Here is a 111,094-nt window from a genome sequence, read left to right on the forward strand (position 1 = left end):
AGGGAATGACACACTCCTGGAAAGGGCCGGGCCCTTCCAGGAGGTAAGGTTAGTCAGAAATCAGGATTTCTTATCGTCAGCCGCTTTATCGGTCGGGTTGGCGATCAAAGCCTTGAGCTCGTCGCTCATCGGGAAGTTCAGGTTCAGATTTTTAGGCGGGATAGGCTGGGTGAACCATTTGTCGTAGATCTTGTTGATCTCGCCAGACTTGTAGCTGGCGACAATGGCGTCATCGACAACCTTTTTGAACGGCTCGTCGCCCTTACGCATCATGCAGCCATAGATTTCGTAGGATTGGGGAGTACCGGTTACTTCCCAGTCGGTCGCCCTCTTGGCCTTGGCGGCTTCGCCGGCCAGCAGGGCGTCATCCATCATGAACGCGACGGCACGGCCCGATTCCAGCATCTGGAAGGATTCGCCGTGGTCCTTGGCGGAGATGACGTTCATGCCCATTTGCTTGTCGGCATTCATCGCCTTGAGGATGCGCTCGGACGTGGTGCCGGCGGTGGTCACGACGTTCTTGCCCTTGAGATCGTCGAAATCCTTGTATTTGGAATCTTTCTTGGAGAGCAGCCGGGTGCCGATCTCGAAGATGCCAACCGAGAAGGCGACTTGTTGCTGACGCTCGACGTTGTTGGTGGTGGAGCCGCACTCCAGGTCCACGGTGCCGTTCTGCACCAGTGGGATACGGGTCTGCGAGGTGACCAGGTTGTACTTGACCTGCAGGTTCGGCACGTCCAGCTCTTTTTTCAGGGCTTCGACGACTTGCAGCTGGATGTCATGGGAGTAGCCGACGGGCTTGCCGGAAGCGTCCGCGATATAGGAAAACGGAATGGAGGCGTCGCGGTGGCCGAGCGTGATGACGCCGGACTCTTTGATCTTTTTCAGCGTGCCGGTCAGTTCGGCTGCGAAAACCGGAGTGCTGATCAGAGCAGCAGCAACGGCTGCGCCCAGGAGATGGGGAACGATGCGCATCGATGTTTCCTCGACATTGTTTTTTTTGTATTCGGCCGGTTCACCGGCCCTGAGTGCTTCGAATGCCTGAAAGCTCCTGTTGTGTTGGCGTAACAGGCGTTCGTCTCCACGAGTGTAGAGCATGACTCGTGCCAGGCCAGTGGCCTATCACTATCATGTTGTTTTTAAAGGAAATTAATGTTTTGTTTCAGCTTTTTGGTCTTTTGTTTATCCGGTTTGCCGAACTGACCGCTGGGTCGTGTTCGGAAAACCGAATGGCTTGAGCCCCACCAATCCGTGGGAGAGGCGGTGTGTTCCAAAATGCAAAAAGCCCCTGGATCGTAGATTCAGGGGCTTTTGGTCTTGCGGGTACTGTCACGCCGCTTCAATTTTGCGCCGATTGTGCTCGACCTTTTGCAGATACTGCTGGAGCTTGTCCTGCTCTGCGGCGGTGGTAAACAAGCCCAGCTTGCTGCGGCGCCAGAGGATGTCCTGGGCATCGATGGCCCACTCGTCGCTGCACAGGTAATCGACTTCGCGGGTGTAGAGGCCTGCGCCGATGTGCTCGCCCAGGTCGACGAGGTTGTGTACGCCTTCGAGCATGCGCCAGGTGCGGCTGCCGTACGTGGTGGCCCAGCGGCGGGCGATGTCGGTCGGCAGCCAGTCGAACTTGTCGCGAATCGCCGAGCACAGCGCCTGCGGGGTCGTCATGTTTTCGCCCCCCGGCAAGGTTGCCAGGGCGGTCCAGCTTGGACGCATCTGCGTAAAGTATGGCGCCAGTTGCGCCATCGCCGATTCGGCCAGCTTGCGGTAAGTGGTCAGCTTGCCACCGAATACCGAAAGCAGTGGCGCCTCTTGACCTGCGGCAGAAAGCGCCAGGGTGTAATCCCGGGTTACGGCGGAAGGGTTGTCGGACTCGTCGTTGCACAACGGCCGGACGCCGGAATAACTGTGCAGGATGTCGTCGCGGCTGACCTGTTTCTTGAAGTGGGCGTTGACCACTTTCAGTAGGTAATCGGTTTCGCCTTCGGTAATTGCGACCTTCGCCGGATCGCCGGTGTATTCGCGATCTGTCGTGCCGATCAGGGTGAACTGGTTCAGGTAGGGGATAGTGAAGACAATGCGCTGGTCCTCGTTCTGGAGAATATGCGCATGCTCGCCTTCGTAGAGTTTCGGAACGATCAAGTGGCTGCCCTGAATCAGGCGGATACCGTAAGGCGATTCCATCTTCAGGTCGTCACGAATGAACTTGGCCACCCACGGGCCGGCGGCGTTGACCAGGGCCTTGGCCTGGATCGAAAACAGGCTGCCGTCGGCACGCTCCAGATGCAACTGCCAAAGGCCCTTGCTGCGACGGGCGCTGACGCAGCGGGTGCGGGTATGTACGTGGGCGCCTTTTTCCCGCGCCGCCATGGCGTTGAGTACCACCAGCCGGGCGTCGTCAACCCAGCAGTCCGAGTATTCGAAGCCCTTGGTGATTTCGCTTTTCAGTACGCTGTCAGCGCCAAATTTCAAACTCCTGGAGCCGGCGAGCTGCTCGCGCTTGCCCAGATGATCGTAAAGGAACAGGCCGGCGCGGATCATCCAGGCGGGGCGAAGATGCGGCCGATGGGGCAGCACGAAGCGCATCTGCTTGACGATGTGTGGGGCTTTGGCCAGGAGGACTTCGCGCTCGGCCAGCGCTTCGCGCACCAGGCGGAATTCATAATGTTCGAGATAGCGCAGGCCGCCATGTATCAGCTTGCTGCTGGCTGAAGAAGTATGGCTGGCGAGGTCGTCCTTTTCGCAAAGGAACACCGAAAGGCCGCGACCGGCCGCGTCCGCAGCGATCCCCACGCCATTGATGCCGCCGCCTATAACGGCGATGTCATAGATCTCTGCGAGAGGGGGCGTAGGCAAGGTGGTAGTGGGCATCGGCTGGCCTCGGGCTCTTTTCGAAATATTTGAATTCGAACATTAATGTTCATTTGCGAAAAATACTAGCCCATAAAAACGGCAACGGCCAGTTGGATTCGATTGAAAATACTGATCGAATGCCGCCGAAAGGAAAATTTTCGAACAAAAAGAGAATTGCGGAATGCTTCTGTGGCGAGGGGATAGACCCCCTCGCCACCAGGGTTCTGGGCATGGGGCGCGGAGCTAGACCACTTCCAATCGAATCTTGTGCTGGGTCAGCAGATGCGCCAGGGCTGGCACGGGCTGCTGGTCGGTTACCAGGCAATCGATCAGGCTGATCGGGCCCAGGCGGACCATGGCGTTGCGCCCGAATTTGCTGGAATCTGCTGCCAACAGCACTTGCCGAGCGTTGGCGATGATGGCTTGGGACACCCGCACTTCCTGGTAATCGAAGTCCAGCAGGCTTCCGTCCTCATCGATGCCGCTGATGCCCACCAGGGCGAAGTCGACCTTGAACTGGCTGATGAAGTCGACACTGGCCTGGCCAACCACGCCGCCGTCGCGTCGCACATTGCCCCCGGCGATCAGGACTTCGAAATCATCCTTGGCGCTGAGGATCGACGCCACGTGCAGGTTGTTGGTGATGACTTTGAGGTGGTTGTGATTGAGCAGCGCCCGGGCGATGGATTCGGTGGTGGTGCCGATGTTGATGAACAGCGACGCGTGATCGGGAATCTGGGCGGCGATGGCTTCGGCGATGCGTTGCTTCTCATCGCGCATCTGGTCCGCGCGCATGGCGTAGGCGGTGTTTTCCACGCTTGAATCGTAAGCCGCGCCGCCGTGATAGCGGCGCAACAGATTCGCTTCCGCCAATTGATTGATGTCGCGGCGGATGGTCTGTGGGGTGACGACGAATAATTGCGCCATTTCCTCGATGCTGACATAGCCGCGTTCGCGGACCAGTTCGAGGATTTGTTGCTGGCGGGGAGGCAGATTCATGGGGCTTCCTTTGGGCTGCCATTCAAAATTTGCCCATGATGCCGCAGGAATCCCCTCCCGACCAGTTTCAGAACTTTAACGGGCCTTATTCGGCGTCTTCGTGGGGCTCCCAATCGCGGGTGCGGCTGACGGCTTTTTTCCAGCCAGCGTAGAGTTTTTCCTTGGCTTGCTCGTCCAGTTGCGGTTCGAACTCACGCTCGATTACCGCTTTGCCGCGCAGTTCTTCCAGGCTGCTCCAGAAACCGCACGCCAGGCCGGCCAGGTACGCTGCACCGAGGGCGGTGGTTTCGCGCATTTTTGGGCGTTCGACCTGGGTGCCAAGGATATCCGCCTGGAATTGCATGAGGAAGTTGTTGGCCACCGCGCCGCCGTCCACGCGCAAGGACTTGAGGCGCTCGCCGGAGTCCTGCTGCATGGCGTCGAGCAGATCGCGGGTCTGGTAGGCGATGGATTCGAGCGTGGCCCGGATAATATGGTCGACCCGCACGCCACGGGTCAGGCCGAACAGCGCGCCACGGGCATAAGGGTCCCAGTACGGCGCGCCCAGGCCAGTGAACGCCGGGACCAGATACACCCCATTGCTGTCCTTGACCTTGTTGGCGAAGTACTCGGTGTCGAGCGCATCGTTGATGATCTTCAGTTCATCGCGCAACCATTGGACGGTAGACCCGCCATTGAACACTGCGCCCTCCAGGGCATAGGCCACTTCACCGCGAGGGCCGCAGGCGATGGTGGTGAGCATGCCGTGATTGGATTTGACCGCTTTGTCACCGGTATTCATCAGCAGGAAACAGCCGGTGCCGTAGGTGTTTTTCGCCTGGCCCGGTTCCACGCACATCTGGCCGAACAGGGCGGCCTGCTGGTCACCGGCGATACCGCCGATGGCGATGCCGCTCTTGGTGCGGCCGTAGATTTGTGAGGACGATTTGACCTCCGGCAGCATTTCCCGAGGGATGTTGAGGATGTCGAGCATCTTCGCGTCCCACTCCAGCGTATGGATGTTGAAAAGCATGGTGCGCGAGGCGTTGGTGTAGTCGGTGACATGGACCTTGCCGCCGGTAAATTTCCAGATCAGCCAGCTGTCCACGGTGCCGAACAGCAACTCGCCGTTGCGTGCGCGCTCGCGGCTGCCTTCGACGTTATCCAGGATCCACTTGAGCTTGGTGCCGGAAAAATACGGATCGGTGACCAAGCCGGTGGCTTCGCTGATGTATTGCTCATGGCCGTCACGCTTGAGCTGCTGGCAGATTTCAGTGCTGCGCCGACATTGCCAGACAATGGCGTTGTAGATCGGCCTGCCGGTCGACTTGTCCCAGACCACCGTGGTTTCGCGCTGGTTGGTGATGCCGATGGCGGCGACCTGGTCGTGATGCAGCCCGGCCTGGGCAAGCGCTTCGACCATGACCGCGCTCTGGGTGGCGAAGATCTCCATCGGATCGTGTTCGACCCAGCCTGGCTGTGGGTAATGCTGGACGAATTCTCGTTGGGCCGTGCAGACCACGTTGGCGTCACGGTCGAAAATAATGGCACGTGAGCTGGTCGTGCCCTGGTCGAGGGCAATGATGTAGTTCTTATTCTCAATGTCGGTCATGTCGATTGCCTTGGGACTTAGGTAACGTAATTAAGGAAGAGGCCAGGGCGGGGGCTCGAATGGCAGGCGCCCGCGCCGACTGTTTCAGGACGTTCTGGGCTTGCCATCAATGGCCGGCTCTGGCTCCTTTGCAGCAACCACGGCGCTGGGCAGGTGGCGAGCGATGAGCCCGCGATAAGCAGCAGCACCCAGGCATGCGCCAAGGATCGGCGCAAAAATCGGTACGAGGAAGTATGGAATGTCACGCGCCCCGGTGAGTGAAATTTCACCCCAGCCAGCGAAGAAAGTCATCAATTTCGGACCGAAATCCCGCGCCGGGTTCATCGCGAAACCTGTCAGTGGTCCCATCGAACTGCCGATCACGGCGATCAGCAAGCCGATCAGCAGCGGCGCCAGCGGGCCGCGCGGCAGGCCGTTGTTATCATCGGTCAGGGACATGATCACGCCCATCAGGATGGCGGTGATGATCATCTCGACCAGGAAAGCTTGGCCGGTGGACAGTGCCGGGTGGGGGTAGGTGGAGAATACCGACGCCAGTTCGAGGCTGGCCACGGTGCCCCGGATCATGTGGCGGGACTGTTCGAAATCGAAGAACAAATTGCTGTACAGCGTGTAGACCAGCAGTGCGCCGCAGAACGCGCCGGTCACTTGGCAAACGATATAGAAAGGCAGTTTGCGTTTTTCGAAGTCAGTGAAAATGCACAGGGCGATGCTGACGGCGGGGTTCAGGTGTGCGCCGGAAATGCCCGCGCTGAGATAAATCGCCATGCTGACACCGACGCCCCAGATGATGCTGATTTCCCACAAGCCGAAACTGGCGCCCGCGACCTTGAGCGCTGCAACGCAACCGGTGCCGAAAAAAATCAACAGGGCCGTACCCAGGAACTCCGCCAGGCATTGGCTGGAGAGCGAAGGTTGTTGTAAAGCAGTCGTCATTCAAACCTCGGTTCTTTTTGTTGTCCTGCGCGGCGGAAAACAACCCGTCGTCGCCTTTTCGCCGAGTGCCGGATCCCCATCCTGCGCTCGGGGTGTTGCTTGAGACACGCGTTTCTGCTTTCAGTTTCGAAAAAATATAGACAAGAAACGCCGCTGTCAAAGGTCGAAAGTGAACCGTCGGTCATATTAGGATTATTCGTTCCATGAATGAATTTTTCCGGCGTGGCGCGGCGTCGCCATCGGCCGTCTGCGCAGCCTTTTGCCTGGGGATCGCTTAGAATTCTCGCCACTCTTTTTGTTGTTTCCCTGTCAGGAGCGGTCATGACCCCCGCATTGGATCTGCTGAAAAAAGTGCGTGCCGAACATCGTATTCACAGTTACGAACATGACCCCAAGGCCGCGTCCTATGGTCTGGAAGCCGCAGAGAAACTGGCTCTGGAACCGGCGCGAGTGTTCAAGACGCTGTTGGCCGCGAGCGAGAAAGGTGAATTGCTGGTGGCGGTGGTGCCGGTCGCCGGGAGTCTGGACCTCAAAGCGTTGGCCCATGCGGCCGGGGTAAAGAAAGTCGAGATGGCCGATCCAGCCGCCGCGCAGCGTTCGACAGGTTATTTGCTGGGGGGCATCAGTCCGCTGGGACAGAAGAAGCGCCTGCGCACGTTTATCGACTCATCCGCACAGCCGTTTCCCACTGTGTTCGTCAGCGCGGGAAGACGAGGCCTGGAGGTGGAGTTGGCGCCCGCGTTGCTGGCGGAGCATACCGGAGCGGCGTTTGCGGATATTGGCCGCGGGTGAGGAGCAAGCGCCTCTGCCAGGATGAATCTTTCCAACCGTCCAGGCGTCCAACCTTTCAATGTGTAAGGCGAAAATTGTGTCGATCTGTCACTGGATAAACGGTGCCTGCGCAGCTCATGCTCACGCATCATAAAAAAGGAGATGTGCCATGCAGCTTGCGTTTCATCAGGTCGATGCGTTCAGTGACCGGCCCTTTGGCGGTAACCCGGCGATGGTCTATCGGCTCGATGCCTGGCTTGCCGATGACCTGATGCAAAAGATTGCCGCCGAACATAACTTGGCTGAAACCGCGTTTATGGTGCGCGAAAACCAGCACTGGCATATCCGCTGGTTCACCCCGACCACCGAGGTGCCCTTGTGTGGCCATGCCACGTTGGCCAGCGCTTATGTGTTGTTCGAGGTCTATCACGAAACCGTGGAGCGGCTGGACTTCATCTGCAAATCCGGAGCGCTGAGCGTCACGCGCGAGGGCGAACGGCTGTGGTTGGATTTCCCTGCCATCGTGCCGGCCGAATTGGGGGCGTCCCTGGCGGTCCAGAGTGCCTTGGGTGTCGAGGCGGTGGATGTGCTGAGTTCCAACGAATTGTTCTTGGTATTGGAGTCGGAGCAGGCGGTGCTCGAGTGCAAGCCGGACATGGCGGCCCTCGCGAAACTGCCATGGCCTGGCGCGATCGTGACCGCGCCGGGGAGCAAGCACGATTTCGTCTCGCGCTATTTTGCTCCGGCGATTGGTATCAATGAGGATCCGGTCACCGGGTCGACTCATTGCAGCCTGATTCCCTACTGGTCCAAGCGGCTGAACAAGCTCGGGCTGACGGCGTATCAATGCTCGGCCAGGGGAGGGGCATTGTTCTGCCGGCTGGAGGGTGACCGGGTGAAGATCGGCGGGCATGCCACGTTGGTGGCCAGCGGGACCCTATCAGTCGGTTGAGGTCAATGAGGTTCTGTGGGGGCGCGCTTGCTCGCTCCCACAGGGTGTAGCGTCAATTGGCGACGCTATGCCGTCGCACGCCGCTGTCGATCGACGGCAAATGCGCTGCCGTACTGCCCGAGGCCTGGAACAGCACCAGGTGTTCGGCGGCCACGCGAATACCGACAGTCGCCCCGACCTGATGGTCGGCGTGGCTTGGGAAAATCGATTCCAGTTGCGCACCCGTCGGCAATTGCAGGCGATACAAGGTCGAAGCGCCCAGAAAAGTCTTACCGACGATGGTAGCCGTGAGCGGGCTGTCAGGCGCGTAGACGATATCGTCCGGGCGCAGCAGCACATCCACGGCGCTGCCGATGGGCCAGGTATAGGCCCGGTTTCCCCGTAGCGTCCCCAATTCGGTCTGCACTGATTCCGGGCTGTCGAGCTGGCCTCGGATGAAATAGCCCTGGCCGATAAAGCTGGCGACATAAGGCGTCAGGGGTTCGTGGTAAAGGTTGTAGGGCGTATCCCACTGTTCCAGCCGACCCTCCCGGAATACGCCGACATGATCACTCACGGCGAAGGCTTCTTCCTGGTCATGGGTCACCAGAATCGCGCTGGTGCCGCGAGCCTTGAGGATGTCCCGCACCTCATGGCTGAGCTTGCGTCGCAGCTCGCCATCGAGGTTGGAGAAGGGCTCGTCGAGCAGCAGCAATTGCGGCTCGGGCGCCAATGCCCTGGCGAGCGCCACGCGTTGTTGCTGGCCTCCGGAGAGCTCATGGGGAAAACGTTTACCGAGGTTCTTCAGGTTGACCAGTTCCAGCAGCTCTTCGACCACACGGTTCTTGCCAGGGTGTTTACGAATGCCGAATGCCATGTTCTCGGCGACGCTGAGGTGCGGGAACAGTGCATAGTCTTGGAATACCATGCCGATGCGACGTTTTTCCGGGGCCAAGGTGAAACCCGCGCGGGAAATGATTTCCCCGGCCAACTGGATCTCGCCTTCGTGTACCGGTTCGAAACCGGCGATGGCCCGCAGGGTCGTGGTCTTGCCGCACCCGGACGAGCCCAGCAAGCAGCCGATGTCGCCCGCATTGAGGTGCAGGTTGAGGTTCTGGACGACTCGCTGGTCCTGGTACCCGCAGGCCAGGTTATGCAGATTCAGTAACAAGGAGTGACTCATGCGTGGTGATACGCCGGCTCGACGAGGAATTCGAGCAGGGCCTTCTGTGCGTGGAGACGGTTTTCTGCCTGGTCCCAAGCGACGGATCGCGGGTCTTCCAGCAGGTCGAGGCTGATTTCCTCGCCGCGATGGGCGGGTAGGCAATGCATGAACAGCACCTCGGCGTCCGCCAGGTCGAGCAGGGCCCGTGTGACTTGCAACGGCGCGAACAGCTTGACGCGCTTGGCGGCTTCCTCTTCCTGGCCCATGGAGGTCCAGACGTCGGTGCTCACCAGGTGCGCGCCGGCCACGGCCAGCTTCGGATCACGGACCAGCGACACCCGGTCCCCGGCCTTGGCGAGCAGTTCTGCATCCGGGTCATAGCCTTCAGGGCAAGCGATCCGTAGCTGGAAGTCGAATTGCATCGACGCTTCTATATAGCTGTTGCACATGTTGTTGCCATCGCCGACCCAGGCAACGGTTTTGCCCTGGATCGAGCCGCGGTGCTCGAGGAAGGTCTGCATGTCGGCCAACAGCTGGCAAGGGTGCAGATCGTCGGATAGGCCGTTGATCACCGGCACGCGGGAATAGGCGGCGAATTCGGTCAGGGTGCTGTGGGCAAAGGTACGGATCATCACGGCGTCGAGCATGCTCGACATGACAATGGCGCAATCGCTGATCGGCTCGCCACGTCCCAGTTGAGTGTCGCGGGGCGACAGGAAAATCGCCTGGCCGCCAAGCTGGATCATGCCGGCTTCGAAAGAGATGCGCGTGCGCGTGGATGACTTCTCGAAAATCATCCCCAGCACACGGTTTTTCAAGGGCTCGAACAGTACGCCGCGTTTACGCAGGTCCTTGAGCTCAACGCCTCGACGGATCACGGCGAGCAACTCATCGGGCGTGAAATCCATCAGGGAGAGAAAGTGCCTTGCGCTCATGATTGACTACCTTTTTGTAACGGACCGCAGATGCTCAGAGCCTTGTTTCATGGAAAAACGGGCGAGACCTGCGGCAAAAGCCGCACGGGGCGACGAAATAGGGGAAAGGCGCGATATTGACATTAAATGTCGCGTCTTACCAATAGGGCTACGGTTATGAGGGATTTCAGCGAGGCCAATGCAGAGTTGCATTGGCGTGGTTGAGGCCGGTTTCCTGACAGCAGCGGGTTCATTTGTACACTGGCGTTGCGTCGCTTGGCAATCGAGCAGGGCGGGCATCGGGTGGTTGGCGGTCGGTTTTTGACCCGCTGGCCCGGGTCGTCGGTCTGTTGCCAAATGTGAAATATTTCCTAATGCAGGACCCTGAGTTATAAATGAACCCCTAGCCGCAGGAGCCCCGAAATGGATTCGAAAGAGCAACGACTGATGGAACTGTTGGGGCTGACGGCACGCACCCTGACCCACCTGACCGCTTCGGTGACGTCCATGTCATTCGAATTGCTGCGCAGCGATGACGAAGTGACCAAGGCGGCGGGGCGCCGCATGATCGATCGGATGGCCACGATCAGCGGTGGTCTCGATGAGCACTGGCGCTTGATTGGCGAGTTGACCGGGGTGCCCATGGCCCAGGAGGAAGTGCAGACCATCGAGGAAATCCAACTGCTGGCGCCTCCTCCCGAGCAGCCTTGACAGCGACGCATCGGCGGGCATGATGCCTGGCGATTCACAGGACGAACGTCGCTGGCGCTACCGGGCATCCCGCGCCATAGTTTTGTTCCCGCGGCCCAAAGTGCCCGCTACGAATAAAACAGAGGCTGGCCATGACCAAGACCCTCCATCACCGTGCGTGCCATCTGTGCGAGGCCATCTGTGGCCTGACTCTCGAAACCACCGAAACCGAAGGCCAAGGCCTGGCGATCACCTCGATCAAGGGTGATCCGCTGGACAGTTTCAGTCGTGGGCACATCTGCCCCAAGGCCGTGGCGTTGCAGGATATCCAGAACGATCCGGACCGTCTGCGCCAGCCCATGCAACGAGTCGGCGGCGAGTGGCAGCCCATCGCCTGGGACGACGCCTTTGCCTTGGTGGCCGAACGCCTTGCGGCGATCCAGGAGCGCCACGGCCAGAACGCGGTGGGGGTCTATCAGGGCAACCCCAGCGTGCACAACTATGGATTGATGACCCACAGCAACTATTTCCTCGGCTTGTTGAAAACCCGCAGCCGCTTTTCGGCGACTTCGGTTGATCAATTGCCCCATCACCTGACCAGTCACTTGATGTACGGTCACGGCTTGCTGCTGCCGATACCGGACATCGATCACACCGATTTCATGCTGATCCTGGGGGGTAATCCGCTGGCTTCCAATGGCAGCATCATGACCGTGCCGGATGTGGAGAAACGGCTGAAGGCAATCCAGTCCCGGGGCGGCCGGGTGGTGGTGGTCGATCCGCGGCGCAGCGAGACGGCGGCCATCGCCGACCAGCATGTATTCGTACGCCCCGGCGGCGATGCCGCGCTGCTGTTTGGCTTGCTTGGCACCTTGTTCAGCGAAGGACTGACGCGTGACAGTCATTTGCCGGTGGACGGCCTCGAAGAGGTGCGCCAGGCCGTTGCACCTTTCACCGCAGAGGCCATGAGCCCGCTTTGTGGGGTGCCTGCCCCGCAGATCCGCCAATTGGCCCGTGATTTCGCTGCCGCGCCGTCGGCCGTGTGCTATGGCAGGATGGGTGTTTCGACCCAGGCTTTCGGCACGCTGTGCCACTGGCTGATCCAGGTGATCAACCTGGTGACCGGCAATCTCGATCGAGTGGGCGGGGCACTGTGCACCGAGCCAGCGGTGGATTTGGTGGCGACCACTTCGGGCGGGCATTTCAATCGCTGGCAAAGCCGTGTATCCGGGCGTCCCGAATATGCGGGCGAGTTGCCTGTATCGACCCTCGCTGAAGAAATGCTCACCGAGGGCGAAGGGCAGATCCGTGCGCTGGTCACCGTGGCCGGCAACCCCGTGCTGTCCACGCCTAACGGACGGCAGCTCGAGCAAGCGCTGGATGGGCTTGAGTTCATGGTCAGCATCGACTTGTACATCAACGAAACCACGCGCTACGCCGACTTGATCCTGCCGTCGACCTCGGCCCTGGAAAATGATCATTACGACACCACGTTCAACCTGTTCGCCGTGCGTAACGTCAGCCGCTTCAACCGGGCCATCCTGCCCAAGCCCGAGGGAGCGCTGCACGATTGGGAGATTTTTGTCGGCCTGGCCAAGGCTTTTGCCGCCCGGACCGGCAAGGAGCTCAAGCCGACGATGCCGCCGGCGCAGATGATCGATTTCGGCCTGCGAGCCGGGATGTATGGCGATGCTTCGCCCTACAGGTTGTCCTTGGCAACGCTGTTCGATCATCCCCACGGTATCGATCTCGGTGCGCTCAAGCCCAATCTGACGGCCCGGTTGAAAACCGAAAATGGCCGCGTGCAGGCTGCGCCCGCCGTCATCCTCGCCGACCTGGCGCGCTTTGCCGCGTTGCGAGCGCCGGCAGCGGACGAGTTGCTGATGATTGGCCGGCGCCATGTGCGCAGCAATAACTCATGGATGCATAATTTCCACCGGCTGGTGAAAGGCAAGCCGCGTCATCAATTGCTGATGCATCCGCAAGACCTTGCCAGCCGGGGGCTTGTCGATGGGCAGCGCGTGAAGGTCAGCTCCCGGGTCGGCGTGATTGAAGTGGAGGTCCAGAGCAGCCCGGACATGATGAAAGGCGTGGTCAGCCTTCCTCACGGTTGGGGGCATGCTCGTCCTGGCGTGCAGATGACCATCGCCAGCGGACAGCCTGGGTCCAGCGCCAACGACCTGACCGATGAGCGCCAGCTCGATGAGTTATCCGGCAACGCGGCGCTGAACGGTGTTCCGGTGAAGGTGGCGGCTGCGTAAAATTGTCCCCGGGGCGGACCGAGCAAGGTGCTCGGCTTTCCGTTACAATGCGCCACCGTGTCGACATCTGTAGTCGCAAAAGTTCAAGCCGAGGTGCTCCGTGGATATCATCGAAACGATCAAAGAACAGATTGCCAACAACACCATCCTGCTCTACATGAAAGGCTCGCCGAACGCCCCACAGTGCGGCTTCTCGGCCAAGGCTGCTCAGGCGGTGATGGCGTGTGGCGAGAAGTTCGCCTACGTGGACATCCTGCAGAACCCGGAAATCCGCGCCAACCTGCCCAAGTATGCCAACTGGCCAACCTTCCCACAGTTGTGGGTTGGCGGTGAGCTGATCGGCGGCAGTGACATCATGACCGAGATGGCCGCCGACGGTTCGTTGCAGTCCACGATCAAGGCAGCTGTGGAAGCAGCGGCGGCTAACAAGTCCGAAGCCTGATCGACCGCAGTACTGTAGGAGCCTGGCCATCCAGGCAATAAAAAGCCCCGCACCTCGAAAGAGGGCGGGGCTTTTTAGTGGCTTGCTTTCGAGGGCGCTTATTCTTCGCCCATCTGCGATTGCAGGTAATTTTCCAGACCGATCTTGTCGATCAGGCCCAGCTGGGTTTCGAGCCAGTCGATGTGCTCTTCCTCGGATTCGAGAATGTCTTCCAGCAGTTCGCGGCTACCGAAGTCGCCAACGCTTTCGCAATGGGCAATGGCGGCTTTCAGGTCGGCGTGGCCGGTGCGCTCGATGCGCAGGTCGCACTCGAGCATTTCACGAGTATGTTCGCCGATGTGCAGCTTGCCCAGGTCCTGGACGTTCGGCAGGCCTTCGAGAAACAGGATTCGCTTGATCAGCTTGTCCGCATGTTTCATTTCATCGATGGATTCGTGGTACTCGTGCTTGCCCAGCTTGTTCAGGCCCCAATCCTCGTACATGCGTGCATGCAAGAAGTACTGATTGATCGCGACCAGCTCATTGGCAAGGATCTTGTTGAGATGCTGGATGACTGTAATGTCGCCTTTCATGATGAGGGCCTGCCCTGATAACTGTGTATTAAGGCGGAGTTTGAGCCGAGCTATTACGAGTGTCAAACCTAAGTTATTGAATAATAAATGAAAATTAATCGGAATAAGAATGTTTGTGTTCCGCGTCTGGAAGCTAAGCATTTGATTTTCGGGCATAAAAAAACCGGACATTGAGTCCGGTTCTTTGAATATCTGGATTTATGCGGCCGTAAATTCTGCCGGATAAGGGATCGAGGCTTGCGCGGTCTGAACTTTGGCGAGGGTTTCACGCACCACTTCCTTGGCGAGGCAGGCGCATTTGCCGCATTGGCTGGCTACGCCGGTGGCCTGGCGGACTTCCCGGTAGCTGCAGCAACCCTCATAGATCGCTTCGCGGATTTGTCCGTCGGTGACGCCAGTGCAGAGGCATACATACATAAGTGAGAACCGTCGCTGGTTGTGACTCAATTGAGACGGATCTTAATGTTAACGAGAATGATTGTCAAAGTGGTTTCCCGCGCTGGTTGACGAACGGTGTCGAGCGCCTGCCATCAAGCGGGCATCGGATTTCTTGGGCCGCCAAAAAACCGTTGAGGACAGGCCAAACGTGCGGTGTATGATGGTCGGTCCTTGCAAAGCGGGTTCGTGTCACAGGGCTGTCGCCTGAGGGGTGGCAGGCTGGCGCGGACCTTGTTTTCACGTTACTACACCAGGAGATATCCAATGAGCGTACTCGTAGGCAAACAAGCCCCTGACTTCACCGTTCCCGCCGTCCTCGGCAATGGCGAAATCGTCGACAGCTTCACCCTGTCCTCGGCCATCAAAGGCAAATACGGCCTGGTGTTCTTCTACCCGCTGGACTTCACTTTCGTTTGCCCGTCCGAGCTGATCGCACTGGATCACCGCATGGACGACTTCAAGGCGCGCAACGTTGAAGTGGTCGCCGTTTCGATCGACTCGCACTTCACCCACAACGCCTGGCGCAACACCGCCATCAATGCCGGTGGCATTGGCCCGGTGAAATACACCATGGCTGCCGACATGAAGCACGAAATCGCCAAGGCCTACGACGTTGAGTCCGAAGGCGGCGTGGCCTTCCGTGGCGCGTTCCTGATCGACGACAAAGGCGTGGTCCGTTCGCAGATCATCAACGACCTGCCGCTGGGACGTAACATGGAAGAGCTGATCCGTCTGGTTGACGCCCTGCAGTTCCATGAAGAGCATGGCGAAGTCTGCCCGGCCAACTGGAAAAAAGGCGACAAGGGCATGACCGCATCGCCTGAAGGTGTAGCTGCCTACCTGGGCGAGCACAGCGACAAGCTGTAAGCGCACCCATGCATAAAAAAACCGGCCCTCGATGGGCCGGTTTTTTTATGGACGTTTCTTGGCGCAGCACAGATCCCTCGCCACAAAGAGCCAGGCTGATGTCAGTCGTCGAAATCCTGCCAGCCACCCATTTCCTTCCACCGGTTGACGATGCCGCAAAAAAGCTCGGCGGTTTTCTCGGTGTCGTAGCGGGCCGAATGGGCTTCACGGCCATCGAAATCGATGTCGGCTGCCTGGCACGCCTTGGCCAACACGGTCTGGCCATACGCCAGGCCTGCAAGGGTGGCCGTGTCGAAGCTGGAGAATGGATGGAAAGGGTTGCGCTTCATGTCCAGGCGCGCCACGGCGGCATTGAGGAAGCCCAGGTCGAAGCTGCTGTTGTGGCCAACCAGGATCGCTCGCTTGCAACCGTTGGCCTTCAGCGCCTTGCGCACACCACGGAAGATGTCGGTCAGCGCGGTCTCTTCGCTGACGGCCATGCGCAGCGGATGATCGAGCTTGATCCCGGTGAACTCCAGGGCAGCCGCTTCGATGTTGGCGCCTTCGAACGGTTCGACCCGGAAGAAATAGGTGTGGTCGGGGAAGACGAAGCCTTTTTCGTCCATGCCGATGGTCGTCGCGGCGATTTCCAGCAGCGCATCGGTGGCCGAGTTGAAACCGCCGGTTTCTACATCGACCACGACCGGCAGATAACCCCGGAAGCGAGCCGCCATTGGATGGCGCGGGCCGCCTGAGCCGCCGTTGCCGTCCAGTTCGTCATCGAAATGATCTTCACTCACGCGTTTTCCTCCAGCAGGCGCCAGCGCAGTTTTTCACCGGCGCGCAGCGGGATGACAGTCTGCTCGCCAAACGGCAGGCTGGCAGGGGCGGTCCACTCATCGCGAACCAGGGTAATACGATCGGTGTTCACCGGCAGGCCATAGAAGCGTGGGCCATGCAGGCTGGCGAAACCTTCGAGCTTGTCCAGGGCGTTGCGCTGCTCGAATGCCTCGGCATACATCTCGATGGCGGCGTAGGCGGTGTAACAGCCGGCGCAACCGCAGGCGGCTTCCTTGGCGTGACGGGCGTGGGGCGCCGAGTCGGTGCCCAGGAAGAACTTGGCGCTGCCGCTGGTGGCGGCGTCCAGCAAGGCTTCCTGATGGGTGTTGCGCTTGAGGATCGGCAGGCAGTAGAAATGCGGCCGGATCCCGCCCACCAGCATGTGGTTGCGGTTGTACAGCAGGTGGTGTGCGGTAATGGTCGCGCCGACGTTGGCCGAGGCCTCGTTGACGAATTGCACGGCATCGCCGGTGGTGATGTGCTCGAACACCACCTTTAGCGTCGGGAAGCGTTCGACGACGCGACGCATGTGTTCGTCGATGAAGATCTTCTCGCGGTCGAACACATCGACGTCGCCCCGGGTGACCTCGCCATGGATCAACAATGGCATGCCGACTTCGGCCATGACCTCCAGCGCAGGGAAGATCTTGTCGATGCTGGTGACACCGGAATCCGAGTTGGTGGTGGCGCCAGCGGGGTACAACTTGGCCGCGTGGACGAAACCACTGGCCTTGGCCTCGCGTATTTCTTCGGGCTGGGTGCGGTCGGTGAGGTAAAGCACCATCAGCGGTTCGAAGCGGCTGCCAGCCGGGCGTGCAGCCAGAATGCGCTGGCGATAGCCATCGGCCTCGGGAGCGTTACGCACGGGCGGAACCAGGTTAGGCATGATGATGGCGCGGCCAAAAGTGCGCGCGACATCGGCGACGGTATGGGTCAACACAGCACCATCGCGAAGATGAATATGCCAGTCGTCGGGACGCAGCAGGGTCAGGCGGTCGGACATGGGGGGCTTCCAGGCGGGTAAATCTCTGGCGAATGCTACCGGAAAAGACCGATCCGGGCACCCGCTATCAAGTTTTGCCGCAAGTTACCGATAGCCCCTTCAGGTGTGCCACGATTGCGTGCAGTGTCTAGGCCAAGCGGCATGCCCAGCGTTTTTCGATTTCCGTATAAAAGCCAGTGGAGCCTCCCGTGCGCCAGCGTTATCTAGCCTTGCTCAGTGTGTTTGCCAGCCTTCCTGCGATGGCGCTCACTTTCCAGACCCGTCTGGAGAGCATTGAGTGGACGGTCGAAGGCGATAAGTTCGAGTGTCGGCTGAGTCAGCCGATCACCGATTTTGGCAGCGGCGAATTCGTGCGCAAGGCGGGCGAGCAGGCCACGTTCCGGCTCAAGGCCTATAACCCGATGCTCGGTGGCGGCTCCGCGACGTTGCTGGCGGCGGCGGCGCCCTGGCAGCCAGGACGAGGCGATATCAACCTCGGCTCGGTCAGGATCGGTAGCGGCGATGTGCTGTTCAACAGCTCCCAGGTGCAGGCGGGCCGCTTGATCAGCGGGCTGATGGAAGGTCGCAGCCCCGTGGTGCGGCGTAACACCGACGATGGGCGGGTGTCGGAAGTCCGGTTGTTGCCCGTGCGCTTCAACAAGGCGTTCAACGATTACCAGGGCTGTGTCGCGAAGCTGTTGCCGAAGAACTTCGAACAGATCAAGCAAACCCAGATCGGTTTTCCCGGCGAAGGCATCGAGCTCGACGCCCAGGCCAAGGCTCAGTTGCAGGTCATGCTCGACTTCATCAAGGCTGACCCGAGCGTCAATCATGTCGAACTCGACGGCCACTCCGACAACAGTGGCAACCGCCTGACCAACCGCGAGCTGTCGCGCCGCCGGGCCCTGGCCGTCCAGGACTTCTTCAAGGCCAACGGCTTCCAGGAGTCTCAGTTTACCGTTCGCTTCCATGGCGAGCGTTATCCGCTGGTGCCCAATACCAACGCCGCCAATCGGGCCAAGAACCGTCGTGTGCTGGTAAAACTGGAGCGGGGCGCCGCACCGGCCTCGGCCCCACAGCCGCCAACCCCTGCGACAACGCCTGCGGTGCCTGCCGTGGCGCCCGCTGCCGCGCCGGGCAAGCCGGCGACGCCAGTGGCCCCGGCCAAGGCGGCTACGCCTGCTGCGGCTACTGCGCGCACTTCCTGATCGCGCGTTGATCGTCGCGCAGCTGACATAATCTGTCGCTTCGTCGTCATAAGCTGTCGCGCCTCTGTAAATTATCCGCGGTGGACGTTAGACTTGCCGGCTTTCCGTACAACCCGTGGAGTGATGGCATGGCGGACGTAAACAAGGTCGTTCTGGCGTATTCCGGCGGCCTGGACACTTCGGTGATCCTCAAGTGGCTGCAGGACACATATAACTGCGAAGTGGTGACCTTCACCGCTGACCTGGGACAGGGCGAGGAAGTCGAGCCTGCACGCGCCAAGGCCCAGGCCATGGGCGTCAAAGAGATCTATATCGATGACCTGCGCGAAGAATTCGTCCGCGACTTCGTCTTCCCGATGTTCCGCGCCAACACTGTTTACGAAGGCGAATACCTGCTGGGCACGTCCATCGCCCGTCCGCTGATTGCCAAGCGCTTGATCGAAATCGCCAACGAAACCGGTGCCGATGCCATTTCCCATGGGGCGACCGGCAAGGGCAACGACCAGGTACGTTTCGAGCTGGGTGCCTATGCCCTCAAGCCGGGCGTGAAGGTCATTGCTCCATGGCGCGAGTGGGACTTGCTGTCCCGTGAAAAGCTGATGGACTACGCCGAGAAGCACGCGATCCCGATCGAGCGTCATGGCAAGAAAAAATCTCCGTACTCGATGGATGCCAACCTGTTGCACATCTCCTATGAAGGCGGCGTGCTGGAAGACACCTGGACCGAGCACGAAGAAGACATGTGGCGTTGGACCGTCTCCCCCGAGAAGGCTCCCGATACCCCGCAATACCTGGAACTGACCTATCGCAATGGCGACATCGTTGCGCTCGATGGCGTGGAAATGAGCCCGGCCACTGTGCTGGCGACCCTGAACCGCATCGGTGGCGAACACGGCATCGGTCGCCTCGACATCGTCGAGAACCGCTATGTCGGTATGAAGTCCCGTGGTTGCTACGAAACCCCAGGCGGCACCATCATGCTGCGCGCCCACCGGGCGATCGAATCGATCACCCTGGATCGCGAAGTGGCTCACTTGAAGGATGAGTTGATGCCCAAGTACGCCAGCCTCATCTACACCGGCTACTGGTGGAGCCCTGAGCGTCTGATGCTGCAACAGATGATCGATGCCTCCCAGGTCAACGTGAACGGTGTCGTGCGCCTGAAGCTGTACAAGGGCAACGTGATCGTGACCGGGCGCAAGTCCGACGACTCGCTGTTCGATGCCAACATCGCCACTTTTGAAGAAGACGGTGGTGCCTACAACCAGGCCGACGCGGCCGGCTTCATCAAGCTCAACGCCCTGCGCATGCGCATCGCGGCGAACAAGGGTCGCAAGCTGTTCTGATGCAATCCGAAAACGGCCTGCCGCATGGCAGGCCGTTTTCTGTTATTTCCCCGTCCCGTGTGTCGCTGCAGCCGTTTCCCTTATGGCTCACCCCGCCTGTTTATCCGGCAGTGTCCCTGCGCCGTTCCCGTTGTAAACAACGAAGACGATGATGGTCTTGCCCTCAAGACGCCGTCCCGAGTCCTTAGCCCAATACATGTCGACCGACGGGTGGGATGAAGTGTGCTTGAACGCATCGTCCAGAGCCGTGCACTTATTCCATCGATAAGACTGCGACAGGAAATCAGCCTTGCTTCCTTGGCGTGATCTACGTCTACGCCGACAGGATGACTCAGCCGCACCCCTTATGAAGTGCTTGGTCTTGTGGAAATCCGAGGGCGAGTACAAGGAACGGTAGTTGAAGTTGAGTGTGATAAAGAAAAGAAATAACAGGTAAAACGGGAAGCTGATGAGGAACCATACATAGTACTCTCGCTCTTCATCATCCAGAAACGGCAGGGAAATAGCTGCGGAAGTTTCGGAGATCGTTGCGAATACAGCGATCAGTGTCAGGGGGTTGGCGATGGTTCTTAATGATCTTTTCATGGTGAGTGCTCATAAGTAATAGTGTGCTCGAATGTTTGAGTTGATCGAATAATGAAATTGCCGGGCCGCTAGAATAACCCTGCGATCGGGCAGCGTTCTCTTTCGTGTGCTGGTAAGTGGAGTCTTTTTTATACAGAAAGCTGAATCTTCCGAGCTAAACTTTTGCGGTTTGTCTATAAATAAATCGGTAACTTTTTATGAGGGAAATGCTTTTCCCTGGGTGGCAGGTAATCAGGTTTTTGACGAGAAGGCGCATTATTCATAGGGTGTTCGACGCGTGAGAATTGCCGTTCGCACCCCTCGGGAAAATTCATGGCACATTATTTCGAAGGTTATTTGTAGGATTTTTCTGCGTTGCTTGTAGGTTGCGTCTTTCGCTGCGAGCGGTAAGGGGGGACGACATGCCAAGGAAGAAATGACTAGGCTATTGTGCGTGCTCTAAAAATTCGAACAGCGAAGTTGGATTTGCCCATGAATAAAGTGCTGATCGTGGATGATCATCCCGTCATTCGTCTTGCTGTACGTTTGCTGATGGAGCGTCATGGATATGAAGTTATTGCCGAAACGGATAACGGCGTCGATGCATTGCAGATTGCCCGGGAACAAATGCCCGACATCGTTATTCTCGATATTGGAATTCCGAAGTTGGATGGATTGGAGGTTATCGCTCGCCTGACCATCAATCCTTCGCCATTGAAAGTGCTGGTGCTGACTTCCCAGGCCCCTGGACATTTTTCGATGCGCTGCATGCAAACGGGGGCCGCCGGCTATGTATGCAAACAGCAGGACCTGACCGAACTGTTGAGTGCGATAAAAGCGGTGCTGTCGGGCTATAGCTATTTTCCCAACCAGGCATTGCACACGGTGCGTTCAAGCCTTGGCAATGCCAGCGAGTCGGATATGGTGGAACGTTTGTCCGGGCGAGAGATGATGGTGCTGCAGCAACTGGCTCGCGGTAAGACCAACAAAGAGATCGCGGATGGGATGTTCCTGAGCAACAAGACCGTCAGCACCTACAAAACCCGCTTGTTGTTGAAGCTCAATGCCCGTTCGCTGGTGGACCTGATTGAACTGGCACAACGAAATGGACTGGTCTGAATCGGGCATGCGTACAGTAAAAAGCCTCCATCTGGGAGGCTTTTACGTGTCAGAGATCAAAATCGTAATCGGCGAGTTGCTTTTGGAGACGACGCTCTTCCAACAGGTTGTCGATGGTGCGGCGTTTACTCAGGTTGGTTTTTGCCACTTCCACGACAACAGGTTCCGCATCGTCACCTTCAACGGCGACGAAATCGTCTTCCACTACATCCAGTTGTTCTTTGCCAGTACTCATGGGGTCGACTCCAGGCTAAGACTGCCATTGGCGCTCCTTATATCGATAAACAACCGGCGGGTAAAAAAGATTTTTTCAATCGGCGGATGCGTAAAAGCAATAGCGCATCAATCGTCCGATGTCTTGTGCTTATATTCACATAGGTCTTCGATCCGGCAGCTCCCGCAACGGGGCTTGCGGGCCAGGCAGACGTAACGCCCATGCAGGATCAGCCAGTGGTGTGAATCCAGAAGGTAATCCTTGGGGACGAATTTCATGAGCTTCTTTTCCACTTCCACCACGTTCTTGCCCGGCGCCAGCCCAGTCCGGTTACTGACGCGGAAAATGTGGGTGTCGACGGCCATCGTCAATTGACGGAATGCGGTATTGAGAACCACATTGGCGGTCTTGCGACCGACACCTGGAAGAGCTTCCAGCGCTTCGCGGGACTGGGGAATCTCACCGCCGTGACGCTCGATTAGCAGGCGACAGGTCTCGATCACGTTTTTCGCCTTGCTGTTGAAAAGCCCGATGGTCTTGATGTACTCGGACAGCCCTTCGACGCCCAAGGCAAGGATCGCCTGCGGTGTATTGGCTACGGGAAAAAGCTTGGCCGTGGCTTTGTTGACACCGACGTCGGTGGATTGGGCCGATAGAATCACCGCGATCAGCAACTCGAAAGGGGAAGAGTAGGCCAGTTCGGTCTTTGGCTCGGGGTTGTCTTCATGAAAACGACGAAAGATTTCCAGACGTTTTGCGGCGTTCATGGGCGCGGCGTTTCCTCTTGGGTCGAACGGGGTTTGATGCCTGTCCAGGCTTGATAGGCGGCGAGCAGCAGGCCGAGCAGAATGAATCCGCCGGGGGCGAGCAGGGCCATTGGCACGCCTCTGCCGATCAGCTCGCGCAAAGCGCCCAGGCTGACGATCAAGAGGCCGAACTGCGCCGCCAACCTGAGGTGAGCAAGCCAGCGGCGCTCGACGACAGCGGTTTGTTCCAGGGTCACGCAGCTCAGTGCGATCCATGCGGTGTACATGCTCAGCGCGCCATGGCGCTCCAACATCCAGGCCTGGACGAGGAGGTCGGCGCAGGCGGTCATGGCGGCGGCCACGACGCAGGATGCGATGAGTCGCTGGCGGTCCGTGAGGCGCGGCCCCAGCAATGCCAGTGTCGAGCCGTGGGCGAGGCTGATCAAGACCCAGGCGAGCCACAGGACCAGCGCATTCACCAGCGAGTCGCTGGCTCCCACCAGAGGAACGAGCACGAGGCCGCGGGACCAGGGTATGGAGTTATTCATGACTGATCGCTCCCGTCAGCTGCGTCTTATGCCCGTCGAAGTAACGCAACGCATCGTGGACAGCCTGGAGCACCGCCCTGGATGTGACCGTCGCGCCAGCCAACTGGTCGAACTGGCCGTGATCCTTTTTCAACGCCCAACTCTCATCGGCAGGCACCTGGCTCGACTTGCCCTCGAAGGTTTGCAGCCAGGCATTCGGCCAGCCGGCTATCGCCGCGCCGAGGCCGGGAGTTTCCGACTGGCGCAGGGTTTTTACGCCCAATACGCGTCCTGTCGGATCCACGGCGATCAGTAGCTCGATGCTGCCCTCGTAGCCCTGTACCTGGCTGCTTAGCAACACGGCGCTGGGCACTGCGTCGCGAGTTGCCAGGTAAGCGCCCAGCAATGTGCTGCGGGGCAGCGCCACCGGAGCCGCGATGAGCGGTTGCGCCATCGGCTGATTGTCGTAACGGTCGGGCGGCAGTATGTCGAGCAAGGTCCGGTTGGCGATGGCTTGGCGCTGCGCCTCGATGCGCCCGGCGGTGCCGGTTTGCACCAGGTACGTGGCGCCGATGGCAAGGCCGCCAAGCAACACCAGGATCGTAACGCCGGCGATTTTTTTCATGTCAGCGGGCGCCTTTGTCGTGCCTCGACGAAGCGCTCCAGGGCCGGCACGCCGAGATTCATTAACAACACCGCAAACGCTATGCCGTCCGGCAACCCACCCCAGGCGCGGATCACGTAGACCAGCAGCCCCGCGCCTACGCCGAACAACAGTCGGGCAAACGGGGCTTTGGCGCCCGACACGGGTTCGGTCACGATGAAAAACGCGCCGAGCATGGTTGCGCCGGTCAGCAGATGAAACAGTGGCGAACCGTGGGAATCCGAGCCCGAACCGTTCCAGAACAACAGGCTGACGGTGAACAGGCTGGCCAGCATGCCCACGGGGGCGTGCCACGTGAAAATCCGTTGTTGCAACAGGAACAGGCCGCCGGCAAGGAACCCCAGGTTGATCCACTCCACACCGTGTCCGCCCCAGCGGCCGAACGCCGGGTCGCTGGCAAACAGCTCGTCGATGGTCAGGCTGGTGTTTACCCGCAGGCTGTCCAACGCGGTGGCGCCGGCCCAGCCATCGGGGGGCTGGCCCATGTCGGCGACCAGGCGCAAACCGTCCATCAGGCCCAGGCCATGGGTCGTTGGCCATTGGCTCATGTATTGGGGGAACGCCATCAATACCAGGGCATACCCGAGCATCGCTGGATTGAACGGATTGCTGCCGACCCCACCCCAAAGGTGCTTGCCAAACAACAAGGCGCAGGCGACCGCCGTGACGGTCAGCCACCAAGGGCAATACGCTGGCAAGGCCAGGGCCAGCAAGGTGGCACTGACCAATGCGCTGCCGTCGCCCAGGTCTGGCTTGATGGGTCGTCGCCGCAAACGCAATATCAGCGCCTCGATCGCCAGCGCGGTCAGCCCGGACAACAACAGGTTCAGCAACACACCCCAACCAAAGAACCACATCGAGGCCAGTACGCCGGGCAACGTCGCCAGCAGTACACGCCGCATCGCCTGGCGCAGCCGTTCGTCCAGCGGATCAGCGAGCGGCATGGACATCCACCTGCCGCTCGGCGTCCTTGACGGCTTGCTCCAATGCTTGAAGCTGCTCCGCAGAGGCAGCGGCCGCCCGGGCCTTGCTGAGTTCGGCGCGACGCATCGCCAGCTGAATCTTGGCCCGCTTCAGTTCGGCGTCATTTGCCGGCACCGGTGCCGGTGCCGGCGTGGCGGGCGACGCAGCGCTTTCCAGTTGGGCCAATGCCTGTTCTGCCGCTTCGAACTGACGTTGCAGCACGATCAGCCGTGACTGTTGCTCGTAGGTCGGCGGATGGCCGAACGCTCTCAAGGACTTGTGCAACTGTGCCCGACTCATGGCCAAATCGACCTTGGCTTTCTTCAGGGCGGCATCCGCAGTGGCGGCTTTCTGCGCGCGCACTCGCTCCAATGCTGCCTGCACGGGATCGAGTGGCTGCGCCCGGGCCGGTTGGGCGTTCCGCTGGATTCTGGCCAGGCGCTCGGCTTGGCGCGCCTCATCTTCACGACGCAAGCGCGCGTTGCGTTGCTCGAAACGCTGACGAGCGTGATTGCGCTTGGCGGCTCGCGCTTGCCGCTCCTCGTCGCTGGAGGCGAGTCCTCCCACGATCGGCGTTACCGTCGCCACCGGCAATGGCCGCATCTCGATGCAATCCACCGGGCAAGGCGCCACGCAAAGATCACAGCCGGTGCATTCGTCGATGAGAACGGTGTGCATCAGCTTTGCCGCGCCGACAATCGCATCCACCGGGCAGGCCTGGATGCACTTGGTGCAGCCGATGCATTCGGCTTCCCGGATAAACGCGATTTGCGCCGGTGCCGCGCCGCGACTGGCGTCCAGCTCCAAGGCCGGCACCCGCATCAGTTCGGCCAAGGCTGCGATGGTTTCCCGTCCGCCAGGCGGACATTTGTTGATCGGCTCACCCTGGGCGATCCCTTCGGCATAGGGCTTGCACCCGGGGTGACCGCACTTGCCGCATTGAGTTTGCGGAAGCAGGGCATCGATGTGTTGAATCAGGTTCATGTCTTGACCAGCCCGCGCAATCCGAGAAACGCCACTGCCATCAGGCCGGCGCTGATCAGTTGGATCGGCAGCCCCCGCAAGGGCATGGGAATATCGTTGTCGTGGATTCGCTGTCGCAAGTCTTCGAACAGGCTCAACACCAGCCAGAAACCCAGTCCACCACCCAGGCTCAAGGACATGGCGTGGCCCAGGCCGGTGGCCTCCCGGCTATTGAGCAGCGTGACGCCCAATATGCCGACATTGCCGAGTAGCAGCGGCCACAAGCCAGCAAGCGGCAGCATGGGCAGCCAGTGCTTCAGCAGCCCCAGCACCGGCCTGATCAGCAAGACACTCAGGGGCAGCCATAGCAAGAGCCGCATTGACGCCAGGCCGGCCGGGACCAGCAACCATTGGTCGATCAGATAGCCCACGCTCCCGACACAGAGCATCAGGCACGCCGTCGCCAGGCCCAGGGCATGCACCTGGCTTCGACCCTTGGCTGCCAGCAACGGATCGACGCCCAGCGGCCAATGCAACACCAGGTTGTTGATCAGGGCCGCGCTCAACAGGGATAAGAGGATTTCGGTCATGGCTATGGGGCGATAGGGCCTGTGACAGGATGGGCATTATCCGGCACACCGTGACGGCGAGCCAGATATGAAAATCCCACAGTCACTCGTTAGCGACTGTGGGATCGGTGCCGCGTGCAGTTGCGTTACTTGATCCGCTGGCCCGGCTTGGCGCCGCTATCGGGGCTTAGCAGGTAGATCTCTTCGCCGCCGGGGCCCGCCGCCATCACCATGCCCTCGGAAATACCGAAACGCATTTTGCGTGGCTTGAGGTTGGCGATCATCATCGTCAGCCGGCCTTCAAGCTTGGCTGGGTCAGGGTAGGCGCTCTTGATGCCGGAGAACACGTTGCGCTGCTCGTCACCGATGTCCAAGGTCAGGCGCAACAGCTTGTCGGCCCCTTCGACCGCTTCAGCCTTGACGATCAGCGCCACGCGCAGGTCGATCGCCGCGAAGGCGTCGAAGTCGATTTCAGGCGACAGCGGGTCCTTGGCCAGTTCGCCGTTGCCGCTCGGGCCGCCGGTGTCGGTCTGGCTGGCGGCCAGGTCTTCCTTGGAGGCGTCGATCATCGCTTGCACCTTGGTCGCGTCGATGCGGGTCATCAGCGGCTTGAACTCGTTCAACTGATGATCGCTCAGCAGGGTCTGGTGATCGTTCCAGGACAGGGGCGCGACGTTGAGGAACGCTTCGGCATCGGCGGCCAGCAGCGGCAGCACCGGCTTGAGGAAAATCACCAGTTGGCGGAACAGGTTAATGCCCAGGGCGCAGATCGCCTGGACTTCATCCTGCTTGCCGTCCTGCTTGGCCAACGACCAGGGTGCCTTGTCGGCGATCCACGCGTTGGCGCGGTCGGCCAGGGCCATGATCTCGCGCATGGCGCGTGCAAAGTCGCGGCTCTCATAGGCATCGGCGATGCTTGGCGCGGCGGCGAGGAAGGCGTCGGTCAGTTCCGGCGCGGCGTTACCGGCAACCAGCACGCCAGCGTTGCCTTTGTGGATGAAACCGGCGCAACGGCTGGCAATGTTGACGACCTTGCCCACCAGGTCGGAGTTGACCTTCTGCACGAAGTCTTCGAGATTCAGGTCCAGGTCGTCGACGCCACGGCCGAGCTTGGCGGCGTAGTAGTAACGCAGGTATTCCGGCGACAGGTGGTCCAGGTAGGTCCGCGCCTTGATGAACGTGCCGCGGGACTTGGACATCTTCTGGCCGTTGACGGTCAGGTAGCCGTGGACGTTGATGCCGGTCGGTTTGCGGAAACCGGCGCCTTCGAGCATGGCGGGCCAGAACAGCGCGTGGAAGTTGACGATGTCCTTGCCGATGAAGTGATACACCTCGGCGGTGGAATCCTTGGCCCAGAAGGCGTCGAAGTCCAGCCCCGGGGTGCGGTCGCAGAGGTTCTTGAAACTGGCCATGTAGCCAATGGGCGCGTCCAGCCACACATAGAAATACTTGCCTGGCTCGCCAGGGATCTCGAAGCCGAAGTACGGCGCATCGCGGGAAATGTCCCACTCCTGCAGGCCCGAGTCGAGCCACTCGGCGAGCTTGTTGGCAACCGCGTCCTGCAGCGTGCCGCTGCGGGTCCAGGTCTGCAGCATCTGCTGGAAATCCGGCAGCTTGAAGAAGAAATGCTGGGAGTCCCTGAGCACCGGGGTTGCACCGGAAATCGCCGATTTCGGGTCTTTCAGGTCGGTCGGGGCGTAGGTGGCGCCGCATTTTTCGCAGTTGTCGCCGTACTGGTCCTCGGTGCCGCATTTCGGGCAGGTGCCCTTGATGAAGCGGTCGGCCAGGAACATTTTCTTTTCCGGGTCGAAATATTGGGTCACTGACCGGGTGGAAATATGCCCGGCGTCACGCAGCTTCAGGTAGATCTGGCTCGACAGCTCACGGTTTTCTTCGGCGTGGGTGGAGTGGAAGTTGTCGAAGTCCACCAGGAACTCGGCAAAGTCGGCGCTGTGTTCAGCCTGGACGTTGGCGATCAGTTGTTCCGGGGTGATGCCTTCTTTTTCCGCGCGCAACATGATGGCCGAGCCGTGGGCGTCGTCGGCGCAGACATAAATGCATTGGTTGCCGCGATGTTTCTGGAAGCGCGTCCACATATCGGTCTGGATGTATTCCAGCATGTGGCCAAGGTGGATCGAACCATTGGCGTAGGGCAGGGCGCTGGTGACGAGGATCTTGCGTGGCTCGGACATGGGGCTCGGCTACTTGATGAAACGGAGGTCGGCCACTATAAAGCGCCGGGAAATATATTTCACCCCACGGGCCTGTTTCCAGATGCATTGCTGGAGAGCACAGGCCCAACCTTTGGCGAGGGGATAAATCCCCTCGCCAAAGAAGGTCAGCGTTCGAATGGTAATCGGGTCGCCACAAAAGCATGTGCGGCGTAGGATAGCGGCCTGTTTTCAAGTCTTGCTATCGGAGTTGCCCATGAGCGCCGTCAATCGCGCAGCGGTGGAAGCCGTCCTTCGCCAGTACACCGACCCTTACCTGAACCAGGACCCGGTCAGCGCCGGATGCGTGCGGGCCCTCGATATCCAGGGCGATCGCGTCACTGTCCATCTGGAAATCGGCTACGCCGCCGATCTGTTCAAGAAGGGTTGGGCGCAAATGCTGCAAATGGCCATCGAGGGGCTGGACGGTGTCACGGCCGCCAAGGTCGAAGTGACCAGCGTCATTGCCGCTCACAAGGCCCAGGCCCAAGTGCCTGGACTTGCGAACGTCAAGAATGTCATCGCGGTCGCCTCGGGCAAGGGCGGCGTGGGCAAGTCCACCACTGCCGCCAACCTGGCGCTGGCGCTTGCCCGTGAAGGTGCGAAGGTCGGGATTCTCGATGCGGATATCTATGGTCCGAGCCAGGGCATCATGTTTGGCATCGCCGAGGGTACTCGCCCACAGATAAAGGATCAGAAATGGTTCGTGCCGATCCAGTCACACGGCGTGGAAGTCATGTCCATGGCGTTCCTGACCGATGACAACACCCCCATGGTCTGGCGCGGGCCGATGGTGTCCGGCGCCTTGTTGCAGTTGGTCACGCAAACCGCCTGGGGCGACCTGGATTACCTGGTCATCGACATGCCGCCAGGCACCGGCGATATTCAGCTGACCCTGGCACAGAAAGTCCCGGTGGCCGGCGCGGTGATCGTCACCACGCCCCAGGACCTGGCCTTGCTGGATGCGCGCAAAGGCGTGGAGATGTTCCGCAAGGTGAACATCCCGGTGCTGGGCGTGGTGGAGAACATGGCCGTGCACATTTGCTCGAACTGCGGGCACGCCGAGCATCTGTTCGGTGAAGGCGGTGGGGAAAAACTGGCAACCCAGTACGGCGTCGAACTGCTGGCCTCGCTGCCGTTGTCGATGGTGATCCGAGAACAGGCAGACGGTGGCAAGCCAACCGTCATCGCCGAACCGGACAGCCAGATCGCCATGGTCTACCAGGAGCTGGCTCGCCACGTCGGCGCGCGGATCGTATTGCAGGAAGCCGCGTCGCCTGTGATGCCGAACATCACCGTCAGCGACGATTGATAGAGTGAAACCCTATCCACTGTGGGAGCGAGCCTGCTCGCGATAGCGGTCTGACATTTCAACATTGATGCAAGCTGACCCGGCGCCATCGCGAGCAAGCTCGCTCCCACATTTTGCTAGGCGGTGGGTTTAGATCCGCATTCCACCATCCATCTCCAGGATCCGACCGGTGTAGTAGTCGTTTTCGAAGATGTAGGCCGCCGAATGCGCGATCTCCTCAGGCTTGCCCATGCGCTTGAGCGGGATCACCGAAGTCATTCGTTCCAAGGCCTCTGGTTTCATGCCCAGGGTCATTTCGGTTTCGATGAACCCCGGCGCGATGCCCGCCACACGGATGCCGTAGCGCGCCAGTTCCTTGGCCCAGGTCACGGTGGCAGCGGCCACGCCGGCCTTGGCGGCCGAGTAGTTGGTCTGGCCGATGTTGCCGGCGCGGGAGATCGACGAGATATTGATGATCGCGCCGCTGTTCTTCAGCTCGACCATCTTGGCCGCCACTTCACGGGTGCACAGGAACACACCTGTAAGGTTCACGTCGATCACGGCCTGCCACTGGGCCAGGCTCATCTTGGTCATTTCGCCGTCCTTGACCTTGAGCAACAGGCCATCGCGCAGGATGCCAGCGTTATTGATCAGCCCATGGATCGCGCCGAAGTCCTGCGCAACGCGGGCCACCATGTCGATCACCTGGTCTTCATTGGCGACGTTGCACAAGTAGGCGCGAGCCTCGACGCCCTTGGCGGCGCAGGCGGCGACCGCTTGGTCGAGTTTCTCCTGATTGAGGTCGACCAGCGCCAGCTTCGCGCCCTTGCCGGCGAAAGACTCGGCCATGGAACGCCCCAGGCCCTGGCAACCGCCAGTGATAATGATTACTTTGTCAGTGAGTTGCATTCTCATGTCCAGATGGCGCAGCGGTGGAGGGACTGTTTAGGTAGCGCTCGATTTGCGGGTTTGGCCCGGCTGCAAGCGAGACAGTCCAGAGGTGTCGGAACATTACTCCACTCGCCTGATCGTTTTCTAGACGGATTTCATTAAAGGAGTCATAAATTGAGCGTCGAAGCAGCCAAGCATGCCCGGGAACTGTTGCTCAAGGAGTACCGTGGAGTGCTCTCCACCCATTCCAAATCCATGCCCGGCTTTCCGTTCGGCTCCGTGGTCCCCTATTGCCTGGACGACCAGGGCCGGCCGCTGGTCTTGATCAGCCGTATCGCCCAGCACACTCACAACCTGCAAAAAGACCCCAAGTGTTCCATGCTGGTGGGCGAGCGGGGCGCTGAGGATGTACAGGCCGTGGGGCGCCTGACCTACCTGGCGCAGGCCCGTAAACTCGAAGACAGTGTTGCCATCGATGCCGCCGCCGAGCGTTATTACCGCTACTTTCCCGAGTCGCAGAACTATCACAAGGCCCACGACTTCGACTTCTGGGTGCTCGACCCGGTGCGCCATCGCTACATCGGGGGTTTCGGCGCCATTCACTGGATCGATCAGGTAATCCTCTCCAACCCGTTCGCCGGCAAGGCTGAAACCAGCATGATCGACCATATGAACGCTGATCACGCCAAGGCCATCGCCCATTACGTGGAGTTGAGCGGCCTGCCGAAAAACGAACCGGCGCGTTTGGTCGGCATCGACAGCGAAGGTATGCACTTGCGCATCGGACAAGGGCTGTATTGGCTGGCGTTTCCGAACCCTTGCAACACGCCGACACAAGTGCGCGAAGCCTTGGTTTATCTGGCTCACGCCGAGCAATGGCCAAAAAATGCCGAGGTCGATGCTTGAATTCACGAAAGGGCGACGTCATTTAGGTTTTCATAGCAAGGTCTTCTTGCGTTGAGGAACCCTTTGATGCGCCCATTTTTATTGCTCTTTCTGCTGTTCCCGGTGTTGGAGCTGTTCGTATTCGTCAAGGTCAGCGGTGCGATCGGGTTTTTCCCGGCGCTGTTGCTGGTCATTCTCGGCTCGATGCTCGGCGTCTTCGTGTTGCGCATCGCCGGCCTCGCCACGGCGTTGCGTGCCCGTGAAAGCCTGAACCGTGGCGAGCTGCCTGCGCAGACCATGCTCGAAGGACTGATGCTGGCCTTGGGTGGCGGCCTGTTGATCCTGCCTGGTTTTATCAGCGACGTGCTGGGCCTGGTCATGTTGTTGCCGTTCACCCGCCGCTTGCTCGCCAACAAGATGCGCCAGCGTGCCGAAGAGCAGGCGATGCGCCAGCGAGCGTTCGCCGATGATCTTCAGTCCCGGGGCGGCCCGGCCCCCAGGGAGCCCGTGGGCCGCGAGCCGAACGTGATCGAAGGCGAATTCGAACATCGCGATCCCAAGTGACCCTTCAATCAACTTTCCCAAGCAACTATCGAGCAGCACGGCACCTTCGGGTGCCGTGTCCGTTTGAGCCTTCGTAAAGCAAAAATTTTCATCGCCGCCCCTTGTAATCGACTTGCACGCCCTTATGTATGGGTCACCGCAAGGTTTCCGGTGGCGACACTGGACAGACTTCCGCGGTTCGCTTGACGAACCGCACCCCGGCTCCGCCGGCTTTTGTTAAACCCGCCGGGACTACACCGGCCGATGAAAACCAAAATTAGGAGAGATCGACAATGAAGCTTCGTCCTCTGCATGACCGCGTCGTCATCCGTCGCAGCGAAGAAGAGAAGAAAACCGCTGGCGGTATCGTCCTGCCAGGTTCGGCTGCTGAAAAAGCCAACCACGGTGAAGTTCTCGCTGTAGGTCCAGGCAAGGCACTGGAAAACGGTGAAGTACGTGCGCCGGCCGTGAAAGTGGGTGACAAGGTTGTGTTTGGCCCTTACTCCGGCAGCAACACTGTGAAAGTCGACGGCGAAGACCTGTTGGTCATGAGCGAGAACGAAATCCTCGCTGTTCTCGAAGGCTGATTTCCCCGCTCATTTTCCCGCTACTACAAAGTATTTAAGGAATATCGATCATGGCTGCTAAAGAAGTTAAATTCGGCGATTCCGCCCGCAAGAAAATGCTCGCCGGTGTCAACGTCCTGGCTGACGCAGTAAAAGCGACCCTGGGCCCGAAAGGCCGTAACGTGATCATCGAGAAGAGCTTCGGCGCTCCGACCATCACCAAGGACGGCGTTTCCGTAGCCAAGGAAATCGAGCTCAAGGACCGCTTCGAAAACATGGGCGCGCAACTGGTCAAAGACGTTGCCTCCCGTGCCAACGATGACGCTGGTGACGGTACCACCACCGCGACCGTACTGGCCCAGTCGATCGTCAACGAAGGCCTGAAAGCCGTCGCTGCCGGCATGAACCCGATGGACCTCAAGCGCGGCATCGACAAGGCGACCATCGCCATCGTCAAGGAACTGAAGGGTCTGGCCAAGCCTTGCGCTGACTCCAAGGCGATCGCCCAGGTTGGTACCATTTCCGCCAACTCCGACAACTCCATCGGCGACATCATTGCCGAAGCCATGGAAAAAGTCGGCAAGGAAGGCGTGATCACCGTTGAAGAAGGCTCGGGCCTGGAAAACGAACTGTCGGTTGTTGAAGGCATGCAGTTCGACCGTGGCTACCTGTCCCCGTACTTCGTCAACAAGCCAGATACCATGGTTGCCGAGCTGGACAGCCCGCTGATCCTGCTGGTCGACAAGAAGATCTCCAACATCCGCGAAATGCTGCCAGTGCTGGAAGCCGTTGCCAAAGCCGGCCGCCCACTGCTGATCGTGGCTGAAGACGTCGAAGGCGAAGCCCTGGCGACTCTGGTTGTGAACAACATGCGTGGCATCGTTAAGGTTGCAGCCGTCAAGGCTCCAGGCTTCGGCGACCGTCGCAAGGCCATGCTGCAGGACATCGCCGTTCTGACCGGCGGTACCGTTATCTCCGAAGAGATCGGCCTGAGCCTGGAAAGCACCACCCTGGAGCATCTGGGTAACGCCAAGCGCGTGATCCTGTCCAAGGAAAACACCACCGTGATCGACGGTGCTGGCAACGATGCCGATATCCAGGCTCGTGTGACCCAGATCCGTGCACAAGTGGCCGAGACCTCGTCCGACTACGACCGTGAAAAACTGCAAGAGCGTCTGGCCAAACTGTCCGGCGGCGTTGCGGTGATCAAGGTTGGCGCCGGTTCCGAAGTTGAAATGAAAGAGAAGAAAGCCCGCGTTGAAGACGCCCTGCACGCAACCCGCGCAGCCGTTGAAGAAGGCGTGGTACCTGGCGGCGGCGTGGCACTGGTTCGTGCTCTGCAAGCCATCAGCGAGCTGAAAGGCGACAACGACGACCAGAACGTCGGTATCCAACTGCTGCGTCGCGCTGTCGAAGCACCTCTGCGTCAGATTGTTGCCAACTCCGGCGACGAGCCAAGCGTAGTGGTCGACAAGGTCAAGCAGGGTTCGGGTAACTACGGTTACAACGCTGCTACCGGCGAATACGGCGACATGATCGAAATGGGTATCCTGGACCCAGCCAAAGTGACTCGTTCGGCTCTGCAAGCGGCTTCGTCGATTGCCAGCCTGATGATCACCACCGAGGCGATGATCGCTGAAATCAAGGAAGACGCTCCAGCTGGCGGCGGCATGCCAGACATGGGCGGCATGGGTGGCATGGGCGGCATGATGTAAGCCAGCCTTACCCCTGTAGCGAAAAACCCCGCCTGCGAAAGCAAGCGGGGTTTTTTATTGCCTTGGATTTTGACGCGGGGGCGCATTTTTCCTGGGGGACCTGTGGGAGCGAGCTTGCTCGCGATGACGGTACATCAGTGCCAGATATGGAAACTGACACACCGCAATCGCGAGCGAGCTCGCTCCCACAGGGTTATTCCATGCTCAGGCGTTAGCGGGTTGGTTCAGCGCTGCGCGATCAGCCATGGCAGCCGGTCGATACAGCACGAAGTAGTAACACCCCAGGCAGATCAGCCAACAGAACACCGCTGTCCACACGTTATGGGAGAAAAAATGCGCCCCTTGCATCATCCGACCCACGGAGAAAACGGTGCCCAGTGCGAAGGCAAATACCAGTGATTGACGGGCCAGGCGGGGACGGCGGTCGCGTAATACGAAGAACAGCGCAAACAGCGTGAACCCCGTTGCGGCATGTCCGCCGGGCCAGCAACGGCCGGGCTTGTCAGTGGCCGGGCGCGGGCTCAGCAATTCACTGTAGGTTTCCTTGCCGCCAAACTCCTTCAGGCTCCAAGGGCATTGCACCGCCGTCACGGCCTTCAGCGGCGTGACAAACGCCGTTGCCAGCGCTAGCGATAAGACCAGGCAACCGAGTTCACGCTTGAACGGTGTGAGGCGATCGACAAAAAACGAAGCGATGAACCCCGCGACCGCCAGGATGCAGAAGACGATGACCATCTGCTTGGCCCGGTCGTGCAGGATGTCTTCGAGAAAAAAACTATGCCGTCCGATGAATCCGCCCTCGGCCGCACTGTAAAAAAGCCTGGCAAGGTCCATGTCAAGCGTAGTCAGTTCCAGCACCACCAGGATCAGCGCAACAACTACAGGCACCCCCAGCGCGATTCCGAAATTCAATGGCCTTGAAACAGGGCGAAGGCTAGCGCAAACCATGGACAGTACCTTTTGTGGATGTTCTTGAGCAGCAGGTTGCGCCCAGTCTCGTCCGCGTCGCGTTGGGCAGGCGTGAATGCGGGGTGAAAAACTCGTCAATGCCCCAACCCCAGCCGAGACAACTCTAGCCGCGGAACACGCTTGGCCTTAAGCTGCGCGGGCCACGACGATTGCCTACGTGTGCAGGAGAGATGCCCATGCGAATTCTATTGGTCGAAGACAACCGCGACATCCTGGCCAACCTGGCCGATTACCTGGGACTCAAGGGTTATACCGTCGATTGTGCCCAGGATGGTTTGTCGGGTTTGCACCTGGCCGCGACCGAGCACTACGACCTGATCGTGCTCGACATCATGCTGCCAGGCATCGATGGCTACACCTTGTGCAAGCGCCTGCGTGAAGACGCCCGGCGTGATACGCCGGTGATCATGCTCACCGCGCGGGACCAGCTGGACGACCGCCTGCAGGGATTCAAGTCCGGGGCTGACGATTACCTGGTCAAGCCTTTTGCGTTGTCGGAATTGGCCGCGCGGATCGAAGCGGTGATGCGTCGGGCCCAGGGTGGCGGGCGTCGCGCGTTGCAGGTCGGCGACCTGAGCTACGACCTCGACACGTTGGAAGTGACCCGTGAGGGCCGGTTGCTCAAGCTCAACCCCGTTGGCCTCAAGTTGCTCGCGGTACTGATGCAGAAAAGCCCCCACGTGCTGCGCCGGGAAATCCTCGAAGAAGCCCTGTGGGGCGATGATTGCCCGGACAGCGACAGCCTGCGCAGCCACGTCCACCAACTGCGCCAGGTGATCGACAAACCGTTCGAGAAACCACTGCTGCACACGGTGCATGGCGTCGGTTACCGCTTGGCCGAGGGCCGGGATGGAGTTTAAGCAGAGCCTTGCCCAACGGATCATCATCGCGTTCGCCTTGATGAGCGCGTTGGTGGCGGGCGCATTTGCCCTGGGCATCGTGGCAACCGTTCACCTGGTGGAGGAAAAACTGATTTCCGCCGGCCTTGGCGGTGACCTGCAACGTCTGCTGCTGATGGACAGCGTCTCCGACTGGAGTCATCGGCCTGAACCCGATCAGTTGTTCTATTTCAGCGGCGGTCCGGGTGACTTCGAGTTGCCCAAGGACCTGCGTCACCTGGATCGGGGCTTTCATGAAGTGTTTCGTGAGCAACTGTCCTACCACGCGATGGTGGAAATCGTTGACGGTCGCCATTACGTATTGCTGCAAGACCAGAGCGATTTCGAGGAGCGCGAACGGGTACTGTTCGCCGTGGTGTTGGTGGGCTTCGTGCTCAGCCTGGCGCTGGCGGTATTCCTCGGATGGGTGCTGGCACGTCGAGTGATGGCACCTGTGGTGCGTCTGGCTCGCCAAGTGCGGCATCGCGACCAGCTCCTTGGACTTGCCCCGCCGCTCGCGCCGGACTATGCCGCCGACGAAGTGGGCGAGCTGGCCGTGGCGTTCGACGCTACGTTGGGCCGATTGCGCCAAGCCTTGACCCGTGAACGTTTGTTCACCAGCGACGTCAGCCATGAATTGCGCACGCCGTTGATGGTCCTGGCCACGTCTTGCGAATTGCTGTTGGAAAACCCGGCGCTTGACCAGCGGGGGCGTACCCAGGTTGAACGCATCAACCGGGCCAGTGAGGAGATGCGTGAGTTGGTGCAGACCTTCCTCATGCTTGCCCGGGCCCAGCGCGAAGACAATGGAATCTCCCCTCGCTCGACCCTTGGACAGGTAGCGGACAACCTGCTCGGTGTCTGGCGCGCGCCGATCGAGTCCAAAGGTTTGACGTTGATCTTCGAGCCCGGGCAAACGGCCGATACGCTGTACAACGCCACATTCCTGACCGCCGTCATGGGCAACTTGCTGCGTAATGCCTTGCATTACACCGACCAGGGGTTTATCCGCGTCTCCCTGACGGTCACTGGGTTCATGGTCGAGGACAGCGGCGTGGGCATCCCCGAAGAGAAGCGCGAGGCGATGTTCGAGCCATTCGTGCGAGGTAATGAAAAGCGTGGCGAGGGCTTGGGGCTGGGCCTTTCGCTGGTACAGCGAATCTGCGAGGACCAGGGCTGGACAGTGAGCCTCAGTACGATGGAGCCCAACGGTTGCCGTTTCGAGGTGGAGCTGAATCCAAAGGGTTGAAGTGCGTCCCGGAAAAGCCTTGAAATGATTGGTTCAGATCCATGACGGTTTTTTCACGAGGCGATGACACATCTGTTCATAGGCTGGGCCCATCAACAACGGAGGGCCCCCCATGTCCAAAGCCATCAAGCTGGATTTTTCCGAAAAGTACGACGAGCAACACGCCAGGCAATATTTCCACAAACACCGCAGCGGGTTCAGCCGCCGCCTCTCCAATCGGCGCGACCAGCAACTGGCGCGCCGCGCCTTGGCCCTGGCCGGTGACCCTGGCCTGGTACTGGACCTTCCCTGTGGCGCCGGACGTTTCTGGCCCTTGTTGGCCGAGAAATCGAACCGGGTCATCATCGGCGCGGACAATTCCGCAGCCATGCTGCAAACAGCAATGAGCGTCCAACCCGCCGATGTCGTAAAACGGGTACAACCTTTGCACACTTCTGCGTTCGACATCGCCTTGCCTGATAACGCCGTTGACAGCATTTTCTGCATGCGTTTGTTGCACCACATCGGTGAACCCGCGCATCGCCTGGCAATCCTGCGTGAATTCGGGCGTGTCAGCCGCGACAGCGTCATCGTTTCATTGTGGGTCGATGGCAATTTCAAGGCTTGGAAACGCAAGCGTCTTGAGCGAACCCGTGGGCAGAAAGACTACCAGAACCGATTTGTGTTACCGGTTGCTACAGTGGAGGCCGAATTTCGACAAGCTGGCTTCCGCATCCAGGAACAACTGGATTTCCTACCGCTCTATGCCATGTGGCGAGTTTATGTATTACGCAAGGGGTAATGGGCATGGTTGTACAAGCAGTAGAAGCCCCGGCGGCTTCTCGCAGTTGCTTTGATCATTTTTGGAATCAAAGGGGTGACTGGGTAGAGGAACCCAACACGCGGCGGGGCGGTGAAAGCGGTGTGCAACGGATCAACGACGGCGACGGATTGCTCTATTCCAAGCGCCAGACCGGCCATATCTACCGCAGCTTGTTGCACCCCTTCGGCCGTCCGACTGTCTTGCGCGAAGAGCGAGCCTTGGTGGCCCTGACAGAACTCAATGTCACGGTGCCCCAGGTGGTTTTCTGCGGTGCGCAGAGGGACCCGGTACATAAATGGCGCGCGCTGTTGGTTACCCAAGCGTTGGACGGTTTCGAGGAAATCGAACAATGGTACGCCGCGGGTGGGCGCGAACGTCATGGCGAGGCGGTGCATGACCGTATCCTCCAGGCGTTGGCCGAAAACCTGGCTCGCATGCACAAAGGGCGCTGGCAGCATGGCTGTCTTTATATCAAGCACGTATTCGTGCGTGTAACAGGGGAGGGCGAGTCGGCCAAGGCTGAAATCGCACTGCTGGACCTGGAAAAATGCCGTCAACGCCTGACTGCCCGCAGCGCGGCCGCCCACGACATGAGGCAGCTGCGGCGCCATTCGTCGTTCCACGATGGCGACTGGAAAAAACTCGTCTACTTTTATACAACGGCGTTTGGCAGCGCTATCAAAGGTTTATAGCGATGAAAGTAGAAATTGCTAGAGGTTTGTTCTTGATCGGAGCCCTGGCAGTTACGTCAATGGCGGTGGCGGTATGGGAACAGCCGCGCTCGCAGATTCTCAGTGCCTCCACGGTGGGCGCCCATTGCCCTGTGCCTCGGATTGCCAAGGCCAGCGAGGCGATCCAACCGGACAACGATCTGCTGTTGTTCATGTTTGGCCTGTCTCAAGGCATGAAGCCGCAAAGTTGAGTTTCATGACTTAAAACAAAGGCCTCGCATTTGCGAGGCCTTTGTTTTTTTAGGTCAGCATTGTTCCGGCAGCCTGTGTTACCGCTTCTGCGGTTTTGCCAGCAAGGTGTAGACGCAAGGCAATACGAACAGTGTGAACAAGGTACCCACCGACATTCCCGTGGCGATCACTGTGCCGATGTCGAAGCGGCTCACCGCCCCGGCACCGGTGGCCAGGATCAACGGCACCATGCCGAATACCATCGCCGCAGTGGTCATCAACACTGGCCGCAGACGAATCGATGCGGCTTGTTCCACGGCCTCGCGCGGGCTCAGCCCTTGTTCCTTGCGTAGCTGGTTAGCGAACTCGACGATCAGGATGCCGTGCTTGCTGATAAGCCCGATCAACGTAACCAGGCCTACCTGGGTATAGATGTTCATGCTCGACCAGCCGAGGAACAGCGGGATCAATGCGCCGCAGATTGACAAGGGCACCGTCACCAGGATTACCAGCGGATCCCGGAAGCTCTCGAACTGCGCCGCCAGCACCAGGAAAATGATCGCCAGGGCCAGGGCGAAGGTTCCCCACAACGCGCTGCCTTCTTGTACGAATTGGCGTGAAGCCCCTGCGTAGTCGAAGGCGAACCCCACCGGTGCTTCCTCGCGAGCGATCTGGCGGACCGTCTCGATGGCCTCGCCCATGCTCACCGTGGGGAAACCCGAGATCGTCACGGCGTTGAGCTGCTGGAACTGGTTCAGTTGCCGCGGTCGTGCCTGGTCGCTGACCTTGATCAGCGTCGAGAGCGGGAGCGATTCACCCTGGGCATTCTTGACGTAGTAGTTGTTCAGCCAGTCCGGATTGTCCCGGAACGGTCGTTCGACCTGGGCTATTACCTTGTAGCTGCGTCCTTCCAGGGTAAAGCGGTTGATCTCCGACTCGCCCAGCAACGTCGCCAGGGTTCCGCCCAGGTCCTGCATGGAAACACCCATCTGGGCAGCCTTGGCCCGATCGATATCCACCACGACCTCGGGCTTGTCGAAAGCCAGGTCAATGTCCATGAAGGCGAACTTGCCGGACTCTAGCGCCCGTTTCTTGACTCGCTCGGCAATTTGCAGAAGCGTCGTGTAGTCCTTCGGCGAATTGATGACGAACTCGAAGGGCAACCCTTCGCCCGTGCCCGGCAGCGAGGGCAGGTTGAAGCCAAAGATCTGCAGGCCCGGGATGCTTTCCAGCTTGGCCTGGACCTCCGGCAGGATCTCCATCTGGGTGCGGTTGCGTTCGTTCCAGGGCTTGAGCAGGAACCCGCCGATGCCCGACTGCACGCCGTTATAGCCGTTGATCTGAAAGGAAGAATAGTACTCAGGGAATTCCTTGAAGATCGTGATGAAGTGATCGGTATAGGCGTTCAGGTAATCGAGGTTGGTCGTCTTTGGTGCATTGGCCATCATGAATATGATGCCCTGGTCTTCGTCTGGCGCCAGCTCGGACTTGGTGAACATGATCAATACCGGTATCAACAGCAGCACGATCACCGCAAACACCAGCACCACGGGCCTGGTTTCGAGCGTGGCATGAAGCATGCGCTGGTAACGGTTCTTCAGGCGTTCGAAGATTACGTCCAGCCGATGGGCCAGCCCCGAGGAATTCTGGTCATGGCGCAGCAGCATCGCGCACATCATCGGCGACAGGGTCAGGGCGACGATGCCGGATATCACCACCGCCCCGGCCAAGGTCAGGGCGAACTCCTTGAACAGCGCGCCCGTCAGGCCTTCGAGCAGGCCGATAGGCGCGTAAACCGCCGCCAGCGTGATGGTCATCGAAACCACCGGCATGGCGATTTCCCGGGCGCCTTCTATGGCAGCGTCGAACGGGGTCTTGCCTTCCTCCATATGTCGATGGATGTTCTCCACCACCACGATGGCATCATCCACCACCAGGCCGATCGCCAACACCATGGCCAGCAGTGTCAGCAGGTTCATGGAATAGCCCATCAACTGCATGAAGAACATGACCCCGATCATCGACAGGGGAATGGTCACCACCGGGATGAGCACCGAACGCAAGGCGCCGAGGAACAGGAACACCACGACAATGACGATCAGGACCGCCTCAAACAGGGTTTTTACCACCTCGTCGATGGAGGCCTGGATGAAGAGCGTGGCGTCGTAGGCGATCTCGGCCTTGAGGTTGGTCGGAAGCTGGGCTTCCATCTCCGGCATGATCTTGCGAACTTCCTTGATCACATCCAGCGGGTTGGCGCCGGGCGTGGCCTTGATGCCGATGTACACCGAGGGCGTGCCGCCAAAGGAACTGATGGTGTCGTAGTTTTCGGCGCCCATCTCCACCCGCGCCACGTCCTGTAGCAAGACGCGGCTGTCGCCGTCGGTCTTGAGGGGTATGCCTGCGAAGGCTTCGGCGGACTTGAGTTCGGTGTTGGCGTTGATGCTGGTGACGACGTATTCGCCTTTCACCTCGCCGGCGGCGGAGACGAAGTTGTGCTGGCGCACGGCGTTGGTCACGTCGGCGGCGGTCAGGCCAAAGCCCGCGAGCTTGACCGGGTCCAGCCACAAGCGCATGGCAAAGACCTGGTTGCCGAGGATCTCCGCTTCGGCCATGCCGGGCAGTGTCGCCAGCTTCGGCTGGATCACCCGCGACAGGTAGTCGGTAATCTGCGGGTTGTTCAGTTCCTTGCTGAAGAAACTGATGTACATCAGCGCCGAGGCATCGGCAGCCTCACGGCTGAGCACCGGGTCCTCGGCATCCTGGGGCAACTGGTTCTTGACTTCGTTGGCCTTGGCCAGCAGTTCGGTGAAGAGCCGGTCGCTGTTGGAGCCAATGCGGGCATAGACCGAGATCACCGAGAAATTCTGCCGACTGACCGAGGTCATGTAGTCGATGCCCTCGGCACTGGCCAGGCTCTGTTGCATCGGCTGGGTGATGTAGCCCTGGATGGTCTCGGCGTTGGCCCCGGGATAGGCGGTGGTCACCGTGATCAGCGCGTTTTCCATTTGTGGATACTGACGCAGGGGCAGTTTGCTCCAGGCCTGGAAGCCCAGCAGCACGATCAACAGGCTGACCACGGTGGCGAGCACCGGGCGGCGGATGAACGGATCGGTAAAAGCCATGGGGGTTCCTTGATCAGTCCGCGCGCGGCGAGCTGTTCTGTTCGGTCAGGGTCTTGTCGTCACTGATGGCGACGGGCGTACCGTTGTCCAGCTTGATCTGGCCGCCGATGACCACTTCCTCGCCACTTTGCAGGCCCTTGGTCACCAGGACTTGCCCGTCCCGGCGCTCTCCCGTTTCGACGAAGCGGCGCTCGGCAATCAGGACCGGCTGGCCCTTGTCATCTTTCTCGACATTGCCGTCGGCGGCTTTCTTCTGGGTCACTACGTACATGGAGTTGCCGTAGAGGGTGTAGGTCACGGCGCTTTCCGGTACGACGATCCCGGCAGCCACGTCCGGCAGGATCACCTGCAGGTCGGCGAACATGCCGGGCAGCAGCTTGCCGTCGGGGTTGGCGAGGGTCGCGCGCACCAGCACGTTGCGGGTGCTGTCCTCGACCTTGGGATTGATGGCGCTGATGGTGCCGACGAACGTCTGGCCTGGGTAGGCCGAGACATTGACATTGACGGGTTGGGCCACGGCGAGTCGAGGCACCGACTGTTCCGGGACATAGAAATCCACATACAGGCTGCTGAGGTCCTGCAGGGTGGCGATCACCGTGCCGCTGGCCAGGTAATCGCCGATGTCCACCTGGCGAATGCCGATGGTGCCGCTGAACGGCGCGACGATGTGTTTCTTTGCCAGCGAGGCCTTGAGCTGGTTGACCGTGGCCTGGTTTTTCTTCAACTGGGCTGAGAGCCGGTCGAACTCACCCTTGGAAATCGCCTGGCTGCCTACCAGTTGCCGGCCCCGGCCGAAATCCAGCTGCGACAGGCCAAGGTCCGCCTGGGCGGTTTCCAGCAGGGCGCTTTCGACTTCGGTGTCCAGTTGCAGGAGCGGTTGGCCGGCCTTGACCTTCTGCCCCGATTCGAACTGAAGCTTTTGTACCGTCCCGGCAATTTCCAGGCTCAGGTCAACGCCTTGCGAGGCCTTGAGGCTGCCGACGGTGGGCAGGCGAGACTGCCAGGGCTGCTCGGTGGCCTTGGCCACGGCAACGCTGACTGGTGGTTTCGGGGCAGAAAACATCTGGATCTGCTGGTAGATGGAGAAGGCCTTGTAGCCTGCCAGCAACAGCACCACCAGCAGGACAACACCCAACATGATCAGCATGCGGCGTCGCAGCATGTTCCACTTCCTTGGAAAAGAGCTGAGAGAAAATACAGATAGGCGGGCACATTACCCTGAGTGCGCGGGGTATTCCAGATGCTCTAGGGTCGGTGGGGTGTAGGATTGTTCCGAAAAATCAGGGCGCCTTGCACCGACGCCCTTCGCTCCCTCGCTCAGGCCAGGTGCAAATGGTTGTCCCAGAGCCCTGCCGGCAGGTCCAGCGGTTTTGCAACCAATTGTGATTGACGGCAATCGTAGTAGCGGCAGCGCCCTTGGCCCGACGTCACGACGAAGCCGTCGGCCACCGCGCCGACTCCGGCGCAATCCGGCAAAGGCGCGTCCAGGCGAACCTCGCCGCTATCCAGGTCCCAAATGAAAAAGCGGTTGCCCCGTGGAGCCGTCAGGGCCACCAGGCGCAGTTCGCTGTGCACGGCGACGCTGGCGGTGTAGTGCCCCATGGCTTGCAATTGGTATTCGGGCACCGGGAACGCCTTGAAGGGTTGGCCCGGGCGCTTGATCGCCAGCAGTTCCGACGGCTCGTGGGCCGCCCCCATGAATTGCTGGCCGGAGACGATGGTCCCGTCGCTGGCAATGCCCAAATGGCGCACGCTGTTCATTTGCTGAGGGAGGGTTTCCTTGCTCAACAACGTGCCGTCGCGCTGCATCAGCACCAGGCTGGGTTCCATGGCATCGAGATTCATCTCGACCCGGCTCTCGGCCTCGGTGCGGATGCCGCCGTTGGCCACCACCAGCGTCTCGCCGTCGGGCATCCACGACACCTGATGAGGACCGATGCCATGGGTTGGAATTTCGCCGCTGTGCACCAGCCGCTCGCCTTCGAAGCGGTACATGCCCAGCAGGCCGCGGCCCGGATCGCGAGTGTCGTTCTCCGTGGTGTACAACCATTCGCCACCCTTGTGGATCACCGCATGGCCGTAGAAATGCCGGTTCGGCCGCGAGGCGATGGTTTGTAGCAGCCTGCCGTCGCGCAGGTCGATCAGATAGCTTTCGGTGCCTGGACGGCGGGCAACGAAAAACGCGATCGGCAGCGTCGGGTGATTGATGATGTCATGGCAGCGCTGGCCGACCTGGGTGGCGAACACCCGGGTGCCGTCCAATCGATAGCCGACGGCGAAGTGATTGCCTTCACCATCGTCCCGTGCCGAAAGCAGCAGCGGACTCTTGTCCTTTTGCTTGAACAGCGTCCAGCCGCCCAGGGTAACCGCGCCCAGCAGCAAGCTGCCGAGCGCCAGAGCCTGACGTCGAAACATGATCAGTCACCGTCGTTGGCGTTGAAGCCCAGTTGAATGCCCAGCGCCTTGGCCAATTCGCCTTCATGCAGGCGGTGGACGACGTTGAGGCTGTCGTACAACTCGTTGAGTTGCTGGCGCCCGGCGTCGTCGCCGAGCATTTCGGTAAGCGAGCGTTGGCTGCTGGCAAAAAGCTTCAGCGACGCGTCGTAGGCAGCGTCGATTTTGTCGGCCAGCGGTTTCTGGTCGCTTGGCAGCAGGCCGCGCAGGCCTTTGTTGTCGACGCCGGCCCACACGGTCCTGGCGGCTTTCAGGCTGGCTTCCAGCCCTTGCAGCGAAGACTGGCTGCGCCACGCGTCGGCCTGGAATGGTTGCGGCACGCCCTTGCTCTGGCGGCCCATCGGCGTACCGAGTTTTTTCTTCAGGGTGTCCAGCGCAGTGACCTGGACCCGTAGCAGATCGGCGATCGCTTCGTGGGAATCGGCGTAGCGTTGGTTGGGAAACTTGCTCATCTGGGCGAGCATGCCGTCGTTGCTGTTCCAGCCCGACAGGATTTCTTCGGCCAGTTGCTTCTGACGTTCGCCGATGGCGGTAAGCAGCGGGCAGTACTTGGCTTTCTGAGCGCTGTCGGCCATGTCGATTTTCGCGTCGAACAACAGGTATTCATAGGCCGAAAGCCCTTGCACGACCACGCTGGACTTGGCCAGGCCGGCGGCGTCGATCTGCGGCTGGCTGTTGACCAATTGCTCGACCTGGCGACCGACCAGGTTCTTCTTGTCGGGCCAGAATTGCACCTGCCAGGCGCGGTTGCCCTCGGCCAGCGGACCGATCAGCAGCGGTTGCAGCTCTGCCCAGGCTTTTTGCGCCTTGAGGAAATCGGCGCGCGCGGTTTCCAGGTTTTCCTTGCCTTGGCAGAACGCCAGGGCGCTGGTCGCCAACTGCCGGTCAGCTTCGACCCAGCGGCTGTAGGTCGGCAGGATCACCTGCTTGGCAATGGCGGCCGACGTGACCGCCTGCGGGTCCTGGGGCGAGCAAGCGCCGAGGGCGATGGCGGCGAGACTGGTGAATAACAGCTTGGGACGGAACATGTCGGGCTCCCGTTTCGGAAATCAAGTTTAAAGAGAATTCAGGAAAGCCAACAACGCAGCGCGCTGCTCGGCATTGAATGCTAGGACCTGTCGCTGCGCCGCCTGGGCTTCGCCGCCATGCCACAGCACGGCTTCGAGCAGGTTGCGGGCGCGACCGTCGTGCAGGAATTGGGTATGGCCGTTGACGGTCTCGGTCAGGCCGATGCCCCAGAGCGGCGGGGTCCGCCAGTCACGACCGCTGGCCTTGAACTCGCTGCGGTTGTCAGCCAGGCCTTCGCCCATGTCGTGCAGCAGCAGGTCGGTGTAGGGGCGGATGACCTGGTTCGCCAGCTCTGGTTCGGCAGCATTGGCGGACGTAGTGTATTTGGGGGTGTGGCAGGATTGGCAGCCCGCCTGGAAAAACAGATTCTTGCCCGCCAGCACCTGGGGCGAATCCACATCGCGGCGGGCCGGCACCGCGAGGTTGCGACTGTAGAACAACACCAGGCGCAGGATGTTATCGCTGACTTCCGGCTCGCCCTGTGGGCCGTTGCCGTTGGGCGCGCGTTTGCAATCAGCCTGGGCCTCGGTGCAATCGTCGAACGGCCGCAGACTGGTTGTCAGGCCCATGTCCCCGGAAAACGCATGAACGTTCTGTTGATTGAGGTTCGGCTGGCCGGCCTTCCAGCCGAACCTCCCCGGCACGGCCTTTTGCTGGACATCGTCCCAGACCATGTTCGGACGGCCGGCGATACCGTTTTTCGCCCGCGCCTGAGCCTGGGCATTCGCCAGGATGGCGTCTTCAGGGATGGCCTCGAGCAAACCCAGGCCGATCATGGGCGGGGCGACGCGGGCCGAAAAACGCGTGTCGGGGTGCATCGGGCCATAACCCAATCGAGTGATCTGCAAGGCCGGCTTGCGCAGCTCCACGACGGTGCCGTCGGCAAAACGCACCGGCACCGGGGTGTAGTCGACTCGTACCTTGCCCTCCGGCGCGACGCCAGGAACCGACATGTCTTGCAATTGCGCGCCATAGACCGGCTCCGGCACGACGCCGAGCTGCTCGATGACCTTGGCGTAGGGGGGCGCGTCAGGAATCGACAGGCGCACCAGCATCGATACCGCGCTGCTCGCATCGGGTGCCGGTGGATGGCCGCGTCCATCCTTGATATGGCAATTCTGGCAGGCGTTGGTATTGAATAGCGGTCCGAGGCCGTCGCGGGCGGTCGTGGTCGAGGGCGCAATCACCCACGGGCTGCGGAAGAAACTGTTACCGACGCTGAAATCCACGCGTCGCGAGGGGGGCAGGTTGGCCGAAGGCAGGGAGAACGCGTTCTGATCAGCCTTGCGCACCGTCGCGCCGCCGCCGGACTTGGCTTCGCCGGGTTCGGCCTGGGTGAAACGCGGGGCGTCATCGCAGGCACTCAGGCCCAGGGCCAGGAACAGAGCGCATAAGCGAAGAGGCAACGACAACATCGGAAATCCTGCGGGACGAGTGAAACGCGGGCGCAAAGTCTAACAGGGCGGGGCAGTTTGAATAAGAGGAATTATCGTTTGGTTTGATCGGGGTGCACTTGATTCCTGTGGCGAGGGAGCTTGCTCCCGCTGGGGTGCGAAGCAGCCCCAAAACCAGGCGCCGCGGTGCAACAGGTAAATCCAGCCAACCGGTTTGCGACTGCTGCGCAGCCGAGCGGGAGCAAGCTCCCTCGCCACGGGTTCACTGTTGTTCTGTAGGGGAGACCACCGCCCCTGGCACCAACGGCAATTCCAGCGTCGCAATGAATCCGCCCTCGGGATGGTTGGCCAGTCCCAGCGTGCCGCCATGGCGCTCGGCGGCGCGGCGGGCGATCGCCAGGCCCAGGCCGTGGCCAGCGGCGGTCTGGCCGGGGGCGCGGTAGAACGGTTCGCCCAACTGGCCCAGATGCTCCGCCTCCACGCCAGGCCCGTGATCGCGCACGCTGATAAGAATTCGTTCCCCCTGGCGCACCGCGCGCATTTCAACGGGCTGCCCGTTGGGACTGAAGCGCTGTGCATTGCGCAACAGGTTGTCCACGGCCCGCTCGATCATGGTCGGCCAGCCCTTGAGGGTCAGGCCCGGTTCCGTTTCCAACTGCACGATCTGCTCCGGTGAAGCCATCTGGGCGTCTTTTTGCAGGTTGATCAGCAGACCGTTGAGATCAACTTCTTCGGCGCTGGCGTTGTCGGCATCGACCCGCGCCAGAACCAGGATTTCACTGATCAGCGCTTCCAGGCGATCACATTCGCGGGTCAGGCGCGGCCAGAGTTTTTCGCGCTCTTCGGGGCTGGCCCGCTCCGCCAGCGCCAGGGCGATGCGCAGTCGGGCCAAGGGCGAGCGCAGTTCATGGGACACGTCGCGCAGCAATTGGCGCTGGCTGGCGATCAGGCTCTGCAGGCGCGCACCCATGCGGTTGAAATCGGTGGCCAACACGCCAAACTCGTCCCGTCGGTTGGCCAGCTTGGCGAGGCTGTTCTGCTGGTAGGTCGCTTGTCCCAGATCGTGCACCGCGCCGCGCAGCCGGCTCAACGGCCGGGTGATGGAAAGCGTCACCAGCAGGCTGAACAGGGTCAGCACCACCAGCGCAATCGCCAAGGCGCTGAGGGGCCAGAGCAGGCTGTCGCGATGCCAGGCGTCCAATTCGGGGTGGGGAATGCGATAGATGAACAGATAGGTGTCGCCGGTCTTGGCGCTGGTGAATTCGTCGGTCAGGCGCCGCCAGGGCAGGCGGCGTTCGTCGTTGTTCTGTCGCGCCTCGAAGGCAGCGGCCCGATGTGGGAACGTGCCGCGCACCACCGGGTCGCCGCTTTCGTTGAGCACCTGGACATCGACGTGATACTCGCGCTTGCGTTGTTTGAGGATGTCCTGGGCGGCATCTTCGCCCTGGCTTTCGTAAGTCTGCGTCCACTCTTCGGCCAGGGTGTTGAGGCCCGGATGGCGGCTGAGGATCCAGGCGTCCTGGTTCAACATATGGCCCAAGAGAATCGAAAGTCCCGCCACCAGAGCGATGGCCAACCAGAAGCTGGCCAGGACGCGCCAGAACAATGAACGCACGGAGTTATCCTCGAAAACAAAGAAAGCCCAACGGCGATGTGCCGTTGGGCTGATGGTGCTTCAGTGCATTATTGCGCTTTTTGCGGCTGTTGCGCTTTCCAGGCCTTGAATTCGGCCCACTCGGCCCGACGTTCGGCGCGTTTTTTCTGGAGCGCATCAAACGCCTTTTGCTGCTCGGGTTTCAACAGACCGCGGATCTGCGCATCGACTTTCTGATGCCGAGCGTCCATTTCATCTTTCATGGCTTTCTGGTCGGCTGGCGAGAGCTTGGCCAGGTATTTGTCCACCAGTTCCCGTTGCTCGTGGCGTTGCTCGCCCATGATCTGGCGGATCTGCTGGCGTTGTTCACGGCTCAGGTCCAGTTGGCTGTACGGGCCTTTATCGTGCATCTGGCCGCCGTGGCGCGGGCCATCCATCGGGCCCATCGGGCCTGGACCTTCGGGCATGGCCATGGCGACGGTCGGCAGGGCAGCGGCGAACAGCAGGGCGGTAAGGGTCTTGCGCATGGTGTCTCTCCTTGTCTCATTCCCGGTCAGTTCCGGATGTGTGCAGATTACGGAGATCAAGGTCAGCGGCGGTCAGGGGTGGGTAAAGCTTGGGTAAAGACGTTTTTGTGCAGACCTGACAAATCTCGGAGTCTGAACATAATCCCCGTGGCTAGGGAGCTTGCTCCCGCTGGGCCGGTCCGACGCTTCGGGCGAAGCGGCTCCAAAGATCTTGCGGTTGCTGCGCAACCGAGCGGGAGCAAGCTTCCTCGCCACAGGGTTAGCCATGTCTCTTGGTTCAAGCCGTGTTCAAAGGCTGTAGTAATACCCCCGGCTACGCAGGGCCACGATGCGCGGCCTGCCGTCGGGGTGGGGGCCGATTTTCTTGCGCAGGTTGCTTACGTGCATGTCGAGGCTGCGGTCGTACAGGGTCAGCTTGCGGCCCAGGGCGATCTGCGCCAGCTCCTGCTTGTCCAGGGGCTCGCCCGGCTGCTTGAGCAACGCTTCGAGCAGGCGGCTTTCAGATACGGTGAGGGTTTGTTCCTGTTCATCGATGTTGACCACCCCCCGCACAGGGCTGAAGGTCAGGTCACCCAGTTCGATCTGGCTGGAAACCGCCGCCGGATGGCTGCGACGCAACACGGCCCGCAGGCGGGCGGTCAGTTCCCGTGGGTCGCAGGGCTTGGCCAGGTAATCGTCAGCGCCCAGCTCCAGGCCAAGGATGCGGTCCAGCGGCTCGCCACGGGCCGAGAGCATCAGCACCGGCAGCTCCGGGTGATCGTTGCGCAGTTGCTTGAGCAGTTCCAGGCCGCTGCCGTCGGGCAGCATCACATCCAGCACCACCGCCGAGGGGGCGGTTTCGGCCAGGGCCTTGCGGGCGCTCAGGCCATCGTGGCAAGCACGGACCTGGAAACCTTCCTGGCCCAGCCAACTGCCAAGGAGCTCACACAGCTCCTGGTCATCATCTATCAGTAACAGCTCGCTCATGACTCACTCAATTTAGCCATTGCCGACGTTGTCTACGTCCACCGCTGGCAAAGATACCGCAGAGCAGGGCCAATAGCGCTACCCCGGCGCCAATGACGAACCATTGCTGTTGGTCAGTCAGCAGGCGTGGCAGGGGGTTGGCCTGGGCTTCCTTGAGTTGCAGCCTCAGGCGCTGGTTTTCCTGACGCAGCCGTCCCACCAGCGCGGTTTCGCGCTCGCCGTTGGCGTTCTGCAGTTGTTGAGTCAGTTCTTCACGCATGCGCTCGCTGTCTTTCAAGCGTTGCTGCAGTTCGGTGATATGGCCACCCGCGCTCAAGGACAAGGGCGCCGAATGAGCGGCCTCCATGCTTTCCTCGCCGTGGGCGGGCGCCCCGATCGCTAACGTGACCAACAACAGGCACAACGGACCTTTGCGCATTGCAACTCCTGAATTCCAATCGAGATTAGGCTGATTAGACAGGTTGTCGGCAGGCCGACGAGAACAATGAGCAAATGAGCAAATGAGCAAATGAGCAAATGAGCGCAATGAGCCAGGACGGCTCATCGCGCCCGGAGGGTTACGGCAGGACTTGCTTGAACGGCTTGACCATGACATTGGCATAGACGCCGGCCGTCACGAACGGGTCGGCCTCGGCCCAGGCTTGCGCGGCGGCCAGCGAGTCGAACTCCGCCACGATCAGGCTGCCAGTGAAACCGGCGGCGCCTGGGTCGTTGCTGTCCACCGCAGGGTGCGGCCCGGCCAGCACGACGCGACCTTCGGCCTTGAGCTTTTGCAGGCGCTCCAGGTGCTCGGGGCGGGCGGCCAGGCGTTTTTCCAGGGAATCGGCAACATCGGTAGCAATGATTGCGTAGAGCATGTCAGTCCTCGGTTTTTGGCGTGGTGGGGTCGGCATCGTGCAGATGGCGGGACAGGTAGATCCCCTGGCCGATCAGGAACAGCAACGTCATGCCCAGGCTGCCGAAGACCTTGAAGTCGACCCAGTACGCCTGGAACGTGAACGCAACGAACAGATTGGCGGCGCCGCAGAACAGGAAGAATGCGATCCAGGCGATGTTCAAGCGGGTCCAGATCACTTCTGGCAGGTTGATGGCGTGCCCCATGATGCGCTTGATCAACAGGCGATCACCGATGAAGTGACTGCCGATGAAGGCCAGGGCAAACAGCCAGTTGACCACCGGGGCTTTCCATTTAAGGAAGGTCTCACTGTGAAAGGCCAAGGTCAGGCTGCCGAATACAAGGCAGGCAATCAGGGTCAGCCACTGGCTTTTCTCCAGCTTGCGCTGGGAGATGAACAGCGCGCCGTAGACCACCAGGGAGCTGATGATCAACACCGCGGTGGCGCTGTAGATACCACCTACAGTCAAGGAGTGACCGGCAATGTCGACGGTTCGAGGATCAAGCTTGTAGACGATGAAAAACAGCAGGAGCGGGATGAAATCGATGAATTGTTTCACAGTGGCAGCCAGGAGCAGGATGTGGCGGCATAATAACAAACATCCTTGGCCGCGATAGGGCCAGCTGATTTGAGGTAACAAAGTCTCGTGAATGTTGATTTGCACTGCCATAGCACGGCCTCCGATGGCGCCCTGGCGCCTGCGGTTCTGGTGGCGCGGGCGTACGAGCACGGCGTGCGAGTCCTGGCCCTGACCGACCACGATACCCTGGAAGGCCTCGATGAGGCGCGTAGCGCCGCGACCGCCTTGGGCATGCAGTTGGTCAACGGGGTCGAATTGTCCTGTACCTGGGGCGGAGCGACCATCCACGTGCTGGGCTACGGTTTTGATGTCAACGCACCGTCCCTGGTCCAGGCCATTGTCGAGCTGCGCGACGGTCGTTGGCTGCGTTCCGAAGAAATCAGCCGCAAGCTCGCCCTCAAGGGCATGCCCGGTGCGCTGGAAGGCGCCCGGCAGATCCAGCAAGAGCTGGGCGATAGCGGCAACGCGCCGGCCCGGCCACATTTTGCCGACTGGATGGTGCGCGAAGGTTTCGTCAAGGACCGCGCCGAAGCCTTTCGCAAATGGCTGGGGGCCGGCAAGCTGGGGGACGTCAAGCAGCATTGGCCGACGCTCGAGGAAACGGTCGGGACGCTGCGGGCCGCCGGAGCCTGGATCAGCCTGGCGCATCCCTGGCACTACGATTTCACCCGCAGCAAACGCCGGCGCCTGATAGCCGACTATATTCAAGCAGGGGGCCATGCCATCGAAGTGGTCAATGGCCATCAGCCGGCCGAACAGGTCGGCAGCCTGGCGATCCTCGCCCGGGAGTTTGGACTGCTGGTGAGCGCCGGCAGCGATTTCCATGGCCCGGGGGGCTGGTCCGAGATTGGCGAATACCGCCCCTTGCCGGAAGATCTGCCACCACTATGGTGTAGATTCAAACATGATCCCGTTATCGCTGACGTCTGAACAGGTAGAACACGTGAGTCAATTTTTCCAGATTCATCCGGAAAACCCGCAAGCGCGCCTGATCAAACAGGCGGTGGAAATCATCCGTAGCGGTGGCGTAGTGGTTTATCCCACCGACTCGTCCTACGCCATTGGTTGCCAGATCGGCGATAAAAACGCCGTCGAGCGGGTAAGACGCCTGCGTCAGTTGGATGACAAGCACAACTTCGCGCTCATCTGCAGCGATCTTTCACAGTTGGGGTTGTTCGCCAAGATCGATACCGGCACCTTCCGCTTGCTCAAGGCCCATTTACCGGGACCGTACACCTTCATTCTCAATGCCACGCGGGAAGTCCCGCGGCTGCTGCTGCACCCGAAAAAGCGCACCATCGGCCTTCGGGTGCCAAGCCATCCCATTGCCCTGGCGCTGTTGGCGGAGCTGGGTGAGCCCTTGATGAGCGTGACACTGATCATGCCCGGCGAGACCGATCCGTTGACCGACCCCTACGAGATTCGCCAGTTGCTCGAACACCAGGTCGACCTGATCATCGACGGCGGTTCCGGTGGCATGAAAGCGTCCACCGTGATCAATCTGGCTGACGGCGAGCCGCAAGTGGTGCGCGTCGGTTGCGGTGATCCGACGCCGTTCATGGTCGAGGCCTGAATGTCGGTGGTGGAAACGGTTGTCGACAGCGTAGACAGCCAGGCCGGCGCGCAGCAGGAGTTGCCGTTCGCCATGGTCTACGGCCAGGCGGTCATGGAAATGCCGTTGGACCTGTACATTCCGCCGGATGCGCTGGAGGTTTTCCTTGAAGCCTTCGAAGGCCCGCTCGACCTGCTGCTGTACCTGATCCGCAAACAGAACATCAATATCCTCGACATTCCCGTGGCGGAAATCACCCGCCAGTACATGGGTTACGTCGAGTTGATGCAATCGGTGCGTCTGGAGCTGGCGGCGGAATACCTGGTGATGGCGGCGATGCTGGCCGAGATCAAGTCACGCATGCTGCTGCCGCGCTCGGCCGAGGTCGAAGAGGAAGAAGACGATCCCCGGGCCGAGCTGATCCGCCGCTTGCAGGAATACGAACGCTTCAAGGCGGCCGCCGAAGGCATCGACGGCTTGAGCCGGGTGGGGCGCGATGTGGTGGTGCCCAAGCTCGATGCCCCCGAGGCGCGGGCGCGCAAGTTGTTGCCCGACGTCAGCCTCGAAGAGTTGTTGATGTCCATGGCCGAGGTTCTGCGCCGGGGCGATATGTTTGAAAGTCACCAGGTCAGCCGCGAGGCGCTGTCCACCCGCGAGCGCATGAGCGATGTGCTGGAGCGGCTCAAGGGCGGCGGTTTTGTGCCCTTCGTCGAGCTGTTCACCGCCGAAGAGGGGCGGCTGGGCGTGGTGGTAACGTTTATGGCAGTCCTGGAATTGGTCAAGGAATCCTTGGTCGAGCTGGTGCAGAATGAGCCGTTCGCAGCGATCCATGTGCGAGCCCGAGCCGAATAACGAGCAAATCAATGAACCTGACTGAACCCCGCGAGCTGGCGCCGTTGCTTGAAGCTTTCCTGTTGGCCTCTGGAAAGCCGCAATCGATGGAGCGGCTGTTCGAACTCTTCGAAGAAGGCGAGCGGCCCGAGCCCGCCGTGTTCAAAAAAGCCCTGACGCTGTTGGGCAAATCCTGCGAGGGTCGGGCTTTCGAGCTTAAGGAGGTGGCGTCCGGGTACCGCCTGCAAATCCGTGAGAAATTTGCCCCGTGGGTAGGGCGCCTGTGGGAAGAGCGGCCTCAGCGTTATTCCCGGGCGCTGCTAGAAACCATGGCGCTGATCGCCTATCGCCAACCGATCACGCGCGGCGAGATCGAGGACGTGCGCGGCGTGGCGGTCAACAGCAACATCGTCAAGACGTTGCTGGAGCGCGAGTGGATCCGCGTCGTCGGCTATCGCGACGTGCCGGGCAAGCCGGCAATGTTCGCCACCACCAAGGCTTTTCTCGATCATTTCAACTTGAAGAACCTCGACGACTTGCCGCCGCTGGCCGAATTGCGTGAGCTGGAACCCGAGCCGATGCTGGAATTCGACGATGCTCCAGTGCCCCAGGGCCTGCAGGAATTGGCCGATGCCAGTGCCGAGCCGGAGGAACCGAAGGAAGAGACCAGTTTCCATTCGTTGCTCCTGGAACTGGACAGCATGGAGGAGGGCCTTAAGACCGACTTCGACGACCTGCTGCGTGAAGGTCCGGCCCCTGAGGAGGAGACGGATGAACCGACGCCGCTGTTGAGTGAAACCGAGCACGCGCCGCAGCCAGAGCCCCAAGGGGACATTCTCGGCGTTGCCGAGGCCCGGGAAAAACTGCTGGCCGCCGTCGCCGCCCTTGCGCCGCCGGAACCCGAACTGAGCGAGGAGGAGGCCGAAGCCCGCGCCCTGGCTGAAGCGATCGAAAACGAACGGCGTCAGTTTGAGGATTGAATCTATCGACTGACACACCGCTGTCCCCTTGTGGGAGCGATGAAACTCCACCAACCTGCGCACCACCGATCAGCGGAAAAAACGCTACGTGCATTCAGATCAGCTAGTCTCTGATGCGCAATCACCTCAACGAGCGTATGATTCGCGACCCTTTGGCGATCCCTTCGCCGAACGACCTGTTTTCAAGTGCCAGGCCAAGCCTGGCTCGACCACACCGGGAGGTGCCCAGAAATGAACGACCAAGACCAGAACGACAGCCAGGAAATCGGCCCAGCAGGCGAAAAGCTGCAGAAGGTCCTTGCCCGCATCGGCGTCGGTTCGCGCCGTGACGTGGAAGCGTGGATCACCCAGGGCCGCATCAAGGTCAATGGCAAAGACGCCACCTTGGGCCTGCGCGTCGACATGCACGACGCCATCACCATCGATGGCAAGGTGATCAAGCGTGAAGAGGCCGCCGAAACGGTGCGCCGCGTGATCATGTACAACAAACCCGACGGCGAAATCTGCACCCGTGACGACCCGGAAGGCCGTCCGACCGTGTTCGACAAGATGCCGCGCCCCAAAGAAGGCCGCTGGATCAACATCGGCCGCCTGGACATCAACACCACCGGTTTGCTGATGTTCACTACTGACGGTGAGCTGGCGAACCGTCTGATGCACCCTTCCTACGAAATGGACCGCGAATACGCCGTGCGTGTGCGTGGCGAAGTCGACGACGAGATGATCGAGCGCCTCAAGGCCGGCGTCGTGCTGGAAGACGGTCCCGCGCGTTTCACCGACATCAAGCAGGCGCCGGGCGGTGAAGGTTTCAACCATTGGTACCACTGCGTGGTGATGGAAGGTCGCAACCGTGAGGTGCGGCGGCTGTGGGAATCCCAGGGACTGGTGGTCAGCCGCCTGAAGCGCGTGCGTTTCGGCCCGGTGTTCCTCAACTCCGACCTGCCGATGGGTCGCTGGCGTGAAATGACCCAACAGGAAGTCGACATCCTGGCGGCCGAAGTGGGGCTCAAGCCTGTGGCGATGCCGCAGATGACCGCCAAGAGCAAGGATAAGCTGGAGCGGATGCAGCGCAAATCCTCGCGTCCGATGGGCAAGACCGAGCGCGTGCGTACGCTGCGCCCGGCGGCCGACGGCGTAGCGACCGGCCCGCGTCCTTCCCGCGAGCCGCAGATCGAAGGCGAGCGCCCGGCGCGCAAGCCAGCACCTCGCCAGGACGGCGAGCGTGGTCCTCGCGCACCGCGTCCGGCCAACGGTCGTACCGAGCGTGGCGAAGGCCGCGCCCCGGCTGGCCGTGGTACGCCCGTCGCGGATCGCCCGGCCGACACCAAGCGTCCGGCCAAGCCTGCGCCGAAAAAGCGTCCGGGCATCATCCTGGCCGATCGCGATGCACCGTCGGGCAAGCGTCGTGGTGCGCCGGCGGGTTCGGGACAGCGTCCGGGGTTTGGGCGTCGTAAGCCGGAGTAAAACAGCTGCGGGCTTCTGGCTTTTAGCTGCAAGGAAAAACGCCAACCGTTGGGTTGGCGTTTTTTTGCCTGGCTTTTAGTGATGTGATGCCTTTGAGTCAGCCTTCGCGAGCAGGCTCGCTCCCACAAGGACCGCGTCGAGCACAGCCCCATGGTTCACTGATGATCAACTGTGGGAGCAAGCTTGCTCGCGATGGCGCCAGCAGCCCCCACGATCAATTTCAGCCTAAAGCACAAACCGCCCGTCGAACATCGGCTCGTTATCCAGCGCCAGCACACCGCCTTCGAAAATCAGATCCAGATGATGGCTGCCCTTGGCCCCGCCACCGAGGCCCAGGTGCAAGCCGCAATGGCGCTCCTCGAAACCGGCATTGCGGGCATACAGGCTCTTGACCCCTTCGTTGGTGCCGATCCCCAGTTCCTCGATGCGCCGGTTGGAAGGATTGGCGTCCAGGTACCGGTTGAAATCGTGTTCCAGGCCTGGGACATCGGTGGCGATTTTCTGGATCGTGGAATCTTCGATCCACAGCTCCAATGGCGATTGCAGCACGCCGTATTTGCGGGCGAATGGGATCGTGCTGAGGAAGGTCCCGACGAACTTCACACGGCCATTGATGGTGTCGCTGTGGGTGGCGATTTCACCAGGCGCAAGGTCGTAGTTGCCGACGCCGTTGATGTCCGTCCACTTCTTGACACTGTTCAGTGGGGTGTCGAAATACGATCCGTGGTGGTCCTCGAAGCTCAACGTGGTGGCCTGGGACATGCGGCGGATCAGGTGGCTGTTGAGCCCGGCGATGCGCTGGGGAATAACGCTGAAGGTGTCATGGAAGTACTCGCCGTAGTCCTTGAACAGCAGCGATTTCTTCCAGTTGTCCGCCATCACTCCCTGCAATGCGCGGACGAAGTCCGGGCCATCGGGGCGCGGGTTGGGAAGGGTGGATGAGTCGTAGAAGAAAATGTACAGATCGCTGTCGGCAATGGCTTGGGACAGCCGCTCGGTGGTTTCAAGATCCAGGCGCATGGTGCTGAACCGGAACGGCGAGGCGCCGGCCTGTTCGGAGATGCTGGCGACCAGCGCTTCGTAGTCTGCGGTGTGGCCGAGCAAGACCTTGGCGGACTGGATACCGGCCAGGGCGGGATGATGTTCGAGGTAGTAAAGGAAATGTGAGATGGCTCGTTGTGTGTCCATGCTTATTCTTCCCTGACGATTGATTTGGCGTCCTGACAGCAAGTGGCGGAGCCGACCGGCCGGATCAGCTCCGCCGGGTATCGCTTACAGAGGCCACATCGCCGTGCCGAACGGAACGACGGCATCGGCTTGCATCATTTCAACGGCGGCTTCATGGGTCGGTGCCTCGAACCATTCGTCCAGTTGCAGTTCGGTTTCCAAGTCTTTGTCCAGTGCTTGCATAGTGAATCTCCTAGATGACTTTTGCGGAAAACGCGGGCCGATCCGGCGAGCCATGCCCGGCGGAATCGGCACCGCAAAAACTCGCCGGCAAGATGCCTTGGCAAGTGGCTGAAAACCTAGTCGACGGTTTTTTGGAATGCAAAAAATTATTTTATTTTTTTCGTTTGAACTTTTTGTTCCATTTTCTGCGACCCGGTTTACCCCTTTCAAAACAGCCGACTGGCATTCCTTTTTGGTTAGGCAGCTATCTACCGTCAATTTGCAGTCAGCTTCCGAAAACCTCCCGAACGGAAAGTTTGCGTTACGGCTTGTAAAGAAATGCTTACGGAGATTGCCCGTCTCGCTGGCAATGCCCGGCGCTTCTCCCAGCTGTAAGAAAAAACTTCCGCGCCGGCTTGGCGTTCTTATTTCGAAAGGCGCCGGGCCGCTTGTTTCACGGGCGCTTCAAGGGTGAGATGCGTCCCATGCCTGTCGTGCAGGCGAATAACAACAAGGAGGCGCAATGAACGCCGTAGCTCCGTTTCCATTCTTCTGTGGTGACGCTTTTTGCATCGCTCACATCAACGGCTCGCAAGAGCCCGGACATCTTTTCGCAGCCGCCCGACACGTTCGAGGCGGCCCCGTGCGATCCCGGCAAACGACACGCTGATCCGGTGATGTCTGGCAGCAGGGGGTCAGCGGTGTACAATGCGCCGCGTTTTACTGTGACCCTTCGCGTACCCACGCATTTTCAAGGTTATCCGCCTTGTTCATTCCGCCACGCCACAAGCGTGTCGGGTTCGATTTCGTCACAGATAAAAACAAACAGGTGACGCATGACCGTTGTAAAAACGCTGAATTCCTGGTGCCTGCGCTGGGGTTTGATCGGCGCTGCTTGAGATCCGATTCGAGCGGCAACGTCTAACGAACATCATCAAACCTTGCGTGAGACCCTTTTCATGAGTGGACAAAACTCGCATTCGGGCGAGCTGAAACGCGGCCTGAAAAATCGCCACATTCAACTGATCGCCCTTGGTGGCGCGATCGGCACCGGCTTGTTCCTCGGCTCGGCGGGGGTGCTGAAATCAGCCGGCCCGTCGATGATCCTCGGTTATGCCATTTGCGGCTTCATCGCCTTCATGATCATGCGCCAGTTGGGCGAAATGATCGTCGAAGAGCCGGTGGCCGGCTCCTTCAGCCATTTCGCCCACAAGTACTGGGGCGGTTTCGCCGGGTTCCTGTCGGGTTGGAATTGCTGGATTCTGTATATCCTGGTGGGCATGTCCGAGCTGACCGCGGTCGGCAAGTACATCCATTATTGGGCCCCCGATATCCCGACCTGGGCGTCGGCGGCGGCGTTTTTCATCCTGATCAATGCGATCAACCTGGCCAACGTCAAGGTCTTCGGCGAGGCCGAGTTCTGGTTCGCGATCATCAAGGTCGTGGCGATTGTCGGCATGATTGCCCTGGGTAGCTATCTGCTGGTGAGCGGTGACGGCGGCCCGCAAGCGTCGGTGACCAACCTCTGGTCCCACGGAGGGTTCTTCCCCAATGGCGTGAGCGGGCTGGTCATGGCGATGGCGATCATCATGTTCTCCTTCGGCGGCCTGGAGATGCTCGGGTTCACCGCGGCTGAAGCCGACAAGCCGAGAACCGTGATCCCCAAGGCCATCAACCAGGTGATCTACAGGATCCTGATCTTCTACATCGGTGCCTTGGTGGTGCTGTTGTCCCTGACGCCATGGGACAGCCTGCTGACCACGCTCAACGCCTCGGGCGACGCCTACAGCGGCAGCCCGTTCGTGCAGGTGTTCTCGATGCTGGGCAGCGACACCGCGGCGCACATCCTCAACTTCGTGGTGCTGACCGCTGCACTGTCGGTGTACAACAGCGGCACCTACTGCAACAGCCGCATGTTGCTGGGCATGGCCGAGCAGGGCGATGCGCCCAAGGCGCTGGCGAAAATCGACAAGCGGGGCGTGCCGGTGCGTTCGATCCTGGCTTCGGCGGCGATCACGCTGGTGGCGGTTCTGCTGAACTACCTGATCCCGCAGCATGCGCTGGAGTTGTTGATGTCGTTGGTGGTCGCCACGCTGGTGATCAACTGGGCAATGATCAGCTACTCGCACTTCAAGTTCCGTCAGCACATGAACCAGACTGGCCAGGCGCCTTTGTTCAAGGCGTTGTGGTATCCGTATGGCAACTACGTCTGCCTGGCTTTCGTGGTGTTCATCCTCGGCGTGATGTTGCTTATCCCCGGCATTCAGATCTCGGTCTACGCGATTCCGGTGTGGGTGGTGTTCATGTGGGTGTGCTATGTGATCAAGAACAAGCGCGAGGCTCGGCATGAGCTCGCTGTGGCGGCTGCCGCCAAGTAAGCACTGCTGAAAGAAGACAAACCCGGCCGAGTGCCGGGTTTGTTGTATCTGGCAGGGATCAGGTGTTGCCTTGGGAATTCGCGGTATCCTGTGGGCCCTGACACCGGACACTTTCCATGCTTGTCATCTCCAATACCGTGCACATCCCGGACGCCGAGATCGAGCTGACGGCCATTCGCGCCCAGGGCGCCGGTGGGCAGAACGTCAACAAGGTTTCCAGCGCCGTGCACCTGCGGTTCGATATTCCGGCCTCGTCGTTGCCCGAGTTCTACAAGGAACGGCTGCTGGCCCTGCGCGACAGTCGCATTACCAGCGACGGGGTGTTGATCATCAAGGCCCAGCAGTACCGCACGCAGGAACAGAACCGGGCGGACGCACTGGAGCGCCTTGTCGAACTGATCCTCAGCGCTACCAAGATCGAAAAGAAACGCCGTCCGACCAAACCGACCCTGGGCTCGAAAAAGCGTCGCCTCGAATCCAAGACCAAACGCGGCTCGATCAAGGCCGGACGCGGCAAGGTGGATTTCTAGTTCTTCTCCCGCTCTTCGCGGTAGCGAGGGGCCTGCCGGTACAGGTAGACGCTCAGGCCCAGCCCACCCAGGGCCGCCAGCGCAGCGAACAGGAAAATCGAGGCAAAGCCGAAACCGGCGGCGATTGCCCCGGCCAGTGGTCCGGTGATGCCCAGCGACAAATCGATGAACAGCGAATAAGCCCCCACCGCGGCTCCACGGCTGGAGGCCGGCACCAAGTTGACCGCTTCCACGCCCAACGCCGGGAACACCAGGGAAAAGCCGAAACCGCTCAACGCCGCGCCTGCCAGGGCCCACTGCGCATCCGGCGCCAGCCACAACAGCAACAAGCCCAGGGTTTCCACCGACAGGCAGGCGATCGCGACCCTGAACCCGCCGAGGCGGTTGATCAAATTGCCGAACAGCAGGCGCGCACCAATGAAGCAGGCACCGAACAGGCTCAGGCACAGCACCGCGTTGTCCCAATGCTGCGTGGCGTAATACAGGGTAATGAAGGTGGCGATGGTGCCGAAACCGATGGAGCCCAGGGCCAGGCCGCAGCCGTGGGGTAATACTCGCCCCAGCACATGCATGAACGGAAGGCGTTCGCCGACGACGATGGGGGCCGCGGTTTTTGGCCAGGCCAACGCCAGCCCGAGCACGGCCAGCAGGAGGATGCTGACGCCCATGCTCCAAAGCCCCAGGGATTTCACCAGCCAAACCCCCAACGGCGCGCCGATCGCCAGCGCGCCGTAGCTGGCGATGCCGTTCCACGAGATGACCTTGGCGGTATTCGCCGCGCCGACCCGGCCGATGCCCCAGCCAATCGAGCCCGAGCCCACCAGGCTTTCCGCGCTGCCCAGCACCAGGCGACCGATCAACAGGCTGGTCAGGCTCAGGACCGGCATGCCGGCGGTCCAGGCAGAAACCAGCATGAACACGCCGCTCAAACCACACCCGGCCAGGCCGAACATGACCGCGCGCTTGCTGCCGAGGTTGTCGATGATGCGTCCCGCATAAGGACGGCTGAGCAGAGTAGCCAAATACTGGACGCTGATCACCAGTCCGGCGATCACCGCGCCGAATCCCAGCTCACCGTGGACGAATCCGGGCAACACGGCCAAGGGAATGCCGATGTTCAGATAGCCGATGAAGGTAAACAGGACAATGGAAACGACTTGCAGCGTGACCGCCATGGGGCGCTGGGAATCTGGCATGGGGGAAGGTCCACGGGGCAGCAGGATAGATAGGCTGCTTATGATAACGGCGACCGACAGGATGGAGCGTGGAAAAGTAAAACTATTTGCCGGACGGAGATTCAGGTGTGGTCTTGCCAGCGACCAGGTGCGTGGTGACCAGTGCGGCCAAGGCATTTTCCTGCGTGCCGAACCGCGCCAGCAGGGCGGCCTGTTTCTCGGGAGAGAGGCGGGTCCAGATCTCGACCATTTTTTCGGCTGTGCCGATCAACACGCTGGCCTGGGCCGGGCTGAAGGAGGAAGTTTCGTCGGTCATGGTGGGGCTCGGATTCAGGCGGTGTGGAAAGCGCATCTTAGCGCTTTCCACACAGTCTGGTGGTGCGGGTGGATCAGTCTTCGCTGTCGGCCTGACGGCGTTCAGTGGCTTGCTGCGGCTCGGTTTGCTGGGAGGCGGGTTGCCCTCCGGCTTGTAGCGGGGTCGTCTGCTCAGGTTCGTGCAGGCTAGGGAAGGGGAGATTAGGAATCTCGTGCATATCGCGCTCCTCGCAAAGTCTGTTGGATAGATCTGGTAGATCCGCGCTTTTAAAAAGCCTGGGCAGGATACCCCAGTAGAAATGACAAAAAGACTTTTAAATTCAGATGGAGCGACCGATGGGCTTGTCTGGACAGGTCATGTCCAGCCAGCGAAAGCAAGCTTGCTACCGGTGGTCGGCGAGGCTCAAGAACAAGGCATTCAAGCCGATCTCGTCTAGGAATTCTGCACATGCAGTTGCGAGAGCAGCCCCAGGACATGGACGTCCTTTTATTCGAAGAGATCGATTCCATGTTTGTACAAAAATCCCTGAGAGCCCAGATTCTGGCTCTCCTGAGCGGCAGCCTGCTGGCGATGCTGTTGATCGCCCTGGCGTCCTTTCACTTTCTTTCCGATGGCATCCACAATTATCGAAACCTCATCGATGGCCCTTTGCGCGCCTCGCAGTTGATCGACGAGGCCAACCTGCAATTCAAGGTGCAGGTCCAGGAGTGGAAAAACGTTCTGTTGCGCGGCAAGCAGCCGGCAGAGTTGGAAAAATACTGGAAGGAGTTCGACGATCGCCAGCGCGATGTCCAGAACCTTTTGGGTGAGTTGATCAAGCATGACGGTGTTCCGGCACCGATCAGGACACGCATCGAACGTCTGCAAAGCGAGCACGCACAACTGGGCGCCGCCTATCAAAAAGGCCGTGATGCGTTTGTCGCCTCTGGCGCAGACGCCGCGGCGGGGGATGCGGCGGTCAAGGGCTTCGACCGTGCCGCCAGTGACCAGATGAGCGAGTTGGTGGTGGAGCTGCATAAATTGGGCAATGAGCAATCGGCGCTGATCAGTGCCGGTGCTGATCGCACGATCCTGCTGGGCACCGTGATCATGCTGGTCTCGGCTTTGCTGGTCGGCATGCTGAGTCTCTGGCTGGTCAACCGCAACCTGGTGCAGCCAATCCGTAACCTCATCGAATACGTGACTCAACTGAGCCGTGGGCGTTTCGCCGAGCGTGTATCGAGCACGCGTCAAGATGAACTGGGCGACCTGGCCCTCGCGGCAAATACGCTGCGTGACTTCCTCGCTGAAACCTTCAACCGCCTGCAACGCAGCGCCACGGAGCTGGACAGCGCCAGCGGCGAGCTCAACGCCATCGCCAGCCTGATGAGCCAGGGCACCAGCGAGCAATTCGAACGCACCGATCAAGTGGCGACCGCGATGAATGAAATGTCCGCTACCGCCCAGGAAGTCGCCCGCCATGCCGCCGACGCGGCGCGGGCGGCCGATGATGCCGATCACTCGGCACAGTTGGGCGAGAAGGTCATGCACGGCACCATCCACACCATCACCCAGATGCGCGGCGAGATTGCGAACACCGCCACGGTGATCCGTCGCCTGGAAACCGACAGCGGGCGCATCGGCAAGGTGCTGGAAGTGATTCGCGGGATCGCCGAACAGACCAACCTGCTGGCCCTCAACGCCGCCATCGAAGCGGCCCGGGCCGGTGAAGCCGGGCGCGGTTTTGCGGTGGTGGCCGATGAGGTGCGCAGCCTGGCCCAGCGTACGGCGGCGTCCATCATCGAGATCAACCAGATCATCCAGACGGTACAAACCGGTGCGGTGGACGCGGCCCAGGCCATTGAAAGCGGGCAGTCGCGCAGCGAGGAAAGTGTCGAGCAAGTGACCCAGGCCGGCGAAATGCTCGAACGCATTACCCAGGCCGTCGAAGCGATTCGCGACATGAACCGCCAGATTGCCACGGCGGCCGAAGAGCAGACCTCCGTGGCTGAGGACATCTCGCGCAACCTGACTGAAATCACCTGTATCGCCAGCACCAACCTGGATAACGTCCAGCGTACCGAAGCGGCCAGTCGGGATTTGCAAGGGTTGTCGGGCCAACTGAACGAAGTGACGGCGCGGCTGAGTGCCTGATGGCATTGATCTGTTTTGAATAGGGCTTGGTAACACCCGTGGCGAGGGAGCTTGCTCCCGCTGGGCTGCGCAGCTGCCCCAAAGCCATTCAGCGCGGTGCGACAGCTTTTACGACTGCTGCGCAGCCGAGCGGGAGCAAGCTCCCTCGCCACAAGGTTCCATGCAAACTTGAAGTGAACCAGTTCAATAATCGCGCCGCTTGCGAAACGCCCAGCGGCCGGCGAACAGTGTGAAGGTGGCGACCAGCGCCACCAGGATCCAGAAACCCTCGGGATCGCTCGCCAGCGGCACGCCACCGACATTCATGCCGAAGAAACCGGCGATGATGTTGATCGGCAGTGCCAGCACCGTGACCACCGTCAGGGTGAACAGTGTGCGGTTGCTTTGTTCGTTGAGGTTGGCGGCGATTTCTTCCTGCAACAGCTTGATCCGCTCGCCCAACGCGGTGAGGTCGTTGATGATCAGGGCGAACTCCTCGGTGGATTTGCGCAGCTCCTTGACGTCTTCTTTCTGCAACCATTGCGGCGGGCGATTGAGCAGTCGCAGCAACGACCCCGGTTCCAGCGCCAACAGGCGTTGCAGGCGCACCAGCACCCGGCGTTGGCTGCCCAGTTCGGCGCGGTTGGTCGAGACCCGCGAAGACAGCAACTGGTCCTCGATCTGGTCGACGCTGAGGCTGGTCTTGCGCACGATCTGGGTCAGTACCTCGCCCTGGTCGCGCAGCAAATGCACGAGCAATTCCAGTGGCGAGCGAAAGCTTTCCCCGGCCTTGACCGATGAGCGCAGCTTGTCGACCGAGTGCAAGGGCTGCAACCGTGCGCTGACGATCAGCCGACTGCTCACGCAAACCCATAACGTGGACACATCCGAAGACACCATGTTGCTGAGGTTGAATACGACGTCGTTCACCACCGCGAGCAAGGCCGAATCCACGTGCTCGATGCGGGTCGAGCGCGAGCCTTCGTGCAAGGCTTCGAAGAACTCTTGGGGCAAGGCCAGGTGATTTTTCATCCAGCGCTCGCACGCGGCGTGGGCGAGGTTCAAGTGCAACCAGAGGAATTCATCAGGATCCTGGGGTTGCTGCAGGCTTTGCAGGGCCTGGGCCGAACCGATCTCTCGCCCGCGCTCGCCGGGGCGGAAGCTGAATCCGTAGAGCAGGCCGAACAGATCCGGGTCGCGATGGCTTTGGTCGATGCTGTGGTTCATTGAGGCTCGCTGGCGGGGAGTGCCTGTCGCGGCGACAGGTTCACTTGAGCGGCATCATTGCAGGGATTTTTGAAGGTTTTGTGACGGTTGGGCTGTGGCGTCCCGGCCTGGCACAGCTTTACATACGTACGTGAAAAAGCCGCGCAACTTGAAAGTTGGGCGGCTCATTTCGCGACTGATTAATTATCTTGCTTGTTGCTCAGAACTTTACCAGTGGTGGCGTCAAAGTCTACATCCCATTCTTGACCTTTGGCGTCGCGCAGTTCCACTTCATATTCGTAGCCGTTGAAGTGATTATCCAAATCGGTATCGGTGATGGTCGCGCCCGGGTGCAACTTCAGGGCTTCGGCATTCATCGATTCCAGGGATTTGATCTTGCCTTCCTTTACCAATTGAGGAATCTGGTCGACGCGAACATCAGCCTGGGCAAGGCCAGCGGTGAGGGTCAGGGCAGCAGCGGTGAACAGGGCAGTCAAAGTTTTCATGTTGTATTTCCTTGGTGTCGTCAAAGGGTGAGTCGTTTAAGTGGGTTCAGATTATCTCTGGCAACTTAATTCATCCTTAATTCGAAAAACTTTGTTAAATGCCCTGATCCAGCACTCGCTCAGTAACCGTTCTTCTTCAGTAGTTGCGCCACGGTTCCTGTTTCGGGACGCTTGAAGTACTTGAGCAACTCACTGGCCCGATTGGTGAAAATGCCATCCACGCCGGCATCCATCACTTTCTTGAAGTCCACCGGCTCATCCACGGTGTAGACATGTACCAGCAAACCCTGGTCGTGGGTGTACTGGTTCATCCACGGTTTCACCAGGTCCGCATAGCTCTGGCTCCCGCCATGGGTCAACGCCGCCGAAGGGCCGGTGCCGATGGCGCCGTGGGTCTTGGCGTACTGGACCCATTGCTCGAACTCGCCCTTGTCCTTGGGCTCTTGCTTGGCGTAGTACACGGCTTTGTCGGTTTCACCGGACTCGGCGAACGTCACTTTGGATTTAGGCTCGATGTTGCCTTCGCCCACCCACAGCAGCAGGATTTTCGGAACCTTCGGCATTTCCTTGTGCAGCAGTTCCAGGCTGCTTTTCTCGAAGGTCTGCAAGACCACTTTGCCTTTGCCCTGGCCCACGCCGAGGGCGCGCTTGGCCAGCTTGGAGCCGGATGGGCTCAGCCAGCCTCGGTCCTGCAATTTATCCTTCAGGTCGCGCTCGATGCCGGGAAACAGCTTGGGCTCCTTGGTCTCGATGTACAGCCCTGGCTTTTGCTGAGGGTTGCCCTCGGCGATGTTGATGACTTCGTCCAGCGTAAGGATTTTCAAGCCAACGAAGGAAGGCCGCGCACGGTCCGGGTAGGCCGCGTTGAACCAGCTGCCGGCGTCCAGCGTCTTGAGTTCGGCCATGGTGAAGGCGTTGGCGGTGCTGTCCTTGCGTTCTGGAAACTTGGTCGCGACATCGGTAGTGCGCAGCAGGCTGTCGTCGTGCAAGACGAACAGAACGCCGTCCTTGCTGCGTTGCAGGTCGAGCTCAAGGTAGTCGGCACCCAGGTCGCGGGCCAACTTGTAGGCGGCGGCGGTGGATTCCGGTGCGTCGAACGATGCGCCGCGATGGGCGATGACCGCTGGATGTGGAATGCCCTGACGGTTCGCCAGGGCTTTGGGTTGCGGCGCCTCGGCGGCATGTGTCGGACCGAGTCCGAGCAACAGGCTCAACATCAGGGCGCTACGAGTAAAGGTGAGGGGCATGCTCGAGATCCTTTCGCAGGTTTCTGTAAACCTCTCTTTTAACAACTGAACGCTGCGGACGCTATCGCCATACCGACATTGATCTGCGTAAAGCAGATTTTTCCCACGCCACTAGCTCACAATAGCGGTCGATCAGCCAGCATCATGTGACTGACACACCGCTATCGCGAGCAGGCTCGCTCCCACAAGGAATTGGTGCTGACCAATGACTGCGTGCACCCCGGGGAATAGTGTGGGAGCGAGCTTGCTCGCGATAGCGGTGGACCAGCTAGCATCATCGTGACCCGGCACGCCGCCATCGCGAGCAAGCTCGCTCCCACTAGGAATTGGTACTGACCAATGACTGCGTGCACCCCGGGGAATAGTGTGGGAGCGAGCCTGCTCGCGATAGCGGTGGACCAGCCAGCATCATCGTGACCCGGTCCACCGCCATCGCGAGCAGACTCGCTCCCACAAGGAATTGGTGCTCAACAACGAAGGTGTGACCACCGGGGAATAGTGTGGGAGCGAGCTTGCTCGCGATAGCGGTGGATCAGCCAGCATCATCGTGACTGACACACCGCCATCGCAAGCTCGCCCACACTGGTTTTGAGGCCGATATCAAGTCTGGCGTTGGAAGGCATAGTCCCGTTCGACTTTGCACACCCTCGTCTGGCAATGGGCATACCAGGTGGCGCGGCCTCGCTCACGGATCGCGCTGTGTTCGGGATGCTGCTTCCACGCCAGGATTGCAGCTTCATCGCGCCAATAGGACACGGTAATTCCCAGGCCGTCGTCGCCACGGGCTGATTCGATGCCGAGAAATCCGGGTTGCTCCTGGACAAGGTTCAACATGTGCTCGGCGGCTTCGGCGTAGCCTTGGTCTCCGGCGGTACGCAGGGAAGTGAAAATCACGGCGTAATAATGGGCGCTCATGGCGTTTGCTCCGCGCAGGCTTCGACAAACGCGCTTACCAGCGGCGGCACGCGGCCTTCCAATGCTGCGCGTTCAGGCTGGAACAGCGTCGCGACAAAAAACGGATGGCCTTGAAGTTCAACCGCTCGCAGGCCGCCGGCCGAATCCCGGGCAACGGCGTGCAGCCGCTGATTCAACAAATCCTTTTCCAAATCCGGGTTGACGCCGAAACGGCAATGGTAGCCCTCCGATACCGTCCGACGGCCGTAAGCCTTGGCAATCAACGACTCCGCATCGAGTTGAAGGCTGTCGATGGTTTCCACCAGCGCACAGCTCAGCGGCGTCAACAGTGCCCGTTCAGCTTCGGGAGAAGTTTCGCCGTGGACGGCGTCGGCCCAGCCCATCACGTTGCGGGCGTAGTCCAGCACCGCATGTTGAAAACCGCCGCAGGTGCCGAGGAAAGGCCGATGCTGTTCGCGGGCAAAACGAATGGCCCGTAAGGCCCCTTCTTCATGTTGGTACGGGCTGCCGGGTACGCACCAGACACCGTCGAAATCCTCCAGCACGGCGGTGTTGGTGATGTGCGACGTTCCCAGCCATTGAAACCGGATTTCATGGCTGGTTTGCTTGCCCGCGAGCTCGAGTGCGAGGGGGATCGCCCGGTGAGCGGTGATTTGAGGGTCGTGATCGCCGATCAGGGCGATGTTTAAAGGACGTTGTTTATCCATGGGAGGCTCGCCGCTTGTTGATTCCTGGTGGCCACTATAGATTGGCGTTCACGCAATCAATATTGGCGTTCACCCAAGTGATCAATGCAGCGGCGCACTATCGTCTGGACTACCCCGATCTATCCCTGATCCTCGCGCTGGTCCGTGGCGGCTCGCTGTCCCGGGCCGCTCGCCTCCTGCAGGTGGACGTGTCCACGGTGTTTCGTTCGGTACGTCGGCTGGAGGCGGCCTTGGGCCTGCCCTTGTTTGAAAAAAGCCGCTCTGGATATTTGCCCACGAGCCTGGCCCAGGCGTTGGCCGAACAAGCCGAGCGCGCCGAGCAGGCGTTGGAGGCGGCGCGAGTGGGCGTGGAGCAGGGCGGTGAGGTGATTAGCGGGACGGTACGCCTGACCTGCAGCGACTCAGTCCTGCAAACGTTGTTGCTGCCGGCGCTGGCGCGTTTCATGCCCGCTTATCCGGCGTTGAGTCTTGAGTTGAGCACTTCGAACGACTTCGCCAACCTCAGCCGCCGCGATGCCGACATTGCGTTGCGACTGACCCGTACACCGCCGGAACACCTGGTCGGTCGCAACCTGGGCCATGTGGCTTACCGGGTATGCGCCGGCGCTACGTATCTTCGCGCGGCGTATGCGGATGACCTGGCCGCCATGACCTGGATCGCACCGGACGATTTCCTCCCCGACCACCCCACGGTGGCCTGGCGTCGCCAGCATCTACCCGGCGTAGTGCCTGCCTATCGCTGCAACAGCATGCTGTCGGTCACCGAACTGGTGAGGGCAGGTCTGGGGGTTGCGGCGCTGCCTGACTTTCTGATCAATGAAGATAAAGGACTGATCCCACTTGGCGAACCGTTGAAGGGCTATGACACGGCTTTGTGGCTTCTGACCCGACCGGACTGCCGGGCCCTGCGCTCGGTGGTGACCTTGTTCGATGAATTGGGGCGCAATTTGCGGTGGGGCTGAGGTTCAGGCTTGGTACCGATTCAGGAACATGTCGAGGGCCGATTCGATCACGTGGGTTTGTTCCTCCTTGGTCAGGCTCGGTTGCCCCATCGACACCTGTGGCCAGAACGCAAACGTCTTGAGCAACCCGTGCATCTGTTGGGCGGCAAATGCCGGCTCCACGGGTTTCAAGCGGCCATCGGCCTGGGCTTGGCGAATCCAGGCAGTCAGGCCTTCCTCGCGCTGCCCCATGCGCGACACCATGTCCTGGGCTCGCTCCGGGGAATGAATGGTTGCGGCGATGGCGATGCGCGCCAGGTCGAGAAAATTCTCGTTCGCCAGCAATTGCAGTTTGGCTTGCAGCAACGTTTGAAGCTGCTCCCGTAGCGGCGTTTGCGGGCTGTAGGGCATGTCCTGTTCTGCGGTGATGCTGTTCCATAACCGATTCAGGATTTCGGCAAACAGTTCTTCCTTGCTTGGGAAGTGGTTGTACACCGTGCGCTTCGACACGCCTGCCGTCGCCGCGATCTTGTCCATGCTGGTGATTTCGAAACCGCTGTTGCGGAATTCAGCAATCGCGGCCTGGAGAATGGCTTCGCGTTTTCGCTCGGTAAGGCGCTGCGGTGCGGTCATGGGCAGTTCGTCGGCAAAGGAAAATTACACTCGGTAGTTTACTTGCTCTTTCGATTCATGCAATCTGGAAACTACACCGAGTGGTGTAGTTTTGAATAAGGCGGCTGAGGGTACATGCAACGGCCATTCAGCGTCCCGCAACGGCGAAGCGCATACGTGCGGACGCCTTTGGAGTTATCGCACCATGACCCATCCCTCTTGTTCGACCAACCATCCTCCTGCCCATGAGTCCTCGCGGCAAGACCAGGGCAAATATCGCAACCATGCCTTCACGCCGCGTGAAGGATTTGGCACGACCCTGCGCATCATCTGGAACATGATTTTCCACAAGCCCCGCTCCACCCGTCCTGCGGGCGCCATCGATGTACAACCGTTGACTCGAGCCGCGCTGCTGGCCGCGCCGAACCACAGCGCCTTCCGCCTCGGTCATTCCACGGTGCTGCTCAAGCTGCGGGACAAGTTCTGGCTGACCGACCCGGTGTTCTCCGAGCGTGCTTCACCCGTGCAATGGGCCGGCCCGAAGCGTTTTCATCAACCACCCATCAGCCTGGAAGAATTGCCGCCGATCGAAGCGGTGATTCTGTCCCACGATCATTACGACCACCTCGACCATCAAGCCATTCTCAAGCTGGCGGCCAAGACCCGTCACTTCCTGGCGCCCCTGGGCGTGGGCGACACTCTGGTCAAATGGGGCGTCGACGCCGGCAAGGTGCGCCAGTTGGACTGGTGGCAGGGCACCGAGGTGGACGGTATCGATTTCATCGCCACGCCTTCCCAACATTTTTCCGGTCGAGGCCTGTTCGACAGCAACAGCACCTTGTGGGCCTCATGGGTAATGATCGATGGTGACACGCGAATCTTCTTCAGCGGCGACACCGGTTACTTCGAAGGTTTCAAGCGCATCGGCGAGCAATACGGCCCTTTTGACCTGACGCTGATGGAAACCGGCGCCTATAACGTGGATTGGCCCCATGTCCATATGCAGCCGGAGCAGACCTTGCAGGCCCATATCGATCTCAAGGGCCGTTGGCTACTGCCAATCCACAACGGCACATTCGACCTGGCGATGCATGCCTGGTATGAGCCTTTCAATCGCATCCTGGCCCTGGCCGCGGAACGCAACGTTTGTATCACCACGCCGCAAATGGGCGAAGCCTTCACCCTGACGCAACCGCAACGTGGCCGCGCCTGGTGGCTGGATGTGGAACCCTCGGCGTACCAGGACCAAGCGGGTATCGCCTAGCACTTGCACAAACGGTGTTATTCGATCATCGCGTAATCAGGCCGCCCCATCGGGTCCGGCGTCGCACCCTTGATGTTCATGCCGCGCCCCGGTGCGAAGCCGGGGAAGAACACCAGGCCCTCGGCCTCCAGGCGAAAGGCCAGGGCCAAGCGGGTCACATCGAGCAACTCGCCACCAGCCTCGAAGCGGCGGATGGCCTGGACCGATACACCGGATTGCCGGGACAGCTCCTCGACGCTCCAGCCCAGCATGGCTCGGGCCTGCGCACTGTGGGCGGGGGTGAATTGATAGACAGCGATGCGTTCCAGGGTGGTTTTGATTGCGAGAGAGGCCATGGGGTGCTCCAAAGCTGTGGGATTCGAAAATACTGTGTTTTTGTACAGTTGTTTTGAGTCCCGATCAATCTCATTTTTTTGATCAATGACCGGCGGTCATCTCCAGCCAGATGCTCGGAGCATGGCCGAGCGTCCGGCGAAACATGGTGGAAAACGCCGCTGGGCTGTCATAGCCCAGGTCCAGGGCAATGGGTTTACGCAGGCTCGTACGGGCCTTCTGCCGGATCAGTCTTCAGCCAACCCCGGCGCCTCCCGAATAATGAAGTGATCCAGGTTCTCGATATTGGCACTGAACACCCCGAACGTTTCTTCGGGGTTCTTCTTGCTCGGCACCTGCCTCAACTCCGGCGTGACGCCATAAAAGAAGCAATACAACGGCGCATCACTGTCGATGGCGTGCTTGATCTCTGCCAGGAACGCCTTGCGCTTGCGGTAGTTATCGATCAGCTTCTTGCTCAGGTAAACGTTGACCGAGTAAGGTTTTTTCTTCGCCTCGTCCGGCTGCTTGAACCAGACCTTTGCTTCGAAGTCGATGCGAAAGCTCAGGGTGTAATCCTTTATCTCCTTGATCTTGCCCCAGTAAATCAAGCCCTTATTGTCCTGCAAATACTCGATCTTCTTGAAGAACGATCCGTAGGGCGCAGTGTGCTCGCCAATCTTCAACGGCATGCGCTTGAGCAGGTCCTTGTTATCGAAATTCGAAACGAAACATTCCACCGGGTGGGCGAAGACACTGGTTTTGTCCGGTGTTGAATCCTGCGCGGAATGAGCGTTATCACCGTGGGAAGATACGGATGAGAGCGTAGGCCGATTCGCTTCAACGTTGTCAGACGGGGCGGACGGCTTGCGCACGTACTGACGCCGAGTCAGTAACAACTCCGACGGAAAATGCTCCTCGCGGTCGTCATCTGCTTCAACGCTTTGCGCATCAAGCCCTGGCGTTTTCGGACTGACATAAGGGCAGCCTTCGATATGCTGGGTCGTCGGCTGATTCTTGAAATGCGGCGTGCGGATGTAATTGACGTTCTTGGCATTGAACGTCGTCAGCCGATTCCCCTCATCAAACGCCGCCCGACAGGCATCGTTGGGGCACTGAAAGCGCTCCTTGGCCGAATCGAAGGCCATGGTCTCGTCGAAATTCAGGTCCCGAACGTCATAGATCGAAAGCTTGGCATCGAGGCTGAGGCAATAGGCGGTGTCGAATTTCATCGGGGCTCGGGTCCGTGAGAGGAAGTGTATTAATACCGAAGGACGTGGCGGGCTGCACCCAAAGTTTCAACCCACCAAAGAACTCCTGTGGGAGCGAGCCTGCTCGCGATTCCCAAACCCAACCCAACCATCAAGCCTGCCGCCCACCTGTGCCCTGACATCAACACGTGGCGAGGGAGCTTGCTCCCGCTGGGCTGCGAAGCGGCCCCTTTTCCGGTCCCAGATTGACGTAATCGGTATCATAATACCGGTTATGGCCTGACCTTCCGGATAACCGGCATTATATTGCCGAAACAACAAATAGAATTGCGATGAAAGAGAACACGGGTGAACGACGCAGGGCGATCATTGACGACATCGTCATGCAACATGTGACAGGGACCCAAACCCTGGGAACCTCTATTCGCCGGCTGAGACTTGAGGTTACTGGTCTCGACCAAGAGACGTTCGCAGTTATGTGCAAGATGTCGACAAAGGCTCTCTACCAGATCGAAAAGGACAAGGGTAATCCGAGCATCAGCACCCTCGACGCGATCCTGAGAAAGTTTGGACTGCGCTTGGGGTTGATGGCTGCTGTACCTCTTTACACGCCGCCACCCCGACCGCAAAAACCGGACCCCAAAGCGCCCGCTCGCGGCGCCAACCCTAAACGAAAGTCCACAGAGCAGCCCGGTAGAGTTGCTACTCTCAGAGCCACTAAAAAGGTAAAGGGTGGCGAGAATGGCCCAGGCGAATGAGCGAAGACGGTGTATGAGCGAACAGGTTCAAGTAACCCTGCACGAAGCGAGGTCCCAGCTCTTACAACTGGGTGCGCGTGCATGGCAGGGCGACAGAGTGGTGATCACCAAGGCCGGCAAGCCTTATCTGGATCTGCTGCCTCATGTCGATACACCGCAGGCGCGCAAGCCTGGGCGGTTAAAGGGGCAGATTCGGATGCCGGCGGATTTCGACCGCACCCCTGAGGACATCCTCAAGGGTTGAGTGCCGGCTCTGACTGTAGGTAAATCCTCTTGATCTGAGATTTCAGCAGATACCTCAGCCATGCACGCCTCGTCGAACTCTCGCATGGTGACCTCGTTGATAGCGCCGATTTTCAGCAGCGCTTCGGCCGAGCTGTGAATCGACTCGAAGGCCTCACTTCTTATCTTTTTCGTCATTACATATCCCCATCAATTCTTTTCTATCAACAGACGCTGAAGCTCTCAGAGCCTACACCCGTGGCGAGGGAGCTTGCTCCCGCTGGGCTGCGCAGCAGCCCCAATTCAATATTCCCAACAAAAAAACCGCCGCCCGAACACGGACGGCAGCTAATGATTGAATACTCAAAACCCTCGCAAAATCCGAGAAGCTTTTGGCCACCAAGACTCATGCTGACTAAACGGATCATCCACCAGCACCGCCGGCATATCCCGCAAGCGAATCCATGGCTCATCCTGCCAGTGCAGCATGCAGAGCGACATCCTCGGCCAATCCAACACGCTCAATTTAGGCCGTTCCACCTTATGGGAGTAGCGTTCATCCCGCAGGGTTGGCACCACCTGATGCGTGACCCACTCACGCAGCAACCGATACTCAGGGCAGTAGTGATAAACCAGTAACGCTAGACGCCCGACTCGCTCAGCATCAGATGCTCTTCGGTCAAGCCGTGGACATGCACGAGCATGATCCGGCGCTGGACAGGATCAAGCTTTCGGGTCATGCGCTCATCGAGGTGCTTGCTCATCAAGCGCCCCAAATCGGAGGCGCTGAACCAAGCCTGGTTTTGAATGTAAAAAACCCCGCTTTCACGGGGTTTTCAGTGACGCATGCAGCCTAGGATTTTCCTTTCGAATCAATCCCAGCTCAAAGCCCCACCCGTCTGATACTCAATCACCCGAGTCTCAAAGAAGTTCTTCTCTTTCTTCAAGTCCATGATCTCGCTCATCCAAGGGAACGGGTTGGTCGTTCCTGGATACTCTTCCTTCAAGCCAATCTGCGACAGACGACGGTTAGCGATGAACTTGAGGTAGTCCTCCATCATCGCCGCGTTCATGCCCAGCACGCCGCGAGGCATGGTGTCGCGGGCGTATTCGATTTCCAGTTGGGTCCCTTGCAGGATCATCTGGGTCGCTTCTTCCTTCATCTCGGCGTCCCACAGGTGTGGGTTTTCGATTTTGATCTGGTTGATCACGTCGATGCCGAAGTTCAGGTGCATGGATTCGTCGCGCAGGATGTACTGGAACTGCTCGGCGACGCCGGTCATTTTGTTGCGGCGGCCCATGGACAGGATCTGGGTGAAGCCGCAGTAGAAGAAGATGCCTTCCAGAACGCAGTAGTAGGCGATCAGGTTGCGCAGCAGCTCTTTGTCGGTTTCCGGGGTGCCGGTTTCGAACTTCGGATCGGAGATCGAACGGGTGTATTTCAGGCCCCAGGCGGCTTTCTTCGCGACCGATGGGATCTCGTGGTACATGTTGAAGATTTCGCCTTCATCCATGGCCAGCGATTCGATGCAGTACTGGTAGGCGTGGGTGTGGATCGCCTCTTCGAACGCCTGGCGCAGGATGTACTGGCGGCATTCCGGGTTGGTGATCAGGCGGTACACGGCCAGGACCAGGTTGTTGGCAACCAGGGAGTCGGCGGTAGAGAAGAAGCCCAGGTTGCGCATTACGATGCGGCGTTCGTCGTCGGTCAGGCCTTCCGGGTTTTTCCAGAGGGCGATGTCGGCGGTCATGTTGACTTCTTGCGGCATCCAGTGGTTTGCGCAGCCGTCCAGGTACTTCTGCCAGGCCCAGTCGTATTTGAATGGCACGAGCTGGTTGAGGTCGGCGCGGCAGTTGATCATGCGCTTTTCATCGACGGCGACACGGGCGGAGGCGCCTTCGAGTTCGGCGAGGCCTTCGGCGACGTCGAGTTTGTCGAGGGCCGCCTTGGCGCGAATGATCGCGGCCGAGTCGCTGGCCGTCACGGCGCGGGCTTCGAGGGCGGCGGCACCGCCGGCGCTGTCGAGGCGGTCCATGTTGGCTTCAGAAGCGTGGCCGGCGTTGGCGCCTTTTACGGCAACTTCGCCGTCTTCTTTGTCGAATTCGTCCCAGCTCAGCATGACGTGTCGTCTCCTGCGTGAGGGCCAGATGCCCGATAAGGCCTACTGGCCGCGGTGGATCTTGAAAAATCGTTTGTTGCAGCAGCTGACGCAGGCAATAAACAGAAAAATGTACGGGTCATTCCGGAGCGGCGGTAGAGCGGGAAGGCGATTGCCCCCTGCGTTGGCTCCAGGCTGGCGTGATCCCTGTAAGGGAATATTGCAGGCCCGTTTAAGGCGGCATTATAAGGACTTTTTTGCCTACGTGGTGCGGCGAAATAGCTCACGGGAGGGGTGGTGAGGGGCGTATCCGCATGGGAGCGCGGGTTTACAAGGCTTTGACCGCTGAAGTTTTTTTTCGCATGGATAGGGTGACGACTTTTTTTGATCACAAAATGATCGATTTTTGCCGTTTTGCACTACATGTTGTGTTTTCTGGCGCTTTTTGGTGGCTCCAGACACAACCAGGCCCGATCGGTATCGGGCCGTGGGATTGCTGGTTGTGATCAGCTGTCGGAACAACCGTTGCCCAGGACGCGGTAGCGCAGGATGTGGCGTTGGCCCTTGGAGTCTTCGTATTCCATTGTTGCCGGGACCACTTCGCAAACGTTCGGGATCGTGCTCATGGAAAGGACCTTGGCAATGTCCAAGTGGCTGGAGTAGGTGTACTCCTCGATAGCCGGTTTTTGCTGCGCGAGATCGGTCGGGGTTTCGTCAGCCATCGCGGTGGTGCAGAGGCTGCCGAGGACCAGAACCCATAAAGCTTTCATCTGTATTTCACCTTTGTTGAGGTCGAGTGGGGGCACGCAGCCTTTTTGGGGCTGCGTGTGGAGCGAGTTTTGGAAGTTGGATCAACGGCCTTCGTGGGGGCTGTGTTGCGTCAATCGTGTTTGCCGGTTGGCGAGGTGGATTTTAGAAGTTGGGGGCGGGGGCAAACAGACTCGGTTTTGATAAACACTGTTGGTTGATCTGGTAACAATCGGCTGACTTTTCGTTGGATCGATGATGGCTGACCCAGCGCCTTCGCGAGCAGGCTTGCTCGCCACATGAAGATATCTTCAAGTGCGTTTGCCAGTTAGTACCGACATTTTGTAGGGACTTGTTACTACCATCGTCGAATGGTTCTATAGGCCCGCCCCGGGCTACAACGGGATCATACAAAAACAACTATTGTCACCGAGGTAAGAAAGATGAGTGCGGCTTCTGTGTATCCCGTTCGTCCCGAGGTAGCGGCCAATACGCTGACTGACGAGGCGACCTACAAGGCCATGTACCAGCAGTCGGTCGTCAACCCGGACGGCTTCTGGCGCGAGCAGGCCAAGCGCCTCGATTGGATCAAGCCTTTCACCACGGTGAAGCAGACTTCTTTCGACGACCACCATGTCGACATCAAGTGGTTTGCCGATGGCACCTTGAACGTTTCCTATAACTGCCTCGACCGACACCTGGCCGAGCGCGGCGATCAAGTCGCGATCATCTGGGAAGGCGACGATCCTTCCGAGAGCCGCAATATCACCTATCGCGAGCTGCACGAAGAAGTCTGCAAGTTCGCCAACGCCTTGCGCGGGCAGGACGTGCATCGTGGCGACGTGGTGACCATCTACATGCCGATGATCCCTGAAGCCGTGGTTGCGATGCTGGCCTGTACCCGCATCGGCGCGATTCACTCGGTGGTATTCGGTGGCTTCTCTCCCGAGGCCCTGGCCGGTCGGATCATCGACTGCAAATCCAAAGTGGTGATCACCGCCGACGAAGGCATTCGTGCTGGCAAGAAAATCCCGCTCAAGGCGAACGTTGACGATGCGCTGACCAACCCGGAAACCAGCAGCATCCAGAAAGTCATCGTGTGCAAGCGCACGGCGGGCAACATCAAGTGGAACCAGCACCGCGACATCTGGTACGAGGACCTGATGAAGGTCGCCGGCACCGTATGCGCGCCGAAGGAAATGGGCGCCGAAGAGGCCCTGTTCATCCTCTACACCTCCGGTTCCACCGGCAAGCCCAAGGGCGTGCAGCACACCACGGCTGGCTACTTGTTGTACGCCGCGCTGACCCATGAGCGGGTGTTCGACTACAAGCCAGGCGAGATCTACTGGTGCACCGCCGACGTGGGCTGGGTCACCGGCCACAGCTACATCGTCTATGGCCCGCTGGCCAACGGCGCGACCACGGTGCTGTTCGAGGGCGTGCCGAACTACCCGGACATCACCCGGGTGGCCAAGGTGATCGACAAGCACAAGGTCAATATTCTCTACACCGCGCCTACCGCTATTCGCGCGATGATGGCCTCTGGCACCGCCGCCGTCGAAGGCGCCGATGGCAGCAGCCTGCGCCTGCTGGGTTCGGTGGGTGAGCCAATCAACCCGGAAGCGTGGGATTGGTACCACAAGAATGTCGGCAAGGAGCGTTGCCCGATCGTCGATACATGGTGGCAGACCGAAACGGGCGGTGTGCTGATCAGCCCGTTGCCAGGCGCTACGGCGCTGAAGCCAGGTTCCGCTACTCGGCCGTTCTTCGGTGTGGTGCCGGCACTGGTGGACAACCTCGGCAACCTGGTCGAAGGCGCTGCCGAAGGCAACCTGGTGATCCTCGATTCGTGGCCAGGCCAGGCGCGTACCCTGTACGGCGACCATGACCGTTTTGTCGATACCTATTTCAAGACCTTCAGCGGCATGTATTTCACCGGCGACGGTGCGCGTCGCGACGAGGACGGCTACTACTGGATCACCGGCCGGGTGGATGACGTACTCAACGTGTCGGGTCACCGCATGGGCACCGCCGAGATCGAGAGCGCAATGGTCGCCCACCCGAAAGTCGCCGAAGCGGCGGTCGTGGGTGTGCCGCATGACATCAAGGGGCAGGGCATTTATGTCTACGTCACCCTCAATGCCGGCGAAGAAACCAGCGAGGCCCTGCGTCTGGAACTGAAGAACTGGGTGCGCAAGGAGATCGGTCCGATTGCTTCGCCGGACGTGATCCAATGGGCACCGGGACTGCCGAAGACCCGTTCCGGCAAGATCATGCGCCGCATCCTGCGCAAGATTGCCACGGCGGAATACGACGGTTTGGGTGATATTTCCACCCTGGCCGATCCGGGTGTGGTGGCGCACCTGATCGAGACGCACAAGACCATGAACGTCGCCTGACGGTCGCATGTAGCACCAAAAAGCCCCGCCCGGTATTTGCCAGGCGGGGTTTTTTATGGGCGCGCTGGGAGGGCTTGAAGTGTGGTGCCTTTGTGGCGAGGGAGCTTGCTCCCGCTCGGCTGCGCAGCAGTCGTAAACCGGTCAATGCGGTATGCCTGAACAAACGCGGTGCCTGGCTTTTGGGGCTGCTGCGCAGCCCAGCGGGAGCAAGCTCCCTCGCCACGGGTTTGGTGGATGAATAAATATCGGCGTTCAATGTAAGAAGCGTCGGAACGTTACCGACGTTTCGAAATGTGTAACCAAAGGCGCCACAACGGGGCGATGTGAAACGCCAAGCCCCGTCGCAGGGCGTTTTCACGCATCTCGAAAAACAAGCCGACACGCTGTGCTTGCCGGATTAGAAGGGTTTGCCAATAATGGGCCCGCTATTTGCAGCATGGATCGGTTCCCTTTCCTTTGCTCTTGCATGTATTTGCGGGGCTGTCAATGTGCTCGAACAGCTTTCTCGGTGCTTCTGTAATTTGTTGTCGCATTGAAGAAATATCGGCTTCGGGCCTGTCGTTAGAATGCCGATCACTCGCTCGTCGTGGCCTGCGTTGAATAAAATGCGCGCTTGTCGGACGCAGCACCAAAGTTCGTTCCACCCATTCGCATATTGGGCTGTTGCTCACTCTGCCGTTTTCGCCCTTTACCGATGGAGTCCCAAGATGAAGAAACTTGTGCTGCTTGGCGCCCTGGCACTGTCCGTGCTGTCCCTGCCGACCTTCGCTGATGAGAAGCCCCTGAAAATCGGTATCGAAGCCGCTTACCCTCCGTTTGCCTCCAAGGCTCCGGACGGCAGCATCGTCGGCTTCGACTACGACATCGGCAATGCGCTGTGTGAAGAGATGAAGGTCAAGTGCGTGTGGGTCGAGCAAGAGTTCGACGGCCTGATTCCGGCGCTCAAGGTACGCAAGATCGACGCGATCCTGTCGTCGATGTCGATCACTGAAGATCGCAAGAAATCCGTTGATTTCACCAACAAGTACTACAACACCCCGGCCCGTCTGGTGATGAAGGCCGGCACCCAGGTCAGCGACGGCCTGGCCGAGCTCAAGGGCAAGAACATTGGCGTGCAGCGCGGTTCGATTCACGAGCGTTTCGCACGTGAAGTCCTGGCCCCGCTGGGTGCCGAGATCAAGCCGTACGGTTCGCAGAACGAGATCTACCTGGACGTCTCCGCCGGTCGCCTCGACGGCACCGTGGCCGACGCCACGCTGTTGGATGACGGTTTCCTGAAGACTGACGCGGGCAAAGGCTTTGCGTTTGTTGGCCCGGCCTTCACCGATGTCAAATACTTCGGTGACGGCGTGGGTATCGCGGTTCGCAAAGGTGACGCGTTGAAAGACAAGATCAACACTGCAATCGCTGCCATTCGCGAGAACGGCAAGTACAAGCAGATCCAGGATAAATACTTCGCCTTCGACATCTACGGCAAGTAACACGTCCCGCCACTGCGGCGAAATGGCGCAAGCAACAGGATTTCTGCGGTTTGCGCCATTTTTTCATCCCACTTTCGAGGACCTGAATCATGTTGAAAGGCTACGGGGCTGTCATCCTCGATGGCGCATGGTTGACGCTTCAGCTCGCCTTGTCGTCCATGGCCCTGGCCATCGTCCTGGGGTTGATTGGTGTCGCGCTGCGCCTCTCGCCGGTCCGTTGGCTGGCGTGGCTGGGCGACCTGTATTCGACGGTAATCCGCGGCATTCCGGACCTGGTGTTGATCCTGCTGATTTTCTACGGCGGCCAGGACTTGCTCAACCGTGTGGCGCCGATGCTTGGCTATGACGACTACATCGACCTGAATCCGCTGGCGGCCGGTATCGGCACCCTGGGTTTCATCTTCGGCGCGTACCTGTCGGAAACCTTCCGCGGCGCGTTCATGGCCATCCCCAAGGGCCAGGCGGAGGCGGGCATGGCGTACGGCATGAGTGGGTTCCAGGTGTTTTTCCGGGTGATGGTGCCGCAGATGATCCGACTGGCGATCCCGGGCTTCACCAACAACTGGTTGGTACTGACCAAGGCCACCGCGCTGATTTCCGTGGTGGGCCTGCAAGACATGATGTTCAAGGCCAAGCAGGCGGCGGATGCCACCCGCGAGCCTTTCACCTTCTTCCTCGCAGTGGCGGCGATGTACCTGGTGATCACCAGCGTTTCGTTGCTGGCATTGCGTCACCTTGAGAAGCGCTACTCGGTAGGCGTAAGGGCGGCTGATCTATGATCTTCGACTACAACGTCATCATTGAAGCCTTGCCGCTGTACTTCAACGGCTTGCTGACCACCCTGAAGCTGTTGGCCTTGTCGCTGTTCTTCGGCCTGTTGGCGGCGCTGCCCCTGGGGCTGATGCGGGTGTCCAAGCAGCCGGTCGTCAACATGACGGCGTGGCTCTACACCTATGTGATTCGCGGCACGCCGATGCTGGTGCAGTTGTTCCTGATCTATTACGGGCTGGCGCAGTTCGCCGTCGTGCGCGAAAGCTTCCTCTGGCCGTGGCTGTCCAGCGCGACGTTCTGTGCGTGCCTGGCGTTCGCCATCAATACCAGCGCCTACACCGCCGAAATCATCGCCGGCAGCCTGCGGGCCACGCCCAACGGTGAGATCGAGGCGGCCAAGGCGATGGGTATGTCGCGCTACAAGCTGTATCGCCGGATCCTGCTGCCCTCGGCCCTGCGCCGGGCGCTGCCGCAATACAGCAACGAAGTGATCATGATGCTGCAGACCACCAGTCTCGCGTCCATCGTCACCTTGATCGACATCACTGGTGCCGCGCGCACGGTGAATGCGCAGTACTACTTGCCGTTCGAGGCCTACATCACGGCCGGCGTGTTCTACCTGTGCCTGACCTTCATCCTGGTGCGCCTGTTCAAGCTGGCCGAGCGCCGCTGGCTGGGTTACCTGGCCCCGCGCAAGCACTGATAACGCATCGATCCGATCGACTGCTCAACGATTGACGTTTTGTGAGAACCGACCGCATGTACAAGCTTGAAGTCCAAGACCTGCATAAACGCTATGGCAGTCACGAAGTGCTCAAGGGCGTGTCCTTGAAAGCCGCCGCCGGCGATGTGATCAGCATCATCGGCTCCAGTGGCTCCGGCAAGAGTACCTTCCTGCGTTGCATCAACCTGCTTGAGCAACCCCATGCCGGCAAGATCTTGCTCAACAACGAAGAGTTGAAGCTCGTAGCAGGCAAGGACGGCGCCATGAAGGCCGCGGACCCAAAGCAACTGCAGCGCATGCGTTCGCGGTTGTCGATGGTGTTCCAGCACTTCAACTTGTGGTCCCACATGACCGCCCTGGAAAACATCATGGAAGCGCCGGTGCATGTATTGGGCGTGGCCAAGGCCGAAGCGCGGGAGAAGGCCGAGCACTACCTGAACAAGGTCGGCGTGGCCCATCGCAAGGACGCCTACCCAGGCCACATGTCCGGCGGCGAGCAGCAGCGCGTGGCGATCGCCCGGGCGCTGGCGATGGAGCCGGAGGTGATGCTGTTCGATGAGCCGACTTCGGCCCTCGACCCTGAATTGGTGGGCGACGTGCTCAAAGTGATGCAGGCGTTGGCGCAGGAAGGCCGGACCATGGTGGTGGTGACTCATGAAATGGGCTTTGCCCGCGAAGTGTCGAACCAGTTGGTATTCCTGCACAAAGGCATCGTTGAAGAAAGCGGCAACCCACGGGAAGTGCTGGTCAACCCGCAATCGGAGCGCCTGCAACAATTTCTGTCGGGCAGCCTCAAGTAATCGCTCCCGTTACGCACCGGATTGGATCATGCTGCGCGCCATGCGCCAGATGGTCTAGTTTGGTTGCAGCCGCTTTCGGCTTTAACACTGTTTTCGCTTCGGATTGCCCGCCATGACTGCCCATCGAATAGGTTTCCTGATTTGGCCCAGCACTAAAGCCTTGACGCTGGCGCTGGCCGAGGAGGCCTTGCGTGTCGCCCAGCGCGTGCATCCGGACGTGGTCTACGAATTGTCGTTCCTGCAAGCCGAGCCACCGGCCGAGGGCGCTTGGCAGTTACCCGGTGAATCCTGGGTCGGCAAGCTCGAAGGTCTTCAGAAACTGTTTCTGGTGGCCGACGAGCCACCAACGACGCTGGCCTCGCCGCTGAGCAGCGCCCTCAAGCAATTGGTGCGCGCGGGTTGCGTCATCGGCGGTTTGTCCGCTGGCGTCTATCCGCTGGCGCAGTTGGGTTTGCTCGATGGCTATCGAGCTGCCGTTCACTGGCGCTGGCAAGATGACTTCTCCGAGCGCTTCCCCAAGGTCATCGCCACCAGCCATTTGTTTGATTGGGACCGTGATCGCCTGAGCGCTTGCGGCGGCATGTCGGTGCTTGATCTGCTGTTGGCGGTGCTGGCCCGGGACCACGGCGCCGAACTGGCTGGCGCGGTGTCGGAAGAACTGGTGGTCGAGCGCATCCGTGAAGGCGGCGAGCGCCAGCGTATTCCGTTGCAGAACCGCTTGGGTTCCAGTCATCCGAAGCTCACCCAGGCCGTGCTGTTGATGGAAGCCAACATCGAAGAGCCGTTGACCACCGACGAGATCGCCCAACATGTGTGCGTGTCCCGCCGGCAGCTGGAGCGGATCTTCAAGCAGTACCTCAATCGCGTGCCGAGCCAGTATTACCTGGAGCTGCGCCTGAACAAGGCCCGGCAGATGTTGATGCAGACCAGCAAATCCATCATCCAGATCGGCCTGTCCTGTGGTTTCTCCTCGGGGCCACACTTCTCCAGCGCCTACCGCAACTTCTTCGGCGCGACACCGCGGGAAGATCGCAACCAGCGGCGTAGCAGCAGCCCGTTCGAATTGTCCTCGGTGCCGTCCGAGCGCGGCTAAATGGTAAGACTGCGGATAGAGCGGTCAACACAAAAACTGTGGGAGCGAGCTTGCTCGCGATGACGGAGTGTCAGTCAATGCTGAAGGTGACTGACACTGCGCCATCGCGAGCAAGCTCGCTCCCACAGGTGTTTTGTGCCTGGCAGCGGAAATGTGGATGCAGGTGCCTCAAATACAACCGCAACGTTTAAACTGCGCCATTGCGACGCTATTTGTCGCATTGCCGTAAACCCGCGCAAAACGTGGGTTGGCGCTATAAGAAGTTGTCGCTTGGCGGCAAGGCCGGGCTGAAAACTGTCCTTACAATCCTTACCAAGCTCGCCAGTTCCAGGCGGGTGTTCCTCTTCAGGAGACTCCGATGTCCGTTGAGCAAGCCGCGGTACAACGCGCCGATTTCGACCAGGTGATGGTTCCCAACTATGCACCTGCAGCCTTCATTCCTGTGCGTGGTGCCGGTTCGCGCGTGTGGGACCAGTCCGGTCGCGAGCTGATCGACTTTGCGGGCGGTATCGCGGTCAACGTACTGGGCCATGCCCACCCGGCGCTGGTCGGTGCACTGACCGAGCAGGCCAATAAGCTGTGGCACGTATCGAACGTGTTCACCAACGAGCCAGCCCTGCGCCTGGCGCATAAACTGGTCGATGCGACCTTCGCCGAGCGCGCATTCTTCTGCAACTCCGGCGCCGAAGCCAACGAGGCCGCTTTCAAGCTGGCCCGCCGGGTCGGGTTCGATCGGTTCGGCAGCGAAAAATATGAAATCATCGCCGCGCTCAACAGTTTCCACGGCCGGACGCTGTTCACCGTCAACGTAGGCGGACAGTCGAAGTACTCCGATGGTTTCGGCCCTAAAATCACGGGCATCACCCACGTACCTTACAACGACCTGGCGGCTCTGAAAGCGGCGGTCTCGGACGAGACCTGCGCTGTGGTGCTGGAACCCATCCAAGGCGAGGGCGGTGTGTTGCCGGCCGAGTTGGCCTACCTGCAGGGCGCCCGTGAACTGTGCGATGCACACAACGCACTGCTGGTTTTCGACGAAGTGCAGACCGGCATGGGCCGTAGCGGCGAGCTGTTCGCCTACATGCATTACGGCGTGGTCCCGGACATCCTCACCAGCGCCAAGAGCCTGGGCGGCGGTTTCCCGATCGCGGCGATGCTCACCACCGAAGCGCTGGCCAAGCACCTTGTCGTCGGCACCCACGGCACCACCTACGGCGGCAACCCGCTGGCCTGCGCGGTGGCCGAAGCGGTAATCGATGTGGTCAATACCCCTGAAGTGCTCAATGGCGTCAAGGCCAAGCACGACAAATTCAAGACCCGGCTGTTGCAGATCGGCGAGAAGTACGGCCTGTTCACCCAAGTGCGTGGCCTGGGTCTGCTGATCGGTTGCGTGCTGAACGACGCCTGGAAGGGCAAGGCCAAGGACATCTTCAACGCCGCCGAACAGGAAGGCCTGATGATCCTGCAAGCCGGCCCGGACGTGATCCGCTTCGCTCCGAGCCTGGTGGTGGAAGACGCCGACATCGACGCCGGCCTGGACCGCTTCGAGCGGGCCGCGGTGAAGTTGACCCAAGGCTGAGTTCAGACTTGTCCGGCTCCATTGGGGCCGGCTTTTGTGGGAGCGAGCCTGCTCGCGATTGCGGCCGCCTCGGTCCGCCAGGCAGATCGAGCCGTCGGCATCGCGAGCAGGCTCGCTCCCACAGGAGATCCACTGCAATGTCTGGGTTAATGTCCGGTTTTATTTTCTGTGTATCGATCTTACGGTCGAACCCTTTATTTCAAGTTAAGGAGTGACACCATGCTGGTGATGCGCCCCGCGCAAATGGCTGATCTGGGCGAGGTACAGCGTCTGGCTGCGGACAGTCCGATCGGTGTCACTTCCTTGCCGGATGACGTGGAACGCTTGAGCGACAAGATCGCCGCAAGCGAGGCCTCGTTTGCCGCCGAAGTCAGCTTCAATGGTGAAGAAAGTTATTTCTTCGTTCTCGAAGACACCGCCACCGGCAGATTGGCCGGCTGTTCGGCCATTGTCGCTTCGGCGGGTTATTCCGAACCGTTCTACAGCTTCCGCAACGAGACCTTCGTCCACGCTTCCCGTGAGCTGAAGATCCACAACAAGATCCACGTACTCTCCCAGTGCCACGACCTGACCGGCAATAGCTTGCTGACCAGCTTCTACGTGGTCCCGGAACTGGTGGGTTCGCCGTGGTCGGAGCTGAACTCGCGCGGGCGTCTGCTGTTTGTCGCCAGCCACCCGGAGCGTTTCGCCGATTCGGTGGTGACCGAGATCGTCGGCTATAGCGACGAAAACGGCGACTCGCCATTCTGGGACGCCATCGGTCGCAACTTCTTCGACCTCAACTATGCCGCAGCCGAGCGCCTGTGCGGGTTGAAAAGCCGGACCTTCCTCGCCGAGCTGATGCCGCATTACCCGATCTACGTGCCGCTGTTACCGGATGCCGCCCAGGAAGCCATGGGCCAGGTCCACCCGCGCGCGCAGATCACCTTCGACATCCTGATGCGCGAGGGTTTCGAGACCGATCACTACATCGACATCTTTGACGGCGGCCCGACCCTGCACGCTCGCGTCTCGGGGATCCGCTCGATCGCCCAGAGCCGCGTGGTGCCGGTGAAGATCGGCGAAACCGTCAAGGGCGCCGGGCGGCAGTACCTGGTGGCCAATGCCCAACTCCAGGATTACCGCGCCGTGTTGCTCGACCTCGACTACGCGCCAGGCAAACCTGTGACGCTGGACATGGAAGCAGCCGAAGCCCTGGGTGTTGGCGAAGGCGCCAGCGTGCGCCTGGTAGCGGTTTAAACAGCAGTTTTCGCGGGTGGCATGAGCGGCCCGTTCGAGGAGATAGCATGATCGTTCGTCCCGTACGCAGCAGCGATTTACCTGCTCTGATCGCCCTGGCCCGCAGCACCGGCACCGGCCTGACCACCTTGCCGGCCAATGAAGAGCGTCTGGCCCATCGGGTTGGCTGGGCCGAAAAGACCTTTCGCGGCGAAGCTGGGCGTGGCGACGCGGACTACCTGTTCGTGCTCGAAGACGATGACGGTCGCGTGGTGGGTATTTCCGCCATCGCAGGCGCCGTGGGGTTGCGTGAGCCTTGGTACAACTTCCGGGTTGGCCTGACAGTCAGTGCTTCCCAAGAGCTGAACATCTATCGGGAGATCCCGACGTTGTTCCTGGCCAACGACCTGACGGGCAATTCCGAGCTGTGCTCGCTGTTCCTCCACGCGGACTACCGCAATGGCCTCAATGGCCGGATGCTGGCGAAGGCGCGGCTGCTGTTCATCGCCGAATTCCCACAACTGTTCGGCAACAAGATCATCGCCGAGATGCGCGGCATGTCCGACGACAACGGGCGCTCGCCGTTCTGGGAAAGCCTGGGCCGGCACTTCTTCAAGATGGAGTTCAGCCAGGCCGACTACCTGACCGGGGTCGGTAACAAAGCGTTCATCGCCGAGCTGATGCCCAAGTTCCCGCTGTACACCTGCTTCTTGTCCGAGGACGCCCGGGCCGTGATCGGCCAGGTCCATCCCGACACCGAGCCGGCGCTGTCGATGCTCAAGAGCGAAGGATTCAGTTACCAGGGCTACGTCGACATCTTCGACGCTGGCCCGGCCATCGAGTGCGAGACCGGCAAGATCCGCGCGATCCGCGACAGCCAGGCGCTGGTTCTGGCCGTTGGCACGCCCGGCGATGACGCCACGCCATTTCTCATTCATAACCGCAAATGCCAGGACTGCCGCATCACGGCGGCGCCGGCGCGTTTCGCCGCGGGCACCCTGGTGGTCGATCCACTGACCGCCAAACGTCTTCAACTCAACGCTGGCGACCAGGTGCGTGCCGTGGCGTTGTCTGCCGCTCGGGAGTCGAAATAATGAAATCGTTGTACATCGCTGGAAGTTGGCTGGAAGGCCAGGGCGACGTCTTTGAGTCGTTGAACCCGGTGACCCAGCAAGTGCTGTGGTCTGGAAAAGGCGCGACGGCGGCGCAGGTGGAGTCCGCCGTGCAGGCGGCGCGCCAGGCATTCCCGGACTGGGCGCGACGCTCGCTGGATGAGCGCATCCAGGTGTTGGAAGCGTTCGCCGACACCCTGAAGACGCACGCTGACGAATTGGCCCGTTGCATTGGTGAGGAAACCGGCAAGCCCTTGTGGGAAGCCGCCACCGAAGTCACCAGCATGATCAACAAAGTCGCCATCTCAGTGCAGAGCTACCGCGAGCGCACCGGCGAGAAAAGCGGCCCTCTGGGCGACGCTACCGCCGTGCTGCGCCACAAGCCCCACGGTGTGGTGGCGGTGTTCGGTCCTTACAACTTCCCTGGTCACTTGCCCAACGGGCACATTGTGCCTGCGCTGCTGGCGGGCAATTGCGTGTTGTTCAAGCCCAGTGAGCTGACGCCGAAAGTCGCCGAGTTGACGGTCAAGTGCTGGGCGGAGGCGGGCCTGCCGGCAGGCGTGTTGAACCTGCTGCAAGGCGCGCGGGAAACCGGTATTGCCCTGGCGGCGGAACCAGGGATCGACGGGCTGTTCTTCACCGGGTCCAGCCGTACCGGCAATCTTCTGCACCAACAGTTCTCCGGTCGCCCGGACAAGATCCTCGCCCTGGAAATGGGTGGCAACAATCCGTTGGTGGTCGATGAGGTGGCCGACGTCGATGCGGCGGTGTACACCATCATCCAGTCCGCATTCATTTCCGCCGGCCAGCGCTGCACCTGCGCGCGCCGCTTGCTGGTGCCGGAAGGCGCCTGGGGCGATGCCTTGCTGGCGCGCCTGGTGCAGGTCAGCTCGACCCTCGACGTCGGGGCCTTCGACCAGCAACCGGCGCCGTTCATGGGCTCGGTGGTTTCCCTTGCCGCCGCGAAGGCTCTGATGGATGCGCAAAACCATTTACTGGGCAAGGGCGCCGTGCCGCTGTTGGCCATGACCCAGCCGCAACCCCAGGCTGCGTTGTTGACGCCAGGGATCCTCGATGTCACTGCCGTGGCCGAGCGCCCCGACGAGGAATTGTTCGGGCCGTTGCTGCAGGTCATTCGCTTCAAGGATTTCGCGGGCGCGATCAGCGAAGCCAACAATACTCAATATGGCCTGGCCGCCGGCTTGCTTTCGGATTCCCAGGAGCGCTACGAGCAGTTCTGGCTGCAAAGCCGCGCCGGTATCGTCAACTGGAACAAACAACTGACCGGCGCCGCCAGCAGCGCGCCGTTCGGCGGTGTCGGTGCCTCGGGCAACCACCGCGCCAGTGCTTATTACGCGGCGGATTATTGCGCGTATCCGGTGGCTTCCCTGGAAACGCCGAGCCTGGTCATGCCGGCGAGCCTGACGCCTGGCGTAAAAATGGTGTAGTCCGTTTCGCGAGCAGGCTCGCTCTCACAGGGATTGCACAATCCATTGTGGGAGCGAGCCTGCTCCGGGCGGCGATCCGACGAAGCCCGCACTGCGGTCTTTACTGATGCCTATAAAAACAGATTCTCGTGGAGCCTCGCTGATGAAATCCTATGAAGTCAACTTTGACGGTCTGGTGGGGCCGACCCATAACTACGGCGGGCTTTCCTACGGCAACGTCGCCTCCCAGAGCAACAGCCAGCAATCTTCCAACCCCAAGGAAGCGGCATTGCAAGGCCTGGCGAAAATGAAAGCGCTGATGGACATGGGGTTCCAGCAAGGGGTGCTGGCGCCGCAGGAGCGCCCGGACGTAGCGGCTTTGCGCCGGCTGGGCTTTGCCGGCAGCGATGCCCAGGTCATCCAGCAGGCCGCCAAAGAAGCCATGCCGTTGCTCGTTGCCAGTTGCTCGGCCTCGAGCATGTGGGTAGCCAACGCCGCCACCGTCAGCCCGAGCGCCGACACGGCTGACGGTCGCGTGCATTTCACCGCCGCCAACCTCAACTGCAAATACCACCGCAGCATCGAACACCCGACCACCAGTCGCGTGCTGGGGGCGATGTTTGCCAACGCGCAACACTTCGCCCACCACGCCGCATTGCCGGCGGTGGCACAGTTCGGCGACGAAGGCGCGGCCAACCACACGCGTTTCTGTCGCGCCTATGGCGAAGCCGGTGTCGAGTTCTTCGTGTTCGGTCGCAGTGCATTCGACAGCCGTTTCCCTTCGCCACAGAAATACCCGGCGCGCCAGACCCTCGAAGCGTCCCGCGCCGTTGCCCGCCTGCACGGCTTGAGCGAAGAGGGCGTGGTCTACGCCCAGCAGAACCCGGCGGTGATCGACCAGGGGGTTTTCCACAACGACGTGATCGCAGTGGGCAATGGCGAGGTGTTGTTCTATCACGAGGATGCGTTCCTCGAGACCGACAAGATGCTGGCCGAGCTGAGCAGCAAACTCGCCAAGGTTGGTGGGAAATTTCAGTCGGTGTGTGTACCGCGTTCGGCGGTCACCGTGGATGACGCGGTGCGTTCCTACTTGTTCAACAGCCAATTGCTGTCGCGTCCCGATGGCTCGATGCTGTTGATCGTGCCGGAAGAGTGCCGCAGCAACGAACGCGTCTGGCAGTACCTGCAAGGCCTGACGGGTTCTGGCGGTGTCATCCGGGAAGTGAAGGTCTTCGACCTCAAGCAAAGCATGCAGAACGGTGGCGGCCCGGCGTGCCTGCGGTTGCGCGTGGCGTTGAACGAAACCGAGCTGGCCGCCGTCAACCCAGGGGTTATCATGACCGCGCCGCTGTACGATTCGCTGACCCAGTGGATCGAGCGCCACTACCGCGACCGCATGGCCGAAAACGACCTGGCGGACCCGCAGTTGCTGCTTGAATGCCGGTCGGCCCTGGATGAGCTGACACAAATCCTTAAACTTGGCTCGGTCTATCCTTTCCAGATCAATTGAAAGCGCGCGCGACCTGACTACAGTCAAAGCAGGGCGCGTTGCCTTATCCCCAGACGAGAATGTAAAAACATGAGCGATACCCTGCAGCTGATTCTTGAAGACACCGACGGCACGCAACTGGAAACCTCCTGCACCCGCGTCGCGGTGATGTGGCAGGGCAAGGAACTGTGGATCCAGCAGGACGGCCGTGGTCAGTTGCTGATCGGCGTCGACGTGGAGGAAGGAGACGAGGAATACGCCAACCTGCTGTTGCGTCCGTTGGCGACCAACCTGGTCAGCCTGCAACTGGAAATGGAACCGGCGGACGTCGGCGACGATGACCATGTCCATGGCCCGGATTGCGGCCACGACCATTAAGGAAACCGCATTATGCTCGCCCTCGGCAAACTGCTTGAACTGACCCTCGCCGGCCGTGAACCGGCGGAGAAGACTCAACTGACTGTCGAAGGCGTACGGATGCGCTGGCTGAGCGAGGGCGCGCTGGAGGTCAAGCCGCCCGAAGCCCGGGATAATGGCCTGGACCTGCTGCTGTCGGCGGGTATCCACGGCAACGAAACCGCGCCGATCGAATTGCTTGACCGGCTGTTGCATGACATTGCCCGTGGCGACCTGAAGCCCCGGGCGCGCATTCTGTTCCTGTTCGGCAATCCCGAGGCAATCCGTCGCGGCGAGCGCTTTGTCGAGCAGGACGTCAACCGGCTGTTCAATGGTCGCCATGAGTTGAGTGGCGGGCCCGAGGCGTTGCGCGCCTGTGAGCTGGAGCGCTTGGCCGCAAGTTTTTTCAGCGTGCCGGACCGCAGCCGTCTGCACTACGACCTGCACACCGCCATTCGCGGCTCGAAGATCGAGCAGTTCGCCCTGTACCCCTGGAAAGAAGGCCGCCAGCACTCACGCCGTGAGCTGGCGCGCCTGCGCGCGGCGGGCATGGAAGCAGTGTTGCTGCAGAACAAGCCCTCCATCGTATTCAGCGCCTACACCTACGACCAGCTCGGTGCCGAGTCCTTCACCCTGGAACTGGGCAAGGCCCGGCCGTTCGGGCAAAACAACGGCGTCAACGTCAACTTGCTGGAAACCCGTCTGCAGCAGATCATCGAAGGCAATGAGCCCGAGCTGGAGGACAGCCTGGACGGCCTGCAACTGTTCAGCGTGGCGCGGGAAATCATCAAGCACAGCGACAGCTTCCGCCTGAATCTGCCCGCGGACATCGAGAATTTCTCGGAGCTGGATAAAGGCTATGTGCTGGCCGAAGACATCGCCCAGACCCGCTGGGTGATCGAAGAAGAGGGCGCCCGGATCATCTTCCCGAACCCCAAGGTGAAGAATGGTTTGCGGGCCGGCATCCTGATCGTGCCAGCGACTGACGAAAACTTGGCCTGACCCGAATCTCACGCACGCCGCTGAACCCCTGTGGGAGCGAGCTTGCTCGCGATAGCTGAGTGTCAGCGACAAGGATGTCGGCTGGAGCACCGCTATCGCGAGCAAGCTCGCTCCCACAGGTTTTTTAGCGGCTTTTAAACCGCTACCGCCCGCTGCTCACTGCGACGCAACGCCCGAGTCTTATGCAGCGTATCGGCACACGTCTTCGCCGCTTCCTGACCCTTGTGTACGAAGTGCTCGAAGAAAAACTTCTGGTGTTCTTCGCCTGCATGGAAGTGATGCGGCGTCAGCACGACCGAGAACACCGGTACCTCGGTTTCCAACTGGACCTGCATCAGGCCGGTGATGACCGATTGGGCGACAAACTCGTGGCGGTAGATCCCGCCATCCACCACCAGGCCGGCAGCGACGATACCGGCGTAACGGCCGGATTTGGCCAGCAACTTGGCGTGAAGCGGGATTTCAAAGGCACCGCCGACTTCGAAGAAGTCGATGTCGCTTTCCTGGTAGCCCTGGCTGATCATTTCGGCGACGAAGCCTTTGCGGCTCTGGTCGACGATTTCCTTGTGCCAGCAGGCCTGGATGAACGCGACGCGCTCGCCCGGATGGGTTTTGGTCTTGCTGTCGATTGCGGTGGGTTGCATGTTCTGGTTCCTGTTTGTGTAAAAAACAGGGCGTCATGAATCGAAGGGGATTCGAGGGTACGCCGCGCACAGAGTCGCAGTCGGCCCTTGGGTGTCGATCCCGTTCTCTCTTCATCCGGACTATGACCGTCGGCCCCGGGATCAAACCGGGTCTGCTGACCTTGCCGCTGCACCGCGAAAGCCGTGTAGTGCCAAGCGCTCGCGGGCTATGCGCATTGCGCGCAATTACCGCCGGTGGGGAATCGCACCCCGCCCTGAGAACGTTTTGCCGACACATTTTGTGACGGCGGAGGATTTTTAACACATAACCCCTGTGGGAGCGAGCAAGCTCGCTACCACAGGTGATTTGGATGGTCCGTGTGGTCCTGGGCTTGATTATTCCGCGCCATGCCCGCAGTAATTGCCCTTAGAAAGGGAATTTTCCCCACCAGAACCCGAGGCCAGATTCATGAGTGTTATCGATCTTCGCAGCGACACGGTCACCCAACCCTCCGCCGGCATGCTGGATGCCATGGCCAGCGCGCCGACCGGCGACGATGTGTATGGCGAAGACCCGACTGTCAACCGTCTCGAAGCCGAGCTCGCCGAGCGCTTGGGTTTTGCCGCGGCACTGTTCGTGCCCTCAGGCACCATGAGCAATCTGCTGGGGTTGATGGCCCATTGCGAGCGCGGCGACGAATATATCGTCGGCCAGCAAGCCCACACTTACAAATACGAGGGCGGCGGCGCGGCGGTGCTTGGTTCGATCCAGCCGCAACCTCTCGAAGTGCAGGCGGACGGCTCGTTAGACCTGGCGCACGTCGCGGCGGCGATCAAGCCCGACGATTTCCACTTTGCCCGCACGCGACTGCTAGCCTTGGAAAACACCATGCAGGGCAAGGTGCTGCCGCTGGATTACCTGGCCCGAGCCCGGCGCTTTACCCAGGAGCATGGGCTTGCCCTTCATCTGGACGGGGCACGGTTGTACAACGCCGCCGCCAAGCTGAATGTCGATGCCCGGGAAATCACCCAACATTTCGATTCGGTGTCGGTGTGCCTGTCCAAGGGGCTGGGTGCTCCGGTGGGCTCGGTGCTGTGCGGCACGGTCGAGCTGATCCGCAAGGCCCGCCGGCTGCGCAAAATGGTTGGCGGGGGGATGCGCCAGGCCGGAATCCTCGCTGCGGCGGGGCTGTATGCCCTGGACCATAACGTCCAGCGCCTGGCTGATGACCACGCCAATGCTCAGAGGCTCGCCGAAGGCTTGCGCGCGGCGGGCTACGAGGTCGAGCCGGTGCATACCAACATGGTCTACGTGCAAATGGGTGAGCGGGCCGAGGCGATCAAGGCGTTTGCCGATGAGCGGGGCGTCAAGCTCAGCGCGGCTTCACGGCTGCGAATGGTGACGCACATGGACGTGAGCGCGGCGCAAATCGATCACGTGATCACCACTTTCGTCGAATTTTCCCGCCAATGACCCGGGAACCGGGGTAATTGATAGTTTCTATCGCATAAACACGCTGTACCCCACGCGAAGGGCCGATATAATGCGGCCCTTTGCCGTTGCTCCGTCTGTTGACGTTTTGCACAGGCCTTTGGCCGCAGCCTCCGTGGAAGAACCTAATGAAAAGCGCAGAAATCCGTGAAGCCTTCCTTCGCTTCTTCGAAGAGCAAGGCCACACCCGAGTAGCCTCCAGCTCTTTGATTCCGGGCAACGACCCGACCCTGCTGTTCACCAACGCGGGGATGAACCAGTTCAAGGACTGCTTCCTGGGCCAGGAAAAACGTGCCTACACCCGTGCGGTGAGCAGCCAGAAGTGCGTGCGCGCCGGCGGTAAGCACAACGACCTGGAAAACGTCGGCTATACCGCTCGTCACCACACGTTCTTCGAGATGCTGGGCAACTTCAGCTTCGGTGATTATTTCAAGCGTGACGCCATTACCTTTGCCTGGACGTTCCTCACGTCTGACAAATGGCTGAACCTGCCCAAGGAAAAACTTTGGGTAACGGTCTATGCCACCGACGACGAAGCCTATGACATCTGGACCAAGGACGTCGGTGTCCCGGCTGAGCGCATGGTGCGCATCGGCGACAACAAGGGTGCGCCCTACGCGTCGGATAACTTCTGGACCATGGGTGACACCGGCCCATGCGGCCCTTGCACCGAGATCTTCTACGATCACGGCGCCGACATCTGGGGTGGCCCACCGGGCTCGCCGGAAGAAGACGGTGACCGCTATATCGAAATCTGGAACAACGTCTTCATGCAGTTCAACCGCACCGCCGATGGCGTGTTGCATCCGCTGCCAGCACCGTCGGTGGACACCGGCATGGGCCTGGAGCGGATCAGCGCGGTGCTGCAGCACGTTCACTCCAACTACGAAATCGACCTATTCCAGAGCCTGCTGAGCGCGTCGGCCAAGGCCATCGGCTGCACCAACGACAACCAGGCTTCGCTGAAAGTAGTCGCTGACCACATCCGTTCCTGCGGCTTCCTGATTGCCGACGGTGTACTGCCTTCCAACGAAGGCCGCGGTTATGTGCTGCGCCGGATCATCCGCCGCGCCTGCCGCCACGGCAACAAGCTGGGCGCCAAGGGCAGTTTCTTCTATCAGATCGTCGGGGCGCTGGTGGCCGAGATGGGCGAAGCCTTCCCGGAACTCAAGACCCAACAGGCGCATATCGAGCGCGTGCTCAAGGGCGAAGAAGAGCAGTTCGCCAAGACCCTGGAGCAAGGCCTGAAGATCCTCGAGCAGGACCTGGCCGAACTCAAGGGCAACGTGGTCCCGGGCGATGTGGTGTTCAAACTGTACGACACGTACGGCTTCCCGATGGACCTGACTGGCGACATCGCCCGCGAGCGCAACCTGACCCTCGACGAGGAAGGTTTCGAGCGCGAGATGGAAGCCCAGCGTGTGCGTGCGCGCTCCGCGAGCTCCTTCGGCATGGACTACAACAGCCTGGTCAAGGTTGACGTGGCGACCGAGTTCACTGGCTACGCCGCGACCACCGGTTCGGCCAAGATCGTCGCCATCTATAAGGATGGGCAGTCGGTCGACATCCTGAGCGAAGGCCAGGAAGGCGTGATCGTGCTGGACAAGACACCGTTCTACGCCGAATCCGGCGGCCAGATCGGCGACAGCGGTTACCTGCAGGCGGGCAATTCGCGCTTCGATGTACGCGATACCACCAAGACCGGCGGTGCCTTCCTGCACCACGGCGTGCTGGCTTCCGGCAGCCTGATGATCGCCGCCCCAGTGGCCGCTCATGTCGATGCCGAGGTTCGCCACGCGACTTCCCTGAACCACTCCGCCACGCACTTGCTGCACGCAGCGTTGCGCCAGGTGCTGGGCGAGCATGTCCAGCAGAAAGGCTCCTTGGTGGACAGCCAGCGCCTGCGCTTCGACTTCAGCCACTTCGAAGCCATCAAGCCTGAGCAGATCAAGGCGCTGGAAGACATTGTCAACGCGCAGATCCGCAAGAACTCACCGGTAGAAACCGAAGAAACCGATATCGAGACCGCCAAGCGCAAGGGCGCGATGGCGCTGTTCGGCGAGAAGTATGGCGACAGTGTCCGTGTACTGAGCATGGGCGACTTCTCCGTTGAGCTGTGCGGTGGCATCCATGCCAATCGCACCGGCGACATCGGCCTGCTGAAGATCATCAGCGAAGGCGGCGTGGCCTCCGGCGTGCGACGTATCGAGGCCGTCACTGGCGCAGCGGCGCTGGCGTACCTCAACGCGGCGGAAGAACAACTCAAGGAAGCGGCCAGCCTGATCAAGGGCAGTCGCGACAACCTGATCGACAAGCTGTCGGCTGTGCTGGAGCGCAACCGCGCGCTGGAAAAGCAACTCGAGCAGTTGCAGGCCAAGGCCGCCAGCGCCGCGGGCGACGATCTGTCAGCCCAGGCCGTGGACGTCAAGGGCGTGAAAGTGCTGGCCGCGCGTCTCGACGGCCAAGACGGCAAGGCCTTGTTGGCGCTGGTCGATCAACTGAAAAACAAACTCGGCCGCGCAGTGATCCTGCTCGGCGGTGTCCATGAGGAAAAGGTCGTTCTCGTCGCAGGCGTGACCAAAGACCTGACTGGCCAACTCAAAGCCGGTGATTTGATGAAGCAGGCCGCTGCGGCAGTGGGCGGGAAGGGCGGTGGTCGTCCAGACATGGCGCAAGGCGGCGGTACCGATGCCGGCGCCCTGGACGCGGCATTGACCCAGACCGTTGCATTTGTAGAGCAGGGTATTTAAGGCGGCGCCCCGGGTTCGCCAAGGCGGACCCGGCCGCTGTTGAGTGATTATTTGGGCGCCCTTCACGGGCAGAGGCGGCTTTGAAATGGCTTTGATCGTACAGAAATTTGGAGGCACCTCGGTCGGCACCGTCGAGAGAATCGAACAAGTCGCCGACAAGGTTAAGAAATTCCGTGACGCTGGCGATGACCTGGTGGTCGTGCTGTCGGCAATGAGCGGCGAGACCAACCGTCTGATCGATCTGGCCAAGCAAATCAGCGGCGACCAGCAACCGGTCCCCCGCGAGCTGGATGTGATCGTTTCCACCGGCGAGCAGGTGACCATCGCCTTGCTGGCCATGGCGCTGATCAAGCGTGGCGTGCCGGCGGTGTCCTACACCGGCAACCAAGTCCGTATCCTGACGGACAGCGCGCATAACAAAGCGCGTATCCTGCAGATCGACGATCAGAAAATTCGTGGTGACCTGAAGGCCGGTCGTGTCGTGGTTGTCGCCGGTTTCCAGGGCGTGGATGAGCACGGCAACATCACCACCCTTGGTCGTGGCGGTTCCGATACCACTGGTGTCGCGCTGGCAGCAGCCCTCAAGGCTGACGAGTGCCAGATCTACACCGATGTGGATGGCGTCTATACCACCGACCCACGGGTTGTGCCCGTGGCTCAGCGCCTGGACAAGATTACCTTCGAAGAGATGCTGGAAATGGCCAGCCTCGGTTCCAAGGTATTGCAGATCCGCGCGGTTGAATTCGCCGGCAAGTACAACGTTCCGCTGCGCGTCCTGCACAGCTTCAAGGAGGGTCCGGGCACCCTCATTACTATTGATGAAGAGGAATCCATGGAACAGCCGATCATTTCCGGCATCGCTTTCAACCGCGATGAAGCCAAGCTGACCATCCGTGGCGTGCCAGACACCCCCGGCGTGGCCTTCAAGATTCTGGGGCCGATCAGTGCCGCCAACATTGAAGTCGACATGATCGTGCAGAACGTTGCGCACGATAACACCACCGACTTCACCTTTACCGTGCACCGCAACGACTACCAGTCCGCCGAAGCCGTGCTGAAGAAGACGGCCGACGAGATTGGCGCCCGGGAAGTGGTGGGCGATACCAAGATTGCCAAGGTCTCGATCGTTGGTGTTGGCATGCGCTCCCACGCGGGCGTGGCGAGCCGCATGTTCGAGTCCCTGGCCAAGGAAAGCATCAATATCCAGATGATCTCCACCTCGGAAATCAAGGTTTCCGTGGTGATCGAGGAGAAGTACCTGGAACTCGCCGTGCGCGCCCTGCACACGGCTTTTGAACTCGACGCCGCAGCCCGACAGGGCGAGTAAGGCGTTGCCTGAGGGCGCGGCTTCGACCGCGCCCTTTGTTTTTCTGAATGGCATGTTCCAAAACTGTTCTTTTGCACCCGCTGGTCAATACTAGGCCTGTGGGCCGCGAGCGTTTCGGTTGTAGGACCCATGCCCTTTTTTTGCAGACTGTTGTTCCTGAACTGAATCGCGTGAGGAGAAACGTATGCTGATTCTGACCCGTCGGTGCGCAGAGAGCCTGATTATTGGCGATGGCGAAATCACCGTGACCGTGCTCGGCGTCAAAGGAAACCAAGTGCGTATCGGCGTCAATGCGCCGAAGGAGGTCGCTGTGCACCGGGAGGAAATCTACCTGCGTATCAAGAAAGAGAAGGACGACGAACCAAGCCATTAATTTTTATCGATTTTTATGTTTGCAAACGGGGATGAAGGTGGTTAATATACGCCCCGTGTTGCGGAGAGCTGGCCGAGTGGCCGAAGGCGCTCCCCTGCTAAGGGAGTACACCTCAAAAGGGTGTCGGGGGTTCGAATCCCCCGTTCTCCGCCATTATTCGTTTAGTGCGCTGTTATCTTGCTTGATCGGTAAGTGATTGAAATTACTGAAAAAAGCGCTTTACAAAAAGATTCGGCGACCTATAATGCGCGGCAACAAATGCACTCGTAGCTCAGCTGGATAGAGTACTCGGCTACGAACCGAGCGGTCACAGGTTCGAATCCTGTCGAGTGCACCATTTAAGAGTTGCTTGCAGCAATGCAAATAACTTGGCTTCAACCAGTTGTGATCTGGTATAAAACCACAACTTGCACTCGTAGCTCAGCTGGATAGAGTACTCGGCTACGAACCGAGCGGTCACAGGTTCGAATCCTGTCGAGTGCACCATACACCAAAAAGCCCGCGTTTAACGCGGGCTTTTTGCTGTCTACGATTTGCCTTTCACGCATCCCTTCTCGTCGAACACGACCTCTGCGCTCCGACCTTTCTGTGTCTTGTAGGTGTACCGAGTGCTCGAATTTCGAACCTTGATCGTATCCGGTTTGCCAAGCGCGCTGACGACGTCTTGTTCGCTCATGCCGACAACGATTCGTCGCTTCAGGATGGCTTCGCGGCGCTGGTTGGTGTTGATCTGGTTTCCACAGCTGTCCTCGAGTTGTCCAACAATGGTCGGTTCCTTGCGTCTGGTTTTGTTGCTGGATGTTTGCCGACCTTCGGCTTCGGGCAGCATCGGCTCGATAGGGGGCGGGCTGTATGTATGAACCTGCTGCATTGTCAGGGTTTCTCCCGGCTCGCAACTGAGGGTTGTGAACGTGATTTTCCCAGCACTGTTTTCGCAGCGGTGCACAACGTGATCGGCAGCCCAGAGAGGCAGGCAGGGCAGGGTGGCGAGCAGAAGCAGATAGCGGCTTACGGGCATGCTGCCGTCCTCCTTGACGGTAAATAAAAAAGGATAGCTGTGACATTTCTCCCTGGGGCTGTGTTTTCTTTTCAGGATAAGTCGTCGTAGAAACAGACGTTCAGCCTGTGTTCAGGTTTGTCTCGCAAGCACTTGTTCTTGCCATGATTTTTTAACGTGTTACGGCGCCAAGCGGTGTATGATTGCGCCCGTCAGCCCCGCCGGGGCTTTGGAATATCTTCATGGACTTACCCAGTAGTTACTCAATATCTCTTTTTGCCAATCATGAATTAACTGATTGATCCTTCCGGCGTGCTCCACTGCTGGGAGTGGAGTTCGCCTATGACTGAAATAGAAGTAAAAAAAACGCAGGAAAGCCTTCAGGATCGCCTCGCTCAAGTCGTTGAGCTGTTGCATCGCCAGCGCGTCGTGGAAGACCTCACGCATCGCCAGGAAGGTCCGCATTCCGATCGGGTCGAGAACCTGGTACATCGGCAGAATCTCGTCGAGTTGCAACGTAAGCTCGATGATCTGCACTCGGCCGACGTTGCCTACATCCTTGAAGCCTTGCCGCTGGAAGAGCGTCTGACCGTCTGGCAATTGGTCCAGGCCGATCGCGACGGCGACATCCTGCTCGAAGTCTCCGACTCGGTTCGTGAAACCCTGATCGCAGACATGGATGACCATGAGCTTCTCGCAGCGGCCAAGGAGATGGACGCCGACGAGCTCGCCGACCTTGCTCCCGAATTGCCACGGGACGTTGTCCATGAGCTGATGGAAGCTCTTGATGGTCAACAGCGCGAGCGTGTGCGTTCGGCATTGTCCTATGACGAGGAGCAGGTCGGTGCGCTGATGGACTTCGAGATGGTGACGATCCGCGAGGACGTCAGCCTTGAAGTGGTTTTGCGTTATCTGCGGCGACTCAAGGAATTGCCGGGCCATACCGACAAACTCTTCGTGGTCGATTATGACGGCGTGCTCAAAGGCGTTCTGCCTATCAAGCGTCTTTTGGTCAACGATCCGGAGAAGCAAGTGGCCGAGGTGATGGCCAGCGACCCTGTGAGCTTCCATCCTGACGAAAACGCCTACGATGCGGCCCAGGCATTCGAACGTTACGACCTGATTTCTGCGCCGGTGGTGGACAAGAACGGCAAGCTGATCGGCCGTCTCACCATCGACGAAATGGTGGACTTGATCCGTGAGGAAAGCGAAAGCGAAGTCCTCAGCATGGCGGGTCTGCGGGAAGAAGAGGACATTTTCGCCTCGGTCTGGAAGTCCCTGCGTAACCGTTGGGCCTGGCTGGCGATCAATCTGATCACGGCTTTTGTCGCGTCCCGCGTCATCGGCCTGTTCGAAGGCTCCATCGAAAAGCTGGTCGCACTGGCGGCGTTGATGCCCATCGTTGCCGGTATCGGTGGTAACTCCGGCAACCAGACCATCACCATGATTGTCCGCGCCATGGCATTGGACCAGGTCAGTACCGGCAATACATCGCGTTTGATGCGCAAGGAACTGGCCGTTGCGTTGATCAATGGCGTCATCTGGGGAGGGGTGATCGGGGTCGTGGCGTACTTGCTGTATGGCAGCTGGTCGCTGGGCGTGGTCATGACTGCGGCGATGACGCTCAATCTGCTGTTGGCCGCGCTGATGGGCGTCTTGATTCCCATGACCCTGGCGCGCCTGGGGCGCGACCCAGCAATGGGTGCGAGCGTGATGATCACCGCCATGACGGACAGCGGCGGGTTTTTCATCTTCCTGGGCTTGGCGACGATTTTCCTGCTCTGAGTGGCTTATCAAGAAGCCCGCCTGACTGGCGGGTTTTTTTCTGGGTGATGGTTTCCCCGCCCCCCAGGTCGCCAAACGCCGGGCGAAAAAAAAGCCAGCGTTAAGCTGGCTTTATTACCCTGGACACGATCAGGACGCGTCAGCGGCCATTTCGGCATCATGAGCAATCAGCGAAACGAGGGCGTTCTGCTGGCGATGGGAGAGTTGTCGGAAGCGTTGAAGCAACTCGCGCTCATGCAGCGACAGCTCCGGGCTGTCCAGGCGCATGCTCAATTCTTCACCCAACGCACCTTCCTGAATCAGGCTTTGCTCAAGGCGCGCGATGATTTCAGAGTTCATGCTGCGGTGATGATTACGAGCCACCTCGGCAATGCGTTCCCGCATTCCGTCTGGCAGACGCACGACGAACTTGTCAGCCGTACGGCTGGAATAAATTGCCTGTTTCAATGGGCGCATATTTATTTAACCGGTTAGTTCAGGGGAGCGGTTCTGGGGATTGGCCGCAGGATGTCGATAGGACAAGGCCCGTTGCCAAATGTTCAACCTGAATGTTAAGAGGCCGCATCATGCCTCAAAATTGCCAGATCATTGGCGCCAATTCTGTGACAAATTCTGATCCGGGTAAAGGCGTTATGCCAGTACTCTTCTCAAAAAATGCGGACTGGTTTGAAAAACACACAGGTTCCGCATTTTGTGACCACTGCATCGTGTCGTTGTGCCATACCGTTGGGCGGATAACCGATACGCAACTAAACGTCTGCCTTTCTAGTTACGTATAGGATAGTGGCAAAAGGCCGATTTACTAGGCCCGGAGGCTGTGGATAGATGAATGGCGCCATATTTGGGCGGCCTTCCCTTGGCGTGGCGTAAGGGTCGTACTATTTGCCTACACTTAATAGGCAGCGACGACATGACAAACGCGAGAGTGACCGTTAACATGCTCGCCGTCCAACGCACCGCGTTTCTCGTGGTCGACCCGTGTCTCAGTAGCTCAATTGGATAGAGCATCCCCCTCCTAAGGGGAAGGTTGGCAGTTCGAACCTGCCCTGGGACACCATTATTATCCCGCAGCCCTGCAAGTCCCCACGATCTTCTAACGGAACCCCGTTTGCGGCCGATAACCCGATGAGTCTCCTTTCCTGACGTCCCGGCGTCCTGGAACGGCTCGCGGTATGCGTCGCGGCTGTCTATCATCTGCGCGCTTTGCCGGCCGTGAGGCGGTGTTTTGTTTGTTTTGCCATTGAGTTCATTTTCTTATTTGCCTGGACATCCTCGATGCTGGCGTACCACCAAAAAAGTTTTCTGATCGTCGATGATTTCTCGGATTTCCGCAGCTCCGTCCGGTCGATGTTGCGGGAGTTGGGCGTCAAGGACGTGGACACCGCCGATACCGGTGAAGTGGCGCTGCGCATGTGTTCGCAGAAGCGTTATGACTTCATCTTGCAGGATTATCACCTGGGCGACGGGCGCAAGAACGGCCAGCAGGTGCTGGAAGACCTGATGGTCGAGAAGTTGATCAGCCATGAGAGCGTGTTTCTCATGGTGACCGCCGAGACCAGCCAGGCCATGGTGCTCAGCGCCCTGGAACATGAGCCGGATGCGTACCTGACCAAACCATTCAATCGCTCCGGCCTGGCCCAGCGGTTGGAGCGCCTGGAGCAGCGCAAAACGTTGCTCAAACCGATCCTGCAGGCGCTCGATCGTGGCAAGCCGATGGAAGTGCTCAATGCTTGCATCGCCCTGTGCAAGCAGGACCCGCGCTACGGGCCACTGTGCCTGCGTTATCGGGCCGATGCGCTGCGCGACCTGAATCAGAACGAGGCCCTTGAGCGGTTGTACAACTCCATCATCGCGGATCGCCCGTTGCCGTGGGCGTACGCGGGGTTGGGAAAGTTGTTGTTCAAGCGCGGGCAGATAGGCGAAGCCAAGGCTGTCTATGAAAAGGCCCTGAAAGTCTTTCCGATGATGCCGGCCCTGTACGACGGCATGGCCGACGTGTTGGTGGCTGAAGGCGACACGAAGCAGGCCCAGAACGTATTGGAGGAAGCGGTGCGGTTGTCGCCGTTGGCGGTGCGTCGGCAGTCACTGCTGGGCAAGCTGGCGATGACCAACGAGGATTACGAGACCGCGTCGAAAGCCTATCGCCAGGCGGTCGGGCAGGGGGCGCAATCGCGATTCAAGGATCCGGAGAGCAACCTTGGCCTGGCCCATGCCTTGATCAGCAAGGGCAGCGAGAAGGGCCTGGACACCCGGACGAGGCTGGAAATCAACACCACGCTTAGCGCGGTGGCGAAAGATAACCCCAGCGATCCGGGCCTGCAGGTCCGGGCGCGGCTGATGAAAGCAACGAGCCTGTTGCTCAATGATGCCGAAACCGCCGAAAAGCTCACCGAGCAAGCCTTGCAGCGTCTCGACGGCATGGAACAGTTCATGAGTGCCGAAGCCGCGCTGCTGGTGGCCAAGCAGCTACAGATGCTCGGCCAGACCAGCGCCGGCGAATCGATGCTCAAGAACTGCGCGGAGATCTATGGCGATGATCCGACCGTGATGCAGGGCATTGCCAAGCTCACCGACGACCCGAATATCCTTAACCAGGGCAACGCCGCCGCCGAGCTGAACCGCGAAGGCGTGCGTGTCTACAAGACCGGCGCGTTACCCGAGGCGCGGGAATTGTTCCGGCGTGCACTGAAGCTGCAGCCGAAGAACATCAGTATTGCCCTGAACATGGCGCAATCCCTGCTGCACGGCACCGATACCAGTGTTGAATCGCAGCTGCTGCAGGAATGCCGTGCCTGCCTGAAACTGGTGGGCATGATGCCCGACACCGATGCGCGTTTTGCGCGTTATCAGAAACTGCGAAGCAAGGCATTTGGCGATGAATGACAGCGAACAAGCTCTCGATTTCTCCACGGTGATCGCGTCTACCGTGCATGACATGAAAAACTCCCTGACCCTGCTCATGCAGGCTCATACGCAATGGCTCGAGCGCCTGCCGGAACCTTCGCGGCAGACCTCGGAGCAGGGCGTGATGGAGTTCGAGTTTGCCCATCTCAATGGGCTGCTGGTGCAGTTGCTCGGGTTATACAAGCTGGGCGTGAATCAATTGCCGCTGCATCCGGCCTACCACGAACTGGATGACTTCATCGAAGCGCAGTTGGCCGGCCATCAGGACGTGTTCCGCAGTCGCGGGATCATGGCCACCTATGAGGTCGATCCGCTGAGCCCGCTGGGTTTCTTCGACCGTGAGCTGATCGCGTCGGTGCTCGACAACATGATCAACAATGCCATTCGCCACGCGCGCCAGGCGTTGTTGATCAGCGTGAGCGACGAGGCTGGGCAATTGGTGCTGACCATCAATGACGACGGCGAAGGCTACCCGGCCGAAATGATTGAGCGCCAGGCCGAGTATGTGCAGGGCATCAACCACAGCAGCGGCAGCACCGGCCTTGGCCTGTATTTCGCCGCCAGGATCGCCGGGTTGCATCAGCGTGGCGGCTTGAGCGGGCATACCGAGATTGCCAATGGCGGTGTGCTGGGCGGTGGGGTGTTCAGGCTTTACCTGCCCTGAGCTGTCCATATCCCCGTCAGATGTTTATTGTCTCGGGATGCTTGATATTCCGAACAGCCGGAGCCTATTTTGTACGGGTTGCCGTTCGCGGCTCGCACATAACAAGGATTGCGTCATGACGACCGATGGCCAGTGTTCACTCGCACAGCGATTGACGGGCATTGATGAGATTGAATGTGTCACGCCGGATTTGAATGGCGTACCCAGGGGCAAGGTAATGAGCGCCGAGGGCTTCCTTGAAGGCCGGCGGTTGCAGATGGCGCGCGGTGTGCTGCTGCAATGCATCATGGGCGGATATCCGCCAGCGCGCTTTTACGGCAGTGACGACGGCGACCTGGCGTTGGTGGCCGATCCACAGCAGATCCACCGGCTGCCGTGGAGCCATCCGCCACGCGCCTTGGCGATCTGCGACGCCGATGAGCTCAGCGGCGAAAGCTCACCTCTGTCGACGCGCGGTCAGCTCAAGGCCGTGATCGCTCGATATGCGACGCTCGGGCTAGCGCCGGTAGTGGCGACGGAGCTGGAGTTTTTTGTGTTCGCGCCCAACCCGGATCCTTCCCAGCCATTCCTGCCGCCGATGGGCCTGGATGGTCGTCGCGAAGATGGCCAATCGGCGTTCAGCATCAGTTCCAACAACGGCCTGCGACCGTTCTTCACCGAAGTCTATGAATGCATGGCGGCGCTAGGCCTGCCGCGCGACACGTTCATGCATGAAATGGGCGTCAGCCAGTTTGAAATCAATCTGCTCCACGGCGATGCTCTGCTGTTGGCCGACCAGACGTTCCTGTTCAAGCATTTGCTCAAGGAGGTGGCCCTCAAGCATGGCCTGACGGTGGTCTGCATGGCCAAGCCGCTGGCGCGAACGCCGGGCAGTTCGATGCACATTCACCAGAGCATCGTCGAGCTGGGCAGCGGTCGCAATGTATTCAGCGACGATGCGGGCGAGCCGACCGCGACGTTCCGGCACTTCATTGGCGGGCAGCAGGCCGGCATGGCGGATTTCACCGCGCTGTTCGCGCCAAACGTGAATTCCTACCACCGCCTCTGCCATCCATTCGCGTCGCCAAACAATGCCTGTTGGTCCCATGACAATCGTTCGGCCGGGCTGCGCATTCCTGCGAGTGCGCCGGTAGCCCGGCGGGTCGAGAACCGCTTGCCGGGAGCCGATGCCAACCCTTACCTGGCGATTGCCGCCAGTCTGGCGGCGGGGCTCCATGGCATCGAGAATCGCCTGGAACCGGGTGCCGCGATCCAGGGCGAGTTCGAGGTGCCGGAGAATCTTTCCCTGCCATGTACCTTGCATGCAGCGCTTGAACGTCTCAAGCGTAGCCACTTGGCGAAGGAACTGTTCGGTAGCGAGTTCATCGAAGGTTACGTTGCCTCGAAAACCCTGGAACTGACCAGTTTCTTTGACGAAATCACGCCCTGGGAGCGGCGCGTTTTGGCGGCCCAGGCATAACGAACCGTCGCATTCGGGCTATCTTCCAAAGATAGCCCTTACTTACCTCAAGGAGCCGCTCGGAACGCCGATGCGCCAAATCTGGAAACCTTTTCGAGCGCTTTATTTCGCCTCGCTGATGATGCTCATTGGCTCAGGCCTTCTGAGTACTTACCTGGCCCTGCGCCTGGCCGCCGACAATGTGGACAGCCTGTGGGTCGGTGCGCTGATGGCGGCGAACTATTTCGGCCTGGTGCTGGGCGGCAAGATCGGCCACCGGCTGATTGGCCGCGTCGGGCATATCCGCGCCTATTCGGCTTGCGCCGGGATCGTCGGTGCGGCGGTATTGGGCCATGGCCTGGTGAACTGGCTGCCGGCCTGGATCGTGCTGCGGATGATTGTCGGCCTGGGCATGATGTGCCAGTACATGGTTATCGAAAGCTGGCTCAACGAGCAGGCCGATGCCAAGCAACGCGGGGTAGTGTTCAGCGGCTATATGATTGCTTCTTACCTGGGGCTGGTGCTGGGCCAACTGATCCTGGTCATGCATCCGGCCCTGGGCCTTGAATTGCTGATGTTGGTGGCGTTGTGTTTCGCCCTGTGCCTGGTGCCGGTGGCATTGACCCGGCGGATTCACCCGGCGCCGTTGCATCCGGCTCCGATGGAGCCGCGCTTCTTTATCAAGCGCGTACCGCAATCGTTGACCACGGTGTTGGGCTCCGGGCTGATCGTCGGCTCCTTCTACGGCCTGGCACCGCTGTACGCCTCCCAGCAGGGCCTGAGTACCGAGCAGGTCGGCTTGTTCATGGGCTGCTGCATCTTTGCCGGCCTGCTGGTGCAATGGCCGCTGGGTTGGCTGTCGGATCGTTACGATCGGGCCCTGTTGATCCGCTGCTTCGCACTGGCCCTGGTGGTGTGTGCCTTGCCGCTGGCCATCCTGTCGAAGGCGCCGCTGGAAGTATTGTTCATCGCCGGTTTCTGCTGTTCGTTGGTGCAGTTTTGCCTGTACCCGCTGGCGGTCGCGTTTTCCAATGACCACGTCGAGGGTGATCGCCGGGTGTCGCTCACCGCGATGCTGCTAGTGACCTACGGCGTGGGCGCCAGCATCGGCCCGTTGGTGGCCGGGGTGCTGATGAAGCTGTACGGCAGCCAGATGCTCTATGGCTTTTTTGCCCTGTTTGCCTTGCTGCTGGTATGGCGGATCCGACCGAAAGCGGTCACCAACCTGCACCAGGTCGACGACGCGCCGCTGCATCACGTGGCCATGCCGGACAACATGACCAGTTCACCCTTGGTGGCGTGCCTCGATCCGCGGGTCGACGAGCAAGTGGTGCAGGAGCAGATGCAGGCCTCGCCCAATCCGGACGTCGAGCCCGAGCCTCAACCTGAATTGGAGCCGGTCACCGAAGGCGCCGACGACGAACTGCCACCGTCCGATTTCACCCAGGCCAGGCCCTGAGACCGGCATAAAAAAAACGGGCAATCCTTGCAAAGGGATTGCCCGTTTTTTTATAGCGCGCCGGAAATCAGAAGTCGTCTTTATCGAACCGACGGGCTTCACGCTGCAATTGATACACGAAGCGTTCCACCTGGCGTTGTACCAGGCCGCTGATGTTATGGAAGCGCACGCCTGCGAACGTGGTGTTGATCCGCTCTTCGAAATGCAGGTACCGTAGTTCCACCGGCGCGGTCATGCTGCCAAACGGTAGGGCGGCGATGAAGCGCTCGTAAACCTGGCCCAGCTGCAGCCGTTCAGTGATATCGCCATCGAAGCGCAGCTTGCAGCCGGTTGCGGAAATATCCAGCAGCTTGCCATTCACCGGTGATTTGAGCTTGTCGCCACCCAACTCCACGTTCACCAGTTGCGCCAGTTTCAATGCGGCCCGGAAAGCGTTGCGGCGCTGGTGATAAACCACTTCTTCAGGCAAGGCGCCGCGATAGCAGCGGCCATCGCTCGATTCCTGAATGGTCAATGGGCCGTTGCCCTCCCACGCGATGCGCACGCCGTCATGGAAACCCTCGACGCGAAACGGCTCGCCGGCCAGTAGGAAACGTTCACCGTCCCGAGGAATCATTTCGTCCAGGGCGATGGTGTTGGTTTCGCGATCGACATCCACCAGGTAACTCTGGAACCGCTGGCTGCGCTCGTGGAAGGTGATGATCAGCGGGTCGTGACTGTCTTGCAGCATCCGCAGATTGCCGGAGATTTCCAGAGGGGTGGCGAGGACCTTGGGCGGCTGCGGAGCATCATCCGCGTTTGAGGCATTGAACACGGTGGGTCAATCTCCAGGCAAAATACGACTACAAAGAGCCAGCATTTTGCCAGCATGTATCGCGCGTTGATAGTGCTCCGGCATCGTTCGCTTCATGCCTGGCTGAGCGGGCGGTGCTTGACCATTTTCGCGGTCGAGCCGCGAGCGTCATAGAGCGTCGGGATTTCGCCGCCATTGAGAATACGCAACTGATTGGCGGTGGCGGCCTGTTGCATCAGGATAGACTGGCCGTTTCGAGCATTGGCGGCCTGGCACTGGTTGAGCAGGTCGTTGAGCACGGCGCTTTGCGACAACAGCTGATCGCCGATCGACGATTGGCTGGCCAATTGCTCAAGGCCACTGTTATCGGCGGGCAGGTTGAGGCTGGCGAGGATTTCGCTGCGCTTGCGGCCATGCTGGTCGAGCAAAATGATCAATGCCTGCTTTTGCGCCAGAATATTTTCCAGCAGGGGCATGTCCCGCCCGTGCAATGCCAGGGCTTCGGTCTGCAACAGCTCCAACAATTGTTGCGCTGGAGCAAAGTCGTCGATGATCAGTTGCAATAAATGAGTGTCGTGCATGGCTGGCCTTGGGTCTTAAGCGTCCAAAAGCCTGGCGCAGGCGGGGGCCTAGCGCTGGGCTTCGAAGTTGAGCAGCTTGCTGGCTACACGGTTGCTGTCGACTTGATAGCTGCCATCGGCGATTGCTGCTTTCAACGCGGCCACGCGGGCGTTGTCGACGACAGGTTGATCGCGCAGCTTGTCAGTGACCTTCTGCAACTGTTGAGCCTCATTGCTGAGGTGTACCGATTCCCCGTTGCTGACAGTGGCGGCCTGGTCGGCTGGCTTGGATTTGTCGGTTTCGACGGTTTCCTTGCTGGCGCTGGTGCGCGCAGTGCCTGTCAGGGGCGAGGAGCTGTTTAAACGATTGAAATCGATGACCATGGTAAAAAACCTCTGGGTATTTGGACGCTTGCCATGTTTTCGGCCATCCCCAAAAAAACTTTAGGCTCATTTTTCAAATGAACGAGCGCACGTCCGCGCTTGCCTTCGTACAAGGCACAGTCTAGGGAACACCGAGGTCAAGCGCCAGCCTGTCTACCCTCCTTACAGCCTCTTACATAGCCACTTCCACCTGGCCAGGCGCTATCACCTGTGCCTTGATGACCCGTTGGGAATTGAGGTTTTTCACCCGAATCTGTTCGCGCATGCCACCGTTGGCCAGGGCCTCGCCGGGCATCCGCACGGCCAGGGTGCCGCTGCGAGCGGTGATGACCACCTGGTCGCCCTTGCGAACCACCTCGGCCTGTTCCAGATGCACCTGGGTCACCACCTGGTCGGCGACCATTGGTCGGACAAGTTTCTGCCCAATGGCCTCATCGACGGACGTCAGGAAACCCTGGCTGATCTGGCTGACGTCGCGCTCACGCAGCACCACGTCCTGCGGCTCGACGATCCCGGCCCGCTTGAGTGGGCGAGTGGTGGTGACAATTTCCCGGTACAGGCGCACTTGAGCGGGCACGAACACCGTCCAGGGCGCGGCGCTATCGCAACGAACCTTCACCGTGACGCGGCCCAGGGGCCTGGCCGGGCTCTCCAGCGAGGCAGTCAATTCCTTGTCGCACATCGGCATCCGCAGGCGCGGGTCGAGCTGGTTGACTTCAATCTCGTAGCGACCTTCGGTTTGACTGGTTGCCAGATAGTCTTCTACGGTGAACTCAAGAAAGCCCTGAGTGACGCCGATAAGGAGATCAGGCAAGGTTACCGCAGCGGCACCAAGGGCAGGACCGCCCGAAGCGAGCAGGCAGGCAGCCAGCAGTGCACCGAGCCAGTGGCGGCAGTGAGTGGTCAGGCGTCGAGAAAATGTCGTTTGTGCGTTCATGCCGGTTCAATAGCAAGCCCCGTGCCG

At 60.1% G+C, this 111,094-nt stretch carries 109 protein-coding genes, 4 tRNA genes, 3 pseudogenes and 1 riboswitch; of the genes and pseudogenes, 59 read left to right on the forward strand and 57 right to left on the reverse strand.

Annotation, left to right across the window (positions count from 1 at the left end; genetic code table 11):
* Positions 1-60: 60 nt before the first annotated feature.
* The 5 genes from J3P76_RS06100 to J3P76_RS06120 form a co-directional block, all read right to left on the reverse strand.
* A complete protein-coding gene (locus J3P76_RS06100; protein ID WP_420765237.1) occupies positions 61-975 on the reverse strand; it encodes a glutamate/aspartate ABC transporter substrate-binding protein in 915 nt (304 codons plus the stop codon).
* Positions 976-1,329: 354 nt separating this feature from the next.
* Positions 1,330-2,868 carry a glycerol-3-phosphate dehydrogenase gene (gene glpD, locus J3P76_RS06105; protein WP_420765236.1) on the reverse strand — a complete coding sequence of 513 codons (1,539 nt, stop codon included), beginning with the start codon at positions 2,866-2,868 and terminating at the stop codon, positions 1,330-1,332.
* A gap of 225 nt (positions 2,869-3,093) precedes the next feature.
* Positions 3,094-3,849 carry a DeoR/GlpR family transcriptional regulator gene (locus J3P76_RS06110; RefSeq protein ID WP_420765235.1) on the reverse strand — a complete coding sequence of 252 codons (756 nt, stop codon included), beginning with the start codon at positions 3,847-3,849 and terminating at the stop codon, positions 3,094-3,096.
* Positions 3,850-3,934: 85 nt separating this feature from the next.
* Entirely contained in the window at positions 3,935-5,440 is a 1,506-nt protein-coding gene (gene glpK, locus J3P76_RS06115; protein WP_420765234.1) for a glycerol kinase GlpK, read from the reverse strand.
* An 84-nt stretch (positions 5,441-5,524) separates the two neighbouring features.
* A complete protein-coding gene (locus tag J3P76_RS06120) occupies positions 5,525-6,376 on the reverse strand; it encodes an MIP/aquaporin family protein (protein ID WP_420765233.1) in 852 nt (283 codons plus the stop codon).
* A 321-nt stretch (positions 6,377-6,697) separates the two neighbouring features.
* Between J3P76_RS06120 and ybaK the strand changes: the two genes are divergently transcribed.
* Positions 6,698-7,168, forward strand: coding sequence for a Cys-tRNA(Pro) deacylase (gene ybaK / locus J3P76_RS06125; RefSeq protein WP_420765231.1), 471 nt, complete (start codon positions 6,698-6,700; stop codon positions 7,166-7,168).
* A 148-nt stretch (positions 7,169-7,316) separates the two neighbouring features.
* Complete coding sequence (locus J3P76_RS06130) at positions 7,317-8,099, forward strand: PhzF family phenazine biosynthesis protein (RefSeq protein WP_434701675.1); 783 nt, start codon at positions 7,317-7,319, stop codon at positions 8,097-8,099.
* 52 nt (positions 8,100-8,151) lie between these two features.
* Here the strand turns inward: J3P76_RS06130 and J3P76_RS06135 are convergent, their stop codons facing one another.
* Together J3P76_RS06135 and argF are read right to left on the reverse strand one after the other, a co-directional pair.
* Positions 8,152-9,261, reverse strand: coding sequence for an ABC transporter ATP-binding protein (locus J3P76_RS06135; protein WP_434560301.1), 1,110 nt, complete (start codon positions 9,259-9,261; stop codon positions 8,152-8,154).
* On the reverse strand, positions 9,258-10,178 hold the full coding sequence (gene argF, locus J3P76_RS06140; protein ID WP_434560299.1) for an ornithine carbamoyltransferase: 921 nt from the start codon (positions 10,176-10,178) through the stop codon (positions 9,258-9,260). The genes J3P76_RS06135 and argF overlap by 4 nt, the downstream gene beginning before the upstream one ends.
* A gap of 402 nt (positions 10,179-10,580) precedes the next feature.
* Here argF and J3P76_RS06145 point away from each other — a divergent pair, with 402 nt between their 5' ends.
* The 3 genes from J3P76_RS06145 (at position 10,581) to grxD (ending at position 13,550) form a co-directional block, all read left to right on the forward strand.
* On the forward strand, positions 10,581-10,868 hold the full coding sequence (locus J3P76_RS06145) for a hypothetical protein (protein WP_420765227.1): 288 nt from the start codon (positions 10,581-10,583) through the stop codon (positions 10,866-10,868).
* Positions 10,869-10,999: 131 nt separating this feature from the next.
* On the forward strand, positions 11,000-13,108 hold the full coding sequence (locus tag J3P76_RS06150) for a molybdopterin oxidoreductase family protein (RefSeq protein WP_434607413.1): 2,109 nt from the start codon (positions 11,000-11,002) through the stop codon (positions 13,106-13,108).
* A gap of 100 nt (positions 13,109-13,208) precedes the next feature.
* Positions 13,209-13,550 carry a Grx4 family monothiol glutaredoxin gene (gene grxD / locus J3P76_RS06155; RefSeq protein ID WP_186569763.1) on the forward strand — a complete coding sequence of 114 codons (342 nt, stop codon included), beginning with the start codon at positions 13,209-13,211 and terminating at the stop codon, positions 13,548-13,550.
* Between the two features lie 98 nt (positions 13,551-13,648).
* Here the strand turns inward: grxD and bfr are convergent, their stop codons facing one another.
* Both bfr and J3P76_RS06165 read right to left on the reverse strand, forming a co-directional pair.
* The gene (bfr, locus tag J3P76_RS06160) at positions 13,649-14,122 is read right to left on the reverse strand and encodes a bacterioferritin (protein ID WP_053124544.1); all 474 of its coding nucleotides are present in this window, start codon (positions 14,120-14,122) and stop codon (positions 13,649-13,651) included.
* A gap of 198 nt (positions 14,123-14,320) precedes the next feature.
* Positions 14,321-14,539 (reverse strand): bacterioferritin-associated ferredoxin, encoded by a 219-nt coding sequence (locus J3P76_RS06165; RefSeq protein WP_039591750.1) that lies wholly within the window; start codon positions 14,537-14,539, stop codon positions 14,321-14,323.
* A 285-nt stretch (positions 14,540-14,824) separates the two neighbouring features.
* On the opposite strand from J3P76_RS06165, the gene J3P76_RS06170 reads away from it, so the two are divergent.
* The gene (locus J3P76_RS06170; RefSeq protein WP_039591751.1) at positions 14,825-15,427 is read left to right on the forward strand and encodes a peroxiredoxin; all 603 of its coding nucleotides are present in this window, start codon (positions 14,825-14,827) and stop codon (positions 15,425-15,427) included.
* A 101-nt stretch (positions 15,428-15,528) separates the two neighbouring features.
* On the opposite strand, the gene rnt is transcribed toward J3P76_RS06170, so the two are convergent.
* Together rnt and pyrC are read right to left on the reverse strand one after the other, a co-directional pair.
* A complete protein-coding gene (gene rnt / locus J3P76_RS06175; protein ID WP_420765224.1) occupies positions 15,529-16,206 on the reverse strand; it encodes a ribonuclease T in 678 nt (225 codons plus the stop codon).
* Complete coding sequence (gene pyrC, locus J3P76_RS06180) at positions 16,203-17,249, reverse strand: dihydroorotase (RefSeq protein WP_434701676.1); 1,047 nt, start codon at positions 17,247-17,249, stop codon at positions 16,203-16,205. The genes rnt and pyrC overlap by 4 nt, the downstream gene beginning before the upstream one ends.
* Before the next feature lie 188 nt (positions 17,250-17,437).
* Here pyrC and J3P76_RS06185 point away from each other — a divergent pair, with 188 nt between their 5' ends.
* Entirely contained in the window at positions 17,438-18,436 is a 999-nt protein-coding gene (locus J3P76_RS06185; protein WP_420765222.1) for a flagellar protein MotY, read from the forward strand.
* Positions 18,437-18,564: 128 nt separating this feature from the next.
* Positions 18,565-19,782, forward strand: coding sequence for an argininosuccinate synthase (locus J3P76_RS06190; protein ID WP_024779511.1), 1,218 nt, complete (start codon positions 18,565-18,567; stop codon positions 19,780-19,782).
* A gap of 87 nt (positions 19,783-19,869) precedes the next feature.
* On the opposite strand, the gene J3P76_RS06195 is transcribed toward J3P76_RS06190, so the two are convergent.
* A complete protein-coding gene (locus tag J3P76_RS06195) occupies positions 19,870-20,367 on the reverse strand; it encodes a hypothetical protein (protein WP_434560293.1) in 498 nt (165 codons plus the stop codon).
* A 471-nt stretch (positions 20,368-20,838) separates the two neighbouring features.
* Here J3P76_RS06195 and J3P76_RS06200 point away from each other — a divergent pair, with 471 nt between their 5' ends.
* A complete protein-coding gene (locus J3P76_RS06200) occupies positions 20,839-21,465 on the forward strand; it encodes a response regulator (RefSeq protein ID WP_420765220.1) in 627 nt (208 codons plus the stop codon).
* A gap of 49 nt (positions 21,466-21,514) precedes the next feature.
* On the opposite strand, the gene J3P76_RS06205 is transcribed toward J3P76_RS06200, so the two are convergent.
* The 8 genes from J3P76_RS06205 to metG form a co-directional block, all read right to left on the reverse strand.
* Positions 21,515-21,700, reverse strand: a complete 186-nt coding sequence (locus tag J3P76_RS06205) for a PA3496 family putative envelope integrity protein (protein WP_420765219.1) — start codon at positions 21,698-21,700, stop codon at positions 21,515-21,517.
* Positions 21,701-21,807: 107 nt separating this feature from the next.
* Positions 21,808-22,446: an endonuclease III gene (gene nth / locus J3P76_RS06210; protein WP_420765218.1), complete on the reverse strand. Its 639-nt coding sequence runs from the start codon at positions 22,444-22,446 to the stop codon at positions 21,808-21,810.
* Complete coding sequence (locus J3P76_RS06215; RefSeq protein WP_434607407.1) at positions 22,443-22,973, reverse strand: Rnf-Nqr domain containing protein; 531 nt, start codon at positions 22,971-22,973, stop codon at positions 22,443-22,445. The genes nth and J3P76_RS06215 overlap by 4 nt, the downstream gene beginning before the upstream one ends.
* Entirely contained in the window at positions 22,966-23,577 is a 612-nt protein-coding gene (locus tag J3P76_RS06220) for an RnfABCDGE type electron transport complex subunit G (protein WP_434701677.1), read from the reverse strand. Before J3P76_RS06220 ends, J3P76_RS06215 begins: the two co-directional genes overlap by 8 nt.
* A complete protein-coding gene (locus tag J3P76_RS06225) occupies positions 23,574-24,560 on the reverse strand; it encodes an RnfABCDGE type electron transport complex subunit D (protein WP_434607403.1) in 987 nt (328 codons plus the stop codon). The genes J3P76_RS06220 and J3P76_RS06225 overlap by 4 nt, the downstream gene beginning before the upstream one ends.
* A complete protein-coding gene (rsxB, locus tag J3P76_RS06230; protein WP_434675972.1) occupies positions 24,547-25,563 on the reverse strand; it encodes an electron transport complex subunit RsxB in 1,017 nt (338 codons plus the stop codon). The genes J3P76_RS06225 and rsxB overlap by 14 nt, the downstream gene beginning before the upstream one ends.
* On the reverse strand, positions 25,560-26,132 hold the full coding sequence (locus J3P76_RS06235; protein ID WP_420765213.1) for an Rnf-Nqr domain containing protein: 573 nt from the start codon (positions 26,130-26,132) through the stop codon (positions 25,560-25,562). Before J3P76_RS06235 ends, rsxB begins: the two co-directional genes overlap by 4 nt.
* Positions 26,133-26,257: 125 nt before the next feature.
* Entirely contained in the window at positions 26,258-28,303 is a 2,046-nt protein-coding gene (gene metG / locus J3P76_RS06240) for a methionine--tRNA ligase (protein WP_420765212.1), read from the reverse strand.
* A 235-nt stretch (positions 28,304-28,538) separates the two neighbouring features.
* Between metG and apbC the strand changes: the two genes are divergently transcribed.
* Positions 28,539-29,633 carry an iron-sulfur cluster carrier protein ApbC gene (apbC, locus tag J3P76_RS06245; RefSeq protein WP_420765211.1) on the forward strand — a complete coding sequence of 365 codons (1,095 nt, stop codon included), beginning with the start codon at positions 28,539-28,541 and terminating at the stop codon, positions 29,631-29,633.
* A 129-nt stretch (positions 29,634-29,762) separates the two neighbouring features.
* Here apbC and J3P76_RS06250 read toward each other — a convergent pair whose 3' ends face one another.
* Positions 29,763-30,521 carry an SDR family oxidoreductase gene (locus tag J3P76_RS06250; protein WP_434701678.1) on the reverse strand — a complete coding sequence of 253 codons (759 nt, stop codon included), beginning with the start codon at positions 30,519-30,521 and terminating at the stop codon, positions 29,763-29,765.
* A gap of 156 nt (positions 30,522-30,677) precedes the next feature.
* Here J3P76_RS06250 and J3P76_RS06255 point away from each other — a divergent pair, with 156 nt between their 5' ends.
* From J3P76_RS06255 to groL, 4 genes are all read left to right on the forward strand, one after another.
* Positions 30,678-31,409, forward strand: coding sequence for a HugZ family protein (locus tag J3P76_RS06255; protein WP_434701679.1), 732 nt, complete (start codon positions 30,678-30,680; stop codon positions 31,407-31,409).
* A gap of 66 nt (positions 31,410-31,475) precedes the next feature.
* Complete coding sequence (locus J3P76_RS06260) at positions 31,476-31,952, forward strand: FxsA family protein (RefSeq protein WP_420765208.1); 477 nt, start codon at positions 31,476-31,478, stop codon at positions 31,950-31,952.
* Between the two features lie 272 nt (positions 31,953-32,224).
* Positions 32,225-32,518, forward strand: coding sequence for a co-chaperone GroES (locus tag J3P76_RS06265; RefSeq protein ID WP_039591772.1), 294 nt, complete (start codon positions 32,225-32,227; stop codon positions 32,516-32,518).
* 50 nt (positions 32,519-32,568) lie between these two features.
* Positions 32,569-34,212: a chaperonin GroEL gene (gene groL, locus J3P76_RS06270; RefSeq protein WP_030142514.1), complete on the forward strand. Its 1,644-nt coding sequence runs from the start codon at positions 32,569-32,571 to the stop codon at positions 34,210-34,212.
* 204 nt (positions 34,213-34,416) lie between these two features.
* On the opposite strand, the gene J3P76_RS06275 is transcribed toward groL, so the two are convergent.
* On the reverse strand, positions 34,417-35,160 hold the full coding sequence (locus J3P76_RS06275) for a phosphatase PAP2 family protein (RefSeq protein ID WP_434607391.1): 744 nt from the start codon (positions 35,158-35,160) through the stop codon (positions 34,417-34,419).
* Between the two features lie 197 nt (positions 35,161-35,357).
* Between J3P76_RS06275 and colR the strand changes: the two genes are divergently transcribed.
* From colR to J3P76_RS06300, 5 genes are all read left to right on the forward strand, one after another.
* Complete coding sequence (gene colR, locus J3P76_RS06280) at positions 35,358-36,041, forward strand: two-component system response regulator ColR (RefSeq protein WP_039591775.1); 684 nt, start codon at positions 35,358-35,360, stop codon at positions 36,039-36,041.
* Positions 36,031-37,308 (forward strand): sensor histidine kinase, encoded by a 1,278-nt coding sequence (locus tag J3P76_RS06285; protein WP_420765205.1) that lies wholly within the window; start codon positions 36,031-36,033, stop codon positions 37,306-37,308. Before colR ends, J3P76_RS06285 begins: the two co-directional genes overlap by 11 nt.
* A gap of 112 nt (positions 37,309-37,420) precedes the next feature.
* A complete protein-coding gene (locus J3P76_RS06290; RefSeq protein WP_420765204.1) occupies positions 37,421-38,089 on the forward strand; it encodes a class I SAM-dependent methyltransferase in 669 nt (222 codons plus the stop codon).
* A 5-nt stretch (positions 38,090-38,094) separates the two neighbouring features.
* A complete protein-coding gene (locus J3P76_RS06295) occupies positions 38,095-38,802 on the forward strand; it encodes a lipopolysaccharide kinase InaA family protein (protein WP_420765203.1) in 708 nt (235 codons plus the stop codon).
* Between the two features lie 2 nt (positions 38,803-38,804).
* Positions 38,805-39,032 (forward strand): hypothetical protein, encoded by a 228-nt coding sequence (locus tag J3P76_RS06300; RefSeq protein ID WP_420765202.1) that lies wholly within the window; start codon positions 38,805-38,807, stop codon positions 39,030-39,032.
* Between the two features lie 78 nt (positions 39,033-39,110).
* On the opposite strand, the gene J3P76_RS06305 is transcribed toward J3P76_RS06300, so the two are convergent.
* The 11 genes from J3P76_RS06305 to J3P76_RS06355 all read right to left on the reverse strand — a co-directional run bounded on the left by J3P76_RS06305 (position 39,111) and on the right by J3P76_RS06355 (position 51,595).
* Positions 39,111-42,137, reverse strand: a complete 3,027-nt coding sequence (locus J3P76_RS06305) for a multidrug efflux RND transporter permease subunit (RefSeq protein ID WP_420765201.1) — start codon at positions 42,135-42,137, stop codon at positions 39,111-39,113.
* Positions 42,138-42,150: 13 nt separating this feature from the next.
* Positions 42,151-43,299 carry an efflux RND transporter periplasmic adaptor subunit gene (locus J3P76_RS06310; RefSeq protein ID WP_420765200.1) on the reverse strand — a complete coding sequence of 383 codons (1,149 nt, stop codon included), beginning with the start codon at positions 43,297-43,299 and terminating at the stop codon, positions 42,151-42,153.
* Positions 43,300-43,454: 155 nt separating this feature from the next.
* Positions 43,455-44,552, reverse strand: coding sequence for a DUF1513 domain-containing protein (locus J3P76_RS06315; RefSeq protein ID WP_420765199.1), 1,098 nt, complete (start codon positions 44,550-44,552; stop codon positions 43,455-43,457).
* A 2-nt stretch (positions 44,553-44,554) separates the two neighbouring features.
* Entirely contained in the window at positions 44,555-45,619 is a 1,065-nt protein-coding gene (locus tag J3P76_RS06320) for an imelysin family protein (RefSeq protein ID WP_434607385.1), read from the reverse strand.
* Positions 45,620-45,646: 27 nt separating this feature from the next.
* Positions 45,647-47,074: a di-heme oxidoredictase family protein gene (locus J3P76_RS06325; RefSeq protein WP_434560273.1), complete on the reverse strand. Its 1,428-nt coding sequence runs from the start codon at positions 47,072-47,074 to the stop codon at positions 45,647-45,649.
* A 241-nt stretch (positions 47,075-47,315) separates the two neighbouring features.
* The gene (locus J3P76_RS06330) at positions 47,316-48,668 is read right to left on the reverse strand and encodes a sensor histidine kinase (protein WP_434560271.1); all 1,353 of its coding nucleotides are present in this window, start codon (positions 48,666-48,668) and stop codon (positions 47,316-47,318) included.
* A 68-nt stretch (positions 48,669-48,736) separates the two neighbouring features.
* Positions 48,737-49,174 carry a Spy/CpxP family protein refolding chaperone gene (locus tag J3P76_RS06335; protein ID WP_420765195.1) on the reverse strand — a complete coding sequence of 146 codons (438 nt, stop codon included), beginning with the start codon at positions 49,172-49,174 and terminating at the stop codon, positions 48,737-48,739.
* Positions 49,175-49,462: 288 nt separating this feature from the next.
* On the reverse strand, positions 49,463-50,140 hold the full coding sequence (locus tag J3P76_RS06340) for a response regulator transcription factor (protein ID WP_434560269.1): 678 nt from the start codon (positions 50,138-50,140) through the stop codon (positions 49,463-49,465).
* Between the two features lie 7 nt (positions 50,141-50,147).
* Positions 50,148-50,558, reverse strand: a complete 411-nt coding sequence (locus J3P76_RS06345) for a translation initiation factor 2 (RefSeq protein WP_434607382.1) — start codon at positions 50,556-50,558, stop codon at positions 50,148-50,150.
* A gap of 139 nt (positions 50,559-50,697) precedes the next feature.
* The gene (locus J3P76_RS06350; RefSeq protein ID WP_420765192.1) at positions 50,698-50,997 is read right to left on the reverse strand and encodes a YciI family protein; all 300 of its coding nucleotides are present in this window, start codon (positions 50,995-50,997) and stop codon (positions 50,698-50,700) included.
* 1 nt (position 50,998) lies between these two features.
* Positions 50,999-51,595 carry a septation protein A gene (locus J3P76_RS06355; RefSeq protein ID WP_420765191.1) on the reverse strand — a complete coding sequence of 199 codons (597 nt, stop codon included), beginning with the start codon at positions 51,593-51,595 and terminating at the stop codon, positions 50,999-51,001.
* An 87-nt stretch (positions 51,596-51,682) separates the two neighbouring features.
* Here J3P76_RS06355 and J3P76_RS06360 point away from each other — a divergent pair, with 87 nt between their 5' ends.
* The 5 genes from J3P76_RS06360 (at position 51,683) to rluB (ending at position 56,443) form a co-directional block, all read left to right on the forward strand.
* The gene (locus J3P76_RS06360; protein WP_434607379.1) at positions 51,683-52,546 is read left to right on the forward strand and encodes a PHP domain-containing protein; all 864 of its coding nucleotides are present in this window, start codon (positions 51,683-51,685) and stop codon (positions 52,544-52,546) included.
* Between the two features lie 13 nt (positions 52,547-52,559).
* Positions 52,560-53,189, forward strand: a complete 630-nt coding sequence (locus tag J3P76_RS06365) for an L-threonylcarbamoyladenylate synthase (protein WP_039591791.1) — start codon at positions 52,560-52,562, stop codon at positions 53,187-53,189.
* 132 nt (positions 53,190-53,321) lie between these two features.
* Positions 53,322-54,020, forward strand: a complete 699-nt coding sequence (locus J3P76_RS06370) for a segregation and condensation protein A (RefSeq protein ID WP_186706403.1) — start codon at positions 53,322-53,324, stop codon at positions 54,018-54,020.
* An 11-nt stretch (positions 54,021-54,031) separates the two neighbouring features.
* Positions 54,032-54,979, forward strand: coding sequence for an SMC-Scp complex subunit ScpB (scpB, locus tag J3P76_RS06375; protein WP_420765189.1), 948 nt, complete (start codon positions 54,032-54,034; stop codon positions 54,977-54,979).
* Between the two features lie 231 nt (positions 54,980-55,210).
* Positions 55,211-56,443 (forward strand): 23S rRNA pseudouridine(2605) synthase RluB, encoded by a 1,233-nt coding sequence (gene rluB, locus J3P76_RS06380; RefSeq protein WP_420765188.1) that lies wholly within the window; start codon positions 55,211-55,213, stop codon positions 56,441-56,443.
* A 225-nt stretch (positions 56,444-56,668) separates the two neighbouring features.
* Here rluB and J3P76_RS06385 read toward each other — a convergent pair whose 3' ends face one another.
* The gene (locus J3P76_RS06385) at positions 56,669-57,631 is read right to left on the reverse strand and encodes a leucyl aminopeptidase (protein WP_434607375.1); all 963 of its coding nucleotides are present in this window, start codon (positions 57,629-57,631) and stop codon (positions 56,669-56,671) included.
* Positions 57,632-57,715: 84 nt separating this feature from the next.
* A complete protein-coding gene (locus J3P76_RS06390) occupies positions 57,716-57,853 on the reverse strand; it encodes a hypothetical protein (RefSeq protein ID WP_003178782.1) in 138 nt (45 codons plus the stop codon).
* Positions 57,854-57,867: 14 nt separating this feature from the next.
* Between J3P76_RS06390 and J3P76_RS06395 the strand changes: the two genes are divergently transcribed.
* The 3 genes from J3P76_RS06395 to arfB all read left to right on the forward strand — a co-directional run bounded on the left by J3P76_RS06395 (position 57,868) and on the right by arfB (position 60,740).
* Complete coding sequence (locus tag J3P76_RS06395) at positions 57,868-58,167, forward strand: hypothetical protein (protein WP_434607373.1); 300 nt, start codon at positions 57,868-57,870, stop codon at positions 58,165-58,167.
* A 624-nt stretch (positions 58,168-58,791) separates the two neighbouring features.
* Positions 58,792-60,210 (forward strand): amino acid permease, encoded by a 1,419-nt coding sequence (locus J3P76_RS06400; RefSeq protein ID WP_420765185.1) that lies wholly within the window; start codon positions 58,792-58,794, stop codon positions 60,208-60,210.
* 116 nt (positions 60,211-60,326) lie between these two features.
* Positions 60,327-60,740 (forward strand): alternative ribosome rescue aminoacyl-tRNA hydrolase ArfB, encoded by a 414-nt coding sequence (gene arfB / locus J3P76_RS06405; protein WP_420765184.1) that lies wholly within the window; start codon positions 60,327-60,329, stop codon positions 60,738-60,740.
* On the opposite strand, the gene J3P76_RS06410 is transcribed toward arfB, so the two are convergent.
* From J3P76_RS06410 to J3P76_RS06420, 3 genes are all read right to left on the reverse strand, one after another.
* Positions 60,737-61,936, reverse strand: a complete 1,200-nt coding sequence (locus tag J3P76_RS06410) for an MFS transporter (RefSeq protein WP_434560261.1) — start codon at positions 61,934-61,936, stop codon at positions 60,737-60,739. The genes arfB and J3P76_RS06410 overlap by 4 nt on opposite strands.
* 82 nt (positions 61,937-62,018) lie before the next feature.
* On the reverse strand, positions 62,019-62,267 hold the full coding sequence (locus J3P76_RS06415; RefSeq protein WP_434560259.1) for a hypothetical protein: 249 nt from the start codon (positions 62,265-62,267) through the stop codon (positions 62,019-62,021).
* Positions 62,268-62,304: 37 nt separating this feature from the next.
* The gene (locus J3P76_RS06420; protein WP_420765181.1) at positions 62,305-62,448 is read right to left on the reverse strand and encodes a hypothetical protein; all 144 of its coding nucleotides are present in this window, start codon (positions 62,446-62,448) and stop codon (positions 62,305-62,307) included.
* An 899-nt stretch (positions 62,449-63,347) separates the two neighbouring features.
* Between J3P76_RS06420 and J3P76_RS06425 the strand changes: the two are divergent.
* A pseudogene (locus J3P76_RS06425) lies at positions 63,348-63,431 on the forward strand (hypothetical protein); the annotation flags it as partial.
* 228 nt (positions 63,432-63,659) lie between these two features.
* Positions 63,660-64,364: a methyl-accepting chemotaxis protein gene (locus J3P76_RS06430; RefSeq protein WP_434635632.1), complete on the forward strand. Its 705-nt coding sequence runs from the start codon at positions 63,660-63,662 to the stop codon at positions 64,362-64,364.
* A 183-nt stretch (positions 64,365-64,547) separates the two neighbouring features.
* On the opposite strand, the gene J3P76_RS06435 is transcribed toward J3P76_RS06430, so the two are convergent.
* The 5 genes from J3P76_RS06435 to J3P76_RS06455 all read right to left on the reverse strand — a co-directional run bounded on the left by J3P76_RS06435 (position 64,548) and on the right by J3P76_RS06455 (position 68,924).
* Positions 64,548-65,570, reverse strand: coding sequence for a transporter (locus tag J3P76_RS06435; protein ID WP_420765180.1), 1,023 nt, complete (start codon positions 65,568-65,570; stop codon positions 64,548-64,550).
* Positions 65,571-65,749: 179 nt separating this feature from the next.
* Positions 65,750-66,055, reverse strand: coding sequence for a PepSY domain-containing protein (locus tag J3P76_RS06440; protein WP_420765179.1), 306 nt, complete (start codon positions 66,053-66,055; stop codon positions 65,750-65,752).
* A 119-nt stretch (positions 66,056-66,174) separates the two neighbouring features.
* Positions 66,175-67,302, reverse strand: coding sequence for a glycerophosphodiester phosphodiesterase (locus J3P76_RS06445; RefSeq protein WP_434607370.1), 1,128 nt, complete (start codon positions 67,300-67,302; stop codon positions 66,175-66,177).
* Between the two features lie 600 nt (positions 67,303-67,902).
* A complete protein-coding gene (locus tag J3P76_RS06450) occupies positions 67,903-68,217 on the reverse strand; it encodes an antibiotic biosynthesis monooxygenase family protein (protein ID WP_434607368.1) in 315 nt (104 codons plus the stop codon).
* Complete coding sequence (locus J3P76_RS06455; RefSeq protein WP_434607366.1) at positions 68,214-68,924, reverse strand: CTP synthase C-terminal region-related (seleno)protein; 711 nt, start codon at positions 68,922-68,924, stop codon at positions 68,214-68,216. The genes J3P76_RS06450 and J3P76_RS06455 overlap by 4 nt, the downstream gene beginning before the upstream one ends.
* 14 nt (positions 68,925-68,938) lie before the next feature.
* On the opposite strand from J3P76_RS06455, the gene J3P76_RS06460 reads away from it, so the two are divergent.
* On the forward strand, positions 68,939-69,886 hold the full coding sequence (locus J3P76_RS06460) for a LysR family transcriptional regulator (RefSeq protein WP_434607364.1): 948 nt from the start codon (positions 68,939-68,941) through the stop codon (positions 69,884-69,886).
* Positions 69,887-69,889: 3 nt separating this feature from the next.
* Here the strand turns inward: J3P76_RS06460 and J3P76_RS06465 are convergent, their stop codons facing one another.
* Positions 69,890-70,498: a TetR/AcrR family transcriptional regulator gene (locus J3P76_RS06465; protein ID WP_434627774.1), complete on the reverse strand. Its 609-nt coding sequence runs from the start codon at positions 70,496-70,498 to the stop codon at positions 69,890-69,892.
* Between the two features lie 184 nt (positions 70,499-70,682).
* On the opposite strand from J3P76_RS06465, the gene J3P76_RS06470 reads away from it, so the two are divergent.
* Positions 70,683-71,741, forward strand: coding sequence for an MBL fold metallo-hydrolase (locus J3P76_RS06470; RefSeq protein ID WP_434607360.1), 1,059 nt, complete (start codon positions 70,683-70,685; stop codon positions 71,739-71,741).
* Between the two features lie 17 nt (positions 71,742-71,758).
* Here J3P76_RS06470 and J3P76_RS06475 read toward each other — a convergent pair whose 3' ends face one another.
* The 3 genes and pseudogenes from J3P76_RS06475 to J3P76_RS06485 all read right to left on the reverse strand — a co-directional run bounded on the left by J3P76_RS06475 (position 71,759) and on the right by J3P76_RS06485 (position 73,285).
* Positions 71,759-72,076, reverse strand: a complete 318-nt coding sequence (locus tag J3P76_RS06475; protein ID WP_060740988.1) for a helix-turn-helix domain-containing protein — start codon at positions 72,074-72,076, stop codon at positions 71,759-71,761.
* Between the two features lie 82 nt (positions 72,077-72,158).
* Positions 72,159-72,266, reverse strand: a pseudogene (locus J3P76_RS06480) (AraC family transcriptional regulator); the annotation flags it as partial.
* A 35-nt stretch (positions 72,267-72,301) separates the two neighbouring features.
* Complete coding sequence (locus tag J3P76_RS06485) at positions 72,302-73,285, reverse strand: hypothetical protein (protein ID WP_434607358.1); 984 nt, start codon at positions 73,283-73,285, stop codon at positions 72,302-72,304.
* A 311-nt stretch (positions 73,286-73,596) separates the two neighbouring features.
* Between J3P76_RS06485 and J3P76_RS06490 the strand changes: the two genes are divergently transcribed.
* Positions 73,597-74,022 (forward strand): helix-turn-helix transcriptional regulator, encoded by a 426-nt coding sequence (locus J3P76_RS06490; protein WP_434560243.1) that lies wholly within the window; start codon positions 73,597-73,599, stop codon positions 74,020-74,022.
* Positions 74,023-74,035: 13 nt separating this feature from the next.
* Positions 74,036-74,266: a type II toxin-antitoxin system Phd/YefM family antitoxin gene (locus J3P76_RS06495; RefSeq protein ID WP_434607356.1), complete on the forward strand. Its 231-nt coding sequence runs from the start codon at positions 74,036-74,038 to the stop codon at positions 74,264-74,266.
* Positions 74,267-74,607: 341 nt separating this feature from the next.
* Here the strand turns inward: J3P76_RS06495 and J3P76_RS06500 are convergent.
* The 3 genes and pseudogenes from J3P76_RS06500 to J3P76_RS06510 all read right to left on the reverse strand — a co-directional run.
* Positions 74,608-75,053: pseudogene (locus tag J3P76_RS06500) on the reverse strand (BRO-N domain-containing protein); the annotation flags it as partial.
* A 63-nt stretch (positions 75,054-75,116) separates the two neighbouring features.
* Positions 75,117-76,364, reverse strand: coding sequence for a ribonucleotide-diphosphate reductase subunit beta (locus J3P76_RS06505; RefSeq protein ID WP_024776511.1), 1,248 nt, complete (start codon positions 76,362-76,364; stop codon positions 75,117-75,119).
* Between the two features lie 485 nt (positions 76,365-76,849).
* Positions 76,850-77,113, reverse strand: a complete 264-nt coding sequence (locus tag J3P76_RS06510) for a DUF2790 domain-containing protein (RefSeq protein ID WP_420767509.1) — start codon at positions 77,111-77,113, stop codon at positions 76,850-76,852.
* A 420-nt stretch (positions 77,114-77,533) separates the two neighbouring features.
* Here J3P76_RS06510 and acs point away from each other — a divergent pair, with 420 nt between their 5' ends.
* The 13 genes from acs (at position 77,534) to astE (ending at position 92,581) form a co-directional block, all read left to right on the forward strand.
* The gene (gene acs, locus J3P76_RS06515; protein WP_420767508.1) at positions 77,534-79,489 is read left to right on the forward strand and encodes an acetate--CoA ligase; all 1,956 of its coding nucleotides are present in this window, start codon (positions 77,534-77,536) and stop codon (positions 79,487-79,489) included.
* A 707-nt stretch (positions 79,490-80,196) separates the two neighbouring features.
* On the forward strand, positions 80,197-80,970 hold the full coding sequence (locus tag J3P76_RS06520; RefSeq protein WP_420767507.1) for an ABC transporter substrate-binding protein: 774 nt from the start codon (positions 80,197-80,199) through the stop codon (positions 80,968-80,970).
* A gap of 89 nt (positions 80,971-81,059) precedes the next feature.
* Positions 81,060-81,749, forward strand: coding sequence for an ABC transporter permease (locus tag J3P76_RS06525; protein WP_420767506.1), 690 nt, complete (start codon positions 81,060-81,062; stop codon positions 81,747-81,749).
* Positions 81,746-82,444, forward strand: a complete 699-nt coding sequence (locus J3P76_RS06530; RefSeq protein ID WP_420767505.1) for an ABC transporter permease — start codon at positions 81,746-81,748, stop codon at positions 82,442-82,444. The genes J3P76_RS06525 and J3P76_RS06530 overlap by 4 nt, the downstream gene beginning before the upstream one ends.
* 56 nt (positions 82,445-82,500) lie before the next feature.
* On the forward strand, positions 82,501-83,265 hold the full coding sequence (locus J3P76_RS06535; RefSeq protein WP_434560239.1) for an ABC transporter ATP-binding protein: 765 nt from the start codon (positions 82,501-82,503) through the stop codon (positions 83,263-83,265).
* A 112-nt stretch (positions 83,266-83,377) separates the two neighbouring features.
* Positions 83,378-84,358, forward strand: coding sequence for a transcriptional regulator ArgR (gene argR, locus J3P76_RS06540; protein WP_420767503.1), 981 nt, complete (start codon positions 83,378-83,380; stop codon positions 84,356-84,358).
* 358 nt (positions 84,359-84,716) lie between these two features.
* A complete protein-coding gene (locus J3P76_RS06545; RefSeq protein ID WP_434701680.1) occupies positions 84,717-85,937 on the forward strand; it encodes an aspartate aminotransferase family protein in 1,221 nt (406 codons plus the stop codon).
* 219 nt (positions 85,938-86,156) lie between these two features.
* A complete protein-coding gene (gene aruF, locus J3P76_RS06550) occupies positions 86,157-87,176 on the forward strand; it encodes an arginine/ornithine succinyltransferase subunit alpha (protein WP_420767501.1) in 1,020 nt (339 codons plus the stop codon).
* 47 nt (positions 87,177-87,223) lie between these two features.
* Complete coding sequence (astA, locus tag J3P76_RS06555) at positions 87,224-88,249, forward strand: arginine N-succinyltransferase (RefSeq protein WP_420767500.1); 1,026 nt, start codon at positions 87,224-87,226, stop codon at positions 88,247-88,249.
* Positions 88,246-89,715 carry a succinylglutamate-semialdehyde dehydrogenase gene (gene astD / locus J3P76_RS06560; protein ID WP_434611648.1) on the forward strand — a complete coding sequence of 490 codons (1,470 nt, stop codon included), beginning with the start codon at positions 88,246-88,248 and terminating at the stop codon, positions 89,713-89,715. Before astA ends, astD begins: the two co-directional genes overlap by 4 nt.
* Before the next feature lie 142 nt (positions 89,716-89,857).
* Complete coding sequence (gene astB / locus J3P76_RS06565; RefSeq protein WP_434607350.1) at positions 89,858-91,204, forward strand: N-succinylarginine dihydrolase; 1,347 nt, start codon at positions 89,858-89,860, stop codon at positions 91,202-91,204.
* Between the two features lie 69 nt (positions 91,205-91,273).
* Entirely contained in the window at positions 91,274-91,561 is a 288-nt protein-coding gene (locus J3P76_RS06570; protein WP_003178862.1) for a hypothetical protein, read from the forward strand.
* 12 nt (positions 91,562-91,573) lie between these two features.
* Positions 91,574-92,581 carry a succinylglutamate desuccinylase gene (gene astE / locus J3P76_RS06575; RefSeq protein ID WP_434701681.1) on the forward strand — a complete coding sequence of 336 codons (1,008 nt, stop codon included), beginning with the start codon at positions 91,574-91,576 and terminating at the stop codon, positions 92,579-92,581.
* Between the two features lie 134 nt (positions 92,582-92,715).
* On the opposite strand, the gene J3P76_RS06580 is transcribed toward astE, so the two are convergent.
* Complete coding sequence (locus J3P76_RS06580) at positions 92,716-93,225, reverse strand: 6,7-dimethyl-8-ribityllumazine synthase (protein ID WP_434607346.1); 510 nt, start codon at positions 93,223-93,225, stop codon at positions 92,716-92,718.
* A 98-nt stretch (positions 93,226-93,323) separates the two neighbouring features.
* A riboswitch (FMN riboswitch) is annotated at positions 93,324-93,491 on the reverse strand.
* Between the two features lie 182 nt (positions 93,492-93,673).
* Here J3P76_RS06580 and ltaE point away from each other — a divergent pair.
* The 7 genes from ltaE to J3P76_RS06615 all read left to right on the forward strand — a co-directional run bounded on the left by ltaE (position 93,674) and on the right by J3P76_RS06615 (position 99,632).
* Positions 93,674-94,678 (forward strand): low-specificity L-threonine aldolase, encoded by a 1,005-nt coding sequence (ltaE, locus tag J3P76_RS06585; RefSeq protein ID WP_434701682.1) that lies wholly within the window; start codon positions 93,674-93,676, stop codon positions 94,676-94,678.
* A gap of 146 nt (positions 94,679-94,824) precedes the next feature.
* A complete protein-coding gene (gene alaS / locus J3P76_RS06590) occupies positions 94,825-97,446 on the forward strand; it encodes an alanine--tRNA ligase (protein WP_434701683.1) in 2,622 nt (873 codons plus the stop codon).
* A gap of 85 nt (positions 97,447-97,531) precedes the next feature.
* The gene (locus tag J3P76_RS06595; RefSeq protein WP_039591870.1) at positions 97,532-98,773 is read left to right on the forward strand and encodes an aspartate kinase; all 1,242 of its coding nucleotides are present in this window, start codon (positions 97,532-97,534) and stop codon (positions 98,771-98,773) included.
* 184 nt (positions 98,774-98,957) lie between these two features.
* Positions 98,958-99,146 (forward strand): carbon storage regulator CsrA, encoded by a 189-nt coding sequence (csrA, locus tag J3P76_RS06600; RefSeq protein WP_003178872.1) that lies wholly within the window; start codon positions 98,958-98,960, stop codon positions 99,144-99,146.
* Positions 99,147-99,208: 62 nt separating this feature from the next.
* A tRNA-Ser gene (locus tag J3P76_RS06605) sits at positions 99,209-99,299 on the forward strand.
* 107 nt (positions 99,300-99,406) lie between these two features.
* Positions 99,407-99,483: transfer RNA gene (locus J3P76_RS06610), tRNA-Arg, on the forward strand.
* Between the two features lie 72 nt (positions 99,484-99,555).
* A tRNA-Arg gene (locus tag J3P76_RS06615) sits at positions 99,556-99,632 on the forward strand.
* A gap of 40 nt (positions 99,633-99,672) precedes the next feature.
* On the opposite strand, the gene J3P76_RS06620 is transcribed toward J3P76_RS06615, so the two are convergent.
* Positions 99,673-100,164 (reverse strand): cell envelope protein SmpA, encoded by a 492-nt coding sequence (locus J3P76_RS06620; protein WP_434701684.1) that lies wholly within the window; start codon positions 100,162-100,164, stop codon positions 99,673-99,675.
* Between the two features lie 321 nt (positions 100,165-100,485).
* Between J3P76_RS06620 and mgtE the strand changes: the two genes are divergently transcribed.
* Positions 100,486-101,928 (forward strand): magnesium transporter, encoded by a 1,443-nt coding sequence (gene mgtE, locus J3P76_RS06625; protein WP_420767492.1) that lies wholly within the window; start codon positions 100,486-100,488, stop codon positions 101,926-101,928.
* Positions 101,929-102,057: 129 nt separating this feature from the next.
* Here the strand turns inward: mgtE and J3P76_RS06630 are convergent, their stop codons facing one another.
* On the reverse strand, positions 102,058-102,384 hold the full coding sequence (locus tag J3P76_RS06630; RefSeq protein ID WP_003178899.1) for an Arc family DNA-binding protein: 327 nt from the start codon (positions 102,382-102,384) through the stop codon (positions 102,058-102,060).
* Between the two features lie 524 nt (positions 102,385-102,908).
* Here J3P76_RS06630 and J3P76_RS06635 point away from each other — a divergent pair.
* The 5 genes from J3P76_RS06635 (at position 102,909) to J3P76_RS06655 (ending at position 108,393) form a co-directional block, all read left to right on the forward strand.
* Positions 102,909-102,985 (forward strand) — tRNA-Arg (locus J3P76_RS06635).
* Between the two features lie 218 nt (positions 102,986-103,203).
* Positions 103,204-104,811: a response regulator gene (locus J3P76_RS06640; protein WP_420767491.1), complete on the forward strand. Its 1,608-nt coding sequence runs from the start codon at positions 103,204-103,206 to the stop codon at positions 104,809-104,811.
* Entirely contained in the window at positions 104,804-105,496 is a 693-nt protein-coding gene (locus tag J3P76_RS06645; RefSeq protein WP_434607338.1) for a sensor histidine kinase, read from the forward strand. Before J3P76_RS06640 ends, J3P76_RS06645 begins: the two co-directional genes overlap by 8 nt.
* Positions 105,497-105,713: 217 nt before the next feature.
* Positions 105,714-106,955 carry a glutamine synthetase family protein gene (locus J3P76_RS06650; protein WP_434702023.1) on the forward strand — a complete coding sequence of 414 codons (1,242 nt, stop codon included), beginning with the start codon at positions 105,714-105,716 and terminating at the stop codon, positions 106,953-106,955.
* 70 nt (positions 106,956-107,025) lie between these two features.
* Positions 107,026-108,393 carry an MFS transporter gene (locus tag J3P76_RS06655; RefSeq protein WP_420767489.1) on the forward strand — a complete coding sequence of 456 codons (1,368 nt, stop codon included), beginning with the start codon at positions 107,026-107,028 and terminating at the stop codon, positions 108,391-108,393.
* Between the two features lie 67 nt (positions 108,394-108,460).
* Here the strand turns inward: J3P76_RS06655 and J3P76_RS06660 are convergent, their stop codons facing one another.
* The 4 genes from J3P76_RS06660 to flgA all read right to left on the reverse strand — a co-directional run bounded on the left by J3P76_RS06660 (position 108,461) and on the right by flgA (position 111,067).
* Positions 108,461-109,207, reverse strand: a complete 747-nt coding sequence (locus tag J3P76_RS06660; RefSeq protein ID WP_420767488.1) for a flagellar brake protein — start codon at positions 109,205-109,207, stop codon at positions 108,461-108,463.
* A 92-nt stretch (positions 109,208-109,299) separates the two neighbouring features.
* A complete protein-coding gene (locus tag J3P76_RS06665) occupies positions 109,300-109,767 on the reverse strand; it encodes a flagella synthesis protein FlgN (RefSeq protein ID WP_420767487.1) in 468 nt (155 codons plus the stop codon).
* A gap of 48 nt (positions 109,768-109,815) precedes the next feature.
* On the reverse strand, positions 109,816-110,130 hold the full coding sequence (gene flgM / locus J3P76_RS06670) for a flagellar biosynthesis anti-sigma factor FlgM (protein ID WP_420767486.1): 315 nt from the start codon (positions 110,128-110,130) through the stop codon (positions 109,816-109,818).
* A 172-nt stretch (positions 110,131-110,302) separates the two neighbouring features.
* Positions 110,303-111,067 (reverse strand): flagellar basal body P-ring formation chaperone FlgA, encoded by a 765-nt coding sequence (flgA, locus tag J3P76_RS06675; RefSeq protein ID WP_420767485.1) that lies wholly within the window; start codon positions 111,065-111,067, stop codon positions 110,303-110,305.
* Positions 111,068-111,094 lie beyond the last annotated feature (27 nt).

It is taken from the genome of Pseudomonas sp. D1-36 (assembly GCF_051132205.1).
In the GTDB taxonomy this organism is placed as follows: domain Bacteria; phylum Pseudomonadota; class Gammaproteobacteria; order Pseudomonadales; family Pseudomonadaceae; genus Aquipseudomonas.

Excerpts from the sequence above, each read along its gene's own strand:
- J3P76_RS06100 (WP_420765237.1), bottom strand. The coding sequence starts at position 975 with ATGCGCATCGTTCCCCATCTCCTGGGCGCAGCCGTTGCTGCTGCTCTG.
- glpD (WP_420765236.1), bottom strand. The coding sequence starts at position 2,868 with ATGCCCACTACCACCTTGCCTACGCCCCCTCTCGCAGAGATCTATGAC.
- J3P76_RS06110 (WP_420765235.1), bottom strand. The coding sequence starts at position 3,849 with ATGAATCTGCCTCCCCGCCAGCAACAAATCCTCGAACTGGTCCGCGAA.
- glpK (WP_420765234.1), bottom strand. The coding sequence starts at position 5,440 with ATGACCGACATTGAGAATAAGAACTACATCATTGCCCTCGACCAGGGC.
- J3P76_RS06120 (WP_420765233.1), bottom strand. The coding sequence starts at position 6,376 with ATGACGACTGCTTTACAACAACCTTCGCTCTCCAGCCAATGCCTGGCG.
- ybaK (WP_420765231.1), top strand. The coding sequence starts at position 6,698 with ATGACCCCCGCATTGGATCTGCTGAAAAAAGTGCGTGCCGAACATCGT.
- J3P76_RS06130 (WP_434701675.1), top strand. The coding sequence starts at position 7,317 with ATGCAGCTTGCGTTTCATCAGGTCGATGCGTTCAGTGACCGGCCCTTT.
- J3P76_RS06135 (WP_434560301.1), bottom strand. The coding sequence starts at position 9,261 with ATGAGTCACTCCTTGTTACTGAATCTGCATAACCTGGCCTGCGGGTAC.
- argF (WP_434560299.1), bottom strand. The coding sequence starts at position 10,178 with ATGAGCGCAAGGCACTTTCTCTCCCTGATGGATTTCACGCCCGATGAG.
- J3P76_RS06145 (WP_420765227.1), top strand. The coding sequence starts at position 10,581 with ATGGATTCGAAAGAGCAACGACTGATGGAACTGTTGGGGCTGACGGCA.
- J3P76_RS06150 (WP_434607413.1), top strand. The coding sequence starts at position 11,000 with ATGACCAAGACCCTCCATCACCGTGCGTGCCATCTGTGCGAGGCCATC.
- bfr (WP_053124544.1), bottom strand. The coding sequence starts at position 14,122 with ATGAAAGGCGACATTACAGTCATCCAGCATCTCAACAAGATCCTTGCC.
- J3P76_RS06165 (WP_039591750.1), bottom strand. The coding sequence starts at position 14,539 with ATGTATGTATGCCTCTGCACTGGCGTCACCGACGGACAAATCCGCGAA.
- J3P76_RS06170 (WP_039591751.1), top strand. The coding sequence starts at position 14,825 with ATGAGCGTACTCGTAGGCAAACAAGCCCCTGACTTCACCGTTCCCGCC.
- pyrC (WP_434701676.1), bottom strand. The coding sequence starts at position 17,249 with ATGTCCGACCGCCTGACCCTGCTGCGTCCCGACGACTGGCATATTCAT.
- J3P76_RS06190 (WP_024779511.1), top strand. The coding sequence starts at position 18,565 with ATGGCGGACGTAAACAAGGTCGTTCTGGCGTATTCCGGCGGCCTGGAC.
- J3P76_RS06195 (WP_434560293.1), bottom strand. The coding sequence starts at position 20,367 with ATGAAAAGATCATTAAGAACCATCGCCAACCCCCTGACACTGATCGCT.
- J3P76_RS06200 (WP_420765220.1), top strand. The coding sequence starts at position 20,839 with ATGAATAAAGTGCTGATCGTGGATGATCATCCCGTCATTCGTCTTGCT.
- J3P76_RS06205 (WP_420765219.1), bottom strand. The coding sequence starts at position 21,700 with ATGAGTACTGGCAAAGAACAACTGGATGTAGTGGAAGACGATTTCGTC.
- nth (WP_420765218.1), bottom strand. The coding sequence starts at position 22,446 with ATGAACGCCGCAAAACGTCTGGAAATCTTTCGTCGTTTTCATGAAGAC.
- J3P76_RS06215 (WP_434607407.1), bottom strand. The coding sequence starts at position 22,973 with ATGAATAACTCCATACCCTGGTCCCGCGGCCTCGTGCTCGTTCCTCTG.
- J3P76_RS06220 (WP_434701677.1), bottom strand. The coding sequence starts at position 23,577 with ATGAAAAAAATCGCCGGCGTTACGATCCTGGTGTTGCTTGGCGGCCTT.
- J3P76_RS06225 (WP_434607403.1), bottom strand. The coding sequence starts at position 24,560 with ATGCCGCTCGCTGATCCGCTGGACGAACGGCTGCGCCAGGCGATGCGG.
- rsxB (WP_434675972.1), bottom strand. The coding sequence starts at position 25,563 with ATGAACCTGATTCAACACATCGATGCCCTGCTTCCGCAAACTCAATGC.
- J3P76_RS06235 (WP_420765213.1), bottom strand. The coding sequence starts at position 26,132 with ATGACCGAAATCCTCTTATCCCTGTTGAGCGCGGCCCTGATCAACAAC.
- metG (WP_420765212.1), bottom strand. The coding sequence starts at position 28,303 with ATGTCCGAGCCACGCAAGATCCTCGTCACCAGCGCCCTGCCCTACGCC.
- apbC (WP_420765211.1), top strand. The coding sequence starts at position 28,539 with ATGAGCGCCGTCAATCGCGCAGCGGTGGAAGCCGTCCTTCGCCAGTAC.
- J3P76_RS06250 (WP_434701678.1), bottom strand. The coding sequence starts at position 30,521 with ATGCAACTCACTGACAAAGTAATCATTATCACTGGCGGTTGCCAGGGC.
- J3P76_RS06260 (WP_420765208.1), top strand. The coding sequence starts at position 31,476 with ATGCGCCCATTTTTATTGCTCTTTCTGCTGTTCCCGGTGTTGGAGCTG.
- J3P76_RS06265 (WP_039591772.1), top strand. The coding sequence starts at position 32,225 with ATGAAGCTTCGTCCTCTGCATGACCGCGTCGTCATCCGTCGCAGCGAA.
- groL (WP_030142514.1), top strand. The coding sequence starts at position 32,569 with ATGGCTGCTAAAGAAGTTAAATTCGGCGATTCCGCCCGCAAGAAAATG.
- J3P76_RS06275 (WP_434607391.1), bottom strand. The coding sequence starts at position 35,160 with ATGGTTTGCGCTAGCCTTCGCCCTGTTTCAAGGCCATTGAATTTCGGA.
- colR (WP_039591775.1), top strand. The coding sequence starts at position 35,358 with ATGCGAATTCTATTGGTCGAAGACAACCGCGACATCCTGGCCAACCTG.
- J3P76_RS06285 (WP_420765205.1), top strand. The coding sequence starts at position 36,031 with ATGGAGTTTAAGCAGAGCCTTGCCCAACGGATCATCATCGCGTTCGCC.
- J3P76_RS06290 (WP_420765204.1), top strand. The coding sequence starts at position 37,421 with ATGTCCAAAGCCATCAAGCTGGATTTTTCCGAAAAGTACGACGAGCAA.
- J3P76_RS06295 (WP_420765203.1), top strand. The coding sequence starts at position 38,095 with ATGGTTGTACAAGCAGTAGAAGCCCCGGCGGCTTCTCGCAGTTGCTTT.
- J3P76_RS06300 (WP_420765202.1), top strand. The coding sequence starts at position 38,805 with ATGAAAGTAGAAATTGCTAGAGGTTTGTTCTTGATCGGAGCCCTGGCA.
- J3P76_RS06305 (WP_420765201.1), bottom strand. The coding sequence starts at position 42,137 with ATGGCTTTTACCGATCCGTTCATCCGCCGCCCGGTGCTCGCCACCGTG.
- J3P76_RS06310 (WP_420765200.1), bottom strand. The coding sequence starts at position 43,299 with ATGCTGCGACGCCGCATGCTGATCATGTTGGGTGTTGTCCTGCTGGTG.
- J3P76_RS06315 (WP_420765199.1), bottom strand. The coding sequence starts at position 44,552 with ATGTTTCGACGTCAGGCTCTGGCGCTCGGCAGCTTGCTGCTGGGCGCG.
- J3P76_RS06320 (WP_434607385.1), bottom strand. The coding sequence starts at position 45,619 with ATGTTCCGTCCCAAGCTGTTATTCACCAGTCTCGCCGCCATCGCCCTC.
- J3P76_RS06325 (WP_434560273.1), bottom strand. The coding sequence starts at position 47,074 with ATGTTGTCGTTGCCTCTTCGCTTATGCGCTCTGTTCCTGGCCCTGGGC.
- J3P76_RS06335 (WP_420765195.1), bottom strand. The coding sequence starts at position 49,174 with ATGCGCAAGACCCTTACCGCCCTGCTGTTCGCCGCTGCCCTGCCGACC.
- J3P76_RS06340 (WP_434560269.1), bottom strand. The coding sequence starts at position 50,140 with ATGAGCGAGCTGTTACTGATAGATGATGACCAGGAGCTGTGTGAGCTC.
- J3P76_RS06345 (WP_434607382.1), bottom strand. The coding sequence starts at position 50,558 with ATGCGCAAAGGTCCGTTGTGCCTGTTGTTGGTCACGTTAGCGATCGGG.
- J3P76_RS06350 (WP_420765192.1), bottom strand. The coding sequence starts at position 50,997 with ATGCTCTACGCAATCATTGCTACCGATGTTGCCGATTCCCTGGAAAAA.
- scpB (WP_420765189.1), top strand. The coding sequence starts at position 54,032 with ATGAACCTGACTGAACCCCGCGAGCTGGCGCCGTTGCTTGAAGCTTTC.
- rluB (WP_420765188.1), top strand. The coding sequence starts at position 55,211 with ATGAACGACCAAGACCAGAACGACAGCCAGGAAATCGGCCCAGCAGGC.
- J3P76_RS06385 (WP_434607375.1), bottom strand. The coding sequence starts at position 57,631 with ATGGACACACAACGAGCCATCTCACATTTCCTTTACTACCTCGAACAT.
- J3P76_RS06390 (WP_003178782.1), bottom strand. The coding sequence starts at position 57,853 with ATGCAAGCACTGGACAAAGACTTGGAAACCGAACTGCAACTGGACGAA.
- J3P76_RS06395 (WP_434607373.1), top strand. The coding sequence starts at position 57,868 with ATGACTTTTGCGGAAAACGCGGGCCGATCCGGCGAGCCATGCCCGGCG.
- J3P76_RS06400 (WP_420765185.1), top strand. The coding sequence starts at position 58,792 with ATGAGTGGACAAAACTCGCATTCGGGCGAGCTGAAACGCGGCCTGAAA.
- arfB (WP_420765184.1), top strand. The coding sequence starts at position 60,327 with ATGCTTGTCATCTCCAATACCGTGCACATCCCGGACGCCGAGATCGAG.
- J3P76_RS06410 (WP_434560261.1), bottom strand. The coding sequence starts at position 61,936 with ATGCCAGATTCCCAGCGCCCCATGGCGGTCACGCTGCAAGTCGTTTCC.
- J3P76_RS06415 (WP_434560259.1), bottom strand. The coding sequence starts at position 62,267 with ATGCGCTTTCCACACCGCCTGAATCCGAGCCCCACCATGACCGACGAA.
- J3P76_RS06420 (WP_420765181.1), bottom strand. The coding sequence starts at position 62,448 with ATGCACGAGATTCCTAATCTCCCCTTCCCTAGCCTGCACGAACCTGAG.
- J3P76_RS06430 (WP_434635632.1), top strand. The coding sequence starts at position 63,660 with ATGTCCGCTACCGCCCAGGAAGTCGCCCGCCATGCCGCCGACGCGGCG.
- J3P76_RS06435 (WP_420765180.1), bottom strand. The coding sequence starts at position 65,570 with ATGAACCACAGCATCGACCAAAGCCATCGCGACCCGGATCTGTTCGGC.
- J3P76_RS06440 (WP_420765179.1), bottom strand. The coding sequence starts at position 66,055 with ATGAAAACTTTGACTGCCCTGTTCACCGCTGCTGCCCTGACCCTCACC.
- J3P76_RS06445 (WP_434607370.1), bottom strand. The coding sequence starts at position 67,302 with ATGCCCCTCACCTTTACTCGTAGCGCCCTGATGTTGAGCCTGTTGCTC.
- J3P76_RS06450 (WP_434607368.1), bottom strand. The coding sequence starts at position 68,217 with ATGAGCGCCCATTATTACGCCGTGATTTTCACTTCCCTGCGTACCGCC.
- J3P76_RS06455 (WP_434607366.1), bottom strand. The coding sequence starts at position 68,924 with ATGGATAAACAACGTCCTTTAAACATCGCCCTGATCGGCGATCACGAC.
- J3P76_RS06465 (WP_434627774.1), bottom strand. The coding sequence starts at position 70,498 with ATGACCGCACCGCAGCGCCTTACCGAGCGAAAACGCGAAGCCATTCTC.
- J3P76_RS06470 (WP_434607360.1), top strand. The coding sequence starts at position 70,683 with ATGACCCATCCCTCTTGTTCGACCAACCATCCTCCTGCCCATGAGTCC.
- J3P76_RS06475 (WP_060740988.1), bottom strand. The coding sequence starts at position 72,076 with ATGGCCTCTCTCGCAATCAAAACCACCCTGGAACGCATCGCTGTCTAT.
- J3P76_RS06485 (WP_434607358.1), bottom strand. The coding sequence starts at position 73,285 with ATGAAATTCGACACCGCCTATTGCCTCAGCCTCGATGCCAAGCTTTCG.
- J3P76_RS06490 (WP_434560243.1), top strand. The coding sequence starts at position 73,597 with ATGAAAGAGAACACGGGTGAACGACGCAGGGCGATCATTGACGACATC.
- J3P76_RS06495 (WP_434607356.1), top strand. The coding sequence starts at position 74,036 with ATGAGCGAACAGGTTCAAGTAACCCTGCACGAAGCGAGGTCCCAGCTC.
- J3P76_RS06505 (WP_024776511.1), bottom strand. The coding sequence starts at position 76,364 with ATGCTGAGCTGGGACGAATTCGACAAAGAAGACGGCGAAGTTGCCGTA.
- J3P76_RS06510 (WP_420767509.1), bottom strand. The coding sequence starts at position 77,113 with ATGAAAGCTTTATGGGTTCTGGTCCTCGGCAGCCTCTGCACCACCGCG.
- acs (WP_420767508.1), top strand. The coding sequence starts at position 77,534 with ATGAGTGCGGCTTCTGTGTATCCCGTTCGTCCCGAGGTAGCGGCCAAT.
- J3P76_RS06520 (WP_420767507.1), top strand. The coding sequence starts at position 80,197 with ATGAAGAAACTTGTGCTGCTTGGCGCCCTGGCACTGTCCGTGCTGTCC.
- J3P76_RS06525 (WP_420767506.1), top strand. The coding sequence starts at position 81,060 with ATGTTGAAAGGCTACGGGGCTGTCATCCTCGATGGCGCATGGTTGACG.
- J3P76_RS06530 (WP_420767505.1), top strand. The coding sequence starts at position 81,746 with ATGATCTTCGACTACAACGTCATCATTGAAGCCTTGCCGCTGTACTTC.
- J3P76_RS06535 (WP_434560239.1), top strand. The coding sequence starts at position 82,501 with ATGTACAAGCTTGAAGTCCAAGACCTGCATAAACGCTATGGCAGTCAC.
- argR (WP_420767503.1), top strand. The coding sequence starts at position 83,378 with ATGACTGCCCATCGAATAGGTTTCCTGATTTGGCCCAGCACTAAAGCC.
- J3P76_RS06545 (WP_434701680.1), top strand. The coding sequence starts at position 84,717 with ATGTCCGTTGAGCAAGCCGCGGTACAACGCGCCGATTTCGACCAGGTG.
- aruF (WP_420767501.1), top strand. The coding sequence starts at position 86,157 with ATGCTGGTGATGCGCCCCGCGCAAATGGCTGATCTGGGCGAGGTACAG.
- astA (WP_420767500.1), top strand. The coding sequence starts at position 87,224 with ATGATCGTTCGTCCCGTACGCAGCAGCGATTTACCTGCTCTGATCGCC.
- astB (WP_434607350.1), top strand. The coding sequence starts at position 89,858 with ATGAAATCCTATGAAGTCAACTTTGACGGTCTGGTGGGGCCGACCCAT.
- J3P76_RS06570 (WP_003178862.1), top strand. The coding sequence starts at position 91,274 with ATGAGCGATACCCTGCAGCTGATTCTTGAAGACACCGACGGCACGCAA.
- astE (WP_434701681.1), top strand. The coding sequence starts at position 91,574 with ATGCTCGCCCTCGGCAAACTGCTTGAACTGACCCTCGCCGGCCGTGAA.
- J3P76_RS06580 (WP_434607346.1), bottom strand. The coding sequence starts at position 93,225 with ATGCAACCCACCGCAATCGACAGCAAGACCAAAACCCATCCGGGCGAG.
- ltaE (WP_434701682.1), top strand. The coding sequence starts at position 93,674 with ATGAGTGTTATCGATCTTCGCAGCGACACGGTCACCCAACCCTCCGCC.
- alaS (WP_434701683.1), top strand. The coding sequence starts at position 94,825 with ATGAAAAGCGCAGAAATCCGTGAAGCCTTCCTTCGCTTCTTCGAAGAG.
- J3P76_RS06595 (WP_039591870.1), top strand. The coding sequence starts at position 97,532 with ATGGCTTTGATCGTACAGAAATTTGGAGGCACCTCGGTCGGCACCGTC.
- csrA (WP_003178872.1), top strand. The coding sequence starts at position 98,958 with ATGCTGATTCTGACCCGTCGGTGCGCAGAGAGCCTGATTATTGGCGAT.
- J3P76_RS06620 (WP_434701684.1), bottom strand. The coding sequence starts at position 100,164 with ATGCCCGTAAGCCGCTATCTGCTTCTGCTCGCCACCCTGCCCTGCCTG.
- mgtE (WP_420767492.1), top strand. The coding sequence starts at position 100,486 with ATGACTGAAATAGAAGTAAAAAAAACGCAGGAAAGCCTTCAGGATCGC.
- J3P76_RS06630 (WP_003178899.1), bottom strand. The coding sequence starts at position 102,384 with ATGCGCCCATTGAAACAGGCAATTTATTCCAGCCGTACGGCTGACAAG.
- J3P76_RS06640 (WP_420767491.1), top strand. The coding sequence starts at position 103,204 with ATGCTGGCGTACCACCAAAAAAGTTTTCTGATCGTCGATGATTTCTCG.
- J3P76_RS06645 (WP_434607338.1), top strand. The coding sequence starts at position 104,804 with ATGAATGACAGCGAACAAGCTCTCGATTTCTCCACGGTGATCGCGTCT.
- J3P76_RS06650 (WP_434702023.1), top strand. The coding sequence starts at position 105,714 with ATGAGCGCCGAGGGCTTCCTTGAAGGCCGGCGGTTGCAGATGGCGCGC.
- J3P76_RS06655 (WP_420767489.1), top strand. The coding sequence starts at position 107,026 with ATGCGCCAAATCTGGAAACCTTTTCGAGCGCTTTATTTCGCCTCGCTG.
- J3P76_RS06665 (WP_420767487.1), bottom strand. The coding sequence starts at position 109,767 with ATGCACGACACTCATTTATTGCAACTGATCATCGACGACTTTGCTCCA.
- flgM (WP_420767486.1), bottom strand. The coding sequence starts at position 110,130 with ATGGTCATCGATTTCAATCGTTTAAACAGCTCCTCGCCCCTGACAGGC.
- flgA (WP_420767485.1), bottom strand. The coding sequence starts at position 111,067 with ATGAACGCACAAACGACATTTTCTCGACGCCTGACCACTCACTGCCGC.